At 63.1% G+C, this 115,343-nt stretch carries 102 protein-coding genes (2 of these 102 running past the window's edge); 34 read left to right on the top strand and 68 right to left on the bottom strand.

Going from position 1 to position 115,343, the window contains the following annotated elements:
- The 3 genes in view from O3297_RS05575 to O3297_RS05565 are tightly spaced (each overlapping or abutting the next) and all read left to right on the top strand, a layout consistent with a single transcriptional unit that may run on beyond the window.
- Positions 1–946, top strand: partial view of a M14 family zinc carboxypeptidase gene (locus O3297_RS05575; protein ID WP_151094865.1) — the 3' portion only. It extends 71 nt beyond the left edge of the window; 946 of the gene's 1,017 nt are visible here — the last part of the coding sequence; its start codon lies beyond the left edge, outside the window; the stop codon is at positions 944–946.
- Positions 943–1,749, top strand: a complete 807-nt coding sequence (locus O3297_RS05570; protein ID WP_151094863.1) for an alpha/beta fold hydrolase — start codon at positions 943–945, stop codon at positions 1,747–1,749. The genes O3297_RS05575 and O3297_RS05570 overlap by 4 nt, the downstream gene beginning before the upstream one ends.
- Positions 1,740–2,774, top strand: a complete 1,035-nt coding sequence (locus tag O3297_RS05565; protein ID WP_305047993.1) for a serine hydrolase — start codon at positions 1,740–1,742, stop codon at positions 2,772–2,774. Before O3297_RS05570 ends, O3297_RS05565 begins: the two co-directional genes overlap by 10 nt.
- A gap of 3 nt (positions 2,775–2,777) precedes the next feature.
- Here O3297_RS05565 and O3297_RS05560 read toward each other — a convergent pair whose 3' ends face one another.
- Together O3297_RS05560 and O3297_RS05555 are read right to left on the bottom strand one after the other, a co-directional pair.
- On the bottom strand, positions 2,778–3,917 hold the full coding sequence (locus tag O3297_RS05560; RefSeq protein WP_151094859.1) for a YbfB/YjiJ family MFS transporter: 1,140 nt from the start codon (positions 3,915–3,917) through the stop codon (positions 2,778–2,780).
- The gene (locus tag O3297_RS05555; protein WP_151094857.1) at positions 3,917–4,789 is read right to left on the bottom strand and encodes a LysR family transcriptional regulator; all 873 of its coding nucleotides are present in this window, start codon (positions 4,787–4,789) and stop codon (positions 3,917–3,919) included. Before O3297_RS05555 ends, O3297_RS05560 begins: the two co-directional genes overlap by 1 nt.
- Before the next feature lie 97 nt (positions 4,790–4,886).
- On the opposite strand from O3297_RS05555, the gene O3297_RS05550 reads away from it, so the two are divergent.
- The gene (locus tag O3297_RS05550) at positions 4,887–5,948 is read left to right on the top strand and encodes a nitronate monooxygenase family protein (protein WP_305047992.1); all 1,062 of its coding nucleotides are present in this window, start codon (positions 4,887–4,889) and stop codon (positions 5,946–5,948) included.
- Positions 5,949–5,970: 22 nt separating this feature from the next.
- On the opposite strand, the gene O3297_RS05545 is transcribed toward O3297_RS05550, so the two are convergent.
- Together O3297_RS05545 and O3297_RS05540 are read right to left on the bottom strand one after the other, a co-directional pair.
- The gene (locus O3297_RS05545) at positions 5,971–7,059 is read right to left on the bottom strand and encodes an agmatine/peptidylarginine deiminase (RefSeq protein WP_305047991.1); all 1,089 of its coding nucleotides are present in this window, start codon (positions 7,057–7,059) and stop codon (positions 5,971–5,973) included.
- Positions 7,060–7,070: 11 nt separating this feature from the next.
- Complete coding sequence (locus tag O3297_RS05540; RefSeq protein WP_305047990.1) at positions 7,071–8,237, bottom strand: agmatine/peptidylarginine deiminase; 1,167 nt, start codon at positions 8,235–8,237, stop codon at positions 7,071–7,073.
- Positions 8,238–8,341: 104 nt separating this feature from the next.
- Between O3297_RS05540 and O3297_RS05535 the strand changes: the two genes are divergently transcribed.
- On the top strand, positions 8,342–9,238 hold the full coding sequence (locus O3297_RS05535) for a LysR family transcriptional regulator (protein ID WP_305047989.1): 897 nt from the start codon (positions 8,342–8,344) through the stop codon (positions 9,236–9,238).
- Here O3297_RS05535 and O3297_RS05530 read toward each other — a convergent pair whose 3' ends face one another.
- The 6 genes from O3297_RS05530 to O3297_RS05505 all read right to left on the bottom strand — a co-directional run bounded on the left by O3297_RS05530 (position 9,239) and on the right by O3297_RS05505 (position 14,122).
- Positions 9,239–9,790, bottom strand: coding sequence for a phospholipase D family protein (locus tag O3297_RS05530; protein WP_305047988.1), 552 nt, complete (start codon positions 9,788–9,790; stop codon positions 9,239–9,241).
- 133 nt (positions 9,791–9,923) lie between these two features.
- The gene (locus tag O3297_RS05525; RefSeq protein WP_305047987.1) at positions 9,924–10,286 is read right to left on the bottom strand and encodes a hypothetical protein; all 363 of its coding nucleotides are present in this window, start codon (positions 10,284–10,286) and stop codon (positions 9,924–9,926) included.
- 28 nt (positions 10,287–10,314) lie between these two features.
- The gene (locus O3297_RS05520; protein WP_305047986.1) at positions 10,315–10,476 is read right to left on the bottom strand and encodes a hypothetical protein; all 162 of its coding nucleotides are present in this window, start codon (positions 10,474–10,476) and stop codon (positions 10,315–10,317) included.
- Positions 10,477–10,657: 181 nt separating this feature from the next.
- Positions 10,658–11,644, bottom strand: coding sequence for a hypothetical protein (locus O3297_RS05515; protein WP_305047985.1), 987 nt, complete (start codon positions 11,642–11,644; stop codon positions 10,658–10,660).
- Between the two features lie 84 nt (positions 11,645–11,728).
- On the bottom strand, positions 11,729–12,535 hold the full coding sequence (locus O3297_RS05510) for a hypothetical protein (protein ID WP_305047984.1): 807 nt from the start codon (positions 12,533–12,535) through the stop codon (positions 11,729–11,731).
- A 72-nt stretch (positions 12,536–12,607) separates the two neighbouring features.
- The gene (locus tag O3297_RS05505) at positions 12,608–14,122 is read right to left on the bottom strand and encodes an MFS transporter (RefSeq protein WP_305047983.1); all 1,515 of its coding nucleotides are present in this window, start codon (positions 14,120–14,122) and stop codon (positions 12,608–12,610) included.
- Positions 14,123–14,264: 142 nt separating this feature from the next.
- Between O3297_RS05505 and O3297_RS05500 the strand changes: the two genes are divergently transcribed.
- The gene (locus O3297_RS05500; protein WP_305047982.1) at positions 14,265–15,125 is read left to right on the top strand and encodes a LysR substrate-binding domain-containing protein; all 861 of its coding nucleotides are present in this window, start codon (positions 14,265–14,267) and stop codon (positions 15,123–15,125) included.
- A gap of 93 nt (positions 15,126–15,218) precedes the next feature.
- Positions 15,219–15,938, top strand: a complete 720-nt coding sequence (locus O3297_RS05495; protein ID WP_305047981.1) for an SDR family oxidoreductase — start codon at positions 15,219–15,221, stop codon at positions 15,936–15,938.
- On the opposite strand, the gene O3297_RS05490 is transcribed toward O3297_RS05495, so the two are convergent.
- On the bottom strand, positions 15,890–17,317 hold the full coding sequence (locus O3297_RS05490) for an MFS transporter (RefSeq protein WP_305047980.1): 1,428 nt from the start codon (positions 17,315–17,317) through the stop codon (positions 15,890–15,892). The genes O3297_RS05495 and O3297_RS05490 overlap by 49 nt on opposite strands.
- A gap of 93 nt (positions 17,318–17,410) precedes the next feature.
- On the opposite strand from O3297_RS05490, the gene O3297_RS05485 reads away from it, so the two are divergent.
- Both O3297_RS05485 and gstA read left to right on the top strand, forming a co-directional pair.
- Positions 17,411–18,307: a LysR family transcriptional regulator gene (locus tag O3297_RS05485; protein ID WP_305047979.1), complete on the top strand. Its 897-nt coding sequence runs from the start codon at positions 17,411–17,413 to the stop codon at positions 18,305–18,307.
- Positions 18,308–18,415: 108 nt separating this feature from the next.
- Complete coding sequence (gene gstA / locus O3297_RS05480; RefSeq protein WP_305047978.1) at positions 18,416–19,030, top strand: glutathione transferase GstA; 615 nt, start codon at positions 18,416–18,418, stop codon at positions 19,028–19,030.
- A gap of 22 nt (positions 19,031–19,052) precedes the next feature.
- On the opposite strand, the gene O3297_RS05475 is transcribed toward gstA, so the two are convergent.
- Complete coding sequence (locus O3297_RS05475) at positions 19,053–19,505, bottom strand: PaaI family thioesterase (RefSeq protein ID WP_305047977.1); 453 nt, start codon at positions 19,503–19,505, stop codon at positions 19,053–19,055.
- Between the two features lie 114 nt (positions 19,506–19,619).
- Positions 19,620–19,916, bottom strand: a complete 297-nt coding sequence (locus O3297_RS05470) for a hypothetical protein (protein ID WP_305047976.1) — start codon at positions 19,914–19,916, stop codon at positions 19,620–19,622.
- Positions 19,917–20,033: 117 nt separating this feature from the next.
- Between O3297_RS05470 and O3297_RS05465 the strand changes: the two genes are divergently transcribed.
- Entirely contained in the window at positions 20,034–21,140 is a 1,107-nt protein-coding gene (locus tag O3297_RS05465) for an acyl-CoA dehydrogenase (RefSeq protein ID WP_305047975.1), read from the top strand.
- Here the strand turns inward: O3297_RS05465 and O3297_RS05460 are convergent.
- From O3297_RS05460 to O3297_RS05450, 3 genes are read right to left on the bottom strand one after another with little or no spacing between them, the layout of a single operon-like run.
- Complete coding sequence (locus O3297_RS05460) at positions 21,126–22,481, bottom strand: MFS transporter (RefSeq protein WP_305047974.1); 1,356 nt, start codon at positions 22,479–22,481, stop codon at positions 21,126–21,128. The two genes, O3297_RS05465 and O3297_RS05460, sit on opposite strands and share 15 nt — an antisense overlap.
- A gap of 36 nt (positions 22,482–22,517) precedes the next feature.
- Complete coding sequence (locus tag O3297_RS05455) at positions 22,518–23,165, bottom strand: 4-carboxy-4-hydroxy-2-oxoadipate aldolase/oxaloacetate decarboxylase (protein ID WP_305047973.1); 648 nt, start codon at positions 23,163–23,165, stop codon at positions 22,518–22,520.
- Positions 23,166–23,201: 36 nt separating this feature from the next.
- The gene (locus O3297_RS05450) at positions 23,202–23,867 is read right to left on the bottom strand and encodes an RraA family protein (RefSeq protein WP_305047972.1); all 666 of its coding nucleotides are present in this window, start codon (positions 23,865–23,867) and stop codon (positions 23,202–23,204) included.
- 93 nt (positions 23,868–23,960) lie between these two features.
- On the opposite strand from O3297_RS05450, the gene O3297_RS05445 reads away from it, so the two are divergent.
- On the top strand, positions 23,961–24,854 hold the full coding sequence (locus O3297_RS05445) for a LysR family transcriptional regulator (protein ID WP_305047971.1): 894 nt from the start codon (positions 23,961–23,963) through the stop codon (positions 24,852–24,854).
- Here the strand turns inward: O3297_RS05445 and O3297_RS05440 are convergent, their stop codons facing one another.
- Positions 24,855–25,346, bottom strand: coding sequence for a cupin domain-containing protein (locus tag O3297_RS05440; RefSeq protein WP_305047970.1), 492 nt, complete (start codon positions 25,344–25,346; stop codon positions 24,855–24,857). It abuts the gene before it with no gap.
- A 224-nt stretch (positions 25,347–25,570) separates the two neighbouring features.
- On the opposite strand from O3297_RS05440, the gene O3297_RS05435 reads away from it, so the two are divergent.
- The 3 genes from O3297_RS05435 to O3297_RS05425 all read left to right on the top strand — a co-directional run bounded on the left by O3297_RS05435 (position 25,571) and on the right by O3297_RS05425 (position 27,893).
- Positions 25,571–26,437, top strand: a complete 867-nt coding sequence (locus tag O3297_RS05435; RefSeq protein WP_305047969.1) for an HDOD domain-containing protein — start codon at positions 25,571–25,573, stop codon at positions 26,435–26,437.
- Between the two features lie 95 nt (positions 26,438–26,532).
- Positions 26,533–26,964, top strand: coding sequence for a hypothetical protein (locus tag O3297_RS05430; protein ID WP_034788152.1), 432 nt, complete (start codon positions 26,533–26,535; stop codon positions 26,962–26,964).
- Positions 26,965–27,020: 56 nt separating this feature from the next.
- Complete coding sequence (locus O3297_RS05425; RefSeq protein ID WP_099387546.1) at positions 27,021–27,893, top strand: DUF2145 domain-containing protein; 873 nt, start codon at positions 27,021–27,023, stop codon at positions 27,891–27,893.
- A 14-nt stretch (positions 27,894–27,907) separates the two neighbouring features.
- Here the strand turns inward: O3297_RS05425 and O3297_RS05420 are convergent, their stop codons facing one another.
- From O3297_RS05420 to O3297_RS05380, 9 genes are all read right to left on the bottom strand, one after another.
- A complete protein-coding gene (locus O3297_RS05420; RefSeq protein WP_305047968.1) occupies positions 27,908–29,206 on the bottom strand; it encodes a nucleotide disphospho-sugar-binding domain-containing protein in 1,299 nt (432 codons plus the stop codon).
- The gene (locus tag O3297_RS05415) at positions 29,190–29,777 is read right to left on the bottom strand and encodes a flavin reductase family protein (protein ID WP_305047967.1); all 588 of its coding nucleotides are present in this window, start codon (positions 29,775–29,777) and stop codon (positions 29,190–29,192) included. Before O3297_RS05415 ends, O3297_RS05420 begins: the two co-directional genes overlap by 17 nt.
- Positions 29,764–30,249, bottom strand: coding sequence for a GNAT family N-acetyltransferase (locus O3297_RS05410; RefSeq protein ID WP_305047966.1), 486 nt, complete (start codon positions 30,247–30,249; stop codon positions 29,764–29,766). Before O3297_RS05410 ends, O3297_RS05415 begins: the two co-directional genes overlap by 14 nt.
- Positions 30,250–30,295: 46 nt before the next feature.
- The gene (locus tag O3297_RS05405) at positions 30,296–30,925 is read right to left on the bottom strand and encodes an NAD-dependent dehydratase (RefSeq protein ID WP_099387542.1); all 630 of its coding nucleotides are present in this window, start codon (positions 30,923–30,925) and stop codon (positions 30,296–30,298) included.
- A gap of 58 nt (positions 30,926–30,983) precedes the next feature.
- Positions 30,984–31,367 carry a nuclear transport factor 2 family protein gene (locus O3297_RS05400; protein WP_070256481.1) on the bottom strand — a complete coding sequence of 128 codons (384 nt, stop codon included), beginning with the start codon at positions 31,365–31,367 and terminating at the stop codon, positions 30,984–30,986.
- Between the two features lie 29 nt (positions 31,368–31,396).
- Positions 31,397–32,497, bottom strand: coding sequence for an alkene reductase (locus O3297_RS05395; RefSeq protein ID WP_305047965.1), 1,101 nt, complete (start codon positions 32,495–32,497; stop codon positions 31,397–31,399).
- A 75-nt stretch (positions 32,498–32,572) separates the two neighbouring features.
- Complete coding sequence (locus tag O3297_RS05390; RefSeq protein WP_305047964.1) at positions 32,573–33,157, bottom strand: TetR/AcrR family transcriptional regulator; 585 nt, start codon at positions 33,155–33,157, stop codon at positions 32,573–32,575.
- 59 nt (positions 33,158–33,216) lie between these two features.
- Positions 33,217–34,497: an arsenic transporter gene (locus O3297_RS05385; RefSeq protein WP_305047963.1), complete on the bottom strand. Its 1,281-nt coding sequence runs from the start codon at positions 34,495–34,497 to the stop codon at positions 33,217–33,219.
- A 157-nt stretch (positions 34,498–34,654) separates the two neighbouring features.
- Positions 34,655–37,450, bottom strand: a complete 2,796-nt coding sequence (locus tag O3297_RS05380) for a DUF4962 domain-containing protein (RefSeq protein WP_305047962.1) — start codon at positions 37,448–37,450, stop codon at positions 34,655–34,657.
- A 360-nt stretch (positions 37,451–37,810) separates the two neighbouring features.
- On the opposite strand from O3297_RS05380, the gene O3297_RS05375 reads away from it, so the two are divergent.
- The 3 genes from O3297_RS05375 to O3297_RS05365 are packed head-to-tail and all read left to right on the top strand — an operon-like array spanning position 37,811 to position 39,250.
- Positions 37,811–38,083: a DUF6150 family protein gene (locus tag O3297_RS05375; RefSeq protein WP_305047961.1), complete on the top strand. Its 273-nt coding sequence runs from the start codon at positions 37,811–37,813 to the stop codon at positions 38,081–38,083.
- A gap of 41 nt (positions 38,084–38,124) precedes the next feature.
- Complete coding sequence (locus O3297_RS05370; RefSeq protein WP_305047960.1) at positions 38,125–38,694, top strand: type VI secretion system tube protein Hcp; 570 nt, start codon at positions 38,125–38,127, stop codon at positions 38,692–38,694.
- A gap of 16 nt (positions 38,695–38,710) precedes the next feature.
- Complete coding sequence (locus tag O3297_RS05365) at positions 38,711–39,250, top strand: contractile injection system tape measure protein (RefSeq protein WP_305047959.1); 540 nt, start codon at positions 38,711–38,713, stop codon at positions 39,248–39,250.
- A 44-nt stretch (positions 39,251–39,294) separates the two neighbouring features.
- Here the strand turns inward: O3297_RS05365 and O3297_RS05360 are convergent, their stop codons facing one another.
- From O3297_RS05360 to O3297_RS05350, 3 genes are read right to left on the bottom strand one after another with little or no spacing between them, the layout of a single operon-like run.
- Positions 39,295–40,665, bottom strand: coding sequence for an efflux transporter outer membrane subunit (locus O3297_RS05360; RefSeq protein WP_305047958.1), 1,371 nt, complete (start codon positions 40,663–40,665; stop codon positions 39,295–39,297).
- Positions 40,665–43,811 (bottom strand): efflux RND transporter permease subunit, encoded by a 3,147-nt coding sequence (locus O3297_RS05355; protein WP_305047957.1) that lies wholly within the window; start codon positions 43,809–43,811, stop codon positions 40,665–40,667. Before O3297_RS05355 ends, O3297_RS05360 begins: the two co-directional genes overlap by 1 nt.
- Before the next feature lie 26 nt (positions 43,812–43,837).
- On the bottom strand, positions 43,838–45,001 hold the full coding sequence (locus O3297_RS05350; RefSeq protein WP_305047956.1) for an efflux RND transporter periplasmic adaptor subunit: 1,164 nt from the start codon (positions 44,999–45,001) through the stop codon (positions 43,838–43,840).
- 133 nt (positions 45,002–45,134) lie between these two features.
- On the opposite strand from O3297_RS05350, the gene O3297_RS05345 reads away from it, so the two are divergent.
- Positions 45,135–45,884 (top strand): response regulator, encoded by a 750-nt coding sequence (locus tag O3297_RS05345; RefSeq protein ID WP_305047955.1) that lies wholly within the window; start codon positions 45,135–45,137, stop codon positions 45,882–45,884.
- Complete coding sequence (locus O3297_RS05340; protein ID WP_305047954.1) at positions 45,884–46,969, top strand: ATP-binding protein; 1,086 nt, start codon at positions 45,884–45,886, stop codon at positions 46,967–46,969. Before O3297_RS05345 ends, O3297_RS05340 begins: the two co-directional genes overlap by 1 nt.
- Here O3297_RS05340 and O3297_RS05335 read toward each other — a convergent pair whose 3' ends face one another.
- Positions 46,970–47,857 carry a LysR family transcriptional regulator gene (locus O3297_RS05335; RefSeq protein ID WP_305047953.1) on the bottom strand — a complete coding sequence of 296 codons (888 nt, stop codon included), beginning with the start codon at positions 47,855–47,857 and terminating at the stop codon, positions 46,970–46,972.
- Positions 47,858–47,960: 103 nt separating this feature from the next.
- Here O3297_RS05335 and O3297_RS05330 point away from each other — a divergent pair, with 103 nt between their 5' ends.
- Together O3297_RS05330 and O3297_RS05325 are read left to right on the top strand one after the other, a co-directional pair.
- Positions 47,961–48,959, top strand: coding sequence for an aldo/keto reductase (locus tag O3297_RS05330; protein WP_305047952.1), 999 nt, complete (start codon positions 47,961–47,963; stop codon positions 48,957–48,959).
- Between the two features lie 107 nt (positions 48,960–49,066).
- Positions 49,067–49,705: an NAD(P)H-dependent oxidoreductase gene (locus tag O3297_RS05325; RefSeq protein WP_034788098.1), complete on the top strand. Its 639-nt coding sequence runs from the start codon at positions 49,067–49,069 to the stop codon at positions 49,703–49,705.
- Between the two features lie 60 nt (positions 49,706–49,765).
- Here the strand turns inward: O3297_RS05325 and O3297_RS05320 are convergent, their stop codons facing one another.
- From O3297_RS05320 to O3297_RS05310, 3 genes are all read right to left on the bottom strand, one after another.
- Entirely contained in the window at positions 49,766–51,076 is a 1,311-nt protein-coding gene (locus tag O3297_RS05320; RefSeq protein WP_305047951.1) for an ATP-binding protein, read from the bottom strand.
- On the bottom strand, positions 51,070–51,735 hold the full coding sequence (locus tag O3297_RS05315) for a response regulator transcription factor (RefSeq protein ID WP_034788094.1): 666 nt from the start codon (positions 51,733–51,735) through the stop codon (positions 51,070–51,072). The genes O3297_RS05320 and O3297_RS05315 overlap by 7 nt, the downstream gene beginning before the upstream one ends.
- Positions 51,736–51,812: 77 nt before the next feature.
- On the bottom strand, positions 51,813–51,989 hold the full coding sequence (locus O3297_RS05310) for a hypothetical protein (RefSeq protein WP_305047950.1): 177 nt from the start codon (positions 51,987–51,989) through the stop codon (positions 51,813–51,815).
- A gap of 232 nt (positions 51,990–52,221) precedes the next feature.
- Here O3297_RS05310 and O3297_RS05305 point away from each other — a divergent pair, with 232 nt between their 5' ends.
- Both O3297_RS05305 and O3297_RS05300 read left to right on the top strand, forming a co-directional pair.
- Positions 52,222–54,087 (top strand): LodA/GoxA family CTQ-dependent oxidase, encoded by a 1,866-nt coding sequence (locus O3297_RS05305; protein ID WP_305047949.1) that lies wholly within the window; start codon positions 52,222–52,224, stop codon positions 54,085–54,087.
- Positions 54,084–55,187 carry a tryptophan 7-halogenase gene (locus tag O3297_RS05300; protein ID WP_099387526.1) on the top strand — a complete coding sequence of 368 codons (1,104 nt, stop codon included), beginning with the start codon at positions 54,084–54,086 and terminating at the stop codon, positions 55,185–55,187. Before O3297_RS05305 ends, O3297_RS05300 begins: the two co-directional genes overlap by 4 nt.
- 38 nt (positions 55,188–55,225) lie before the next feature.
- On the opposite strand, the gene O3297_RS05295 is transcribed toward O3297_RS05300, so the two are convergent.
- Positions 55,226–55,804: a TetR/AcrR family transcriptional regulator gene (locus O3297_RS05295; protein WP_305047948.1), complete on the bottom strand. Its 579-nt coding sequence runs from the start codon at positions 55,802–55,804 to the stop codon at positions 55,226–55,228.
- Positions 55,805–55,896: 92 nt separating this feature from the next.
- Between O3297_RS05295 and O3297_RS05290 the strand changes: the two genes are divergently transcribed.
- Positions 55,897–56,745 (top strand): siderophore-interacting protein, encoded by an 849-nt coding sequence (locus O3297_RS05290; protein WP_305047947.1) that lies wholly within the window; start codon positions 55,897–55,899, stop codon positions 56,743–56,745.
- 22 nt (positions 56,746–56,767) lie between these two features.
- Here the strand turns inward: O3297_RS05290 and O3297_RS05285 are convergent, their stop codons facing one another.
- The 4 genes from O3297_RS05285 to O3297_RS05270 all read right to left on the bottom strand — a co-directional run bounded on the left by O3297_RS05285 (position 56,768) and on the right by O3297_RS05270 (position 59,288).
- Positions 56,768–57,397 (bottom strand): hypothetical protein, encoded by a 630-nt coding sequence (locus tag O3297_RS05285; RefSeq protein WP_151097582.1) that lies wholly within the window; start codon positions 57,395–57,397, stop codon positions 56,768–56,770.
- Positions 57,398–57,577: 180 nt separating this feature from the next.
- Positions 57,578–58,240, bottom strand: coding sequence for a DUF799 domain-containing protein (locus tag O3297_RS05280; protein ID WP_099393391.1), 663 nt, complete (start codon positions 58,238–58,240; stop codon positions 57,578–57,580).
- On the bottom strand, positions 58,237–58,605 hold the full coding sequence (locus O3297_RS05275; protein WP_257219124.1) for a DUF4810 domain-containing protein: 369 nt from the start codon (positions 58,603–58,605) through the stop codon (positions 58,237–58,239). The genes O3297_RS05280 and O3297_RS05275 overlap by 4 nt, the downstream gene beginning before the upstream one ends.
- An 8-nt stretch (positions 58,606–58,613) precedes the next feature.
- Entirely contained in the window at positions 58,614–59,288 is a 675-nt protein-coding gene (locus tag O3297_RS05270) for a CsgG/HfaB family protein (RefSeq protein ID WP_034788077.1), read from the bottom strand.
- Positions 59,289–59,621: 333 nt separating this feature from the next.
- Here O3297_RS05270 and O3297_RS05265 point away from each other — a divergent pair, with 333 nt between their 5' ends.
- Positions 59,622–60,821: a YbfB/YjiJ family MFS transporter gene (locus O3297_RS05265; protein WP_305047946.1), complete on the top strand. Its 1,200-nt coding sequence runs from the start codon at positions 59,622–59,624 to the stop codon at positions 60,819–60,821.
- A gap of 39 nt (positions 60,822–60,860) precedes the next feature.
- A complete protein-coding gene (locus O3297_RS05260) occupies positions 60,861–61,394 on the top strand; it encodes an ankyrin repeat domain-containing protein (RefSeq protein WP_305047945.1) in 534 nt (177 codons plus the stop codon).
- A 192-nt stretch (positions 61,395–61,586) separates the two neighbouring features.
- On the opposite strand, the gene O3297_RS05255 is transcribed toward O3297_RS05260, so the two are convergent.
- The 9 genes from O3297_RS05255 to O3297_RS05215 form a co-directional block, all read right to left on the bottom strand.
- Positions 61,587–62,282 carry a putative type VI secretion system effector gene (locus O3297_RS05255; protein ID WP_305047944.1) on the bottom strand — a complete coding sequence of 232 codons (696 nt, stop codon included), beginning with the start codon at positions 62,280–62,282 and terminating at the stop codon, positions 61,587–61,589.
- A 113-nt stretch (positions 62,283–62,395) separates the two neighbouring features.
- Positions 62,396–63,190: a hypothetical protein gene (locus O3297_RS05250; protein WP_305047943.1), complete on the bottom strand. Its 795-nt coding sequence runs from the start codon at positions 63,188–63,190 to the stop codon at positions 62,396–62,398.
- 14 nt (positions 63,191–63,204) lie between these two features.
- Positions 63,205–66,108 carry a T6SS effector BTH_I2691 family protein gene (locus O3297_RS05245; protein WP_305047942.1) on the bottom strand — a complete coding sequence of 968 codons (2,904 nt, stop codon included), beginning with the start codon at positions 66,106–66,108 and terminating at the stop codon, positions 63,205–63,207.
- A 45-nt stretch (positions 66,109–66,153) separates the two neighbouring features.
- On the bottom strand, positions 66,154–67,089 hold the full coding sequence (locus O3297_RS05240; RefSeq protein ID WP_305047941.1) for a DUF4123 domain-containing protein: 936 nt from the start codon (positions 67,087–67,089) through the stop codon (positions 66,154–66,156).
- Positions 67,076–69,883 (bottom strand): type VI secretion system Vgr family protein, encoded by a 2,808-nt coding sequence (locus O3297_RS05235; protein ID WP_305047940.1) that lies wholly within the window; start codon positions 69,881–69,883, stop codon positions 67,076–67,078. The genes O3297_RS05240 and O3297_RS05235 overlap by 14 nt, the downstream gene beginning before the upstream one ends.
- A gap of 121 nt (positions 69,884–70,004) precedes the next feature.
- Positions 70,005–71,360, bottom strand: a complete 1,356-nt coding sequence (locus tag O3297_RS05230; protein ID WP_305047939.1) for a T6SS immunity protein Tli4 family protein — start codon at positions 71,358–71,360, stop codon at positions 70,005–70,007.
- 28 nt (positions 71,361–71,388) lie between these two features.
- On the bottom strand, positions 71,389–74,445 hold the full coding sequence (locus O3297_RS05225) for a phospholipase (protein ID WP_305047938.1): 3,057 nt from the start codon (positions 74,443–74,445) through the stop codon (positions 71,389–71,391).
- Positions 74,446–74,499: 54 nt separating this feature from the next.
- Positions 74,500–77,808 carry a type VI secretion system Vgr family protein gene (locus tag O3297_RS05220; RefSeq protein WP_305047937.1) on the bottom strand — a complete coding sequence of 1,103 codons (3,309 nt, stop codon included), beginning with the start codon at positions 77,806–77,808 and terminating at the stop codon, positions 74,500–74,502.
- On the bottom strand, positions 77,805–78,569 hold the full coding sequence (locus tag O3297_RS05215) for a hypothetical protein (protein ID WP_305047936.1): 765 nt from the start codon (positions 78,567–78,569) through the stop codon (positions 77,805–77,807). The genes O3297_RS05220 and O3297_RS05215 overlap by 4 nt, the downstream gene beginning before the upstream one ends.
- A 217-nt stretch (positions 78,570–78,786) precedes the next feature.
- Here O3297_RS05215 and O3297_RS05210 point away from each other — a divergent pair, with 217 nt between their 5' ends.
- From O3297_RS05210 to tssA, 7 genes are read left to right on the top strand one after another with little or no spacing between them, the layout of a single operon-like run.
- Complete coding sequence (locus O3297_RS05210; protein ID WP_230521913.1) at positions 78,787–79,632, top strand: M15 family metallopeptidase; 846 nt, start codon at positions 78,787–78,789, stop codon at positions 79,630–79,632.
- A gap of 15 nt (positions 79,633–79,647) precedes the next feature.
- The gene (locus tag O3297_RS05205; protein WP_034788054.1) at positions 79,648–79,917 is read left to right on the top strand and encodes a PAAR domain-containing protein; all 270 of its coding nucleotides are present in this window, start codon (positions 79,648–79,650) and stop codon (positions 79,915–79,917) included.
- A gap of 31 nt (positions 79,918–79,948) precedes the next feature.
- The gene (locus tag O3297_RS05200) at positions 79,949–81,397 is read left to right on the top strand and encodes a hypothetical protein (protein WP_305047935.1); all 1,449 of its coding nucleotides are present in this window, start codon (positions 79,949–79,951) and stop codon (positions 81,395–81,397) included.
- Between the two features lie 46 nt (positions 81,398–81,443).
- On the top strand, positions 81,444–85,349 hold the full coding sequence (gene tssM / locus O3297_RS05195; RefSeq protein ID WP_305049607.1) for a type VI secretion system membrane subunit TssM: 3,906 nt from the start codon (positions 81,444–81,446) through the stop codon (positions 85,347–85,349).
- The gene (tagF, locus tag O3297_RS05190) at positions 85,346–86,326 is read left to right on the top strand and encodes a type VI secretion system-associated protein TagF (protein ID WP_305047934.1); all 981 of its coding nucleotides are present in this window, start codon (positions 85,346–85,348) and stop codon (positions 86,324–86,326) included. Before tssM ends, tagF begins: the two co-directional genes overlap by 4 nt.
- Before the next feature lie 2 nt (positions 86,327–86,328).
- Positions 86,329–87,123 carry an OmpA family protein gene (locus O3297_RS05185; protein WP_305047933.1) on the top strand — a complete coding sequence of 265 codons (795 nt, stop codon included), beginning with the start codon at positions 86,329–86,331 and terminating at the stop codon, positions 87,121–87,123.
- A gap of 19 nt (positions 87,124–87,142) precedes the next feature.
- Positions 87,143–88,189, top strand: coding sequence for a type VI secretion system protein TssA (gene tssA / locus O3297_RS05180; RefSeq protein WP_305047932.1), 1,047 nt, complete (start codon positions 87,143–87,145; stop codon positions 88,187–88,189).
- Positions 88,190–88,254: 65 nt separating this feature from the next.
- Here the strand turns inward: tssA and O3297_RS05175 are convergent, their stop codons facing one another.
- The 21 genes from O3297_RS05175 to O3297_RS05075 form a co-directional block, all read right to left on the bottom strand.
- Complete coding sequence (locus O3297_RS05175) at positions 88,255–90,405, bottom strand: phospholipase effector Tle1 domain-containing protein (RefSeq protein WP_305047931.1); 2,151 nt, start codon at positions 90,403–90,405, stop codon at positions 88,255–88,257.
- Between the two features lie 31 nt (positions 90,406–90,436).
- Positions 90,437–90,937, bottom strand: coding sequence for a DUF3304 domain-containing protein (locus O3297_RS05170; RefSeq protein WP_305047930.1), 501 nt, complete (start codon positions 90,935–90,937; stop codon positions 90,437–90,439).
- Positions 90,938–91,008: 71 nt separating this feature from the next.
- The gene (locus tag O3297_RS05165; protein WP_305047929.1) at positions 91,009–91,542 is read right to left on the bottom strand and encodes a hypothetical protein; all 534 of its coding nucleotides are present in this window, start codon (positions 91,540–91,542) and stop codon (positions 91,009–91,011) included.
- Positions 91,466–92,389 (bottom strand): DUF4123 domain-containing protein, encoded by a 924-nt coding sequence (locus tag O3297_RS05160; protein ID WP_305047928.1) that lies wholly within the window; start codon positions 92,387–92,389, stop codon positions 91,466–91,468. The genes O3297_RS05165 and O3297_RS05160 overlap by 77 nt, the downstream gene beginning before the upstream one ends.
- Complete coding sequence (locus O3297_RS05155; RefSeq protein WP_305047927.1) at positions 92,386–95,187, bottom strand: type VI secretion system Vgr family protein; 2,802 nt, start codon at positions 95,185–95,187, stop codon at positions 92,386–92,388. Before O3297_RS05155 ends, O3297_RS05160 begins: the two co-directional genes overlap by 4 nt.
- A 109-nt stretch (positions 95,188–95,296) precedes the next feature.
- Positions 95,297–96,643, bottom strand: a complete 1,347-nt coding sequence (locus O3297_RS05150; RefSeq protein ID WP_305047926.1) for a hypothetical protein — start codon at positions 96,641–96,643, stop codon at positions 95,297–95,299.
- A gap of 7 nt (positions 96,644–96,650) precedes the next feature.
- Positions 96,651–96,917, bottom strand: coding sequence for a PAAR domain-containing protein (locus tag O3297_RS05145; RefSeq protein WP_305047925.1), 267 nt, complete (start codon positions 96,915–96,917; stop codon positions 96,651–96,653).
- A gap of 1 nt (position 96,918) precedes the next feature.
- Positions 96,919–99,045: a phospholipase effector Tle1 domain-containing protein gene (locus O3297_RS05140; protein WP_305047924.1), complete on the bottom strand. Its 2,127-nt coding sequence runs from the start codon at positions 99,043–99,045 to the stop codon at positions 96,919–96,921.
- A gap of 1 nt (position 99,046) precedes the next feature.
- Positions 99,047–99,550 (bottom strand): hypothetical protein, encoded by a 504-nt coding sequence (locus tag O3297_RS05135; RefSeq protein WP_305047923.1) that lies wholly within the window; start codon positions 99,548–99,550, stop codon positions 99,047–99,049.
- A gap of 134 nt (positions 99,551–99,684) precedes the next feature.
- Entirely contained in the window at positions 99,685–100,161 is a 477-nt protein-coding gene (locus O3297_RS05130; RefSeq protein ID WP_305047922.1) for a hypothetical protein, read from the bottom strand.
- Between the two features lies 1 nt (position 100,162).
- Positions 100,163–100,639 (bottom strand): hypothetical protein, encoded by a 477-nt coding sequence (locus O3297_RS05125; RefSeq protein ID WP_305047921.1) that lies wholly within the window; start codon positions 100,637–100,639, stop codon positions 100,163–100,165.
- Positions 100,636–101,607 (bottom strand): DUF4123 domain-containing protein, encoded by a 972-nt coding sequence (locus tag O3297_RS05120; protein WP_305047920.1) that lies wholly within the window; start codon positions 101,605–101,607, stop codon positions 100,636–100,638. Before O3297_RS05120 ends, O3297_RS05125 begins: the two co-directional genes overlap by 4 nt.
- Before the next feature lie 225 nt (positions 101,608–101,832).
- Positions 101,833–104,370 (bottom strand): type VI secretion system Vgr family protein, encoded by a 2,538-nt coding sequence (locus O3297_RS05115; protein ID WP_305047919.1) that lies wholly within the window; start codon positions 104,368–104,370, stop codon positions 101,833–101,835.
- Positions 104,371–104,436: 66 nt separating this feature from the next.
- On the bottom strand, positions 104,437–107,109 hold the full coding sequence (tssH, locus tag O3297_RS05110; RefSeq protein ID WP_305047918.1) for a type VI secretion system ATPase TssH: 2,673 nt from the start codon (positions 107,107–107,109) through the stop codon (positions 104,437–104,439).
- 46 nt (positions 107,110–107,155) lie between these two features.
- On the bottom strand, positions 107,156–108,250 hold the full coding sequence (gene tssG, locus O3297_RS05105) for a type VI secretion system baseplate subunit TssG (RefSeq protein WP_305047917.1): 1,095 nt from the start codon (positions 108,248–108,250) through the stop codon (positions 107,156–107,158).
- A complete protein-coding gene (gene tssF, locus O3297_RS05100; RefSeq protein WP_305047916.1) occupies positions 108,214–110,058 on the bottom strand; it encodes a type VI secretion system baseplate subunit TssF in 1,845 nt (614 codons plus the stop codon). The genes tssG and tssF overlap by 37 nt, the downstream gene beginning before the upstream one ends.
- Positions 110,059–110,060: 2 nt before the next feature.
- Positions 110,061–110,549: a type VI secretion system baseplate subunit TssE gene (gene tssE / locus O3297_RS05095; RefSeq protein WP_034777804.1), complete on the bottom strand. Its 489-nt coding sequence runs from the start codon at positions 110,547–110,549 to the stop codon at positions 110,061–110,063.
- Between the two features lie 146 nt (positions 110,550–110,695).
- Positions 110,696–111,187 (bottom strand): type VI secretion system tube protein Hcp, encoded by a 492-nt coding sequence (locus O3297_RS05090; protein WP_034752191.1) that lies wholly within the window; start codon positions 111,185–111,187, stop codon positions 110,696–110,698.
- A gap of 29 nt (positions 111,188–111,216) precedes the next feature.
- Positions 111,217–112,701, bottom strand: a complete 1,485-nt coding sequence (gene tssC, locus O3297_RS05085; protein WP_034777802.1) for a type VI secretion system contractile sheath large subunit — start codon at positions 112,699–112,701, stop codon at positions 111,217–111,219.
- A gap of 4 nt (positions 112,702–112,705) precedes the next feature.
- Positions 112,706–113,215 carry a type VI secretion system contractile sheath small subunit gene (gene tssB / locus O3297_RS05080; RefSeq protein ID WP_070257339.1) on the bottom strand — a complete coding sequence of 170 codons (510 nt, stop codon included), beginning with the start codon at positions 113,213–113,215 and terminating at the stop codon, positions 112,706–112,708.
- Between the two features lie 66 nt (positions 113,216–113,281).
- Positions 113,282–113,815, bottom strand: a complete 534-nt coding sequence (locus O3297_RS05075) for a M48 family metallopeptidase (RefSeq protein WP_305047915.1) — start codon at positions 113,813–113,815, stop codon at positions 113,282–113,284.
- Between the two features lie 407 nt (positions 113,816–114,222).
- Here O3297_RS05075 and tssK point away from each other — a divergent pair, with 407 nt between their 5' ends.
- Positions 114,223–115,343, top strand: partial view of a type VI secretion system baseplate subunit TssK gene (gene tssK / locus O3297_RS05070; protein WP_099393364.1) — the 5' portion only. 226 nt of this gene lie beyond the right edge of the window; the window shows 1,121 of its 1,347 coding nt (coding positions 1–1,121); its start codon is at positions 114,223–114,225; the stop codon falls past the right edge of the window.

Below are 115,343 nucleotides of genomic sequence, written 5' to 3'. Positions count from 1 at the left end.
AGTGGCCGCGCCCTGCAGCATCGCCATGGATGGACGCGAGTTTCCCGTGTACGCAATTGCGCTGGGCAATCCGAGTCCCGACGTGCCCGTGCTGGGCTTTTTCGGCGGCATTCACGGCCTCGAACGCATCGGCACGCAAGTCATCCTGTCTTTCCTGGAAAGCCTGGTCGCCCGCCTGCGCTGGGATGCCACCCTGCACCAGCAGCTGGAAAGCATGCGCCTCGTGTTCATGCCGCTGGTTAATCCGGGCGGCATGTGGCAAGCCACGCGCTGCAATCCGCAGGGCGTGGACCTGATGCGCAATGCGCCGCTGAGCGCGCGCGAAAAAGTGCCGTTCATGCTCGGCGGACAGCGCTACAGCGCCCGCCTGCCCTGGTACCGGGGCGCGGCGGATGGCCCGATGGAGCTGGAAAGCCAGGCCGTGTGCGACCTGGTCGAGCGCGAACTGCTGTCGCGCCAGTTCAGCATCGCCCTCGATTGCCATTCCGGTTTCGGCTTGCGCGACCGCATCTGGTTTCCCCATGCGCACACCAAGGTGCCCATCGAACACCTGGCCGAGATCGGCGCGCTGGAAGAGCTGTTCAGCCAGAGCTACCCGAACCACAACTATGTGTTCGAGCCGCAAAGCCGGCAATACCGCACGCATGGCGACCTGTGGGACTATCTGTACCTGAACGGCACCAGCTACAGCGGGCGCGTGTTCCTGCCGCTGACGCTGGAAATGGGCTCGTGGCTGTGGGTCAAGAAAAACCCGCGCCAGCTGTTCAACCGGGTCAGCATCTTCAACCCCACGGCCGCGCACCGCTTGCAACGCGTGCTGCGGCGGCACCTGGTCTGGTTCGATTTCCTCATGCGCGCCGCCAGCAGCCACGGCCGCTGGATGCCGGAAGGCTTGCTGCGCAAGGCGCAGCGCCGGCGCGCGCTGGCGCAATGGTACGAATCATGAGCGGATCGTCCACCTGGGTCCTGCTGCGCGGCCTGATGCGCGAACAGCGCCACTGGGGAAGCTTTCCCGCGACCCTCGCGCGCGCCCTGCCCGGCGCCAGCATCGTCACGCCCGACTTGCCCGGCAATGGCACGCGCCACGCGCACGACAGCGCCACCCGCGTGGCCGCCATGGTGGAAGCCTGCCGCCGGGAGCTGCTGGCGCGGGGCATCCCGGCGCCCTACCACTTGCTGGCCCTGTCGCTGGGCGGCATGGTGGCCGTGGAATGGGCTCACCGCTACCCGCAGGAAATCGCTCGCTGCGTGCTCATCAACACCAGCATGCGGCCATACAGCCCGTTTTACCGGCGCCTGCGCTGGCAAAACTACGGCGCCCTGCTGCGCCAGCTGCTGCTGGGCGACCAAAGTAGCCAGGAAGCGCTGATATTGCGCCTGACCAGCCGCCGGCATGCTGGCGGCAACCCTGCGCTGCTGGCCGATTGGTTGACTTATCAGCAGGAATACCCGGTGAGCCGCAGCAATGCGCTGCGCCAACTGCTGTCGGCCGCCCGCTACCGCGCGCCCCTCATCCGCCCGCCCATGCCCGTGCTGGTGATGGCCGGCGCGCAAGACCTATTGGTCGACCACCGCTGTTCGCAGCGCCTGGCGCGCGCCTGGCAAGCCGATTGCCTGATCCACGGCGACGCCGGCCACGACCTGCCGCTCGACGAGGGCGAATGGCTGGCGCAGTCGGTGGCGCGCTGGCTGGGGGCGGAAGCGACAAGCCATGACAGCACACACACAGCGCAATCATCATGCAGATAACGGAACAGTTGGCAGAACTGGTGCAAGCCGGCGTGCACGAACAGATTTTTCCAGGCGCGGCCTGGGCCATGGGCACCGTCCACCACGGCGTGGCGGGCGCGGCCGGGCGGCTCACGCCCGAGCCCGCCAGCGCCGCGATGCAGGTCGGCACCCTGTTCGACATCGCTTCGCTGACCAAGATCATCAGCGTCTGGTCGCTGACTGGCAGGATGATTAGCCAGAAACGCCTGCGCCTGGACAGCCGGCTGGCCGACGTGTTGCCCGGCACGCAGGGGCATGCACTGGCGCCCATCACGATTTTCCAGCTGCTCACGCATACGGCCGGTCTGCCGCTGCGCGCGCGCCTGCGCGCCAGCTATGGCGAGGTGTACGACGATATCGTGCGCGGCGTGCTGCGCGAACCGCTGGAAGGCATACCAGGTCAAGCTGTCGAATACACGGACCGCGCGGCCCTGATCCTCGGCTTTGTCATCGAGCGGCTGCTGGGCACGCCCCTGGACCAGGCCCTGGCCGAGCATGTGCTGCGGCCGCTGGGCATGGCCGCCACGGGATTCGGCCCTGTGACGCCACGGCACGGCCAGCTGGTCGCGCCCACCGAGTATTGCGAGCAGGCGGGCGCCCACCTTTGCGGCGTAGTGCATGATTTTTCGGCCCGTCTGTTGGGCGGCGTATGCGGCATCTCCGGGCTGTTTTCCAATGTGCCGGACCTGCAACGCTTCCTGCGGGCCATGCTGGCGCCGGGCCTGCATGGCGCTGTACTCGATGCCGGCTGGGTACGCGCCTCGCTGACGCTGCAGACGGGCGCGCTGCAGCCGTCACGCGGCCTGTTCTGGCACCCTGCGGCAGGCAGCGGGCCGCAAGACGACGTCTGGTGTCACCAGGGTTTCACCGGCACGGCCATGTGGCTCAGCCCCCGGCGCGGCCGCTATGCGGTGCTGCTGACAAACAAGCTGTACTACACGCGCGATTCCGCCCGGGTCAATGAACTGCGGCGCGACTTCATGCGTTGCGCATTCGGCCTCTGAGGTTTACAGACGCAGGCTCACCACAATGGCCAGCAGCAGCGCGCCGGCCGCCGCCAATAATGCGCTGTTGAAACTGTGCGACTGGGCATACAGGCTGCCGGCCAGCACGGGGCCGATGATCTGTCCGATGCCATACACCACCGTCATGATGGCCATCATGTTCGAACCAAACTTGCCCGCCTTGACTGCCGCCCGCTGCGCGGCCGGCATGGCGATGGTGACCGTACCGACAAACGTACCGCCGACGAGGATGGCGCTGAACAAGTAGCCGGCGGCCGATGGGGCCAGCACGGGCAAGGCCACGCCCAGCGCCTGCAGCAGCAAGTTCAGCCGCAGCGCCTGGCGCGTGCCCAGACGCTCATGCAGCCGGTACCACAGGAAACACGAGGGCGCCGCGCCCAGGCCGAACACGGCCCACACATGGGCGGAATTCAGCCCGGGCAAGGCCGTCTTGACCAGCACGGGCAGATACGTGGCCGTGACGATGTAGCCGAGTCCCGCCAGTCCGTAGATCAGCACCAGCGGCCAGGGCGCCACGGGCGCCAAGACCGATGCGGCCGGTTGCGCCGGCGCATCCGGCGTTGCCTCGCCGCTGGCGGTAATGGCGGGCGCGGCCGCCAGCCCCGCCAGCACGGTGACGCCGGCCAGCAGCAGCCACATGCCGGCGCTGTGCCAGCCCAGCTGCGATGCCAGCACCAGCAATTCGGCCGAGACGGCGATGCCGGCACCCACGCCCGCGTACAGCAGCGGCGCGCCGCGCGCATGCCGTCGCTGTTCCAGCAGCCACAGCGAGGCGGCCACCATGGCCAGGGCGCTGAACACGCCCGCCACGCCGCGCACCGTCACGAAGAGCCAGACGGGCATCGGCAAGGCCAGCACGCCCAGGCACAACGCCGTGCCGGCCACCGACCACAGGCTCAGCCTGTGTGCGCTGTGGGCCCGCGCGCGCATGGCCAGGATGGCGCCCAGCAGATAGCCCGCATAGTTGGCCGAGGCGGCCAGGCTGCCGTCGCGCAAGCTCAAGACGCCTTCCTTGACCATATGCGGGTAGATGGCCGTGAAGGCGAAGCGGCCAAAGCCCATGCCGATGGCGAGGATGACGGCCGCGGCGATGGCCGCGCGCAGCCTGGCCGGCGCACTCATCACGCCGCCTTGGCGACTTGCGCCAGCAAATGCTGAAAGGCGGGCAGGTCGAATCCCGCGCGCCAGACCAGCACAGTGTCAATTTGCCCTGCGGGCAGCGTTGTCAAGGTGGCAGGCGCGTCGGACAGCGCCAGCACGCTGGCCGGCAGCAAAGTCACGCAGGCGCCGGCCGCCACGCAGGCGATCATGATGTGATACGAACTCAGCTCTTGCACCCGCCACTGCGTGCTGCCGGCCACGCCCAGCACCTCTTCGGCGATGCCGCGGTAGGTGCAGCCCTGCGGGAAGGCCGCCAGCGAACGCGTGCGCACGTCTGCGGCATGCCGCACGGACGCTTCGCTGGCCGGCAGGAGCAAGCACAGCTCCTCGCGCCACACGGCCCTCGATGCCAGGCCCAGCTCCGCCAGGGCGGCGCCGCCGCCGAACGACGGCGGCAAGGCCACGAAGGCGCAGTCGAGCAAGCCCGTGCGCACCTGCTCGATCAGGGGGCGCGACGGCCCCGTGCTCAACTCCAGGCGCGTCCCCGGATAACCGGCGTGATACGCGGCCAGCAGCGCCGGCAAGCGGCTGGCCGCCGTGCTTTCCATGCTGCCGATGCGCAAGGTGCCCCCCTCGCGCCCGCCCGTGACGACGTGCCGGGCTTCTTCCTCCAGCGCAAGCAAACGCTGCGCATACTCGAGAAAGCGCTCGCCCGCCGCAGTCAGGGCCATGCGCTTGTTCGTGCGCACGAACAGTTCCGCGCCGATGTCGGCTTCCAGCTGCTGGATGCGCGTGGTGACGCTGGACGGCGCGCGGCCCAGTCGGGCGGCGGCCTGGGTGACGCTCAGTTCACTGGCGACCGAGCAAAAAATCCGCAATGATTCCGACTCCATCGTATTCTCTTTTTAAAAATGATTATGCTATTATATTCTTCAAATACGAATATTGCACAGCATCCTCAAGCGTCCTCAACTTCGTGAAGGAAATCCCATGACGTCAATCCAACCCCTCCTCGACCGCCTCGGCCTGCAATGCCCCATCATCCAGGCGCCGATGGCGGGCGTCTCCACGCCTCGCATGGCAGCCGCCGTCTCGAACGCGGGCGGCCTGGGATCCCTGGCCATCGGCGCCGGCACCGTGGCGCAGGCGCGCCAGATGATCGAAGACACGCGCGCGCTAACGGACAAGCCCTTCAATGTGAATGTGTTCTGCCATGCGCCGGCGGCACGGGACGCGCAGCGCGAAGCGGCTTGGCTGGCCCATTTGGCGCCCCTGTTTGCGGAGCTGGGCGCGGCCGTGCCAGTGCAACTCGACGAGATCTATCAAACGTTTATCGGCAATGAGGCGGCGTTTGCCCTGTTGCTGGAACAGCGTCCCGCCGTCGTCAGCTTCCATTTCGGCTTGCCGACGCAGCAGCAGATTGCCGCCCTGCGCCAGGCCGGCATCTACACGCTGGCCACGGCCACCAATGTGCGCGAGGCGCTGCTCATCGAACAGGCCGGCGTCGACGCCATCGTGGCGCAAGGCGTGGAAGCGGGCGGGCATCGCGGCGTCTTCGACCCGCAGGCGCCGGACGAACGCCACAGCACCACCGTGCTGCTGCGCCTGCTGGCGGGCCGCACCGCCCTGCCCCTCATCGCCGCCGGCGGCATCATGGATGGACAAGGCATCCGTGCCGCGCTGGATCTGGGCGCGGCTGCCGCCCAGCTGGGCACGGCGTTCGTGCTGTGCCCGGAATCCTCGGCCAACGCCGGCTACCGCGCCAACCTGAAAAGCGAGCGGGCGGCGGCCACGCGTTTGACGGCGGCCCTCTCGGGACGCCTGGCGCGCGGCATGGTGAACCGCCTGATCGAACATGGCGAAGCGCCGGGCAGCCCGCCGCCGGCCGACTATCCCGTCGCCTACGATGCCGCCAAGCAATTGAACGCGGCAGCCAGCCAGCACGGCAACAGCGAATTCGCCGCGCAATGGGCCGGCCAGGGCGCGCCGCTGGCGCGGGAAATGGACGCCGCGCAGCTGGTGGCCACGCTGATCCGGGAAATGACGGTGTAAGCCGTTCGCCGGACCGGCAAGCCTATGCCGGCTGCTGCTGCGTGGTGCAGTGGATGCCGCCGCCACCGGCCGCGATGGCGTCGATGTTCAGCTGCACGATGTCGCGCCCGGGGAAGTGTTCGCGCAGGATGGCTTTCGTGTTGCGGTCGGCTGTCGCGTCGCCGAATTCCGGGCACAGCACGGCGCCGTTGCAGACATAAAAATTGATGTAGCCGGCGGCGAAATCCTTGTTTTCATAGCGCGGGCGTACCTGGCCCGGTCCCGGCAGCACCACCACCTGGAGCGGACGGCCGCGCGCATCCGTGGCCTTGCGCAGGATGTCGAGGTGGCGCCGGGTAACGGCGTGCTCGGGCGAGGATGGGTCGTTTTCAAAGCCGGCCGCGACGACGCCGGGGGCGCAGAAGCGGGCATAGAAATCCGTGTGACCATCGGTGATGTCCTGGCCGGCGATGCCGGGCAGCCAGATGACTTTTTCGATGCCCAGCAGCCGGCGCAATTCCTGCTCGCACTGTGCCTTGCCGACGCCGGGGTTGCGGTTGGCGTTCAGCACGCAGCTTTCCGTGATGATGGCCGTGCCCTGTCCATCGACTTCGATGCCGCCCCCTTCCAGCACCAGGCTGCTCTCCAGCACGGCCACGCCGGCGCGTCCGGCCACGAAAGGGGCCACCAGCGCATCGTCGTCGTAGTCCTGTTTTTCGCCCCAGCCATTGAAATTGAAATTCACGCCGGCCAGCGCCCCGCCCGCCTTTTTCACGAAGACGGGCCCCGTGTCGCGCATCCACAGGTCGTCGATGGGCTGCACCAGCAGCTTGACCTTGTTGCCGCACAGGCGAGCCGCCACGTCGTAGTCTTCCTCGTTGACCAGCATGTGCACGGGTTCGACGCTGGCAATCGCCTGCGCGATGCGCGCCAGGTCCGCCTGCGCGCCTGCCTTCAGGCGCTTGCCCCACACCTCGTCATTCGCGCCGAAGGCCATCCAGGTGGCGGCGTGGCGCTCGCCTTCGTCGGGCATGCGCCAGCCCGCGCCCGCCGCCAGGGCGGACAAGGCCGGCAAGCCCACGGCGGCCGCCGCCAGGCCCATGGTGCCAGTGAGGAAATGTCGTCGTTGCATGCTGATCTCCTTTATGCAATTTCCTGTTGCGTGGTGCAATGGATGCCGCCGCCACCGGCCGCGATGGGATCGATATTGATCTGGATCACGGCACGGCCCGGATACAGTTGCGCGTACTGCGCCCTGGCGCTGGCGTCCGCTTGCGCATCGCCGAATTCCGGCAGGAAAATGGCGTTCCTGGTGGCATAATAATTGATGTAGCCGGCGGCGAAGGTATTCGGGTTGTTTCCTGGCCGAATTTTCTCGGGGCCGTCGATGACGACGATCTGCAGCGGCTGGCCATCCGCATCGGTGGCGCCACGCAAGATCTCCAGGTGGCGCCGGGCCAGCGCGTAATCGTACGATTCCGGATCCATCTCGCGGTGCGCCGCCACCACGCCGGGGCGCACGAAACGGGCGTAAAAGTCCGTGTGGGCATCCGTGATGTCCTGGTTCTTGATGCCTGGCAGCCAGATCACCTTGCGGATGCCCAGCAGGCGCAGCAATTCTGCTTCGCAATCGGCCTTGCTCCAGCCCGGATTGCGGTTGCTATTGAGCACGCAACTTTCCGTGATGATGGCCGTGCCCTTGCCATCGACTTCCAGGGCCCCGCCTTCGAGCACCAGACGCGTGGCCAGCAGCGGCACCCGGGCCTGGGCGGCGACCAGGTCGGCCACCTGCCCATCCTTGCCGGACTGCTGCTTGTTACCCCAGCCATTGAAGTTGAACTTCACGCCGGCCCGCTCGCCATTCGGCTTGCGCACGAAGACGGGCCCCGTGTCGCGCATCCACACATCATCCATCTCGGCGGGAATCAGGTTCACGCGCGCATCGAACAAGGGCCGCGCGCCGGCCAGCTCGTCCGGACGCACCAGCATGTTGACGGGTTCATGCGCGGCGATGGCATTGGCGATGCGCACCAGCGCCAGTTGCACCTGCGGCACTTGCGCGCGCGTCCACACGGCGCTGGATGCGCCATACGCCATCCACGTCGCCTTGTGGGCTTCGGCCTCGTCGGGCATGCGCCAGCCATCGGCCTGCTGAGCGCCAGCGCCACTATTGATCGGTGGCGGCGGCGCAACGGGGCCGGTTTCCGGTCCGCCATCGGTGCCACCGCCGCAGCCGGCCAGCAAGCTGCCCAGGGCCAGCGCGCTGCCACCAGTCATGCAATGGCGCAAGAAATAACGACGTGTGTTCATGATTCATCCTTATAAATAAGCCACTTGGCATGCACGGCATTGTGGCGGGATCAAGACATGAAAACAAATGATATGATTTGCCTTAATTCATTAGGTTTTCTCATATGTCAGAACATCGCATTCCTTCGCTGAAGTTGTTGATGGGTTTCGAGGCAGCGGCCCGCCATGGCAATTTCTCGCGCGCGGCCGACGAGCTGCACGTGACGCAGTCGGCCATCAGCCACCAGGTGCAATTGCTGGAAGAACAGGTCAAGCAGCCGCTGTTCCGCCGCGCGGGACGGGGCGTGGAGCTGACGGTGGCCGGCGAAGTGCTGCTGCGCAGCGTGCAGCGCTCGATGACCGTGCTGCGCAGCGGCCTGGGGCGCATCGCCACCTATCTCGATCCGGGATTGGTCGTGCTGGTGTGTCCGGCGCCCGTGCTGCACGGCTGGCTGCAGCCCCGGCTGCGCGTGCTGGAAGCGCAGCTGCCCGAGCTGTGTCTGCTCTTGTCGGTCGATGAAAGCGCCCGTTTCGTCGATGAGATCGACGTCGATATCGCCATCAGCGACCGCCCCCTCCTGCAAGCGGACTTGCAGGAAATCCCCCTGCTGCACGATGAATGGGTGATGGTCGCCAACAGCGAGCTGGCGGCGCGGCTGGCCGGCGTGCCGCAGGATGGGCATCACCTGCACGCGGATCTGGTGTGCCTGGAAGAAAGCCTGACGGGCGACACTACGGCGCCATTGTTCCTGGGGCCGCTGGCGCGCTTTCGCAAGCGGGCCATCTATGACGATGCGCGCCTGCTGCTCGACGCCACCCTGGATGGACGCGGCATCGCCTGCCTGCCCCGCTTGCTGGCCGATGCCAGCCTGGCGCGCGGCCTGCTGCACATCCTGCCCGCTTATCCGCGCGTGCCCGGTGCCACCTGGTGGCTGTCGGGCGTGGCGGAGCACCCGCGTTCGCCCATCGTCGGGCAAGTATTCGACTGGCTGCGCGCGCAAGGCGCGGCGCAGGGGCAATGATCAGGGCCGCGGCACGCGCGCATAGTCGATGCCGCTGGCCCAGCGGTTTTCCCAGTGCGCCAGGTACGACTGCGCCAGGCGCTCACTGTGCCACACGACGAGCACGTTTTCGCTGTTGGCGGTGGCCGCATCGGCCGTGTAATTGAAGCTGCCGTTTTGCACGGTCACGCCATCGGCCACGATGTACTTGTCGTGATGCAAGGCATAGCGGGAAATCAGGCGTGTGGGAATGCCTGCGCCGACAAGCCGGTCCAGCGCAGCGCGGCTGTTCTTGCGCGCGTTGCGCCGCGTATCGGTCAGCACCCTGACGTCCACGCCCCGCTGCCGCGCCCGCAGCAAGGCCTCGACCACATGGGGCGAACTGAACGAATAGGCGGCCAGCCGGATCGTCGACGCCGCGCTATCGATGACCTTGAGCACCAGCGCCTCCGCCCCGCCATCGGGAGAAAACGCGTTCTCGATGGTGACTGTGGGCGCGGCATCTGCGGCAAGCGCCGCTGGCGAAACGCCGTTAGCCAGGCACAGCGCAACGGCAAGTACAAGATTTTTCATCGCAGGCATTTCCCTGTTTCAATAATCGAGTGTGGACGAACAAAAAATGTGGACACAGCCTGCAGGCAGACTCGTCTCCTGGGCGACCGTCCGCTGTCGTCTGCGGATTGAATCGGTGGTCGCAACACTCTAACTAAACGCCTCGCTTTCCGTAGTTGATGGCTTCAAAATCAAACGATTCAATGCATCCGAAGATTCTTTGCATACCCCATGCTGGCTTTACCAACTCATCGCGGGAGTAGACCGATTTGAGTTTAGGCGACATAGATGCGTAAACGCCATCGAGTTCATTTTGCGCAAGCTGTTTTGCAGTCTGATCAGCGAGAGCACGGATTGCGACATCCGCAACTTTGCCCGAGGACTCAAACGCAAATGTCGGCTGTACTGTTAGCAATGGCGTTACGACAAGCAGCATTGCTTTTAAGAAATACATCGTGTCTCTAAAATATAAAACATTATTTTTTGTGAGATTCTTTAAACTGTAATGCTGTGGCATTAGTTGCCATAGAGTATATGAGTAAAAATCAATCCATAAAAACAAGAGAGGTCACTATAACAATCGCAATGCCAAAAACAAAAACATAATGAATAATTTTCTCGCTTTTTGGTGCCTCAGAAAGACGCTGAGCATTGGTTTTTGTCAAGACATCTTTGAGTGTAAATCTGCTGTTTTTCTTATGATCCACGGCTTTTCTCCTTGGAAATTTTTTCATTCCTAAACTAAAAGGTAAAATTCCACGGTGGGTGCATGTTTTCTTATTTAAATAATTGCCAACGAAAAGTCCGCTTCTGGCTGCTGTCGTTGGCAGCTTCCGCCCCATTGCTGCCGCTTGAAGTCACATTGAACGTCAAAGTAATCGCTGCGTCTCAGTCCGTCAAATGCACCATGGTGTGATCCATTTGCTTCAACTTTGCTTCGATCTGATCCAACGCATGCAGCTTTTCTTCGCGATGAGACCAGTCCCCCGCGGCCAGCGCCTGGGCTCTTTGCTGCCCGATAGCGTCCAATGCCAGTTGTCGCGCCTGTTGGTTGCATGCCGCTCTTAACTTTATCTCCGCAAATGCGAGAGCAATCGACGCTTCGCAGCGCACATCATCGTCCATGGCGTGTATGTCGGCGTATCCCCACTGCTTTGCCAGTTTCTCGAGGAATCGAATTGGCGTGACATCCTTGTGCGTCTTGTGCCACTCGCGATAGCTCTCCAGAAGATCGGCTCCAGTATCATTACCGTTCGGCGAGAAATCGTCCGCGCAGTTCCAAAAAAATGGATCATCCAACATCTCGCGCGCCTTGGGATGAAAGTCTTCCCAGTCGATTCCCAACTGCTCCCAGGCTGACATTCCATCGCGCTTGGCTTGTGCCGCTGCCTTCAGCCCGGATGCCAGGAGTTGAAGGGCTTCCTCGGAATCCGGGACGCGTTTCCTGGCAGCTTCACAGTGGTCCAGAAATTTCTCCAGGCTAAAATCATCAGTGCGCTTCAATCGCTTGCTCAATAGCCCTAATGCATGGATGACTTCATCCACACCTGCTTTAAAAAGTGGCAAAGATAATGTTGAAGAATGCGTCCAGTCCCGGCCTTCCATCAATTCGCTGGCGATGGCAATCTCGACCTTGCCCTTTGCTCTTCGAAAAGTGACCTTGGGCAGCGTAGAGCGGAAATTGTTGTGCCTCTCCAACAGAGATTCCAGCGTCTTCTTTGCCGGACCAGAGTCCCTGAAGTGAAGCGTGACTGCAATTTCCTGAATCGCGTCGCCAAAATTGCCGCCTCCCGCCAGAAGAAAATCCCCAATCGGAGACAACGTAGTGTGACCGCCGTAGCAATTATAGGAATTTGCGACTACATGGAAATCCATTGAATGCTGCCTTTCATGCGAAATTTCAATTGTTCTGAATGTCGATATATATTGCTTGTTCACCTCAAGCCAGCCATGCCGTGGCTACGGCAACCGGTGCCGGAACGTCGGTTCGATGTTGCGCGCATGCAGCCAGCGCACGATGTCTTCCAGCGTGGCGTCCTGCAACAGCAAGCCGGGCTGGGTAGCAGACGTGGGCGCTGGCAAAGGGATGGCAGCGGGAGCGGGAGCGGGAGCAGGCGCTGCCTCGGCCAGCCCCGCATGTCCCTGCAGCTTCGCCAGCGCCTGCGCGAATTGTCCCGGGTTGATGCTGCGCAAGCTTTCCAGGAAACCCAGCTGGGCGGCTGGCGGCGGTGGCATGTCCAGGCCCGGTTCGTCGACGAAGGCGGCGCCCATGCTGGGGTGGATGAAGGCGGCCCACTTGCCGGACGGCTGCAGGCTTGGCGGCAGCGCCACCTGCTCCACGTAGGCGGGCGGCGCGACGGCGAGAATGTCGGTCGAGGCAGGCAAGAAAGTGGAACGCAGCAGCTGCACGAACTGGCGCGCCTGGGCGGCGGGCACGGGCGTGGCCAGTGACAGCCATAACTGGAACGCCGTACCCGAGATGCTGACGGCTGGCGCCGGCAAGTCCAGTTCGTGCTGCACGGCGTTGGCGATCGTGCACAGCGCGCTCCAGTGCGCCTCACCGCCGCCCTTGCCGCCAAACTCCAGTACCAGCGCGCGCGCCAGGCCACTCCCGGTCACGAGTTGCACCGCTACCGTCTGCTCGCCCGACAGATGGCGCGCCAGCACGGCCGGCGTCAGCGGCTGCGCGCCGCCGTCCGCATCGACGTATTGCTGCTGTTCATCGAACAGATACAGGCGGGTGAGTTCAGAAATCAGTTTATGCATGGGCGGCCTCGTAATGACGTTGAGCAACACTTGTCAACGTGCCCAGATTATAGCCTCCCCTGCCCCTGTATCTCAGCGCGCCGGCATGCCGGCAGCCTGCCGCGACCGTCCGGCGCCAAACACCAGCCAGCTGGCCACGGCGAACAGGCAGGCAGCCACGCCTCCGTACAGCATCACGGCGCCAAAGCCTTGTGCCAGCGCAAGCTTCGCCACGCCATCCGGCAGCGCGGCGACGCCCTTGCCTGCCGACAAATTCTCCGCCATGGCGCGCAAGGTGGCCGCGTCCAGTCTCCCGGGCAGCTGCTGCCGCAAGGCGGACTGGATGGCTTCGACGAGGATAAAGCCCATCAGCGCGATATTGATGGACAGGCTGACCATGCGCGCGCTGATGTCGATGCTGGAAGCCATGCCGGCCCGTTCGCCGGGCACAGCGCCCGTCGTCGTGTTGGTGACGGGCGTATTGGTCAAGCCCAGGCCCGTGCCCGCCAGCAGGCAGCCGGGCAGGATCGTCAGCCAGCTGGCGGCGTCCGCATGGCTGCCCCAGCACATCAGCAGCAAGCCCGTGCCGATGGACAGCAAGCCGGCAGGGATCACCGCATCGGCCCGGTAGCGCAGCGCCAGCCGCTCGGCCAGCGGCGGCACGAGCAAGGTGGGCAAGGTGTAGGCCAGCAAGGTCAGGCCCGTACCCAGGCTGCTATAGCCGAGACCGTGCTGCACGTACAAGGGCAGATAAATCATGAGCGGCCAGAAACTGCAGTTCATGCCCGCCGAACCGAGCAGCGCACCCGAGAAGCGGCGGATGCGGAACACGGAAAAGTCGATCATCGGTTCGGCCTGGCGCCGTTCGATGACGGCAAACGCGGCAAAACCGGTTAGCGCCACGGCCAGGCTGGCCAGCGTACGGGGATCAATGAAACCCAGCGCCGGCCCCTGCGTGATGCACCACGCCAGACTGAACACGGCCAGCGACAGGGTAGCGATGCCCGCCACGTCCAGCTTGCGCCGCTGCGGGTCGCGCGACTCGCTCACGCCCAGGCCCGCCAGCAGCAGCGCAACGACGGCCAGCGGGCCGTGCACGAGAAATACCCACTGCCAGTTTGACAGCGCGACGATGGCCGCGCCGATGATGGGGCCGAAGCCCAGGCCCAGGCCAAACACGATGCCCCAGGCGCCGAACGCCCTGCCCCGCGCCGCGCCGGCCGGGAACTGCTGCGACAGCACGGCCACCTGGCAAATCAGCATGGCGCCGCCAGCCATGCCCTGCAGCGCGCGCGCGGCGATCAGCACGCCCGTGCTGCCGGCCCAGCCGCATGCGAGGGAGCTGACGCCGAACAGGACCAGGCTGGCGAGCAGCAAGCGCTTGCGGCCATAGCGGTCAGCCAGGGTGCCCGTGGCCATCAGCACGGTGGTGCAGGCCAGGGTGTAGGCGTTCATGATCCACTGCAAGTCCTTGAAGTCGCCATGCAGCACGGTTTCCAGCGTGGGCAGGATGACGGGCACGCTGGAAATTTCCAGGCCGAACATGAGCGAGGCCAGGCAGACGGCGGCCAGGGTCAGTGCATTTTGTTGCGAAAGAGTCAGTAACATCGAAACCTTGTTATCGGTAGTCATGGAGGTGCGCGTGGAGAAGGCGCACTGCGAGCCGCCATTCTAGAAAGCCAGGACTCATGAGGGAAATGATAAAATTTTGTACAATTCATTCATTTTCATCATGAATCACTGGAACCCCATGGACTTCGACACCGCCCTGCTGCGCGCCTTTGTGGCCGTCCAGGAAACGGGCGGCTTTACGCGCGCCGCCGAACGGCTGCACCTGAGCCAGTCCGCCATCAGCCACCAGATCCGCCGCCTGGAAGAGCAAGCGGGCGCCGCGCTGCTGATGCGCACGACGCGCAGCCTGCGCCTGACGGAAGATGGCGAAGATTTTCTGCGCCACGCGCGGCAGATCCTGGCAGCCCAGGATGCGCTGTCGCGGCGTTTCCAGCGCTCCGCGATTGCGGGCGCCGTGCGCTTCGGCGTACCGGAAAATTTCATGGGCGCGCGCCTGCCGGCCCTGCTGGCGCAGTTCGCGCACCTGTTTCCGTCCGTTCGACTGGATGTCACGGTGGGCACCTATCTTGACTTGCAAAAACTGGTCGCCGCCGATGCGCTGGACCTGGCCGTTGTCATGACCCTTGCGGACGGGCAAGATGAAGCGGCCGTGCTGCGCCGCACGCGCTTCGTCTGGGCCGCGGCGCACGACTTCCGGCATGAAGGCGCGCTGCCCCTGCCGCTGGCGTTTTCACCGGCGCCCTGCATGCACCGGCAAGTGGGCGTCGACGCCCTCGATGGCGCCGGACTCGACTGGCGCGTGGCGTTCACCTCGCCCAGCCAGCAGGGCTTGCGCGCCGCCGTGCTGGCGGGGCTGGCGATCACGGCCTTGCCACAGGGCGACCTGGAGCCGGGCATGGTGGTCATCGATGGCCAGCATGGCTTGCCCGCCCTGCCCGCCGCCCAGTTCCAGCTGCTGTGGCGCGCCGCCGGCAGCACGGCGGCGGCCGACGCGTTCGGACAATTGCTGCGCGAGTGGTCAGGCGCTGCGGCGGCATGACAGCGCAGACAGCAAGCCCGGCAGCGAAGCATGCAATGGCAAAAAAGTGTACCCTTTCAAGCTGCATTTTCTGGCCTAAGGAAATCCTCCCCCATGCAACCTCGTACTTTTCTCGTCACTGGCGCGACCCGCGGCATCGGTTATGCCATCAGCACCTTGCTGCATCAGCAAGGCCATCGGGTCGTCGGCATCGCGCGGCACATCGAAGACATGGACTTTCCGGGCACGCTGGTGGCCTGCGATCTGTCCGACCTGGCGCAGACGGAGGCAGTGCTCAAGGCGCTTGAAAAACAGTTTGACATCGACGGCATCGTGAACAATGCAGGCATTGCCTCGCCCCAGCCACTGGGTCAAATCGACTTTGCCACGTTGCAGAACGTCTTCGATCTGAATGTGCGCGCCGCCATCCAGGTGACGCAGCAATTCGTGGAGGCGATGAAGCAGCGCCGGTATGGCCGGATAGTCAATATCTGCAGCCGTGCCATCCACGGCAGCGTGAACCGCACGGCCTATTCCGCCGCCAAAAGCGCCCTGGTCGGCTGCACGAGAACCTGGGCCCTGGAATTGGCCGAACACGGCGTGACGGTCAATGCGGTCGCGCCAGGCCCCGTGGAAACGGAACTATTCCGCAAGACCCGTCCCGTCGGCAGCGAAATGGAACGCCAGATTCTTGGAACAATCCCGATGCGGCGGCTGGGACAGCCCGATGAAATTGCCGCCGCTGCCGGCTTCCTGCTATCGGAACAAGCCAGTTACGTGACAGGTCAGGTGCTGGCGGTGGATGGGGGCGGCAGCTTGGGTGGCCGCGCCTGACAAGTCAGCACCAGCAGCAAGGCCAGCGCCAGCATGGCAGAGGCGCTGCCCAGAGCCACCGTCACGCGGTGCGCCAGCAGGGGCACGCCTGCCAGCTGGCCCGCGCCCAGGCCGGCCACGGCCACCAGCGCCGCCAGCCCCAGCGAACTTCCCAGCTGGTGCGCCACGTTGACGATGCCCGAGGCGGCGCCCGCATCCCGCGCCGGCACGCCGGCCACGCCGGCCGCCGTCAGGGGGCTCAAGGCCATGCCCTGCCCCGCGCCGATCAGCACCATGGGCAAGGCCACCCCCAGCCAGTAAGCCGTGCCCGCGTCGACGCGGCTCAGCCATGCCATGCCCAGCAGGGTCAATCCCAGTCCCATGGCCAGCAAGCGCGCATTGCCCAGGCGGCGCGTCAAACGCGGCACGCACAGGGCGACGCCGAAGTTGACCAGGGTCATGGGCAGGAAAGCCAGGCCAGTCAATGATGGCGGATAGCCGAGCACCACTTGCAAAAATTGCGTGGTGAAAAAGAAAAACCCGATCATGGCGCCCAGGAACAGCACCCTGGCTCCGTACGCCGCATTGCGCTGCGCATCGGCAAACAGGCGCAGCGGCAGGATCGGTTGCGCGGCGCGCCGCTCGATGAAGATGAAGGCGGCCAGCAGCAGCACGCCCGCCGCCAGCGCACCCTGCGTCAAGGCATCGCCCCAGCCGGCGCCGGCCGAGCGGATCAAGCCATACACGAGGGCCGACATGCCCATGGTCGAGCTGGCCGCGCCGGCCACGTCGAACTGGCCCCCGCTGCGCGCGCTTTCCGCGATGAAACGGCGCGTGGCCACCAGCATGGCGGCGCCAATCGGCAGGTTGATGAAGAAACCCACGCGCCACGACAGCCATTCGGCCAGCACGCCGCCCAGCACCAGCCCCACGCTGGCGGCGATCCCCGCCACGGCGCTGTACAGGGCGATGGCCCGCGTGCGTTCGCGCCCCTCCGCAAACGTGGTTTGCAGCAAGGCCAGGGTCGACGGCGCCAGAATGGCCGCGCCCACGCCCTGGATGGCGCGCGCGGCAATCATCATGGCCGGCGACTGCGCCAGGCCGATGGCCAGCGACGCCAGCGTGAACAGCGCCAGGCCCAGCTGCAACAGGCGGCGCCGGCCATACGCATCGCCGGCGCGCGCGGCCAGCAGCAGCAAGCCGCCAAACGTCAGGGTGTAGGCGCTTTGCACCCAGGCCAGGCCCGTATCCGTAAAGCCCAGTTCCTGGTGGATTTTCGGCAAGCCCGTCAGCACAATGGACGTGTCGAGCACGATCATCACATAGCTGACGAGGATGATGGCAAGGATGGCCGCCTTGTGCGGCGCGGCGGGGATAGCGGAATCGGTAGCAGTTTTCATGCCTACACTGTAAGGCTGGCGCATTACCATGAATAGATGCTAAAGTCCGCATGAACTTATTAGCGCAACTAATGAATTGGAAAGACATCCGCCATGGCACAAACCAACTTCAACGACATCCTCGCCTTCGTGGCCGTGGCCCGCGAAGGCAGTTTTACCCGGGCGGCGGCCAAGCTGGGCGTGTCCCAGTCGGCCCTGAGCCAGACCGTGCGCGCGCTGGAAGAACGGCTCGACTTGCGCCTGCTGGTGCGCACCACGCGCAGCGTCTCGCCCACGGAAGCGGGCGAACAGCTGCTGCGCACGGTGGCGCCCCGCTTCGACGAGATCGAGGCGGAACTGGCCCTGCTCAGCGAGCGGCGCAACAAACCGGCCGGCAACATCCGCATCAGTGCGGGAGAACACTCGGCGCTGACGGTGCTGCAGCCGGCCATCGCCCGTTTGCTGCCGGACTATCCCGACATCAACATCGAAGTCGTCGTCGACAACGGCATGACCGACATCGTGGCCGCGCGCTGCGACGCGGGCGTGCGCCTGGGCGAGCAAGTGGCCAAGGACATGATCGCCATGCCCATCGGTCCCGATTTCCGCATGGCCATCGTCGCTTCGCCCGCGTATTTCAGCCGCCATGCGCCGCCCGCCACGCCGCAGGACTTGATGGCGCACAACTGCATCAACATGCGCCTGCCCACCCTGGGCGGCCTGTTTGCCTGGGAGTTTGCCAAGCATGGGCAGGAACTGAAAGTACGGGTGGAAGGACAGATGATCTACAACAACATGGCCATGCGATTGCATTCGGCGCTCGATGGACTGGGCGTGGCTTGCATGGCCGAAGACGTGGTGCTGCCCTATGTGGCCGATGGCCGCCTGGTCCGCGTGCTGGACGACTGGTGCCCCGCGTACGCGGGCTACAAGCTGTATTACCCGAGCCGGCGCCACCCTTCTCCCGCGTTTACCTTGTTGCTCGACACCTTGCGCTATCCCCGGGTTTGAGCCAGCGCAATCCCGCACCGGGCATGCGCAGTCACCAAACGAACACGCGTTTACCGTGCGGCTGCGCAGGACTATAGTGGCTGTTTTCCCACCTGTTCAAGGATCGCCATGAAACTCTTCTACTCGCCGGGCGCCTGCTCGCAGGCACCGCACATCATCCTGCGCGAAACGGGCACGCCGTTCACCCTGGTCAAGGTCGACCTGGGCCAGCACAAGACGCAGGAAGGCGGTAATTACTACGAACTCAACCCGAAAGGCCAAGTGCCGCTGCTGGCGCTCGATGATGGAACGACCTTGAGCGAAGGCCCCGTCATCGCCCAGTACATCGCCGAACAGGCCGGCAGACAGGACCTGTTGCCGCCCGTGGGCAGTTTTGCCCGCTACAAGGTGCTGGAATGGCAGAACTACATCACGTCCGAGCTGCACAAATCGTTCAGCCCCCTGTTCGATCCCCGCATCGACGCCGCCACCAAGGCACTGTTCATCAAGCAACTGGGCAAGAAATACAAGTGGGTGGACAGCCGCCTGGAAGGCCAGGCTTACCTGACCGGCGACACGTTCACGGTCGCCGACGCCTACCTGTTCGTCATCACGGGCTGGGCGCCAAGCGTGGGCGTGGATTTGTCCGCGCTGGCGCAGGTACAAGCTTTCCTGGCGAGAGTGGGCCAGCGCGACAGCGTGAAGGCGGCATTGGAAGCGGAAGGCCTGGCCAAGGCGGCTTGAGCGCCGTTGTCCGGTGCACGGCTCACGTCTTTTCCGACTTGCCGTGCATCACCATGATGGTTTGCTGCATCAGCGCGCACAAGGTTTCCCTGCCATCGCGCACGGCGTACACTTCCGCCTGCGTGACGATCAGGGTGCGCCCCGGACGCACCACCTTGCCGCGCGCGATCAGTTTCTCGCCATCGGCGGGCGCGAGCAAATTCATCTTGTATTCCACCGTCAGCACGGACGCGCCGTCGGCCACCATGGTCATGGCCGCGTAGCCGGCAGCCGAGTCCGCGATCATGCCGACCACGCCGCCATGCACGAAGCCATGCTGCTGCTCGATGCCGCTCCAATGCGGCACATGGATTTCCGTGCTGCCATGCGCCACCACGGGCAGGCTGGCCTGGATCAAGGTCATGGCGTTCTGCAAATCAAAACTGGCGCGGACTTTCTCGGCGAAGTGCGGGTCGGGAAGACGGGACGTGCTCATGGACGGTACGCTTTCAAGGAAGGAACGCCATACTGTAGCCGCTTATGCCCGTTCGCACCATGTCGCATAGTCACCACTTGCGGCGGCAGGCATTGGCGGCCGGCATGGCAGAACTCACGGTGCTGCGGAGCGGCCCACTTCCGTCACCTTTCTGTCGGCGCGAAAGATGGAGTAGATCACCGCTCCGATGCGCTCATAGGGGACGTCCGGCTCCGTACGCAAGGCTACACTGGTCATATTCTTCTCGGCCAGGACGGCCAGCATCTCCTCCACCGTGTGGACGCGCTGTCCCGCCACGGTGATGTCATCCTTGCCCACTATGATGACCGGCGGCGGTGGCGGCACGCTGGCGCAGGCTGACAGGCACAACAGTAATGCCGCCGCGCTCCCCGCATTGACGAATCTGTACATATTTCCCCCTTTCCTGCAGCTTACAGACGCCGGACTGGCGCCGCAACAGGCGCTGACTATCCCCTGTACACGGCACTGTGCGAAAATGCCCGCCTCTGCCATTGCCGGATTCCGCCCATGCCGCACGCTGTCCTCGCTACCCTTGCCACCCTTTCCGGGCGCGACGCGCGCCGCATCGCGCGCCATGCGCCGGCGGCCGACGCCGCCCGCTTTTTGCATCCGGTGCAGCAAGCCTTGCTGCACCGGCGCGGCTGGCTGACGATGCTGGCGCCGCGTAGTGCGGGCGGCGCCGAGCTGCCCTTGCCGCAAGTGGTGCGCCTGGAAGAAGCCGTGGCGGCCGTCGATGGCAGCATGGGCTGGGTGCTGACCCTGTGCACGGGCGCCGGCTGGTTCGCCGGCTTTCTGGCGCCCAACATGGCGCGCGCAATCATCGGCACGCCCCGGGTCTGCCTGGGCGGCAGCGGCGCGGCCACCGGTGATGCGGAAGAGGAAGGCGACGGCTACCGCATCTCGGGCAGCTGGGACTACGCCAGCGGCGCGCCGATGGCCACCCACTTCACCCTGAACGCCAGGCTGCAGCGCGATGGCCAGCCCCTGCTCGATGCGGATGGCAAGCCGCGCATCCGCGCCTTCCTCGTGCCCGCCGCGCTAGTGCAACTGGTGCCCTCGTGGAACAGCATCGGCATGCGCGCCAGCGCCTCGCACAGCTACCGCATCGACGGCCAGTGGCTCAGCAAGGAACATGGCTTTACGATCAGTCCCGACACCGCGACGGCCGACGGCCCCCTGTACCGCTACCCGTTTTACTCACTGGCCTACGTGACCCTGGCCGCCAATGTGGCCGGCATGGCCGCGCATTTCATGCAGCTGGCAGAGGAATGCATGCGCCACCGCCGCCATGCGCGCGCCAGCTTGCCGCTGCTGGACGTGCCGGAAGTAGCCGCATTCCTGCAAGGCAAGCAAGACGCCTGCGCTGCCGCCCGTGCCCGCTTTTATGCCGTGCTGGATGAGAGCTGGGCAACGGTTGCCGCCGGCGCGGCCCTCGACGCGGACGGCATGCAGGCCGTGCAGACCAGTTCGCTGGACCTGGTGGCCGCGTGCCGCGCCGCCGTCGATGGTCTGTACCCCTATTGCGGCCTGTACGCGGCCCGCGAAGACAGCACCATCAACCGCGTGTGGCGCGATTTCCATACGGCCAGCCAGCATTCCTTACTGCTGCCCTGACGGCCGCAGCTTCAACGGTTCGACAATCGTCAGCACCACCAGGAAGGTCAGGCAGGAAATGGCCGCCATGAAGCCGAAGACATAATCCCAGCCGTAGTGGTCGAGCAGCATGCCGACGATCCACGGCGTGGCGGCGCCGCCCAGCTGGCCGCCCATGTTCACGACCGCATTGGCGACGGGGAATTTTTCCTTCGATACGAATTGCATCGGATACACCATGTAGGCGGAAAAACCTATGCTCAGCAGCACGCCCGTGAGGAACAGCAGCGCGCCGTATTGCAGCGGGTCGGCTGGCGCATGGATGAGCAAATACATCATGACGGCCGTCGACAGGGCGGAAATGAGCATGCCGGGTTTCCTGCGCTTGTCGAGCACGCGGTCGGCCAGCAAGCCGCCGAGGATGTTGCCGAACACGGCGCCTACCCACGGTGCGGCCGCCACCATGCCCATGTTCATGATGGAAAACTGCTTTACCGTCAGCAAATATGTGGGGATCCAGGCCAGCAGCACGCTGGAAATGCCCAGCTGGCAGCAATAGCCGAGCGCGCAGCCGAGGATATTCCACGAAGCAAACACGCCACGGCTGGTGCTGACGATGGGCACCGCGCGCACGCGGATCAGCCTGTCGAGCCAGGGCATGGGCCGCGACGTGGCCGCCGCGCCGGTGCTGCTGCCATCAAGCGCCTTTTCTTCGATGACGGCCAGTTCTTCGGCATTGACGAAGCGGCTCTCCACCGGCTTGTTGGTCACCAGGAAATACCAGAAGATGGCCAGGATCACGCCGGGCACGGAAAACCAGATGAACACTTCGCGCCAGCCCCAGGCGGCGATGATGGCAGCACCGAGGATCGGCGTGATGACGGGGCCGAACTTGACGGCGGACAAGAACAGACCCGACGCCGTGCCCTTCTCGCGCGAAGGAAACCAGTGATTGATAGTGGTCGTCACGCCGATCGGCAATGGTCCTTCGGCCAGGCCCAGGCCGATGCGGCACAGTTTTAATGACAGCAAGGAGCCCACGAGCCCCGTCAGTCCCGTGGCAATCGACGTGAGGATCATGGAAATCGTAAACACCTTGCGCACGCCAAACTTCGACAGCAGCCAGGCGGAAGGCAGTTGCGCCAGCGCATAGGCGACGAGGAACAGGCTGACGAGGCCGCCCGCGTCGGTATTACTCATTTCAAATTCCTTGCGCAAGAACGGCAAGACCACGCCCAGGTTGGCGCGGTCGGCGGCGGCAATCGTGTAAACGATGAAAAACAGGGCCGCAACGACCCAGCGGTAGCGCGTGGGACGCGATGCGACGGGCGCCACAGCCGAGGCGGTGATGGTGGTATGCATGGGGTGTCTCCTGGTTTTTATAGTGGTGTTCGCGTATCAGCCCAACTGCAGCCGGCGCAGCGTCTCGTCCAGGCCCAGCAGTTCGACGGTCGTGGCGCCGTCTCGGATCTGCTGGCGGAATTGCGCTTCCTTCTCTTCGCGCTGGCGGCTTTTCAGCAGCACGTCGTCCACCTCGTGGCGCCGCACCACCACCACGCCATCCTGGTCGCCGACGATGATGTCGCCGGGATCGATGCCAACGTCGCCAATGGTGATGGTCACGTTGAGGCGCCCCGGCTGGTGCTTGCCCGTGCCCTTGATCGACAGGCCCCTGCTAAAGACGGGAAAGCCGGCCTGCGTCATGGCGGCCGCGTCGCGCACGGCGCCGTGGATCACCAGGCCGGCCAGGCCGATCCGCTGCGCTTGCTCGGTAAACACGTCGCCCCACACGCCCGCTTCCAGAAACCCCTTGGCGTCGACCACCAGCACGTCGCCGGGCCGGGCCTTGAGCATGGCGTAGTGCAGCATCAGGTTGTCGGCCGGCCGCGTATCGACGGTCAGGGCGGGGCCGGCCAGGCGCATGCCGGGCGCAATCGGCTTGATGCCGCTGTCGAGCGCGCCTTTCGCGCCCTGCGCTTCATAGATGGTGGCCGCGCCCAGCTGGCGCAGGGCGTGCAGGGTGGCAATGGAAACAGTCTGATCCATGGTGTGCTTTCAGGTAAGTGGGGAAGATGACTTGCTTCAGGCGGCGGGCACGGGTTTGCGCTGCAAGGTGTGATAGCCGAACTGGCGCCGCGCGTCGCGCAGGGGCATGCCGTCCAGCGCGGCGGCGACGATGGCGTGTTCGACCGCCTGCATGGCCAGGGCGCGCTGGAACACCGCATGTGCCCTGCCCGCCGGCACGATGACGACGCCATCCTGGTCGGCCACGACGATGTCACCTGGCGCCACGCGCACGCCGGCCAGGCTGACAGGGGCGCCGACGGCGTCCACCTGTACCCGGTCCTTGCCGGTGCGCATGAAATGTCCCAGCGCAAACAGCGGGTAGCCGGCGGCGTCCGCTTCCGCCGTGTCGCGGCACACGCCATCGATGACCGTGCCCGCCACGCTGCGGTGCGCCGCCAGGTGGCTCATGATGCCGCCCCACACAGTGCAATCGCCGCGGCCGGTGTTATCGAGCACGGCAATGGCGCCAGCAGGAATATCGTCGAGGTAATCGCCCACCGTGCCGGGGCACTGGCTGTCGATGGGGGCGAAACGCACGGTGAAGGCGGGGCCGAACAGGCGCTGCGGTCCGGCCACGGGAACGATGCCGGGCACGCTGCCGGGCAAGCCGAAATAGTCGAGCGCGTCCGACACTTCCGCGCTGCTCAAGCCCCGCGCCTGCGTGAATACACTGTCTTCCATGAAACGTCTCCAGATCTTGTTGTCGTGGAACCCAGTTTCATATAAAGTGTTTTCAATATCAAACATCGATTATTGACTCTTAAATCAATAAAAATGAACCTAAGACAGTTGCGGTATTTTTGCGAGGTGGTGGAAGCGGGCAGCGCCGCGCACGCGGCCGAGCGCCTGCACGTGGCGCCGACGGCCATCAGCATGCAGCTGGGGCAGCTGGAAACCCACCTGGGCGGCGAGCTGTTCGACCGTTCGCGCCGGCCCATGGAGCCGACGCCGCTGGGCCGGTTTTTCTATCCGCGCGCCAAGGAGCTGCTGCAGCAGACGGCGCGCCTGGACGACGAGGCCAAGGGGCTGGCGACGGGCAGCCACGGCTGGCTGGGCATCGCGTTTACCCGCTCGGCCACGTTTTCCGTACTGCCGCGGGCCATCCGGCAATTTCGCGCCGCCTATCCCCAAGTGCAGCTGGACCTGGTCGAGGCACTGTCCGAATACCAGCCGGCGCAGCTGCGCCAGGGGCGCATCGATATTGGCCTGTCGCGCTTCATCGGTCCCTGCGAAGCGCCGCCCGACCTGTGTCACGCGGTCACACTGGACGACCCGCTGGTGGCCGCCCTGCCCCTGCACCATCGACTGGCGGGACGGACATCGCTGCGCGCAGCCGAACTGGCGGACATTCCCTTCATCCTGTATCCGAAAGATCCGATCAGCCCGTTTGGCCAGCAGATTGTCGCCGCGCTGAAGGCGGCGGGCGCCGAGCCGGCCGTGGCGTATTCAGCCGTGGAAATCTACACCGCCCTGTCGCTGGTGGCCGCCGGCCTGGGCGCCACTCTGGTGGCCCGCTCGATCGCGGAAAACAACCGCACCGATGTGGTCTTCCTGCCCGTGGACGATATCGCCACCAGCACCACGGTGGTGGCCGTTACGCGGGCCGATGAAAAAAGCCGCCTGGTGGCGGCTTTCCTGGAGATCCTGGCGCACGGCGGGCAGCCCTGACTATCTGGGGTAGCCGTCATCCGCCACCTGCTCCAGCCACGTTACCGCCGTGCCATCTTGCGCCTCCGCAATCGCAACATGCTGCATGGCGGACGTGGCCGTCGCGCCATGCCAGTGCTTGACCCCGGGCGGTATCCACGCCACGTCGCCGACCGCCAGCGCCTGCAGCGGGCCCTGCCAGTGCTGTACCCAGCCACTGCCTTGCGTGACGATCAGGGTCTGGCCTAGCGGATGCGTATGCCAAGCCGTGCGGGCGCCGGGCGCAAAGGTGACGATGCCGCCGCCCACGCGGGCCGGAGACGGCCGCTGGAACATGGCGTCGACTTCGACCGTGCCCGTGAAATAGGCGGCGTCGCCCGTGATGGTGGGCATGGCGGCGGCGCGCGTGACGGTGACGGCGGCGTGCGTGGCAGCGGCCTCGGCAGACGCGGAGGCAGAGACGGCCCCGGCGGGCAGGCAAAGCGGCAAGAGTGCCGCGGCGTATCGATGCATGGCTGTTTTCCTTTCTTGCCGGTAAGATCGGCTCCCAGAATGGGCGTGCCGCCGGGCAGCCGGCTTCGCCTGTCCTGGCCATACAAGCTTAACAGCGCTGGCCCGCGCTGATTAGCGGCGCATAGCCACTAGGACCTATAAGCTGGGCTGATGAATGGGCCGATGCGGAACTTGTTTCGCAAGAAAGGCAGGCGGACGCCATGCAGGCCACATTGCCTGATAATATGCAGACATTGCTACTTCTCGCTCCCCTATCCATGCACGTCAACACGCTCAGCAGCCTGGCGCAACTTTTGGCCAGCGCCGAAACGGAAACCCTGGCCTTTCCCACCAGCATCAATACGGCACTGCTCCTGCAAAAGGAACTGGCCAACCCGGATTGCCACTCGGCCGACATAAGCCGGCTGCTGCTGTGCGAACCGACCTTGTCGGCGCGCGCCGTGGCGCTGGCCAATTCGGCCCTGTTCTCGCCCGGCCATACGCCCGCCATCACCAGCGTGCGCGCCGCCGTCGAGCGGCTGGGACACCGCAACCTGTACTCGCTGGCGACGGCGGCCGTCATCCGCCAGCTGAACGCGGGCATCCGCGACGAAGCCTTGCGCGCCCGCGCCACCCAGCTGTGGGCGCACACCGTGCACGTGGCGGCGCTGGCGCATGGACTGGCCAGCGCCGTCACGCATACGGATGCCGATACGGCGCTGTTTGCCGGCATCGTGCATGAAGTGGCCGGCTTTTATTTGCTGGCCCAGGCCGACAAGACCCCGGGCCTGTATGCCCACCTGGAAACGCAGATGGCGTCCGCCCTGGAAGTGATAGGCCGCTCGCTGATGCGCCAGCTGGGCGTGCCGCAGCCGGTGGCCGATGCCGTCAATGCCTTGCCCGGCTCGACCATCATGCTGCCGCCCGAGGGCTTGCGCGACACCCTGCTGCTGGCCAAGGCGCTGGCACCCGTCCCTTCGCCACTGCCGCAGGCCGGCATCACCGTCAGCACGCAGCTGCAAGCCTACCTGGAACACGATCCCGTGCTGCAGGCGCTGCGCACGCAGCCGTCGGCCGAAGCAAAGGGCCTGATCGAGGTACTGCTCAGCTGATGGCCGATCTGCTATGATGGCGCGGGCCGGGATGGACCCGGTCCGCTTTCATTGATGTCCACTGGAAAACTGCCTTGACTACCTCCACCTTACGCATGCTCGGCCTGGCCGCAGCTCTGACCATGGCGTGCAACGCCAACGCCGACAGCTTCGTTTCCTCGGCCTCCAGCGCAGGCTCCCAGTCGAGCGGCAGCATTTCCGACTCGCTCAACGGTTCGAGCAACAGCTCCTCGCGCGACAACAAGGTGGCCAATGGCCCCTATCGCATCATCGACGTGGCCGCCGTGCCGGGCCGCGACGGCATGACGCGCCTGACCATGCAGGCCGACGCCACGGCAACGCCGCTGGTGCTGGACTTGCCGCAAGCGGCGCTCGACAAGCAGCAACTGGCGCAGGGCGACGTGGTGCATGCGCAAAACCGCGCCTACGGCATCGAATTCTCGCGCAACGACACGCGCGCCGCCTTCTTCCTCGTGCTGGCCGACGACTGGTACGGCGAAATGGCCACGCGTCCCGTCAGCCTTTGATTCGTTTTCTCCCGCGCCGCCCGGCACTGCTGCTGGGCGTTTGCGCCATCTTCAGCATGGGCGCCGCCCAGGCGGGCACCTCGCTCGCCTCCTCGCGTTTTTGCGACCGCGCACAGGAGCTCACGGCCACGGAACAGGATCGCCTGTTGCGCTTTGCCGCCGTCGTGCGCGAGGAACTGGCCGCCAGCGAAGGCAGCGTGGCCCTGATCAGCCGCTCCGGCCTGGACCTGGCCCGCTTCGGCATCCGCTATTCGCATGCGGCACTGGCCTGGCGCCACGACAACGACAGCGGCTGGTCCGCGCGCCAGCTGTACTACGCCTGCGACGAGGGCCGCCCGCGCATCTTCGACCAGGGCACGGCCGGTTTCGCCATGGGCACGGAAAACCCGGCACTGGGCTACATCTCGCTCGTGAAACTGCCGGCCGAGACCGTGCCGCCCCTGCGCCGCGCCCTGCTCGACCCCGTGCGCGTGCAGCAGTTGCTGGCAGGCCGCTACAGCGCCAACGCGTATGCCTTCAGCCTGAAATACCAGAATTGCAATCAGTGGGTGGTGGAATTGCTGGCCTCGGCCTGGGGTGAGCTGGCCGCCGGCAGCGACTTGCGCGCGCGCGCCCAGGACTGGCTGCGCGCCGCGCCCTATGCGCCCGCCCCCGTCGACGTGGGTGCGCGCTGGCTGATGCTCGGTTCGATCTTCGTGCCGCTCGTGCACATGGACGACCACCCGCCGGAAGCCATCGGCACGATGCAGCTGGAAACGAGCTTGCCGGCCAGCCTGGAAGCGTTCGCGCGCCAGCGCCTGCCCGCCAGCGAGCGCGTGGAAATCTGCCACGATGGCAAGCAGGTGGTGGTGCATCGGGGCTGGGAACCGATCGCCGACGGCTGCGTGCCCGGCGCAAACGACCGGGTCATCGCCCTCGACGATACCTAGCTCCCCTGGGCAGACTAAGCTGCCAGAGCCGCTTCGACGTGATCCAGCAGGCGCGCTGATTCGAGCCCCTGCCCCATCTGGCGGGCCACCTCGCCGCACGCCAGCTTGACCTCGGGCGCGGCCAGCAGGCGCGCCAGCTGCCGCTGCATGCGCCCCGCCGACAGGCGCCTGGCCAGCAAGACATCCCCCACACCGAGCCGTTTGGCGCGCCAGCCATTGTCGAACTGGTCGTACGCGAACGGCACGATCAGTTGCGGGATGCCCGCGCGGAAGGCGTCCGCGCTGGTGCCGATGCCGCCATGGTGCACCACGGCCGCCGCGCGCGGCAATAGCGCCGCAAACGGTGCGTGCGCCTGCCACATGACGCTGGCCGGCATGTGCTGCGGCAGTTGCGCCGCATGGGGCGTGAGGAACAGGCCGCGCCGTCCCAGCCGCCGCAAGACTGCGAGGGCGGTGCTGAAATAGCGCTGCGCGTGCTGGTGCCCGGTACCGGGCGTAAACACGATGGGTGGCTCGCCCTCGCCCAGAAAACGTTCCAGCTCCGGTGGCAGCGCTGCAGCGCCATGCGTGGCGGCGCCGGCGAAATCGGCTTGCGCGAAGTGCGGCGGCCAGTCCGCCTGCGGGGCGGCGAACCACGCGGGAAACAAGCCGAGCGACGCGTCCGGCGCGGCCAGCATGTGTGCAAAAAAATGCGCTTCCGGCGGCAAGCCGTGCTGCGCGCGCGCGCCATTCAGGCCAGGCAGCATGACCGGATCGATCATGCCGCGGTGGATCATGCGCCACAGGGCCTGGCGCCAGGCCAGCGGCACCCAGGTGGGAATGCGCAAGGAGCCGGCCGCCAGGAAATCATGGCTGCTGCACAGGTTCGATGGCGCGAGATACGCCGCGACGATGCGCAGGTCCGGCCGCGCGGAGCGCGCCAGGGCCGCCATCGGCACGAGGATGGGATGGCACAACACCACGCAAGCCTCATCGGCCGGCAAGCCTTGCACGACGTCGCGCACGGCGCCCAGGTGCGGCACGAGGCCATTCCACACCACGCCCCAGCCCTTGCGCTCATCCCACAAGCCGGGGTCGTCCAGCATGGCCTGCCCCTCTTCCGCGCTGCCGAAGGTGTGATATGGCAGCCGCGAGGCTTGCGCGGCCGCTTCCTGCCAGCCCGGCACCAGCAGCAGCACGCGCCGGCCCCGTTGCTGCAAGCCCTGCGCCAGCGCGATAAACGGCTGCATGTCGCCGCCGGTGCCGCTGCTGGCGACGATGACGAGCGGCGTGGTGTCGGCCTGGCCCGCCAGCGGGTCAGCTCGGGGCAGCATCGAGCGCCTCGCCGATCGCATAGAAGCGCCCGCCGGCGATGTAGTGCAGGCTGCGCCAGGATGGATCGGCCTGTTCGAAATGCCAGTGCCCGTCGCGGAACACGCGCGTGTCGGCCCAGGCGCCCACCACTTCGCCGATGAACAGGTCGTACGCCGTCTGGTTGTGCGCTTCGGGGATCAAACGGCAGGCCAGCCAGGCGGAGCAGCCGGCCACGAACGGCAGATCAAAGCCGTCCATGTGAAACAGCTGCACGCCGGCGCGCGCCAGCTTATCGGGCTGCGCATCGAGGCTGTGCGTGCCGACGGCGTGGGTCAGTTGCAACTGCGCCGCCGTCGGCACCTGTATGACAAACGTGCCGCTGCCTTCGACCAGCGCGCGCGTGCGCGTTGCCTTGTCCAGCACCACGGTCAGTTTCGGCGGCGCGAAATCGAGGGCGCAGGCCCAGGCGGCGGCCATTACGTTATCGATGCCGCCATGGCGGGCCGAAACGAGGATGGACGGACCGTGATTGAGCAGGCGGTAGGCTTTTTCCAGCGGCACCGGGGCGATATGGTGGTCAGCGGCTGCCATCAACGCCCCCGGCGCGCGGCAGCGGCAAAACCATATCCCATTGATCGAGGCCGGGTCCGATGCCATCCGGCGTCACCTTCACGGCCACGAAGCCGAAGCGCGCATAAAAACCCTGCGTGTACTGGCTGGTATTCATGGTCACACTGGTCAGCTGCGGCATGGCGCTGATCGCATCGAGGCGCGCCTGCGTCAGTGCCTGGCCCAGCCCCTGGGCGTGCATATCCTGCGCCACCATGCCCCAGGACAGGCTGGCAGTCATGCCATCCGCCTCGATGGCGTGGCCGCCGCAGGCGACGATGCGCGCATCACCATCGATGACGCGCTCGATGACAAGATAGGGCTGCGCCGCTGCATCAATCCAGGCGGCAAAACGGACGCGCTCCGAAGGGTCGAAAAAGCGCGGCGTATTGCCGTCGAAGAGGGCCAGGCAGGCGTCGCGGTCGCTGGCCTGGTAAACACGTACTGTCTGCATTGTCTGTACTCGCAAGTAGATGAACGAGAATTATACGGGGGCGCGTTCACAAAAGGTGCTCGGACGTCACCATGTGCACGCCCGGCGCGGCGGCAATCGCCGCTTCCAGCAAGGCGCTGGCGATGCGCGGCGCGGGATTGATGCGCCAGCGGCGCGGCAGCACGGGAGCCAGCACGCGCAGGATGCGCAAGGCGGCGCCCTCGCCCGCCCGCGCCTCATCGCGTTCGCCGCCGATCAGGCCCGGCCGCACGTGCGTGAGCGATCTGAAACCCAGCGCTTCCAGGTCGCGTTCCAGCTCGCCCTTGACGCGGTTATAGAAAAAGCGCGAGGCCGCGTCGGCGCCGGCGGCGGAATTGAGCGCATACGTGGGCGTGCCCGCCGCCAGCGCCAGCCGCGCCGCGGCCAGCGGATAGCCATGGTCGACCCGCCGGAAGGCCTGCCGCGTGCCCGCCACCTTCATGGTCGTGCCCAGGGTGCAGATAACGGCATCGGCCTGCCACCAGGGCGCATCCGCCGGCAAGCGGTCGAAATCGACAAGGGGTGCGTCCAGCTTGGGATGCGCCGGCAAGGCTTTGCGCACGGGCGCGACGATGTTCGTGACGCGCGCGTCACTCAGCGCCAGGCGCAGCACTTCGCGGCCCACCAGGCCCGTGGCGCCTATCAGTATCAGTTTCATTGCTTCTCCCCGCATGCTGGACGCCACACGATACAGCATCGGGCGCCCAGCCAGTGCATCAGGCGCCCGCGTGCGTGTGATAGATCTTGCTGACGATGGTCCACTCGCCCTGCACCTTGAGCAAATTGAAAAAGTCGGTAAAGCGGAAACCCGAGATATCGTCCGTATCGACACGCGCGCTGGCCGCCGTGCCCACGATGTCGACGCGCACGATGGCCGCCTTCGCCTGCGGCGATGGCCGGAAGGCGCTGTCGATGATCTCGAACAGGCCTTCGATGGGTCCGCCCGTCAGTTTATCGCCGCCATCGACGCCGAAAATGGTGGCCTGGCTGCTGAAAGCCGGGCGCATGATGCTGCTGTCGGCCTGCGCGCCGCCCGCATTGTATTGATTCAGCACGGCGACAATCGCCTGGTAATCCTGCACATACGTGGTGTTGTTCATGTTGCGCTCCTTGGGTGGGTGAAGAGAAATCAGAACTGACTGGCGGGCCAGTCGGTGTAGCCGTTGGCGCCACCGCCGTAATACGCCTCGCGCGGCGCCACGGCCAGCGCCACGCCATGGCGCAGTCGCGCCACCAGATCCGGGTTGGCGATGAAGGGACGGCCAAACGCCACCGCATCGACCTTGCCTTGCGCGCGGCGCGCCTGCGCCAGCGGCAAGTCATAGTGGTTGTTGCCGATGTAGGGGCCGTTGAACAGCGCCCGCAGCGCATCGAGGTCGACGCCATCGGGCACATCGCGCGAGGTGGCCGTGGCGCCCTCGACGAAGTGCAGGTAGGCCAGTCCATGCCGGTTCAACTGTTCGATCAGGTAGCCATAGGTGGCCATCACGTCGCTGTCGATCGGCGTGTTGCCCGCGTCGGGCGTGACGGGAGACAGGCGGATGCCGACCCGCGCCGCGCCCCACACTTTCACTACGGCGTGCGTTACCTCCAAGGTCAGCCGCGCGCGGTTTTCGATGCTGCCGCCATAAGCGTCCGTGCGCCGGTTGGTCGAGTCCCGCAAGAACTGGTCGAGCAGGTAGCTGTTGGCCGAATGCACTTCGACGCCATCGAAACCGGCGCGCAGCGCGCATGCGGCCGCATGTGCATACTGCGCGACGATGCCGGCGATTTCCCCCGTTGCCAGCGCGCGCGGCATGGACACGGGCTGCATGCCGCTGGCGGTGTAGGTGCTGCCCTCGGCGCGGATGGCCGATGGCGCGACGGGCGCGGCGCCATCGGGCTGCAGGCTGGCATGCGAAAACCGTCCCACATGCCACAGCTGGCAAACGATCTTGCCGCCGGCCGCATGCACGGCATCGGTGACCAGCTTCCAGCCGGCCACCTGCTCGTCCGTCCAGATTCCCGGTGTCAGAGCATAGCCGCGGCCCTGGGCCGAAATATTCGTCGCTTCGCTGATGATCAGGCCGGCGCTGGCGCGCTGGGCGTAATACTCGGCGTGCAAGGCGTTCGGCACGCCATCGTCGCCCATGCGGCTGCGCGTGAGCGGCGCCATGACGATGCGGTTGGCCAATGCCAGCGCGCCCAGATCGACCGGGGAAAATAAATCGCTTTCATGCTGTTCGGTCATCGTATTGCTTTCATGTTAAGTCAGAAAAAACCGGCAATAACTGACCGGTCGTCTAGTTAATGGTCAAAAAAACGGCTACGACAGCAGCCGTTGCGTGGTCGCCATGGCAGCGTCGAACGGTCCGCCGCTCCTGGCCACCTTGACCATCAGGGACGCGCCCAGCCACAACTGGTAAAGGGATTCGGCCAGCACGCGCGCCGGCATTGCCTCCGCCAAGGAACCGTCGAGATGGCCCGCTTCCACGCACTGCGTCAGGCGGTCCAGGATGGCGCCCGTGCCCTGCTGCAGCACGGCGCCCATGTCCACGGACAAGTCGCACACTTCAGCGCCCAGCTTGACCACCAGGCACTTGCCTTCCGGCGCGCTGCTGGCCTGCGTCGCGCGCCAGTAGTCAAAATAGGCCAGCAAACGCTCGCGGGCATTGCCAGGCCCCGCCAGCAAGGCGTCGACCGTCTGCAAATAGGTGGTGAAATAATCATCGAGCAAGGCTTGGCCAAACTCTTCCTTCGACTTGAAGTAATAGTAGAAGGAACCCTTCGGCACGCCGGCCGCCGCCACCAGTTCGGCCAGGCCCACGGCCGTATAGCCCTTCTCGGCCATCAAGGCCTTGGCGATGTCGATCAGGTGCTGGCGCATGTCAGCGGAGGATTTTTTGCTCATGCAGCCAGTATAGCAAAAAATATGACCGGTCGTCTAGTTAACTATCTTCCCCTCTGACATCACCCCAGGCGCAGCGCCAGCGCGGCCAGGGTCACCAGCAGCACTGGCACGGTCAGCACGATGCCGACGCGGAAATAGTATCCCCAGGAAATGTGGATGTTCTTGCTGTCGAGCACATGCAACCACAGCAAGGTGGCCAGGCTGCCGATGGGCGTGATCTTCGGGCCCAGGTCGCTGCCGATGACGTTCGCGTAGATCATCGCTTCGCGCGCGGCCCCCTGCGCCGTCGTCGGGTCGATGGCCAGCGCGCCGACGAGCACCGTCGGCAGGTTGTTCATCACGGACGACAGCAAGGCCGTCAGCACGCCCGTGCCCATGGCCGCGCCCCACACGCCGTACTGCGCAAAGTGGTTCAGCATGTCCGTCAGGTAAGCCGTCAAACCCGCATTGCGCAAGCCGTACACGACCAGGTACATGCCCAGCGAAAAGACGACGATGTGCCACGGCGCATGGCGCAGCACGTGGCGCGTGGAAATCACGTGGCCCTTGCCGGCCACGCCCAGCAACAGCGCGGCGCCCACGGCGGCGATCAGGCTGATGGGCACGCCCAAGGCTTCTTGCGAGAAAAATCCCACCAGCAGCAGCGCCAGCACCAGCCAGCCGGCGCGGAAGGTGCCGAGGTCGCGGATGGCGGCGTCCGGGCGCTTCAGCTGCGCCACTGCATAGTCGCGGGGAATATCCCGGTGAAAAAAGAGCAGCAAGGCCCCCAGGGTGGCGCCCACGGCGACGACGTTGACGGGCACCATCACGGACGCATATTCGGCAAAGCCGATCTTGAAGAAATCGGCCGAGACGATATTCACCAGGTTCGACACCACCAGCGGCAGGCTGGCCGTGTCGGCGATGAAACCGGCCGCCATCACGTAGGCCAGCGTGGCCTTGGCGGAAAACTTCAGCGCCCGCAGCATGGCGATGACGATGGGCGTCAGGATCAGCGCGGCGCCGTCATTGGCGAACACGGCGGAAACGAGCGCGCCCAGCAAGACCAGCAGCACGAACAGTTTTCGTCCGCTGCCCCCGCCCCAGCGCGCCACGTGCAGCGCGGCCCATTCGAAGAAGCCGGCCGCGTCCAGCAGCAGGCTGATGATGATCACGGCGATGAAGGTGCCGGTGGCGTTCCACACGATATGCCAGACGACGGGGATGTCGCCCCAGTGGATCACGCCGGCCAGCAAGGCGACACAGGCGCCGATGACGGCGCTCCAGCCGATGCCCAGGCCGCGCGGCTGCCAGATGACGAGGGTTAATGTAGCAAGAAAGATCAGGAAAGCGGTCAGCATGCGGTGAGGTTCCGGAGAAGGCGGCAAGGCAGGCGATAGCGCCGAAGCCGGTGAATGAATAAATAATTCCATAATACTGGAAATATCAAATAGAATCAAAGCCATCATTCACCTGCCCGCATGGCAGCCGGCCGGCGCGGCACCGGCACGCCTTTTCCTATTCCGAGAGCTGTACCGCCTTTTTATCGAAAATGAACCAGCTCGCATCGACCTTGACGAGCAACTTGGTCGGCGACAAATATTCGGCCGTCACGGCAACGGCATTGCAGTCTTCCTTCAAGACGATCAGGCTGGCCATGGAATTGCTGCGTATATTGGTCTTGTATGCGGTGTGATATTGCTCAGGCGCGCCTGTCGGCCATGCCAGACCCGCATGCCGGGCCACTTCGGACATCTTTTCCGGCGCCGCATACGTTCCGTCATAGCCGTGATAATTGACGCAGACGCTGACGCCATCGCCCGCGTCGACCTTGAATTCCCGCGCGCCGATGTCCGACGGCGCCACCAGCGTCTGGTAATTCATCTGCCAGCGGCGTTTGGTCGCACTCTCCGCCCAATCGTAGATCAGGGCCACGCCTGCCTTCGGGTTATAGGCGACGGTGCGCACCGCCCCTTGCAGCAAGGGATTCCAGAGCGCCGTTGTTATGTCGCGGCTGCGGTAGGCGGCCGTGGCATCTCCGGTGGCAACCGACCAGTCGCTCGTCTCGGCCGCATGAAAATTGATCAGCCTGCCATGTGGCTGCATATAAAACAGCGGCCCTCCCGGCGCAACGGGGTTGACCGCCGGCTCCGCCTGGCCCAGGCCGGCGTCCTCATATCCCTCGCCCGCGTCGAACGTCAGCGCATTCTTGTAGCGCGTGGCGCGCCTGATCTGCTGCTCCTGCAGACTGCCAAATTCATTATAGATGCCGCCCGAAATGAAAATACTCTTCCCTTTTGACACAAAGGTAAACGCATTGTTATCCGCATGGCTGTGGTTGATGGCGCCGAGACGGCTGGAACGGAAAAACAGGCTGGAACGCTGCGGATCGGCCGTATTGGAGTGCATGGCGACTACGCCCGCATCCTCGAACAGATACGTCCGTTTCAATGCAGGGAGTAAGGCGGGTTCAACGGGTGGCCTGACTGCAGTGAGGAAGTAATGATGGAAGGGCAAGGCCAGCGACTGGGTCTGCTCAATACGGTCACGGTAATACCATTCGTCGACAGGATTTTGCGATATCTGGGAGAACAGGCGGTAGGAGTTCCAGGCATAGGATTCATAGTTTCCCGTCAGGTTGCTGCCGTCGCCGAAGGCGCCGCGCACCTTGCTCCAGCGGTTCCGCACCGTTTGCGCATGGAAATTGTCGCCGAACTGCTGCAGCGCGGGGATAAGGCTGAGATCCACATTGGCCATCAACAGATACGAAGCCATGGCCGGTGCATACGAGTTGAGCGCGTTCCAGGCATAATTGATGCCGTTGCCAAACCCGCTGTCCGTGCCGCCTCCCCACGTGCCCGAACTCGTGATCAGCGTTTCCCAGGCAGTGGAGAAACGGCTAACCGGCGCCAGCGGCTTGTCTTTTGCACTGCAGGACTTGCCATATTCCGCCCCCTGTTCAAACGTCACGTCGCCGCCAGGTCCCTGGCCGACGGAGCCGGCCGACAGCATCAGGGTTTGCACCGCATAGTAGGCGGCGGCCAGGACATGGGAGTCATACGGATTGGCGCGTAAACCCGCCTCCATCTTGTACATCAGCGGATTGAGCCGCTCGTTGATCGCCTTGATGAGTACATAGCGGTCCGCCCTGGTCATGTTGTAGTAAAGCATGTCCAAACCTTGCGCCAGGGCCACCATGATCAGCCTGTTGGCCTGATCCTCCTGGCATTCGCCGGTCACGCCGTCCGTAGCCCAGCTGGCCAGCTGCAGCAGGCGGGCGATGGCCTGCGCGCGATACCGCTGGTCACCCTTGACCAGCGCAGCCACAAGCAGCCGCTCAATTCCCTGGGCCGCCCTGAACGATGCGTCGGTGACAGGGGCGGGTTTCTGGCCGATGGGTTCCGCAGGCATGGCGTACAGTGTATTGGCCAGTACCTGCTCCGCCTCGGCCAGGTACGTTTTGTAGGATGCCGCCAGGGGACTGGCCTGCACGGCGGCGTGGATGGCCGACATCTGCATGACCTGCCCATTCGCCGCCAGCGGAATCAGGCGTGGGTGCAAACGCTGTCCTATCCTGGAGATGACTTCGGCGGCGGTGGGCAGATCGAGCAGGTTGTCGATGGCATTGCCGTCGAAATGAAAACGCCGGACCACGCCGGTCCTGACTTGGCCGTCCGGAAAGTGATACTGCACCTGCCACGTGTACAGCCCGGTTTCGCTCAACAGCTCGGGCAGGATCAGCGATGTGCGGGTCGTGGTGATACTCAATGGACTCTTTCCACTGGGAAAGTTAAGCGTCAACACCATCTCTGCGACGTTATAAAAGTCAGGCCAGACAAACACGGGATTACGCACCTTCACGGAAGTGCAGTCGCGCGGCTCGATGCGGGGAAACTCATGGCCCATGACAAAATCGCGCTCCTGCACGGGTTTGCAGCCGGCCGCATACGCTTCGGGAATGTAGTCCTTGTCCAGCACAACGCCGGGAGACAGTTCGATGGTGCGCGTGGCCGTTTCCGGCTCGCCGGGAGTGCTGGCCGTCAAGGTATGGCGCAGCGTTGAAGCATCGCCGGCGGCATACCTGACGATCTGGCTATTGCCGCTGACCGGCACGCCATTCAGCATGACCGTGGCGGCCCCGCTTACCTCCCATTGGAGGCGCACCGGCTGGCCTTCAACCACCTTCAGGTGATCGGCATCGAAAGCCAGGATCGCGGGCGCGGCCTGCGCTCCGCCCATACAAACCGATAACAACAGCGCAACGTGGGACTGACGCATGCATGCTCCTTTTGAAATGTGAACCAGGAAATACACTAGGCCAGCATCGTGAAATGAGGAATAGTGATGTTATTTTAATAATAACATCAAAATGGCGGCATACTTGTTAGTTTGAAATTATCTTGGGACGCCACACGCCGGCAATTGCGCCGGCGGTGCCTTGCCATCTGCGGTCCAATGGATCGGGTAGGTGCTTCCCACAACCGACACGACGCGCAGTGCATGCAAGGCGACGCAAGCGCCGATGACGGCGCTCCAGCCTATACCCAGGCCGCGCGGCTGCCATGGCATGCAAGCGGAAAAAATACTCCGGCCTTCCGGCCTTGTTGTTATCTTTAGATAACTAATCCGGTGTATAGTCCCACGGCAACACAGCTTGCGAAAAAGGAGGCGCTGGTGACAACCGTATATCAGACAGCAACGATGGGCGAGGCGCGCGTGCGCGTGGCCCTGGTGGACCGCGGCAGCGCCGACCTGCTCGTGCACCGGGTGGGCAGTCGGGGCCTGGCACACGGCGACGCGCTGTGGTTCATCACGCGCGAACGCCAGAGCGCCAATGTTCACGCGTACTTTACGTCACAGGGCATGGCACAGCTGAAAGTGTGCTTTGTCGATAGCCATGGCGAAGCTGGCTGGACAAAGCCGCATCCGCTGCGTGGCCGGCTATAGGAACGCACGACGCTGTTTTCCCGATGACAGGAGTGACAAATATGGATTTGATCTTGCTGGAACCCGGCAACCCGGAACTCGTGTTCGGCAAGACGCCGGACGGTGGCAGCGCCGGCATCGACGCCATCTGGCGCGATGGCGGCGCCCTGCAGGACCTGGGCCCGTGCATCGAGCTGGTCTCGCTGCACCAGGGCATGAAACAGCAAATGACGACGGACGTCAGCAATTCGGCGCGCACGTCAGGGCGGCCCGTGATCACGGAATTTACCTGCGTCAAATATGTCGACCAGACGTCCATCAAGCTGTATGAACTGTGCCTGCGCGCCGAGCCACTGGGCAGGGGTGCGGCCCAGCCGACCAGGCTGTACATCGCCCGTTATTCGAGCGGCAAGACGGCCAACATCATCACCATTGCCCTGCGAGACGCCCTGATCAGCGAAATCCAGCTGCAAACCCATCCCGACGACATGCCCACCGAGCAGTTCAAGCTGAGCTTTACGGAAATACTCTGGAGCCACAGCGTGCAGCAGGCGGATGGCCAGCCCGGTACCCAGTACACGACAGGCTGGAGCCTGGCGCGCAACCGCCCGATCGGGGCGTTTACAGCGTAACAGACGGGATAAACGCATGAACGACGCTGCAAATTCGCCTGACATCGCCGGCATCAGGAACGCCGGCCTGGTGCTGCTCCACCCGTTCCTGCCGGCAATGTTCCAGCGGCTGGACTTGCTCGCCACTGGCGGCGATGGCAGGCCGCAGCTGCGCGGCGAACACGGCGCGCACGCCGTTCACTTGCTGCAATACCTGGTCGATGGCAGGAGCGGTGCACCGGAGCAGCAATTGCTGCTGAACAAGCTGCTGTGCGGCCTGGAACCGGACTTCCCTGCTCCACCCGTCGACCTCGGCGAAGAAGAACGGGCCCTGTGCGAACAAGTGCTGGCCGCCGTGATGCGCCATTGGCCAGCGGTGGGACAAACCTCGCCCGAGGGATTGCGCCAGGTCTTTCTGCAGCGCGAAGGCCGACTGCAAAAAGGCGACGGGAAATGCACGCTGGCTGTCGCGCGCAATCCCTTCGATGTACTGCTGAGCCGCTTGCCGTGGAACCTGGCTGCCATCCGGCACCCGTGGATGCCGCAACCGCTGTTGATCGACTGGCCCGGCGCGTAGCCTGGCAAGCCCACGCCCGGCTGGCCGCCACCCCGCAAGGCGGGCTACTCCGCCAGCCCTCCCCCCAGCGCCTTGTACAGGGCCACGGACGACTTGAACTGGTCGCGCCGCACGTCGAGCAGGGTTTGCTGGGCCGCATACGACTGGCGCTGCGCGTCGAGCAATTCCAGGCGGCTGTCCTGGCCCGCATCGTAGCGCAGCTGCGACAGCCGCTGGCGCTGCTGCGCCGCGACCACCACGCGCTGCTGCGCATCGATCTGCTGCGCATACGTGGCGCTGCCGGCCAGCCCGTCGCGCACGTCGCGGAAGGCCGCCTGGATGGCCTGCTCGTATTGCAGCACGGCCACGTCCTTGCGCAGGCGCGACAGTTGCAATTCCGCGCGCAGCTGGCCGCCCTGGAACAGCGGCTGCGTCACTTGCGGCGCGAACGACCAGCTGCGCGCGCTGCCACGGAACAGGTCGCCGAGCTCAGGGCTGGCAAAGCCCAGCGACGCCGTCAGCGACAGACGGGGGAAGAAGGCGGCGCGGGCGGCGCCGATTTCCGCATTCGCCGCCACCAGCGCGTATTCCGCCTGCAGGATGTCGGGACGGCGCGCCAGCAAGTCCGACGGCAGGCCGGGCGGCAGCTGCGTCAGCACGGGCTGGCCATCGAGCGGCCGGCCCGCCGGCAAGTCCGTTGGCAGCGGCGCGCCCAGCAGCAGTTCCAGGCTGTTGCGGGCCAAGGCGCTGGCCCGCTCCCGGGCCTGCACGTCCGCTTCCGCCGTGGCCGCCTGTCCTTCCGCCTGCGCCACGTCCAGGCCGCTGCCCTGCTGCGCGCCGTGCAGGCGCTGCGTCAGGGTCAAAGCCTGGCGCCAGTCAAGCAGGGTTTGCCGCGCCAGCGCCAGCTGCTCCTCGGCCAGCCGCTGTTCCAGGTACGCATCGGCGACGGCGCCGATCAGGGCCATGTGCGCGGCGCGCTGGCCCTGCTGCGTGGCCAGGTAGCGCGCAAACGCCGCGTCCGACAAGGACCGCAGGCGGCCGAACAGGTCGATCTCGAACGCGCTCATGGCGATGCCGGAAGTGAACTGGTTTTGGGTCACCGCGTCGGCGCCGCGCTGGCGCACGCCGCCCGCATTCGCGCCGATGGCCGGATAGCGGCCCGCATCCTGGATCTGGTACTGGGCCCGCACGGCTTCCACGTTAAGGGACGCCACGCGCAAGTCGCGGTTGTTTTCCAGTGCGATGTCGACCAGGCGCTGCAGGCGCGCATCGAGCAGCATCTGGCGCCAGCCCAGGTCGGCCGCAGTGTCGGCCATGCCTGGCGCGGCGACCTCGCCATAGCTGGCCGGTATCGGCGCCGCCGGCTTGACCAGCGGCGGCGTCAATGAACACGCCGACAACAGCCCGGCGATCGGTAACAGATGAAACCAACGCATTACAACTCCCCTTCCACCGCCTTGACGGCGATGCGATTACTGCGTTTGTTGAAATAGCTGCCCATCTTGTCGACGGCGCCCAGCACCACGACAAAGAACACGGGCACGAAAAACACGGCCAGCACGGTGGCGGTAATCATGCCGCCGAACACGCCCGTGCCGATCGCATGCTGCGTTTCGGCGCTGGCGCCCGTGGCCAGCATCAGCGGCACGACACCCAGCGCGAAGGCCAAGGACGTCATCAAGATCGGACGCAAACGCAAGCGGGCCGCTTCCACCGTCGCCTCGACCAGTCCCTTGCCCTGCGCCTGCAGCTGGCGCGCATATTCGACGATCAGGATCGCATTCTTCGCCGACAGGCCGATGATCGTGATCATGCCCACCTTGAAGAACACATCGTTCGGCATGCCGCGCAACATCACGGCCAGCACGGCGCCCAGCAAGCCCAAAGGCACGACCAGCATCACGGACACGGGAATGCTCCAGCTTTCATACAGGGCCGCCAGCACGAGGAAGACCACCAGCATCGACAGCGCCATCAGCATGGGCGCTTGCGACGCCGATTCCTTCTCTTGCAGCGACTGCCCCGTCCACGCCAGCGCGAAGCCGGGCGGCAGCTGTTTCACCAGGCGCTCCATTTCCAGCATGGCGTCGCCGCTCGATACGCCCGGCGCCGCGCTGCCCGAAATGCGCGCCGCAGGATAACCCTGGTAGCGCACCAGTTGCAGCGGCGACTCGCTCCACACGGGGCGCACCAGTTCGCCCAAGGCCACCATGCCGCCCGCGTTATTGCGGATGCGCAGGGCCAGCACGTCGTTCAACTGCATGCGCGACGGCGCATCGGCCTGGATGATCACCTGCTGCATGCGGCCAGCATTCGGAAAATCGTGGACATAGGTCGACCCCATGGCTGCCGTCAGCATGTCGGCAATGGCCGTAAACGACACGCCCAGCGCTTCCGCCTTGGTGCGGTCGATATCGAGACGCACGCTGGCGCCCGGCGGCAAGCCGTCCGGATACACGCCCGCCACCTTGCTGCTTTGCGCGGCCAGGCCCAGCAGCTGGTTCTGCGCCGCCTGCAGGGCAGCGATACCCTGGTTGGCGCGGTCTTGCAAGCGCATGGAAAAGCCGGACGAGTTGCCCAGTTCATCGATGGCGGGCGGCATCAGGCTCATGATCACGCCCTCCTTCGCCTGCGACATGGCTTCCTGCGCCAGCGCCACTTCTTCCTGCGCCGTGGCGCCGTTGCGCTGTTTCCAGTCCTTCAGCATGGTGAAGGCCAGGCCCGCGTTCGGCCCCGCGCCAGAAAAGCTGAAGCCGAGGATCGACTGATTCACTTCGATGCCGGGCCGCGTGGCCACGTGCTGCTCGTACAGTTTGACGACATCGAGCGTGCGCTCCATGGTGGCGTCGGACGGCAGCTGGATCGAGGTGATGAAGTAGCCCTGGTCTTCTTCCGGCAAAAAGGCCGAAGGCAGCTGCATGAAGGCCACGCCCAGGGCCGCGACGATGGCGCCATACACGACCATCGAACGGCCCGCGCGTTTGAGCATCGCCACCACGCCCTTTTCATAGCGAGCCGTCATGCGCTCGAACTGGCGGTCGAACCACAGGAAGAAGCCCTTCTTGTCATGGTCGTGCGGACCGATCGGTTTCAACATGGTGGCGCACAGGGCCGGCGTCAGGGTCAGCGCCAAAAAGGCCGAGAACAGGATCGACACGGCCATGGCAAGGGTGAACTGGCGGTAGATGGCGCCCACGGAACCGCTGGCCAGCGCCATCGGGATGAACACGGCCGTCAGCACCAGGGTGATGCCCACGACGGCACCGGTGATTTCGCGCATGGCCTTCGACGTCGCCTCCTTCGGCGACAAGCCTTCGGTCGCCATCAGGCGCTCGACGGCTTCCACCACGACGATGGCATCGTCGACGATGATGCCGATCGCCAGCACCATGCCGAACATGGTCAGCACGTTGACGGAATAGCCGGCCATCAGCATCACCGTGAAGGTGCCCATCAGGGCAATCGGCGCGACGATGGCGGGAATCAGCGTATAGCGTATCTTTTGCAGGAACAGATACATGACGAGGAACACCAGCACCATCGCTTCCAGCAGGGTAACGACGACCTTTTCGATCGAGATCTTCACGAACGGCGCCGTATCGAAGGGCACCGAATACTTGATCCCGGCCGGCATGGTGTGCGCCAGTTCGGCCATGCGCGCGCGCACGGCGCTGGCCGTCTGCACGGCGTTGGCGCCCGGCGACAGCATGATGGCGGCGCCCGAAGCGGCCTGGCCGTTTTCGCGGATGCTGAAATTGAAGCTTTGCGCGCCCAGCGACACTTTCGCCACGTCGCCGATGGTCACTTTCGAGCCATCCGCATTCGCGCGCAGCACGATGGCGGCAAATTCGGCCGGCGTTTGCAGCTGGCCCTGCACCGTCAGCGGAATCGTGACGCGCTGGCCGTGCACGGCGGGCGAATCGCCCAGGCGGCCCGGGGCGATCTGCGCATTTTGCTGCGCGATGGCGGCCGTCAGCTCGCCCATGGCGATGTTGTACGACACCAGCTTGGCCGGATCGACCCAGATGCGCATGGCCCGCTCGGAGCCGAACAGCTGCACCTTGCCCACGCCGGGAATGCGGCGCAGTTCTTCCGTCACGTTGCGCGCCAGGTAGTCGCCCAGCGCCACTTCGTCATGCTGGCCATTCTCGGAAATCAGGCTGACGATCATCAGGAAGCCGGACGATGCCGACTCCACCGCCAAGCCATTTTGCCGCACGGCTTGCGGCAGGCGCGGTTCGATGGCTTTCAGGCGGTTTTGCACGTCCACCTGCGCCATTTCCGGGTTCGTGCCCGGCTGGAAGGTGACGGTGATCGAGGCCGAACCCGAGGTATCGGTGGACGACTCGAAATACAGCAGGTGCTTGACGCCCGACAGTTCGCGTTCGATCAGACCCACCACGGAATCGTTCATGGTTTGCGGCGTGGCGCCAGGATAGTTGGCGCTGATGCTGACGCTGGGCGGCGCCACCGAAGGGAAGCGCGCAATCGGCAATTGCGGTATGGCGATCAGTCCGAACAGGACGATGAAGACCGCCACCACCCACGCAAAGACGGGGCGGTTGATGAAAAATTGAGGCATGTCGTTACACTTTCAATATGTACGGGTCAGCGCACGGCGCTGACGGCAGGTGCGGCGGCAACGGCTGCGGCGCGCTTCCATGGCTGCGGTGCGGCGGTGGCGCCCGGCTGCAAGCGTTCCTGGCCTTCGATGACGACGGTTTCGCCAGCCTTCAAGCCGCCGTTGACCACGTATTGGTGGTCGATCACGTCGCCCACGCTGATGGGTTTAAGGCTTGCTTTGTTCGTGCCATCGAGCACCCAGGCCTGCGCCTGGCCGCCGCTGCTGTGCAAGACGGCTTGCTGCGGCAGCAGCACGCCATTTGCCTGCACGGCGCGGGCGATGCGGGCGCGCACGAACATGCCCGGCAGCAGCTGGCGCTGCGGATTGTCGACCAGCACGCGGATGACGGCGTCGCCCGTGCCCGCATCGACGCTGATGCCGGAGAACAGGATGCGGCCCGTGACGGGATGCGGCTGGCCATCCGCGCCGAGGATAGTCACGGGCAGCTTGTCCGCGCCGCCGGTGCCGGAGGCTTGCAGCGCGGCCAGCGCGGCGGCCGGCTGGCGCACGTCGACATACACCTTGTCGATCTGCTGGATGCGCGCCATCGGCGTGGCATCGGCCAGGCCCACGAGCGCGCCTTCCGTCACCAGTTCGGAGCCGATGCGCCCGGCAATGGGCGCCTCGATGCTGGCAAAGGCCAGGTCCAGGCGGCGGCGCGCCAGGGCCGCGCGTGCCTGGGCCACGGTGGCCACGGCTTGCTCGCGCTGGGCCACGGCATCGTCATACGCCTGGCGGCTGATGGCGTCCGCTTCCACCAGCGGCTTCAACCTGTCGGCCTGGCTGCTGGCGCGGTTCGCCGTGGCCACCGCATGCTGCAGGGCGGCGGCAGCCGAATCGACGTCCGCCTGGACTGGCGCGGGGTTCAGCTGGAACAGCTTCTGCCCCGCTTTCACTTCAGCGCCCTGCTCGAACTGGCGGCGCAGCACGATGCCGCCCACTTGCGGGCGGATGTCGGCCGTGCGGAAAGCGGCCACCCTGCCCGGCAATTCATCGCTGAGGACGACAGGCGCCGCTTGCAGCTTGAGCACCGTCACGGCGGCGGGCGGCGCGGCGCCTTCTTCCGGCGCGGGTTTGGAACAGGCGGCAAGGCTGAGCAGTGCCGCGGCGATCAACATGTTTTTCTTGGTGAGGTGGCTCGGATGCATGGTCTTTCTCTATGGCAGATCCCAACCGGCGGTCCGGTCGACAGATAACAAGAGCATAGAAGGCCAAGATGGATGTTCCGTCAAAGAAATGTGGAGATTCGATGGAGACGGCGAAGAATGCTAGACTATTTATATGAACTATCATCACAGCACCAGCCAGCCCTCCTTCCTTGCCACCACGCCGCCTTCCGCCCTCGTCCTGATCGCCGAAGATGAACCGCAAATCGCCCGCATCCTCGCCGGCTACCTGGAGCGCGACGGCTACCGCACGGCCTTCGCGCACGATGGCCAGGAAGCGCTGCAGCAGCACCTGGCGCTGGCGCCGGACCTGCTGCTGCTCGACGTGCAAATGCCCCGTGTCGATGGCTGGGGCGTGCTGGCGGAAGTGCGGCGGCGCGGCGAGACGCCCGTCATCATGCTGACGGCGCGCGACCAGGATGCCGATAAACTGGCCGCACTGCGCGTGGGCGCCGACGACTACATCATCAAGCCCTTCAATCCGGCCGAAGTGGTGGCCCGCGTGGCCGCCGTGCTGCGCCGCTCACGCGTGCGCCACCACCCCGTCGGCGGCCAGCGCCTGCGCTGCGGCCCCATCGAGATCGACCAGGAAACTTATGTGGCCAGCGTGCTGCGCGAAGGCGCGCCCGTGCCTTTGAGCCTGACCTTGACGGAGTTCCGCCTTCTGGCCCACCTTGCGCGCACGCCGCGCCGCGTCTGCAGCCGCCTGGAATTGCTGGAGTCGTGCATGCCCGAGAGCAATTCGCTGGAACGCACGGTGGACAGCCACGTCAGCAAGCTGCGCAAGAAGCTGGAAGAAGCGGGCGTGATGAACATGCCGGCCAGCCTGCGCGGCGTGGGCTACCGCCTGGAAAGCGACCTCTGATGCGCTTCACAGGCTTGAACCGGCAGATCGTGCTGTCGATGTCCGTGCTGATGGTCATCAGCATCCTCGTCATCTGGATTTTTTCGTGGACGTTTTTCGCCGTCGTCTTCAAGATCGACCCCAACATGCTGTCCGAGCCGGACGACTGGTCGCCGACGACGGTGGAATGGCTGTGGATACTGTCGATTACCATCTTTGGCTTGCTGCTGGCCGCGTTCTTCGCCATCAAGCTCGCGTCGCGCATTCTAAAACCGATCAATTCCGTGATGGACAGCGTGCGCCGCGTGGCGCATGGCGACCTGTCCGCGCGCGCCTTCGCCGGCGACCGCACCCTGGGTGAAACGGCCATGCTGGTCGACGATTTCAACAGCATGGCCGAGCGCCTGCAGCGGGCGGCCAAGGAAAGCGAGACGTGGAATGCGGCCATCGCGCACGAGCTGCGCACGCCCGTGACCATCCTGCGCGGCACCCTGCAAGGCGTCGTCGATGGCGTCTTCAAGCCAGAGGAAGTGCCGTTTTCCAGCCTGCTGTCGCAAGTGGAAGACCTGGGCCGCCTGATCGAGGACTTGCGCACCCTGAGCCTGGCCGACAGCGGCCACATGCAGCTGCGCATGGCATGGACAGACCTGACGCTGGAAATCGAGGAAGTGCGCCGCCTGCTGGCGCCGGACATGGAAGCGGCCGGCTTTGCCCTGCAACTGCACCTGTCCGACCATCCCGTCTGCTGCGACGCGGCGCGCATCCGGCAAATCGTGCTGGCCCTGCTCGACAACGCGCGCCGCTATGCGCATCCGGGCCTGCTGCGCGTGCGTACCCGCGTGCAGGCCGGCCAGTACTTCCTGAGCGTCGAAGATGCAGGCCCCGGCATTGCCGAGGAACTGGCGCCGCACGTGTTCGAAGCATTCCGCCGCGGCGACAGCGACAGGGTCGACCTGAACGCGGGCAGCGGCCTGGGCCTGGCCGTGGTCGAAGCCATCGCGCGCGCGCATGGCGGCAGCGCCGTCTGCACGCGTGGCAAGGCGGGCGGCAGCCTGTTCACCATCAAGTGGCCGGTCGAGCACGCCGCGCCGCCGCACACCGGCTGACTATATCGCCGGCGCGCGCAGCATGTCGACAAAGGCGCGCAGCACGGGCGGCATCTGCCGCCGGCTCGGGTAGTACAGGAAGTAACGGGGCGGCGGCGGCAGGCAGCGTTCCAGCACGCACGCCAGGCGTCCCGCCGCGATATCGGTGCGCGCATCGGCCTCGTACACATACGCCAGTCCCGCGCCATCGCGGGCCGCGCGCAGCATCAGTTCATCGTCGTCGAACACCAGCGGCCCGCCGACGGCGATGCTGACACCCTCGCCTGCCTGCTCGAACTCCCACGCATACTGGCGCCCGCTGGGAAAACGCCGGCCGATGCAGGCATGCTCGAGCAGCGCGTGCGGCGTGCTTGGCGCCCCATGCGCCGCCAGATAGGCGGGTGACGCCACCACCACGAAAGGCTGCGGCGCGCCCACGGGCACGGCGATCATGTCGGCCGCCACCTGCTCGCCGAAGCGGATGCCCGCGTCAAAACCGTCGCGCACGATATCAATCATGCCGTCATCCGTCACCACTTCCACCTGCACGCGCGGATAGCGGGCGACGAAGCTGGCCAGCATGGGCGCCAGCAGCAGCCGGGCGGCCGGACGGGGCACGTTCAGGCGCAGCTTGCCTGCGGGCACATCCTGCAAGGCGCTCAAGTCCTGCAAGGCATCATCGATTTCGCGCATGGCCGGCGCCAGCCGCGCCAGCAACTGCTGCCCCGCTTCGGTCGGCGTGACGCTGCGCGTGGTACGGTTCAGCAGGCGCACGCCCAGGCGCTCTTCCAGCGCCCGCAGCGCATGGCTGAGGGCGGAAGCGGACACGCCCCGTTCGACGGCCGCCTTGCGAAAGCTGCGCAGGCGGGCGACGGCGGCAAAGGCCGTCAATTCATTGAGGTCAGCCATTATTCATGAGTAAAATTCAGTAATGCATGCAGGATAAGCCATCTTATCGCATGCTGTTGCTTCATCCATACTCCTTGCATCTTTTTTTGAAGAGGAGTGAAAAATGGAACACAGAACACTGGGCAACTCCGGCTTGCGCGTCGCCCCCATCGGCCTGGGCTGCATGGGCATGAGCTTTGCCTACGGCGGCGCCGACGAGGCCACCTCGCTGCGCGTATTGCACCGCGCCGTGGAACTGGGCGTGACCCTGATCGATACGGCGGAAGTCTACGGCCCCTACGCCAACGAGGACTTGGTAGGCCGCGCCCTGAAGGAGCTGCGCGGCAAGGTCAGCATCGCCACCAAGTTCGGCTTCAGAATCTTGCCCCACGGCCAGGGCGTGGAACGCATGGCGGGCGTCGACAGCCGCCCCGGACACATCGTCCGGGCCGTGGAAGCGTCGCTGTCCCGGCTGGGCATCGATTGCATCGACTTGCTGTACCAGCACCGCGTGGACCCCGCCGTGCCCATCGAAGACGTCGTCGGCGCCATGGCGGATCTGGTGCGGGCCGGCAAGGTGCGCCACCTGGGGCTGTCGGAAGTGTCGGCCGCCACCCTGCGCCGCGCCCACGCCGTGCATCCGATTGCGGCCGTCCAGTCCGAGTATTCGCTGTGGAGCCGCGAGGTGGAAGCCGAGGTGCTGCCCGCTTGCCGCGCGCTCGGTATCGGCTTCGTGCCGTACAGCCCGCTGGGCCGGGGCTTCCTGACGGGCCGGCTCGCATCCAGCGCCGCGCTGGCGCCAGACGACTACCGCCACAGCCTGCCCCGTTTCCAGCCGCAGGCGATGGAAGCCAACGCGAAGCTGGTAGCTGAACTGCAGCGCCTGGCGGCGGCGCGCGGCGCCACGGCGGCCCAGCTGGCCCTGGCCTGGCTGCTGGCCCAAGGCAGCGATATCGTGCCGATACCGGGCGCCCGCAGCCTGGCGCACCTGGAAGAGAATGTGGCCGCCGCGCGGATTACCCTGAACAAAGCCGAGCTGGGCGCCATCGGCGCCGCCATCGCTCCCGCCGCCGTGCAGGGCGCGCGCTATCCGCAGCATGAGCTTGCCATGCTTGGCCTGTAGACAACCGTGCCTGGCTCGGCTATACAAGTTCTTTTGCCCGCCGCACTTGAAATGCCTGAATCCGCTATCATTTCCAATCTGAACTATTCATTATGAAAGGGATTTATATGTCCGCACTGCTCGAAACACTGCAATGGCGCTACGCCACCAAGAAAATGGACCCGACGAAAACGGTGCCGCAAGACAAGGTCGAGCGCATCCTGGAAGCCGTGCGCCTGACTGCCAGCTCCAGCGGACTGCATCCTTACGAAGTCTTCGTCGTGACGAATCCGGCCCTGCGCGAACAGATCAAGCCGCATGCATGGAACCAGTCGCAAGTGACGGACGCCTCGCACCTGCTGGTGTTCGCCGCCTGGGACAATTACACGGCAGAACGCATCAACGCGCGCTTTGACCTGGTCAACACCGTGCGCGGCTTCAAGAATGAAGGCTGGGAAGCCTACCGCCAGCAAATCCTGGCCACGTATCCGCAGCGCGATGCGGAAACCAACTACCAGCACGCGGCGCGCCAGGCATATATCGGCGTGGGCACGGCCCTGATCGCCGCGGCCCAGGAAAAGGTCGATTCGACGCCGATGGAAGGGTTTGATCCAGCCAAGGTCGATGAAATCCTGAACCTGCGTGAAAAAGGCCTGCGTTCCGTCGTCATGCTGCCGCTCGGCTACCGCGCCGACGCAGGCGACTGGCTGGTGGACTTGAAAAAAGTGCGCCCTGCGCGCGAGCAATTCATCACCGAGCTGGCGTAAGCGCCTCGCCCGTGATTGAAAAGCGGATGCCCTGACCGGCATCCGCTTTTTTTTGTCCGTTCAGGCCGCTTGCGGAAAACGCACCGTCACCTGCAGGCCCCGCCCCTCGTCCCCCTCGGCCAGCGCGATATCGGCCTGGTGGTGCTCGGCGATGTGGCGCACGATGGACAGGCCCAGGCCGCAGCCCCAGGCATCGTTGCCGTTGGGGCGGAAGAAGCGGTCGAACAGGCGCGCGTGGTGCTGTTGCGGCACACCGGGGCCGTTGTCGGACACGCGCAGCAGGGGCCGGCCCTCTTCCACGGCCGCCTGCAAGTCGACCCTGCCGCCCTGCTGCGTGTAGCGCAAGGCGTTGTCGATCAGGTTATTCAGCAACACTTGCAAGCCATCGGGATCGGCCTGTACCAGCACCCTGGCCGGCAACGTTTCCACCACGCCCAGGTCGATCTCCCGGCTGTCGGCCAGCGCGCTGTGGTCGCCCACGGCCGCTTCCAGCAATTGTCCCAGGTCCACCGTGTGCAGCTGGCTGACCGCCAGCGCCGTTTCATGGCGCGCCAGACTGAGCAGTTGCCGCACCAGGTGCGTGCTGCGGTCCAGCCGCTCGTGCAGCCGCGCCAGGGCCACGCGGCGTTCTTCCTCGCTGGCGGCCCGCTCGGCCACCTGCAGCTGCAGTTTCAGCGCCGTCAGCGGCGAGCGCAATTCATGCGCCGCATCGGCAACAAAGGTGCGCTGCGCCGTCAGCGCCGCTTCGAACTGCCCCATCAGGCTATTCAACGCCAGCGCCACGGGCCGCAGTTCGGGCGGCATGTCGTCGGCCGCCAGCGGCGTGAGCGCATCCGGCGAACGGCCCGCCACGGATTCAGCCAGCCGGTGCAGCGGCGCCAGCGCCCGCCCCACGACGGCGACGATCAGCAGCGCCAGGATCAGTGCGAATACCAGCAGGGGAGCGCCTGCCCGCATGCTCATCTGCCAGGCCAGCTGGTCGCGCACGGCCTGCGCCTGCGCCACCTGCACGTAGCGGCCGCGCCGCGTTTCGCCGTACAGGCGCCAGTCCTCGCCGTGCAGCACGACATCGGCAAAGCCGGCCAGCACATAGCGCGGCAGTGCCGGCTGGCCCTGCAGGACGGGCAATGGCTGGCCGTCCTCGTCCCATGCCTGCAGCACGAACGCTTCTTCCGGGTCTTGCGCGGCGGCCAGGCCCGTCTGCGTCTCGAATTCGTCGGGCAAGGCCACGGCCAGCTGGCGCAGCTGCAGATCGGCCAGTTCATTGGTTTCTTCCAGCAGCGAACGGAACAGCGAAATGCCGGCGCCGAGCACGCACAGCAAGGTAGCGGCCAGCAAACCGAGCAGCAACTGGCGGCGGATGGTCAGCAAGATGCTACCCGCATCTTGTAGCCCACGCCACGCACGGTCTGGATGCAGTCGGCACCGAGCTTCTTGCGCAGCTGGTACACGTACACATCGACGGTATTGCTTTCCACTTCGCAATCCCAGCCATACAGCTTTTCACTCAGCTGGCGCTTCGACACCACCTTGCCCGGATGGTCGAGCAAGGCGCGCAGCACGGAAAACTCGCGCGGCGGCAGCTTGATCAATTCGCCCTCGAACGTGACCTCGTGGCTGGCCAGGTCGAGGATCAGCGCGCCGTGCTCGATGACGGATCGCGAACGGCTGACGCGGCGGCGCAGCAGCGCGCGGATGCGCGCCAGCAGCTCGTCGAGGTCGAACGGCTTGACCAGGTAATCGTCGGCGCCGCTGTCGAGCCCGTCGACGCGGGCCGGCGTACCGTCGCGCGCCGTGATGATCAGCACGGGCAACTCGGCGCCCCGCGCACGCATGGTGCGCAGCACGTCCATGCCCTCCTTGCCGGGCAAGCCCAGGTCCAGCAGCATCAAATCGTAGGCGAAACCGGCCAGCGCCAGCTCCGCATCGTGGCCATCGCGCACCCAGTCCACGGCATAGCACTCGCCGCGCAAGCCTTCGACCAGGCTCTCCCCGATCATCGGATCGTCTTCCACCAGCAACACGCGCACGCGGGCCTCTCAAGGTCTTGAAATAGCCGCCATCTTACCCCGACTGGCGCCGCGCCGCATAAACTGCCGCGGTGGCCTTACCTGGAGCCGGACCCGCGGAACGGCGGGATATTGCCTTCCTGCGGATACAGGGCCACGCCTTTCGCAAGCGGTACCGCCGCAGCGAGCGCCTCGCCAGGCTGGGCCGCTTGCGATACCGGCAGAAAAGCCAGCAGAGATAGCGCGCCTACACAGAAAATAGCCTTGATTTTCATATCATTCCTCAAAGGTTGCATAGAAAAATATCGGATCAATACATTATTTTATGTATTGATAAAAAGGCAATGCCAGTCCAAGATAGCTACATGCTGGCAACAAGTCAATCTCCGCAGTAACTGAATTGCCCGGCCTGGCGCCCGATTTCACGCCAGCGTGACTATGTGCGCATTTGGCGCATTTTTTATGCGGTATATTTTCCTTCCCTCCACGCATCTGGAAAGGCCCGCCATGTCCACCCCCACTTTGGATACCGTCATCGTCAAGGCCGCGATTTATCCGCCCATCGGCATTGCACGCGTGGGCAACAGCCCCAGCGAGTACTTTCTGGGACCGGAGGTGCCGGAACCGGCGGCGCGGCCGGCCGGTTATTACCGCGATGCGTCCGGAGCCATCAAGCGCCAGGCGGCCAGCTTTCGCATCTACGGCCTGAACGCGGCCGGCGTGGCGGTGGCCGAATTGAACGCCAGCAATGCCGACATCGAATGGTCCGTCACCCTGGCCAACACGAAGGCGGCGTGGTACCAGTTCCAGATCGCGCTCGATATTCCCGAGGCGAATGTCACCCAGCCCTCGTTCCTGCGCAACATGGCCGTCACCGACCGCGCGCAACTGTCCATCACGCCGGGCGAGCGCAAGATCAGCGGCAGCGACAGCCAAGGCGTGGCCTTCGACAGCGGCCGCTTCATGGGCACGCCCGTCTACCTGGGCGAATTGCGCACGGATGCCATGGGACGGCTGATCGTGCTGGGCGGCCATGGCAAGTCGGCCTCGTGGAATGGCGCGCGCGCCATCACCTTCGCCAACAATGAAGGCTGGCATGACGACACGGCCGACGGCCCCGTCTGCGCCAAGGTGCACTACCAAGGCCATGCCTTGCCCGTCGACATGGCCTGGGTGGTCGTCGCGCCGCCCGACTATGCGCCGCAGCAAAAGTCGGTGCGCACCATGTGGGACTTGATGCGGGACTTGTTTGTTTCCGAAGGCAAAATTGCCGCGCCTGCCGTTCCCTCGTTCCAGGACGATATCCGCCCCATTTTCGAGCGCCTGTCCAATCTGCAATGGGTGAATGCCGGCTTTGCGGCCGCCTTTGGCTGGGACGGCAGCACGCCGTTCAGCCGCGACGAATGGATGGCGCGCCTGGCCAGCCCGTCCGACAACCGCAAGGAGTGGCGCAACGTCATCTATAACCAGTTCCGCCAGTTCGAGCGCGACGCCTGGGCGCCATCGCCGTGGCCGTGGCTGTATGGCGATGCGATGGCCATCCCGCCGGCAGACACGCCACGCCAGAACTGCGCGCTGAGCAATTTGCAATTGCGCTTCCTCAAGCAATGGGCCGACGGCAAGTTCACGGACGACTACGCGCCCGGCAAGACGCCGCCGCAAAGCCTGGCCGACGTGGAACTGGCGCAGCAACCGGACACCCTGCTGCGCGCGGCCATGGAATTCTGCCTGGCCGACGCCTTCCACCCCGGCTGCGAAATGACCTGGCCCATGCGCCAGGCCAGCATGTACAGCGCACCGTTCCGCCTGGCGCACCGGCCGCCGGGTTGGGTGGAGCCCGACTACGGCGCCGTCTTGACACCGGACAATATCAGCAGCCCCTGCTCGGCGCAGATCGCCGGCGGCGTGACGCGCTGGATGGCCGTGCCATGGCAGACGGACACGGCCAGCTGCCGCTCCGGCTATCAGTCCGACTACGATCCCTACGTACCCACCTTCTGGCCCGCGCGCGTGCCCAACCAGGTGATGAGCAAGCTCGCCTACGACACGGTGATGAACCGCGAAGTTCCCGTCGACGACCGCCTGGCCGCCTTCGCCGGGCGCGCCGCGTGGATACGTCCGCTGGGCAACATCAGCTATGAAGAGCAGATCAACAACATGATCGCCGACCTGGCGCAAGTGGGCGTGGTGGAAGTACGCCCCGGGCCCACGGACGTGACGGGCTTCCCCGCCTTCCTGCAGGTGGAAAACCTGCCGCAACCGATAGCCGGCAAGCACCAGTTGCGCGCCGCGGCGGGCATACCGGACGAGTTCGTCGACGTCGACCTGGAAGGCACGGAAAAAGCGCGCCATCTGCAGCAACACCGCTTGTGACCCTGCTGCAGGCCGACGTGCTCATCGTCGGCGCCGGTCCGGCCGGCGCCACGGCCGCGCTGAACCTGGCGGGGCGGCACCGGGTCTTGCTGGTCGACCGGCTGGCCGGCCCGCTGGCGCGCATCGGCGAATCGCTGCCGCCGGCCGCCGCGCGCCTGTTGCAGGACATGGGCTTGCTTGACGCCTTCCTGCGCCAGGGCCATGCGCCCTACCACGGCAACCGCGCCTGGTGGAACGGCGCCTGGACGGAACACCACTTCCTCAGCGATCCCGACGGGCACGGCTGGCACCTGGCGCGCGGCACCTTCGACCTGTGGCTGCGCGACGAGGCGCGCCGGCGCGGCGCCGCCCTGCTGGCCTCGGCCAAGGTCACGGACATCGTACCGGATGACGGCAGCTGGAGAGTGCGGCTGGAAACACGGCACGGCCCCTGCGACGCGGCGGCGCGCATCATCATCGACGCCACGGGACGCAACGCCCGGCTGGCCCGCAGAATCGGGGCGCGGCGCCAGCGCAGCGACCGGCTGGTATCGGTATGGCAATACGGGCAGGATCGCACGCCCTCCGCGCGGGGCTTTGCCCACATCGAGGCGTGCGAAGACGGCTGGTGGTACAGCGCGCCCCTGCCCGGCCAGCGCCGCGTGCTGGCCCTGCATACGGATGCGGACTTGCTCGACACCAACATCTTGCGCGATGCCGGCTGGCTGGAAGCGGCGGCGCGGCGCCTGCCCGCCACGCGGGAATTGCTGGAGCAGCAAGGCTATGCGGCCGATACGCCCGCCATGGCCACGCCCGCGCATACGGCGACGCTGGACGCCGGCGCCGGCCCAGGCTGGTTCGCCGTCGGCGACGCCGCGCTGAGCTTCGATCCGCTGTCCTCGCAAGGCATCTTCAACGCCCTGTACACGGGCCTGGCCGCAGCCGAGGCCGCCGACCGCACGCTGCACGGCGACGTGAATGCCTATCATAAATACAATAGGGAACTGACAGCCATCGGCGCGGCGTACGAACGCCACCTGGCGTACTGCTACGGCCAGGAAACGCGCTGGCCGTCAGCGCCGTTCTGGCGCCGGCGCAGGCCGGCCATACAGGCAAGCTGAGCCTGCCGAAGTTGTAGTTCGAGCAAGATTGCGCGCCATTACGGCCGCATCGCCAGCACCCCGATGACCAGCGCGCGCATGCCCAGGTCAAACTCGGCCTCGATGAGCGCATCGTCCTCTGCTTCCCAGGCGTCGCCGGCCGGCGCATACACGGTGTCGGCCAGGGCCACGCAGTGAAACGCCACGGTCGACAGCAGCCAGCGGGCGCGCTCCAGCGGCAGCTGGTAGCCGTGCGCCACCTGCGCCTGGTGGGCCTCGATGCGCGCCAGCATGGTCGGCGGCGTCGCTTTCCGGCGCAGCAGATAGGGCGCCAGGCCGGGATGCGACTTGACCAGCGCTCGCAGCGAAGCGCTGAAACGCAGCAGGTAGTGTTCCAGGTCATCCTCCCCGGGCGCGGGCAATTGCCAATGCGCAAAAATCTCTGCGGCCACCAGCAGCTTGAGCGCGGCCAGGTGCGCCACGTGCTTGTACAGCGCCACGTGGCTGACGCCGAGCAAGGCGGCCACGCCCGTAAAGGTCATGGCGGGCAAGCCCATGGCGATGCCGGCGTCGGCAATGCGCGCGCGCGTGATGCTGGGGGGACGCCCGGGGCGCGGTGTATCGGTGGCGATAGTCATGATTATTTTCCGTGGCGGCAGCTGCGTTGTCGTTTTTCCGCAATTAGTTTAGCATGATGAAACTAATTACCCAAGATACAGGAGTACTTACCATGGCAACACCCCCAGAACCGCAAACAGGCGGCCCCTTGCGCAATGCCGAGCATGACCGCAGCCTGCATGCAGTCACGGCCAGCGTCGCCGCCATCGCGCGCCCCGTTCCCAGCGTGCTGCGCGTCACGGCCAGCCTGGCCAGCTCGGGCGACGATCCGCACTGGGCGCTGCCCAACGTGGCCTTCCGCATCCATCTCGACGGCGCCATCGATGGCGGCGCCTCGCGCATCTACACCGTGCGCAGCTATGACGCGGCGGCGTCAGCCTTTACCTTCGATATCGTGCTGCATGAACATGCCAGCCCCATGATGCGCTGGGGCGACAGCCTGCGCGTGGGCGACATCTTTCGCCTGACGGGGCCGCGCCCGCAGTTCACCGTGCCAGGGGGCAGCGAACGCAAGCTCGCCCTCTTCCTCGACGAGACGGGCATACCCGCCCTGTATGCCATGTTGCATCAATGGCCCGCCAACGCGAGCGGCATCGGCTGGGTAGTGACCGATGATGAAGCGGCGTTCCAGGAATTGCCCAAGGTGCCGGGCCTGGCATTGCAGCGCCTCGGCACGGCCCATGTGGCGCCGGACGGGCCGCTGGCCGCCCAGGCCAGGGCGTTACAAGATCCGCAGGATTACGCGATATGGGGCGCCGGCGAACGCGATGAAATGCGCGCCATCCGCCAGCACTTCCGCATCGATGCCGGCCTGGACAAGGAACAGGTGCTGGTGGCCGGTTACTGGAAACGGGGCGTCAGCAATACCGATATCGACCTGCGCCGCCGGCAAAACTTCGAACAGCTGATCGCCGATGGCGGCACCCTGGCCGATTTCGATGACCTGGCCGTCGAAGTGTAGGCAGCGCCAGCGCCGGGACGCCTTACTTGGCGCCGAAGTCGAAGTTCCACAGGCCCTGGTTCCGGCTCAGCGTGACGTCCACTTCGGTGGCCGTGACCGGCGCTACATACTGCGTCATGTCCGAGAAATTTTGCACGACGTAAGTCTGGCCCACCATGGGCGGCGTGGCCACCATGAAATAAAAGTTGGGCAGGTACTCGAAGCTTACCGTCATGTTCGTATCGACATAAGGCATGGTCACGACCGGTTTGTCATTGACGTACCAGTTGCTGTCGAACTGAATGTAGGGGGTGGTCTGGTTGATCACGCCGCACTGCTGCGGCGTCAACTTCATTTGCGCCAGCGAAGTCGAGGCAGGCTGCAGCAGCGGCGACAAGCCGTTCGGACGCACGGCCGATAGCAACTGGCCCGGAAAAATGCTCTTGCGGCCCGAGATGAGCTTGTTGTCGTTGACGCCATAGTAGCTCACGTCAGTGGAAATCTGTGCCTCGTAGCCGAACGATTCGGTGGCACCGGCCGAGCCCGTCAACACCTGCCAGGCGTGGATCTGGTAATTGCGCTGCGGGTTCTGCGGTTTCAAGAAGACCAGCACGGTCTTGCCTTGTAGCTCGTCCGCTGACACGTTGAAGTTGACGTTGAATTGAATAGCCATCACTTGCCCCTTTGCTCTGGATCTGCCCGGACTCAGGAAAGACAGCGCCGGAAGCCGAGTCCGTGATTTCTTCTGGCGATGGTCATCACTGCAAACATGTGCTGTGCTGGTCGGCGGGTAATGTCCGCTATGCAACAGGCCCTGGCTGACGCAGGGCCTGTGCGGGGTATTACCGGACGATTACTGCGCCAGGTAGCGTTCCGAACGAGGACCGTACAGCAAGCCATTCGGCACGCCGGCCGACAGCATGCGCGCATTCGCCGTGCCAGCCAGCGGATGGCTGGCATCGGTGCTGGTGTTGATGATCTGCTTGACGGCCGCCGTCACCAGAGCGCCGATCAAGCCGCCGCCACCGCTGTTATTGCCTTCGTTGCTGGATGCGCTGGCCGCGCCCTGCCACAGCAAAGCGCCCGTCTTCAGGTCGACCAGCTTGGCATCGACCGAGACCACCGTCACGCTGTCGATCACGGCGTACGTCGTGCCGTACTTGGAGATCGTCACGTACAGGCCCGCATCGGCGCCAAAGATCTCGTTGAGTTTTTTCGCATCGACGCCATGGATATCGGCGGCATTCGTCAAGCCGTTCTGCTTGAAGGTTTCACCGACCACGGCCACTGGCAGCACGTAGTAGCCCGCTTCGGCCAGCGGATAGGTCACTTGCGCGTAGACGCTGTTGCCGGCATTGACTTCCGGCGAGTTGTTCAACGGCGGCAAGACCACGATGGAGCGGGGCTTGGCAGCCTTGAAGGCCGTGTAATCATACGCGGCCTGCTTGGTGGCGCAACCGACCATGAAGATGGCAGGACCCAGGCACAGGGCCATTTTCAACATGCGCGACATCATAATTTCTCGCCTTTTTTCAATTTACCCAACAGGAAGTCCATGTACGGCGTCGATTCCGGAAACAGTTTTTTCTCATCTTCGAACTGTGCTTCAACTTGCTCCGGCTTGCCCGCGATCGAGTACAGCATGCCCAGGTGGGCGTGGTAGCCCGGCGGCGCATGGTTGCCCTTCGCGCCGATCACCTGCAAGTCTTTTTCCATGGCAGCGATCTGCTGTTCAGGGCTTTCACCCTTCAGGTATTCGTACACTTGTGGCTGGTAGCCTTCCCATTGGTACAGGGTCTTCGATTGCGTGGCGCAACCGGTCAGGGCGGCACAGGCGAGCAGCGCCAGCAGGGCCGCGCCCTTGTTCATCATTGTTTTCATGGGATACCTTATTGTTTGCGCATTGCGCCCGCTTCGACACCAGCCACCAGGCGCTCGACCGCTTCGCGCATGGCCAGGTCCAGCACCTTGCCGTTGAGGGTGGCGTCATAGCTGGCGGTGCCGCCAAAACCCAGCACTTCGCGGTTCGACAGGCTGTATTCGCCGGCGCCAGCGGCCGAAAACACGACTTCAGACGTAGCGATATTGACGACGTTCAAGGTGACCTTGGCATAGGCCACTTGCGTCTTGCCGCGGCCCATGATGCCGAACAATTGCTTGTCGCCCACTTCCTTGCGGCCGAATTCGGTCACGTCGCCCGTGACGACGAAATCGGCGCCCTTGATATTCTGGCCCTGCTTCTTGAACTCGGCTTCCTGCTTGAGTTCCGCCATGTTGTCGCGGTCGAGCACGTTGAAACGGTTAGACGTTTGCAGGTGCGCGATCAGGATCGTTTTCGACTGGCTGCCCAGGCGGTCGACGCCATCGGAAAAGATGCCGCGCATGAAGTTCGAGCGGTTGTCGAACTTGCCGACAGCGATCAGGGTGCGTGGACCAACGTAGGGACGGGCTGCACTGGCAACCGTGGGGACTGCCACGGCTTGCGAGGTTTCGGAAGCGCAGCCAGCCAAGGCCGCGCCAATCAGCGCTGCAATCAACAACGCGCCGGGTTTATTCTTGTTCATAGTGCCCTTATGATATGGAGGATCAGGAGCAACCTGCGAAATTGATTTTAGGCAAGTTAATTTCCTAATTGCAATTATATGGTATTGCATGTCTCACAATTCTATCCAAAAGTAACAATGACAAGGTTTGCATTATTGCCAGTGCTGCGCATGCAACAGGCTTGCGGGACGGAGGCGGCAGCGGCTTGACTTCTCAAGGCCAATTCATTAACTTGACAGTAAAAAACGGTGGGCGTTGAAGGCCGTATGCCACTGGCACCGACAAACCTTGCCCGCCGGCCTGCCCTACCCGGCGCCAACTCCACGCTTTTCATCTAGACGGGTCATCCGGCCATGCCGACACACGATCATTCCCCGGCCCATCCGCTGGCGACGGCGCTGGCGCTTTCGCTGGGTGCTGCCGTCGCCCTGGGCCTGTCGCGCTTTTCCTATGGCTTGCTGCTGCCGCCCATGCGTGCCGACCTGGGCTGGTCCTACCTGCTGGCCGGGGCCATGAACACCTTCAATGCGCTCGGCTATTTTCTCGGCGCACTGGCCACGCCGGCCCTGATGCGCCGCCTGGGCGTGTGGCGCTTGCTGATCATCGGTTCCGTGCTGGCCAGCATCTTCATGCTGATGTCGGGCCTCGTCAGCGACACCACCACCCTGTTCCTGCAGCGCGTGTGCGCGGGCGTGGCCAGCGCCTTCATGTTCATCGCCGGCGGCGTGCTGGCGGCGCGGCTCGGTTCCATGCACAGCCAGCACGCCGGCTTTTACATCGGCCTGTATTACGGCGGCACGGGCTTTGGCATTGCCTTGTCTGCCCTGCTGGTGCCGGCCGCGTTGGCGTCCGCCCAGGAACACGGCGCCGCGCATGCCTGGCAATGGCCCTGGTTGGCACTGGGCATCGCCTGCCTGCTGGCCACCGCCATCATGGCCTTGCCGGCCAAAGCGATCGGCGAAGCGCCGCGCGCCCTCGACACGCCGCGGCGCTTCGCCTGGCGCGACTTTACCCCCAGCCTGGCCGGCTACTTCATGTTCGGCGTCGGCTACATCGGCTACATGACCTTTGTCATCGCGCTGCTCAAGCAGCAAGGCATGCCGCCCACCCTGGTCACCGTGTTCTACACTTTATTGGGCCTGGCGGTGGTGGCGTCGTCGCGCATCTGGGCGCGCATGCTGGACCGCTACAGGGGCGGCGAATCGCTGGCGATATTGAATGGCGTGCTGGGCGTGGTGACCATCCTGCCCGCGCTGACGAGCTTTATACCCGTCGTGTTCCTCTCCGGCCTGGTCTTCGGCGCCGTATTCCTGTCAGTGGTAGCGTCGACCACGGCCCTGGTGCGGCATAACCTGCCGCAGCAATCCTGGACGGCCGGCATCAGCGCCTACACGACGGTCTTTGCGCTGGGGCAGATCGTCGGCCCCATCGTGGTCGGCTGGATCGCCGACGGCCCAGCCGGACTGGAACGGGGCTTGATCGCCTCGGCCATCGCCCTCTTCATCGGCGCGGCGCTGGCCTCGCGGCAAAAGGCGCTGGCGCCGGCCGCATAGTAGACTACAGGCATAGCCCATCCTCGAGGAAAGAACACGATGAACACCGATGCACGAAAAATCCCCGCAACGATGGATGCCGAAACGCTGGAATTCATCCAGGGCCTGTTTGCCCTGGTACGCGAAGGCGATACGCAGCAACTGGGCACCATGGTGGCCCAAGGCGTGCCAGTCAACTTCCGCAACGAAAAAGGCGACAGCCTGATCATGCTGGCCAGCTACCATGGCCACCTGGAAACATCGCGCCTGCTGCTCGAAGCGGGCGCCGACGCCAACGTCCCCAACGACCAGGGCCAGACGCCGCTGGCCGGCGTGGCCTATAAAGGCTACCTGGACATCGCCGCGCTGCTGCTACAGCACGGCGCCAGGGTGGACGGCGCCAGCCCGGACGGCAAGACCCCGTTGATGATAGCAGCCATGTTCAACCGCCTGGCCATCCTCGACCTGCTGCTGCAGCACGGCGCCCGCATCGATGCCGTGGACAGCCGCGGCATGACTGCCGTCTCGCTGGCCAAGAACATGAACGCGCAAGAGACCCTGGCACGGCTGGTCAGCCTGGGGCAAGCGGAATAAAACAGGGGCACTGTCTGCCAGTAATCGCGCGACAGCATCGCGGGGGATGGCGCGCGATTACGACCGCCAGAGCATCGAGCGCTAAGTACCTGCCGCCATCCTTGTCTAGAAAATGAAGATGCTTCATTTCTACCCCAGAGAGGAACGGCTCATCAGGAACATCAATGGGATCGTACATTTTACTTATCTAATTTAAAGATAGTACACGCCCATCGGCAAAGCGGGCTTTCCTGACTTTCTTGATTTTCTCGTACTTTTAAAAAGATCAATTTTTTCCGGCTCAGCGATCCCAAGTGCCTTCCCCACTCTATTCATCTCCTTTGAAAAATCCATAAAATCTGACCAACTCAATCCCACTGTTATAAATAAAATAACCGGCGCTGTTATAGTCGCAGTAATCAACATCAACCATAATGGAATATTCCCAAAAAAACCCATTCCAAGAGTAAGGATGTATAATCCTATCCAAAAATACCCACTACATATTAATAGATGATATTTTTTTGCGGTAGTGCCACGTTCAGAATGTGGCTGCATCCATATCTTGTTTTCCTTTATATCAATGACTGCGACGGCGATGAAGTCATGGCCTTTTTGATAGCCGACAACCTGAACCTCGTCCCCGGCTCGAAAACCAACTTCCCAAAAACTTCCGCTAACCCATTTGCCGCCCACGCTCATAGTGAAGCCTGTGACAGGGTCACCGTCACTTGTGGCTGCCTGCGCGCTCTGAACAGCGCCTGATTCGCCCGTGGTAGCCTGCACGATCGAGGTCAAACCGGACATTTTTTTGAACGATTCGGCACTCTTCAAATAATTCACATGCATGTCGGAAGTTCTTAACTCCTCGACAACACCGCTGACCAACTTATAGGAGAATTCATGCATATGATTTTCTCGATCGCTGAACTGGCAATATCTTTACAGCAATGCCATCAATTTCGGGGAGGAAGCGACTCAGATCCAACTTGAAAAGTAACGGAAATGTATCGAGGAAATTATCAAGCAGATTGAATTTTGTATTTCGACATATGTTTTTTCAAGGCCAATTCGCAACTGTATCCAATAAAACCATAGCTGTGATCCTTGAATAAAGTAGCGCCAGCGCGCATATCAAAATCACTTGGCCTTGGAAAGCCATGGGCAGTGAAAATCTCCGTCGCATAGATCGAATAATCACGCATAGTTCTGAAGCTCCAATACTCAAAAGGAAAACAAAAAATCAACGGCATCAGGAATATTATGCTGAACATCGTAATTAAATTCTCATTTTTCTCCAACGATACATCGACAGATAAAAAAAACATAAGAGAAAGAATTATCCAAACAGCCAAGGTCATGTTCCTTGCAAATTTCATGCAACTCCAGAAAAAAGAACGCTCTCCGCAATAAGCATTCAATGGCATCATAAAAAAGCTATCATCAATGCGGATCAAACTGTGTACGTACAGCACGTCCTTTCTCTGTGTCACCACCAATTTGACGATATCGCCATCCTTGATTTTATCGGCATCTCTAAAAACACCACATACTACTTTCCCGTTGACCAACCCGGCAAAATTGTACATATCTTCACCATCGTAAAAACTCAGCATGGCTGCGTTTGCCAATGCCCCTGGCATGCCATTGATGACGGCGGCAACGCCGCCAGCCAGATTTTTTTCCGCAAGGCTGCTTTCGATTTTACTAAGTAAATTCACATTTGTTGCAGCCATATGAAATTCTGTGAGTTTTCCTTCCACAGTAAAAAAAACCTCTTCGGAAGAAGCATTTTTAGCACCCTCTTTTTTCATCATGTGCTTCCTAAAAATTATGATTGAACCGTTTTGAATGCCTTCTGCAATTCCATTAATTCTTTCTCAACGGAATCAAACGGCTTTTCACTGAATAATCCTCTTCTCTTTCTGAAACTGCATGCTTGAAACCAATTTTCCAGATCATCGTCCATGATCCATACTCGATATCCCACTTCGATAACAGTTACTCCTACACCAATAAGGTTGAACCGAGCCAGCCTTATTAATAAAAGAGTTCTTCCATCTGCCACTTTTTTTGCGACTGCAGCAGTTCCAACAAAAAATTTTGCCATACTTAATGAAAAACTCGAATTTCTCGCCAGTAGCGAGCCCGCCAATCGAGACATTAAAGGAGCAGAATAAGAAAAGGCAGCGACCAAACCCGCAATCGCATTATATAAACCGAGACCAGCCCGACCAGCATAGATTCCCACCAGCATTCTATTGGTTCTTTCTTTCTTAATTTCCTCATAAGCCGAAAGAATATCTAACCAAACTATAATTGCACCAGAAAGAGCCCCAAGAAACCCGGCAGCCATTTTAAAGCCACCACGAATAATATCTGCACCTTTATTTATTCCCGAAATCTTGTTATAAGGAGAAATTTCCCTGATAGATTTTGTCACAGAATAAACCAAATCAAAAGACATACTACTCAATGACAATATTGAAGCTGCCACCTCAGCTTTCAACCTGGGAGAATCGAAGAAATGAGGCAATTTGGTTGCCAGGGAAAGGCTTTCAATTGACATTAAAAGAACACCAATGCGGGCATGGCGAAAATTATTGGTCTCGGGCCTTTTCCCGACATCCAATTCGTCCAATGAAATTTTTACCTTGTTTTTTACTTTTATCTGCTCATCCTCTATCAGTTTTCCTATGCTCCCTTCCACTTTTGCAGCATCTGCCTGAGCAATTTTTGTGGCCTCCGCTCGAGCAATACGCTCAGCTTTATTTTCTATGCTTTGCTCTAATTTGTTTTTTTTATTTTCCGTCTTCAGCGTATCAGCGTATTTCTTTGATTTTTCTCTTAATTCATCAATATTTTTTTGTTTCAGAGGAAGCATCAATTCTTCGAAAGTTATTTTTTCAGTAAGATCTGCCAATTTTGAGTACAGCAATACACCGACGACGCCGGAAATAGCCTTGTCCAGCTTCCCGCTTTTGGTGGACAGCGCTTGAGTCCACTCGGAAATTTTTGCAAATGCCATTCCCTCCACAGTTCGATGGTATTTTGATAAATTTACTATTGCCTTTTCCGTGCCGGCCTTTGGATCCTTGTTGTGAATTTTAAGGACTCCACCATCGCGCAACCATTCATCCCATGCGGAATCAATTTTTTTAAAGGAATCAATCAGGCCTTTGCAGGCCTTTAACCACGGTACCGCCTGTACTTTTGAAATATCTCCTGCAGCCTCGACCTGGTCTTTAGCATCCTTGAAAGCTTTTTCCGCAGCATCGTATAAAGATTTGTGATTGTAAAAATTTGAACGCATGTACAAATTTTTTCTTTCAATGGAATTGACATCCATCCAATTTTTAAGAACAGGTTCATTTTCCTTACCCGAGAACATGCCAAACACGCACCGGGAGTATTCAAAATTAAAGCAGAACCCGCTGCTGATATTTTCTTCGTCATAACTATCAAATGCCTCAACCAGTTCCGTGGACATCACCCACTTGACGTGATCGGCAGTTCTCTTCCTCGATGTTGCCTCCGCTTCTTTCGACAGTTTATCCAGCGCTTTTCGAAGCAATTCAATTTCAGAAACAGAGATGAGCGACTCATATTTCTTTTCAAATTTTTCGCGTGCATCCTGCTCACTGCCCGCAAGAAGCTGCTCGCGCCGTCTCTCTCGCGCTTCAGAAGTTTTCCTTATTCTCTCTTCAATTATTTCAGCTTCTTTTACACGATTTAATTTCCTGAGCATTTCGGCGTTATTTTTATTAATATCCGGAAGCGCCCTCGAATCCATGTCATCGAGATTTTTCTTTCTGATTTCCACGCCGTATTTGATGACACAGTCCTTGACATCATCAATGCCAACCATGACGTCCATCTTCCGCCGATTGCTGACTTTTTCCTTGTCCACCTGCTCAAGAAAATTCTCAAGCGGTTGCAGTGCTGCATTACGAAAATCGTTCAATTCCTGCGTGATGCCGATTGGGTCAAACACAGCAAACGCTGCCGCCTTGGTCGCCACCATTTTCTCTTCCAGCTTCCCGATCCGACCGCCCGGCGTCGCCAGAGGAAGATTGGCTGTGCCTTCATAAGCATCGCAACTTGCCATGTAGAGCTGCTGCATGAGAATTTTTCCCAAAGGGCTCTTGCAGGCATTTTGATACTGCCGGGCGAGCACGGCCTCGGGGACGTATTCGCCAAGCTCTTCAGGCTTCAGGCTGTGCGGCTGTTCGGTACTGCCCGCCGCCCATTCCTTTGGCAGAAAAACCTGCATTTGTCCTTTTTTAACGCTGGCCTCGGCATTGGCCGCATACGCATCCAGCCGCTCTCTCGTCATGGCAGTCGGCGTGAACAACAGATAAATTTTTTCGACAAACTCGATCTTGTCGATCGCGATCAGGCTGGCGTTGATGCCGCAGGTGGTGCGGTCACAAGAAAAATTCACGGCCGCCGATGGCGGCGAATCGACGGGAAATTTGGACAGGAAGGCGTCGTCGTCGGCAAAATAGCCTTCCCAATACAGCAATCCCGACCGCTTGATCAGCACGTACAGGAAACCGGAGCGCAGCAGGCGCGGCGCATAGCTGGCGTTTTCCAGCGTGATGTGCTTTACCTTGTCGCCCAGCTTGCCGGGCAAGGCTGGCACATGATTCGCCGCGCCCTCGCCCACCACTGCCGCATAACGCAAGGGCAAAATGAACAAGCCGTTTTTATCGCAAAATTTACAGTCTTTCATCGCTCTTCCTGTTGAGTGGGCGGCACGCGGTCATCCTGCTGGGCATCAAGCCAGGGAATGAAGACGGGCGTTTAATACTATGTCCAGCGGCAAGCCTTGCGTGGCTGCCATCCGCATCAGTTCCCCTAGGGCGGGGTGCATGGTGAATGCCTGGCCGTGTGCGACGGCGCGCCAGGCATAGGCGATCTGGTCATCAGGCTGGTCCAGGCCCGCACTTGCGCTGTAGACAAGATGGTGGTCGATTTGCGCATCGATGCCTGGCCCGATTGCCGTTTGCCTGGCGCTCAGGATGCGCACCACCAGATTGATCTGCTCGATGCGCTCCATCGCCTGCCTGGTTGGCTCATCGATGCGCAGGGGAATCTCTTGCACTGCCGACACCGGCTGCGCATTGCCATGCTGGATCAGCTGCCCATCGCGGTCGAGCTGGCACCATCTCTCGACAGGGCCGAGAAGATCGGCAAAACTGCTGCGCCCCGGCACGCCTGCAGTAGCTGCCGGAAACAGTCTCGCCAGATGCGGCATGACGCGAGGGTCGAAATAGCGCAGGTAGACGGCATCGCCGGACGGATAGCGCACATTCAGGCGCGCCAGCATGGCGCTGCGCAGACGTTCCAACGTTGCATGGCTAAATAGCCAGGCACAGATCCGGGGCACTGCGCCCGGTTCGGCATGCTGCTCTTGCGCCAGCTTCAAACTATGTTCGACCAGCGCATAGTGCTCGGGCCGCTTGTTTGACAACGCGAGCAGCATCGGTGCGCGCTGCAAGTCATCCTGGAAGATCGGGTCATCGAGCAGCACGCTGGCCGCGGGCGGCGACAGAGCCTCGATCGCCTCGCGCAAAGGATTGTCGATGAACTGGTCGATCAGGACGACGGTCCTGTCATAGCCGCGGGCCACGTTATAGAGCACTTCATCGGCGCGCGCCGCCGGTCTCCCCGCCGAAGACAGAGCAGGCGATGACACTTTATCGTTTGACACTGGCCGCTCCCGCCTGCGTGGCATCGAGCAGTTTCAGTGCACAGCCTTTCAATTGTCCTGCCGGCAAGGCCAAAGGTGCAGGACTGGCGCTGGCCGGCCCCGTGAGCTCCTTCATGCCGGCCTTGAATTCCATCTTGCCGGGCCCATGAATCTCGATATTGCCGCCTTCGAGCTTGATATAGGCGCCCTGCACCGTCATCAGCACATGCTGCTTGCCGTTGATGTTGACGCTTTTGCTGACGCTGGCCACGGTCACGGCCTTGTCTGCGGTTAATTTTGTTTCATTGGACTGGCTCTGGCTGCTGACCTTGCCGCTGGCCGCGTGCAGGCGGATGCCCGTTTCCTGGTTGGGTTTGTCGGGCTTGCTGGCCTTGCCATAAGTAAACAGGCTGATGCCGGAACTGATCGCATGGAAATGGTTGCCTTGCGCGCCGAAATTGATGTCCTGCCCTGCCGCGATGCTGCTGGTATTGCCGGCGGCGAAAAGGGCGTTGAGCGGCGTGGTGGCGGCGATGCCGGCCGGACTGGACAATTGCAGCTGCGGCGCGCCATAGGCCGTCACCTGGCCATCGCCCGTGCCCGCCGTGCCCTTGAGCATTTCGATGCTGTTCGCCAATTGCTTCAGCGCCGGCAGCGTATCGGGCGACGCTTCGGCCTGGCCTTGCCCACCGCCTAAGACAGCCTTGTGCTTTTGCGCCGTCTCGGCAAGCGATGTCAGCAAGGCCAGGCTTTGTTCGATCTGGGCCGTGGCTTCCTTGGTATCCATCTGCGTGCCGCTGGCATTGGTGCGTCCGTCGGTCGACAGCAGCAGCCCCTGCCCTGCACGCAGCGCGGCGCTGTGCTCGGTTTTCAGTTCCGCGCCAAAGCCGGCGGCGGCCAGCCGCTGGTTGTCCGTCTGATGGCGCAAGTGTCCCAGGTTCAGCTCGGCAGTGCCCTGGTGTGCGCCGGCATGGCGCTGCAGGGCCACGCGTGGCTGGCCCGGGCTGTCGTCGAATACCAGTTGGCTGTACGCCGCGCCGCCCTGCTGGCTGGCCTGCATGGCCTGGCTCTTGATGCCGGACAGTGCGGCCGGGTGGGCATGCGCGCCCGCTTCCCCCGGAAACCAGGCCGGCGCATTGCCGGTGGCCGGCCCGGCGCCATGGGCCACGCGGTTATTCTGGGCGTCGGCCGTGCCTTGGCCGTTGTAGACGGTACCGATCACGAGCGGCCGGTCGATATTGCCTTCCAGGAAATCGATCAATACTTCCTGGCCGATGCGCGGCAAGGCATGTCCGCCCCAGTTGGCGCCCGCCACCGGCGCCATCGTGGAGGCCACGCGCACCCAAGTGCCGGCACTGTCGTCGCCAGGCGCGCCGGTATGCTTGCCGCCTTGCGGATGGTCGAGGCGGCTGTGGCTCATGACGCCGCGCTGCCAGTGAAATTGCACCTTGATGCGGTGGTCGCGGTCGGTGTGAATCACGGCGCCGGCCGGACCCACCACGACGGCCGTCTGCTGTCCATGCACGGTCGGGCGCGGATGCAGCAGCTGGCCATGCTGGTCCTTGCCGCTGGCGCGATAAGGAATATTGCTGCGGATGGCATCGATGCGGTTGCGGTACAGGGGCCGCTCGGCAATGGCGCCCAGCAGCGCGGGCATGCGGTGCAGGCTGCCGGCTTGCTCCTTGCGGATGGCCGCATCGAGCAAGCCCGTCTTGAGCGTCTGCACAATGGACGACTGCAGATCCGCGCTCAGGTTGTTGTGCATCAGGTGGACCGTGCGCACGATCAGGAAGCTGCGCTCGTCGTCGCTGCCCGCCTGGTCGAACACCGGCTGCCCCTGCAAGCTAAACGTGGTGCCCGGCGACAAGGTACGCACGGTACCGGCCGCCACATGGACTTCCTTGCCCGCTTCCAGCGCCTGCAACTGGTTGCGCGCGATGCGCTGGCCCTGCTCGCGCGAGGCATAGGCATAGGCCCCGGGCGCGTCGCGGCTGAGCAGCTCCACGCCCTGCGCCTGGCCGGCCGCGCAGGCAACACGCTGGTCGAGCGAGCGGTAATCCCAGCTGCCCAGTTCGATGGCATTGGTCTGCTGGCGCAATTCGGTGCGCCAACGGTCGATACTGTCAACCTTCATGACGGCGCCCGGCTGCGTGAAATTGATGCTGCTCTGGGCATTCGGCTTGAACGCGCCGTTATGGTCCGCGATCACCAGGCAGTGGCTGCCCAGGCTGGGGCTGCCGGGATCGCCGCCGTGTTCGTAGTAATAGAACAGCCCTTCCTCGTGCATCAGGCGCTGCGCGTAGGCCCAGTCGCTTTCCTGGTACTGGGTGCTCAGGCTGCGCTTCGGGTATGCCGCGCGGTCGAGGATATCGAAACGCCAGGCCGGCGCCAGCTTGCCCTGCGCCTGGTAAGCGGCAAACAGCGCGTCGAGGATGTCGAATACCGTCATGTCCTGGAACACGCGGCTGTCGCGGCCGTGGGCAAGAAACGCGCTCCACGGTTCCAGGGTCAGGTGATAGCGCGCCATGCCGCCGTTCGCGCCAACCAGCTCGACGGCGGTGATATGGCCGTGGAACGGGCGCAGCGCGTCGGCGCTGGTAGCGGTCAGCAATTGCAGCAGGGCCGGCTGGCCAATCAGGGTACGCAAGGAAATGGCGGCGTCCATCGACAAGGCCGCGATCTGGAACACGAAGCCCGTGCTCAAGCCTTCCTCGCCGCGCACGCATTCTGCCAGCAGGCGGTCAGCGCCGAGGGGCGTGGTCAGCTGTAGCAATCTGCTGGCTTGCGTGAAACTGGCGGGCAAGGACATGGACATCCGGAACTCCATCACGCGGCTTCCCGCACAAAATTAGTAAATAAGCATTTTTATCGAAGCCATTACACCCTAGAAATTTTTTTATAGCAAGAGTGTTTCGATTGAAATCTCGGCTCAGCAATCATTGCGTGCCGCTCAGACCGCGCAACTCCGGCATGGCCGGTTCGGTGGGCCGCAAATGCGTACTCTTCAACAAGGTTTCCAGGCGCGCGTAGCTGCTCTTGAAAGGCGGCGGATTCTGCTTCAGTTCCGGTGCCTGCTCCATGCTGCGGCTGCCAAGTTCGATCAGGATGTAGGGCAGCACCGCCGTGCCCAGCCATCCCGCGTAACCGGTGAATACCGTATAGGTTTCAAACGGCGCGCTGCCTGGCCGCTCCACTTTCAGCGCCACGCCGCCCTGCTGCGCCGTCAGCGCGCCGATGCGGACGCTACGGGGCGCGATGCGTTCGACAATGAAAGGCTTGGCCTCCTGCTCGCCGCGGCTGCCGAACTGGCCGATGCCGCCGGTAGCGGCCGCCTGGACCAGCGGCACCTTCAAGGCGCGCGGATCGACGTTGCCGGTGCTGATCGTATATAACACGCCGGGCGCGTCGGGCCAGCGCAAGGACTGCTTGATAGCGCTGACCGTCTTGCCATCGTCAGCGATAAAGCCATGCGGAATGCACAGGCCCAGCTCTTTCGGCACTTCATTGGCGACGCGCGGGCGGAAGCTTTTCAGGAAGCGGATGAACTGCTGGCCATGCGCCGCCTCGCTATTGTTGTCGCGTATTTCTTGCATGGATTCAAACACATACACATACTCGCCGCGCTTCAGGTGGGTGCGATATATGGAATAGCGGGTGGGGTTAGCCGTTCCCGAACCTTCGCTGCTGCGGTAACCGTCACTGTCGGGCAGGCCGGAATCAAATGTCTGGTAGTTGCTTTGCAGTTCCTTGATCTGCGCCTGCCTGCCGGTGAGCGACTTCTGCGCCAGATAGCTCGCCTGGCGGGTCTTCGCATTGGAGGGCTGGCCTTTCAATTCGGCCAGCTCCGCCTCATCGTCCTTGAGCAGCGCCTGCAGGCGGTCGATCCTGGGTTGCGGCATGGCTTCCCGCAAGGCGGCCATATCTTCCTTGCCTAGCGGCCCCAGCACACCGATACGGACATTTCCAACCTGTATCTCATCACCCTGGTGAAATACGTCTTCGCTGAAAGACCGGTAAAAGATGCCCGTGTCGGAAGCGTCCTTGTAGCGGGTCGGCCACTGTACCGGTGCATGCACGTCGAACACCAGCCGCCCCAGGCACTCGCGCGCCATGCCGGCCGGCGTCGCGTACCCGGGCGCGGTCGCTTGCATCAGTTCCTGCGCCGTGGGCTTGCGCGATGGCGCCGCCGGATCGGCCTGGTTGGCGCCCATGCCTTCGCCATACGCGCCGGCAAACAGCAGGAGAGTGGCGAGATGGCATGCGGCAAAACGCGGAAGACAAACTATCATCATGGCTACCAATCAAAAAAAACACTATTCTTCAAGCCGAGCTTTCGCCCTGCCCGGCTGGCGGGCGCTTGCCTGATTCAACCTGGGCGTAGGTTTCTTGCGGCAATGGATGGTCTGCATCGCGCGGCGGTTTCTTCTCCTGATGAGCCAGCAGGGTCAGATTCATGCCTGAAATATTGTTTTCGCCTGCCGTCCAGGTGACCGGCAAGGCCACGATAAAACCCTGCACGCCCACCGGCGCCGATTCGGGCGCGCGCGTTTGCGCCTCCCAGGAGTGCGATTTGTCGCGCAAGATATCGGCATCGCGCCAGAAGCGCTCGTGGAACGGCATGTGGTGCTCCAGGCTGCGCGTCCTGGCGTTCCAGGTGGGCCAGATCGAACTGGGCTTGCCGCTTGGACGCGCCAGGAAAGCGAAAGCCTTGGCATACGCTTCCGCATTGGCCAGCGCCACTTTTTGAATCGCCTCCCAGGTGTCCGGCGCCGCCGGATGCAACAGGTGCTTGATCAAGCCCTTGGCCGGGGTGGCGCCATCGGTCAGGCCGAACAGTTTTTTCCACAGGCGCACCCGCAAGTCATGCACGTTGACGCTGACCTTGTCGCTATCGACACCGTCGAGCTCGACGTCGGTCTGATTGTCATCCCTGACGACGACCGCCAGTTCCGAATCGCGCCCGCCCAGCTGGCTGCGGTCGTTGATATTGGCGCTGCCCAGGATCGCCACCCGGTCGTCGGCGATCAGCAATTTGGAGTGCACATAAATCTGCTCCGTCACGTGGCGCGTGCCCAGGGTTTCCCAGGAACGCAGGTTGAGCAAGGTCAGGTAGCTGGTCCACTTGTCGCCGACCAGTTCGGCCAGCCGGTCAGGCGCGTAGCCGGCAACGGTTTTCCTGGCCTCTTCCGCCCCCAGTTTCTTGCTCTTGCGCAGGTCCCGCGCCAGGATGGCGCGCCGGATCCGGTTGACCAGGCTATCCTTGCCAAACACCAGCGACTGCATCGTCAAATGCAGCTGCGTCATAATATTGAGGGTGTCGAGCGTGCCTTCCGGGTGCACCGGCAGCACCATGTAGACATGGAAGGGCAAGCCGTCGTTGATGGCGCGCTCGATGCGCTGCGACAGCGCCAGGCCGATCGGATTGAGGATGCCAGGCTCTTCCTTGCCCATCATGCGGGTCGAGGTGATATCGGCGTAGTTGCTCATCACATTGAACAGATCGGCCATGAAATCGCTGCCGCCACCGGTAATGTCGGCCTTGACATCGTCGATCTGCGACCAGATCAGCTTGTCGATCATCTCTGCCGGCGGCACGCCATACACGCCGAGCTGGCGCGCATACTTTTCATACGCCGGCGACTTGCTGATGTCGAGCAGCGCCGCCATCGGACCGGACAGCGGCCTGGTCTTGCTTGCATCGCTGCCATATTCCGACTGGAAAAACTGGCCTTCGATGTAGATGAACTTCTGCGCCCCATTGATTGCCGTCAACATCGCCTTCAGGCAATTGTTCTGCGGCCATTCCGGCCTGGCCGCGGGTTTGCTGCCGCGCGCATGGGCGGCCAGCTCGTCATTGAGCAACCTCATCGGCGCGCTGCGCAACACTTGCACCCAAGCATCTCCCGGCGGCTTCGCAGGCGTTTTGGGCGGCGGCGCGGCGGCAATGCGCTGCAAGACCAGCCTGGGTGTGCCGGACATGCCCAGCGCCTGGAACATCTTGATCAGCGAAGGCGGCATGCTGGCCTGATACGATTTTTCATATCGCTGGGCAATGCCGTTCCAGCGCTCGATGAAATTGCGGCTCAAATCGCTGACCGACGGCCCGACGATGGCCGCATGCACATCGTGCCATGGCATGCGCGGCTGCGTGGCGGCGAAGGTCTTGGCCCCGGTCGGCATGATCTTGCGCAATTTTTTCAGGTTTTCATAGCGCGTGGGACGCGCGTCGGCCAAGGTCGACAGATAAGTGAGGACGCCAATCACGAAGGTCTCGATCAGCTTGACCGTGCCGCTGCGCAATTCGGGCGGCAGCTTGTTCAGCGAGCCGGCGTTCAGCCACGACATCAGCGCCGTGCCGCCGTCGATCACATGCGCGCTGCCCGTGGTGCGCACGGCATCGACCTTGTCGCGCAAGCCCTTGTCGAGCTGGCCGTAAGCCCAGCGCGATATATCCTGCGCCACATCGATCGGTATGTCTTGCAGCTTGCCGATAAAGTCGGGCATCAGGTCGATCGCATCCCATTTGGCGGACATATTCTTCGATATCCGCGCGATGCCATCCTTGGCGTCCTGCACCACGTCGAGCACGACGGCGATCGGCCTGATCGTGGCCGAGGTGGCAAACGTGGCCGCGCCACCGACTTTTCCGCCGATGCAGCCGGCCAGCAGCTCGGCGCGCGTCAGGTAGGCCGTTTGCGCTTCATGGTTCATCGGCTCGATGGCCGGGATGCAGGTGTTGTACACCTCGTTGCCCTTGCGCGTGCCGTGGCTGAGGGCGAACTTGCCGTTGTCGCGGCGGCCATAGGCAAGGTCGATGCCGCCGACAAACGCGCGCTCATTGTCGATCACCACGAGTTTCTGGTGATGGGAAAAGCCGATGCCCAGCATGCCTTCCATGTCGCTCTGGGCGATCGCCGGCAAGGCGAACGCCTTGGCGGGGCCGCCGACGCCTGCATTGAGCTGGAAGATCGCCAGCACGGTTTCGAAGTCGCCCGTATCGACCCCGACCTTGGGCGAAAGCCACGGCATCACATACACTTTCGGACGGTGGGGATTGCTTATCGCCGTTTCCAGGCATTCGAACAAGGTCTTGCCCGCCGTCAGTTCGACATCGAAATTGACTTGCCAACCGGTGATGAAAATCGACTTCTTGGCGCCTTCGATCGCTTTCGCCACTGCCGTGAAATACTCTTCGCCGGTGACATAGAATTCAACCTGGTTGCCCTTTTGCTGTTCCGAAAAGATGCTGCCCCACTTTTGCTCGGGGAAATTCGGCAATTCTTCGCCATCGTGCACGAAACAGCCAGGCGCCGACGTGGCCGGCGCGCTCGGCGTACCGTCCTTGCCCGTCAGCTGGGAGATATTTTTATTTGTCATGACGCATGTCGCAGTGTGTCGCCGGTTGGCTTGCATGGAAGGAAAACGTCAGCATCAGACTTTCACCTTCGGCAGGATGTTTTTCAGGGTAAGCGAGGCCAGCGCTTCTTTCGCATAGCGCGCCTGCGGCGCGGCGGCCGCCTCGAAGATGGTGGCATAGCGCCCGGCGCTGAAATCCGCCGCCTGCATCGCATGGAACAGCTTTTCCTTGTCGGTCCAGTCGGGCGATTCGGTTTCCACGTTCAGCCGCACGCTGTGGCCCGGATACACGATCCACGTATGGTCCGGATTGCTCGCATAGACGGCGGCAAGCTTTTCTTCCTCCGCATCGCTGAGCTTGATATTCCCCGATGCATCGGTCTTGCCCTGCGCTACCAGCTTGTCGTCGTCGATGAAATCCATGCCGTCGGGCTGCTCGCCATGGGTGATCTTCCACGGCGTGTGCGCCAGCGCATGGCCTTTCAGCCCCGGCGTGTCTGCCAGGCGTAGCAAGAATTTCAACGGCCGCAACGCCAGTTCGGAACGCGGCAGACGGGGCAATGGATAACCGAGTCCTGTCGGCCCCAGAAAACTTTTCTTGCCTGCAAACACCGTGATCTTCCCGGGGCACTGGATCGTGATATTGCCGCCCTCGATGGTGATGTTGGCGCCGCCCGCCGTGGACAGGCGGATGCTTTTTGCCGCCGCCCAGTCGATATGCGCGTTGGCGCTGACGACATTGACCTCTTCGCGCGCCTGCACCTTGATCTCGTCGGACTGGGCTTGCACCTCGATGGGCTGGCTGGCCGCCACCAGCTGCATGCCCAGCTCGCCCTCGCCCGGCTTGACCACGCCGCCCAGCAGACCGATCGCCTGGCCCGTGTGCAATCGCCACTTGCCGCCGCCGGCGAACTGCGTATCGAGCCCGCTCATCAGTGTTACCGTTTCGCCATTCGACAATTGCATATCCTGGCCAGCCACCACGCCCAGGCCCCCCTTGGCCGCCACCGCGATGATGGCGTCGCTGCTGTGCGGCAGCTTGTCGTCGGCCGGCGCGACGGGCTTGCCGGCTGCATCGTTCTTGGCGGCCGCCACGCTGTCGCGGCTCAGCATGCCCGAGGCAGTAGTCAGGAAAGCCGGCAACGGCGCGGCCTTCGCATCGAGCGTACTGCTGCCGGGCGCCGTCGCCCCCAGGTGCGCCGCATAGGCCACGCCCTGGTGCGTGACGGCCGCCGCGCTGAAGGTCTCGCCCAGCTTGGCGGCCTGCTTGAGCAGCGCCATGCCGGGCGCATTGTCGCCGGCCGGGTCGCGCGCGCCGGCGCCATGGTTGAGTACATAACTGGATAGCAGCAGGCCTGCGCCCGCCCGCACCGCGCCATACGCATCCGTGCGCAGCTCGGCGCCGGCGCCGCGCAGGCTGCCGCGGTAATTGTCGGCCGCGTGGATCAGATGGCCCAGGCTCAGTTCGCTGGCCGCGTGGCTGCTTTTCAGCTGCACCCGGCCCTGGCTGTCGGTGTCGTCGAACAGCAGCTGGTTGTAGCCGGCCATGCTGCCCGCCTTGCCGAACTCCTTGCTGCGGATGCCCCATTGCGCGCTGGCGTTCCGGTGCGCCGCGCTGGCTCCGGCGGCGCCATGCCATAGCGGGCTATTGCCGCCCGCCAAGTTGCCCTGGGCCGTGACGCCATGGTCGTGGGCTGGCGCGAACAGTTTGTCTGTGTCGGCCTGGGCAGCGGCGGCGCCGCCCGGCGTGGGCGCACCGCCACCCTCGCCCTGGCCGTTGTACAGCGCGCCGACGATGATGGGCCGGTCGATATCGTTTTCCAGGAACTGCACCAGCACTTCCTGGCCGATGCGCGGCAGGAACTGGCTGCCCATGCCGCCGCCGGCCGCGCGCTGCGCGACCCGCACCCAGCAAGTTGCGCCAGTCTCCTGCTGCCAGTGAAAGCGGATGCGCACCCGGCCCAGGCTGTCGCAATATATTTCATCGGCGCCGCTGGCCGCGTCATTGCCATCGGCTCCCACGACGATGGCGCTCTGGCTGCCGAAGGCGGTCGGTTTCGGATGCTGGCGCAATCCGTTCTCACCCAGCACCGGGCGCCACGGCGTAGCGGCGGGAATCGCTTCCAGATGATTGGCGTAGCCGCTGGCCACCGCCTGGGCGATCACCTGCTCGAAACGTTCGATGTGGCGCGGGCCCAAGTTCAGCGTGCTCAGGCTTTCCTGCAGCAGTTCCGGGATCGGGCCGAACAGTTCGGCCAGACCTTGCCTGGCCGGCGCCGGCAGGTTGTTTACGCCCACGCTGCAAACGCGCAGCACCGTATAAGCGGGGGCCGGCGCGTCGCCGCCCGCCGCCTGCAGCGGTCCCTGCGTCAGGCTGAAGCGCGTGCCGGCGCGCAAGGTGCGCACCGTCGAACGGGCAACGCAGCGTTCGCTGCGCGCTTCGATCGATTGCATCCGCAACAGCGCGTAGCGGCTGGCCTGGGCTGAGTCGGCATAATAATACTGGCCCGGCGTATCGTAGCTTTCCAGCAGCGGCGCATGCTGGCCGCCCACCGCCGTCCGGGTCGGCACGCTGGCCGCGACCGCCTGCTTGGCCTTGTAGTCATAACTGAGCACGGTCGCCAGCGCCGTGTTCAGCGAGCGCGACGTGCTGAACGCCTGCAGCGTGTCGCCCTGCTCGCCGGCGCGCGCGCCATGAAAGCGGATGCCGCCGCCGGCCGCGCTGGGCGCGTCTTCCGGCACCGCGCTGTCGCTGCTGCTGTCGGCAAACAGCACCAGGCAATGGCCGCCTTCCTGTTCCTCGAAGCGCCACGCCAGCCCTTCTTCGGTCAGCAGGCGGCTGACGAAATCGAGGTCCGACTCGCGGTACTGGCAGCAATAGCTGCGCGCCGCGACACCATCCATGAACGGACGCGTGTCATCGCTCCAGCGCCACCGCGCCGCCGGCGCGTAGGACTGGAACACGGACTCGACGATCTCGATCACGCTCTTGTCTTGCCAGACTCTGCTGTTACGCACCTGGCCCAGCCGCCACAACCAGGGCGTCAGGCGCAGCCGGTAGCGCGCCAGGCCGCCCATGCTGCCCAGCATGGCCGCCTCGCTGACATGACCGCTGAAGCTGGCGCGGCTGCCATCAAACAAACTCACTTGCAGCGTGGCCAGCTTGCCCAGCATGGGTGCCAGCGCCAGCTGCGCGCTGGTCGACAGCACGATGACATCGCGCGCGCCGGGCGTCTGCAATTGCTCGTCGCAGGCGAACGCTTCCACCAGCAGCAGGTCCGCATCCTGCGCGCTGTCGCCTTCAAGCTTGATTTCGTACAAGCGCGTGATGCTGGAGAACGCTCCCAGCGCGGCGCCCACCTGGTCCAGCTGCGCTGCGCTCATTGTGCGCCTTTCGACGCAGCCCTGGCGGCCTTGCATAGCGGCTTGCCGGTACGGCCGGCGCAAGTTCGCTGCCGGCAGCTATCGGCGGCGGCCGGTTTCAACTTGCTGCATTGCTGTAACTGGGCTTGCAGGCTGGACGGCGCTTTTTTGGGCGGCGTGCCAGCCTGGGCATGCGACACCAGCGCGGCCAGGAGGGCTACGTCGCTTTCCTGTTCCGGCGTGGCGGCGGGCTTGGCCTTATCAGCGGGATTGAGCGGTTTGGCTGGCGTTTTTTTCTGCGGCGCGCGCGCCGGCTTGGGCGCGCTCTTCTGCGGACTTTCCAGTGCCTTGCTCAGCACATCCCTGGGACCGGGCACCGGCGCCGGGACGGGAGCTGGCAGGTCGGCGCCCAGCATTTCGCTCAAGCTCTGCCGCGGCGGCGCCGGCTGTTCCTCCTCGCGTATGCTGGCCGCGGCGGTGACGGGAGCGGTGGCCGGTGTTTCCGCTGCTGGCGCCGTGCTGCGCAACACCGGGTCCTCCACCGCCGCCGTCTCGCGTTGCCCCAGCCAGGCGCCGGTGGCCAGCAACAGCAAGGCACCGGCCAGCATGCCACCCCAGACCGGCCACCGGCTGGCGCGCCTGCCGCCAAGCGGCACGGGCGCAGGCCGCTTGCCGCCTTCGAGATGGTTGAGGATACGGCTACGGTCCGCCTCGGCCTGTTGCGCGGGCGTCAATAAGCTGGGCCGTGTCGATGGCCGCGGGCTGTCGTCATTGCTTGGCAAAATCTTAACTCCTGTCAATATTTGCAATACCTTACGACAATAAAAAAAAGCGTGACGCATGTTAGGAAATCAACAGTGTGCACCCGGCACACAATTGAAACTAAGCCCCCGTAATTAGCAAGTTAGTAAGATATACTCAGCGGCAATATTAGCGCAAACGCTGGCACAGCGGCATTCAACTGCCCATGCCTGGCGCCTTTTTTGGAACGGGGTGGGCGTGTTTCTACTGGCGGTGGCACTCTATTTTTTACTCGCATGCCTGATCAGCTGGCTCGTGCTGTTTCCATCCGGCCGCGAACTGGTGATGCGGGCGCTGGCGACGGCCGAACGGGGCATCGGGGCGCGGATCGAGCGGCTGGCCCGGCGCAGGAACGCCGGACTGGACACGCTGCGCCGTGGCGGCGCCAGCACCTTGCTCGGCAGCGCGGCGTTCGTGCGCCGCCATTACCTGCTGTTTCTGGGCGGTGCGGCGGTGATGTGCCTGCCACCGGCGATCGCCTTGCTGGCAGGCAGCAAGAACGTGTTGGGCGGCTACGAGGTGTCGACGCGCGAAATGAATACGCAAGTGTCGGCCCTGCTGCAAGGGGAACAGCTGGTGCCGCCAGTGGATCTGCCGCCGCTGGTGTTTGCCACCGAGGAAGTGCAGCAAGTGCGGCCGATGCTGGTATCGGCCAGCCGCAACTGGACGCTGCTCAATGCCGAATACGCGCAAAGGCTGCTGCTGGTGTTCAAGATCATGAAGGAAAAACATGGCTACGACATGGCCATCCTGGAAGGTTACCGCAGTCCGGAACGGCAAAACATGCTGGCCGGCATGGGCAGCAATGTCACCAATGCGGCCGCGTTCCAGAGCTGGCATCAGTATGGCCTGGCCGCCGATTGCGCCTTTTTGCGCGACGGCAAGCTGGTGATATCAGAGAAAGATCCGTGGGCCATGCGCGGCTATCAGCTGTATGGCGAAGTGGCCGAATCGGTCGGCATGACGTGGGGCGGCCGCTGGAAAATGATGGACTTCGGCCACACCGAACTGCGCGTGCCTGGTGTAATGAAAAAACAACGATGACTGGAAGGAACACACATGGCTGGTCCCGTAATCAGATTGGGCGACAAGACATCGCATGGCGGCAGCGTGCTGGAGGCCTCGGCGGTGACGGACAGCGGCGGTATCGGCATTGCGCGCGTGGGCGACAAGGTGTCGTGCCCGCGGCCAGGCCATGGCATCTGTCCCATCGTCAGCGGCGACGCCAGCTGGATCGTCGATGGCAAGCCGGTGGCCCGCCAGGGCGACAAGACCAGTTGTGGCGCGGTGCTGATCGCCAGCCAGCAAGCCACCACGGATCAGCTATGACCTCCGGTCGCCACTGCAAGGGAGCGCACTGATGCGCCCGTGGCTGCGGCGCAGCCTGCTGATACTGGCCGTGTTCGCCTTATGCTGGGGCGGCGCGATCTGGTACTGGCGCACCAACACGCGCATGCCATCGACGGGCGACCTGGCCGGCAGCATGCTGGCATTGCCGCTGGCGCTGCTCATCAGCTGGTGGCTGGGCAAGAAACTGGTAACGAGGCTGGCCGCGCCGGCTGCGGTGCCGGCGCTGTTTGACGCCGCCGACGGCGACGCCGGGGCGCCCGGCAATGACCCTGCGCAGCGCGCGCCGCTGCACCTGGCCGCCGCCGCACTGCGCATGCCGGGCGGCGCCTCGGCGCCGGAACTGGCGGCCGCGCTGCTGGACAAGCAGCAGCGACCCGAACTCGATCCGGAACTGACCGACGCGCAAGGCTACCCTGTGATGAGCGCCCGCGTGGCGGACCTCGATGAACATGGCCAGAAAGCCCTGCTGGACGACTGGCTGCAGACCCGTCCGGCCGATACGGCGCCGGGCGCAGCACCGCATTTCGATGCCGAACACTTGCGCGCACTGGCGCTGGGCGCCGAGGTATTGACCGAACTGATGCAGGAAGCGGCGATGCACGGGCAGCTCGACGACTACCAGGCGGCACAACCGGGATCGCGCGCCGCGCTGCCGTTGCCGACCCTGCAACTGCATCTGCTGTTGCCGCCCGATTGGAACAAGCCGCAGCGCGACACGGGTGCCGCCTGGCTGCACGGGCAGGCGCAACAGCAAGGCTGGCCTGCCGACAAGCTCAGCGTGCACCTGGCCGGCGACAGCGGGCCGCTGGCGCTGATCGAACAGCTGGCCGCGCAGGCGGCCTTGCAGGAGCTGCCGTGCCTGGCCATCATGCTGGCCTGCGGTTCGCATATCGGCGAGCTGACCGTGCATGACTGGACCTCGCGCGGCCTGCTGTTCAATGCCGGCCAGCCGGGCGGGCAGATTCCCGGCGAAGGCGCGGCCGGCCTGCTGCTGGCCGATGCGGCCCAGGCGGCGGCGCTGCAGGCGGACACGCCGGTACTGCTGCACCATGCCAGCATGGCCGTGCGCGGCCAGTCGGCGGATGGCCGCGGCCATGGCGATGCCACCTTGCTGGCCGAGCTGGGCGGCAAGGCGATGTCGGCGGCGTCTGTCGCCCCGGACGCGATCACGCGGCTATACGCCGATGCCGACCAGCGCTCCAGCCGCATGATCGAACTGATGAACAATGCCGGCACGCTGCTGCCCGATATCGATCTCAGCAACGACGTACTCAGCGTGGCGGCGGCCTGCGGCCAGAGTGGCCATGTAGCCACCCTGGCGGCGCTGGTGCTGGCGCGGCACGAGGCGGCCGAGAATGCCAGCCAGGTGCTATGCCTGAGCAACCTCGACGCCTTCCACCGGGCCGCCGTGGTGGTGGGCCCGGAAGCCCTTGCCCCTGAATCCCTCGCCGCGACATGACCCCTCCCTCCACCATGCCTATCAACCTCTCGCCCCTCATACTATGATGCAACGATTCTGGCATTCCATTACTACCCGTTTCAGCCTGTTCGCCATCGGCTTCGTGGCGCTGGCCGCGCTGCTGGTCAGTTGCGCCGTCATCTTTGAATGGCCGCTGGTATGGATCGTGCCGCCGCTGGCGCTGGTCCTGCTGGTCGCCAGCGCGGTATGGTGGCTGCAGCGCAGGCGCCGCCAGCGCGACGCCGCCAGCTTCGGCGGCATGCTGGAACAGCAGACGACCGGCTCGGTACCCAAGGCGGGGCCCACGCAGCGCGAGGAAACCGAAGCCATCCGCAAACGCATGCTCGAAGCGATCGGCACCATCAAGACGTCCAAACTGGGCCAGCTGTCGGGCGACGCCGCCCTGTACGAGTTGCCCTGGTATATGGTCATCGGCAATCCGGCGGCCGGCAAGAGCACGGCGATCGCCAATTCCGGCCTGCAGTTTCCTTTTGCCGACAGCAAGATCGTGCAAGGCATCGGCGGCACCCGCAATTGCGACTGGTTCTTCACCACCGACGGCATCCTGCTCGACACGGCTGGCCGTTATTCCGTCAACGACGAAGACCGTGCCGAATGGTTCGGCTTCCTGGCGCTGCTGAAAAAACACCGCAAGCGCGCGCCGATCAACGGCATCATCATCGCCGTCAGCATTGCCGAACTGACCGGCAGCCGGCCCGAATTCGCCATCAACCTGGCCAAGAACCTGCGCCAGCGGGTGCAGGAGCTGACGGAAAAACTGGAAGTGCACGCGCCCGTCTACGTGGTGTTCACCAAGGCCGACCTGATTACCGGTTTCAACGAATTTTTTCAGGACACGGAACGGGGCGAACGCGACCGGGTATGGGGCGCCACCCTGCCCTACAGCCAGACCAGTTCCAGGCAGGATGTGCTGGAGCAGTTCGACCAGCGTTTCGACGAACTGTATGACGGCTTGAAAGAGCTGAGCCTGGCCAGCATGGCGCTGCAGCAGCAGGAACGCATGCCGCCGGGCGTGTTTACCTTCCCGCTCGAGTTCAGCGCGATCAAGGGATCGCTGCGCGCCTTCATCGCCACCCTGTTCGAGGAAAACCCGTTCCAGTTCAAGCCCGTCATGCGCGGCTTCTATTTCACCAGCGCGCTGCAGGAAGGCATGTCGGTATCGGCCTCGTCGGAACGCGTGGCGCAGCGCTTCGATTTGAAATTGCAGCCGCAGCAGCAGAACGCGGTGCAGGACCAGCACGGCTATTTCCTGCTCAATCTGTTCCGCAAGGTGATCTTCGCCGACAAGGAGCTGGTCGCCCAGTACGCCAGTCCGGCCAAGACCCGCGTGCGCTACGCCACTTTCTTTGCCGCCACCGCGCTGGTGGGCCTGGCGCTGGCCGGCTGGAGCTGGTCTTACATGGCCAACCGCCAGCTCGTGGCCAACGTGCAGGCCGACCTGGACCAGGCGATCAAGGTGCAGGACAAGCGGCTCGACCTGCAATCGCGTTTCGAAGCGCTGGAAATCATGCAGGACCGGATCGAGCAGCTCGATTCCTACCGCAACAGCCGGCCTGTCTCGCTGGGCCTGGGCCTGTACCAGGGGGACCTGCTGGAACGCAAACTGCGCGAAGAGTATTTTTCGGGCGTGCGTGAAGTGATGCTGGCGCCGGTGTCGCAATCGCTGGAAGCCTTCCTGGCCGAGGTCAATGCCGGCGCCAGCCGCCTGCAGCCGATGGCCAGCACGCCGCAATCCGGCGCGGTGTCGGCCAGCGCGGCCGCCACCCTGCCCGCGCCGGCCGGCACCCTGGCGGCACCGGTAGCCGCCACGCCGACGGCGGCCCTGGCCAGCGCCCCGGCCGCCGCGCCACCAGCCACGGCCGCCGCCGTCAACCTCGGCGCGCAGCAGTTCAAGGATGCCTCGCCGGCCAATGTGGAAGACGCCTATAACGCCCTGAAAACCTATCTGATGCTGAGCGACAAGTCGCGCGCCGAAGCGAGCCACTTGAATGACCAGCTGACCCGCTTCTGGAGAGTCTGGCTCGACAGCAACCGCGGCAGCATGCCGCGCGAACAGATGATACGCAGCGCCGAACGCATGATTTCGTTTTACCTCACCCAGATCAACGACCCATCCTGGCCGCAGATCGACAGCAAGCTGGCGCTGGTCGACCAGTCGCGCGACAGCCTGCGCCGCGTGGTGCGGGGCATGCCGGCGCGCGAACGCGTGTACGCCGACGTCAAGGCACGCGCCGCCACGCGCTTCGCCTCGATGACGGTGGCGCGCATCGTCGGCGAGCAGGACAAGGAGCTGGTGTTGGGCAGCTACGCCATTCCCGGCACCTTCACGCGCGACGCATGGGAACAATTCATCCAGCAAGCGTTCCAGGAGGCGGCCAACCGCGAACTGCAAAGCGCCGACTGGGTGCTGAAAACGGCGTCGAAGGACGACCTGACGCTGGAAGGCAGCCCGGAGCAGATCCAGAAAGCGCTGGTCGAACTGTACAAGACGGATTACGCCAAGGAATGGCAGAAATTCATCCAGGGCGTCAGTATCCGCGAGTTGAACGGCTTCGACAATGCGGCGGCGGCCATGAACCGGCTCGGCGATCCGCAAACCTCGCCGATCAACAAGCTGATCGAAACCGTGTACAAGGAAACCTCGTGGGACAACCCGTCACTGCTGGGACAAGGCTTGCAGCGCGCCCAGCGCGGCGTGATGGGCTGGTTCAAGGAAACCATCCTGCGCCAGAAACCCTCCGGCATCAACGTCAACATCGGCAGCGGCGCGCCCGCCGCCGGCGCCTTGCCGATGGGACCGGTGGGTCGCGAATTCTCCGGCGTGGCCCGCCTGGTGGTTACCAAGGACAAGGATGCATCGCTGATGCGCGGCTACATGGAAGCGCTATCGAAGCTGCGCGCCCGCTTCAACCAGATCAAGAACCAGGGCGATACGGGTCCCGGCGCCAAGCAGTTCATGCAGCAGACGCTGGACGGCACCGGCTCGGAACTGGCCGATGCGCTCAAATACGTGGATGAACAGATGCTGACCGGCATGACCGATGCGCAAAAGCAGGCGATCCGGCCGCTGCTGGTGCGTCCGCTGATGCAGACGTTCGCCGTCATCATCAAGCCGACCGAAACGGAAATCAACAAGGTCTGGCTGGCGCAGGTGCTCGAACCGTTCCAGAAAACCTTGGCGCCCAAGTATCCGTTCGCGCCCTCCTCGGGTAGCGAGGCCAGCAATGCCGACATCGGCCAGGTATTCGGACCGGAAGGCAGCATCGCCAAGTTCTTCAATACCACCATCGGCCCGCTGGTGGTGCGCCGTGGCGATTCACTCAGCGCCAAGACCTGGGCCAACATGGGCATCGGCCTGGCGCCGTCGGTGGTGGCCAGCTTCCCCGGCTGGATCGCTCCACTCAGCGCCAACGGCGTGGCCACGGCGGCCGGCGCCGGCGAAGCGCAAACCCGTTTCGACCTGCAGGCGCTGGCCGCCACCGGCGCCACCGAGTACACGATCGAGATCGATGGCCAGGCGCTGCGCTGGCGCGGCCAGCCGCAGCCGTGGATCCATATGGTCTGGCCGAATCCGCAAGGCACGCCAGGCGCGCGCATCAGCGCCATCACGCCGGAGGGCCGCACGGTCGTGTTGCTCAACGAACCTGGCCATTTCGGCCTGAAGAAAATGATCGATTCGGCCAAGCGCAAGCGCAAGGATGGCGGCGTATTCGAATTGAGCTGGGAAAACAGCGGCGTGAGCGTGGCCGCCAACCTGAAGATCGTCGCCACGCCGGCGCCGCCCGCGGCACCGGCCACCGCCTCGGGCGCCGCGGGCTTCCGCGGCCTGAAGCTGCCGGAAGTCGTGGCCCAGAGCGTACCGGCCGTGAATGCGCCTGGCGCCGCCCCCACCGCCACCGGCAATGCGGCCAGCGCCGCCGTCGCGCCATGAGCCGCACCACCGCCACCCCGATCGGCTATTTCGGCAAGCTGCCCAGCCGCGGCGACTTCGTCAAGGCCAGCGACAACCCGGCCCTGCTGAAGATCCTCGACGACTGGCTGGCGCAGGCGATGGACCTGCTCAGCGCCGACGCACGCTGGAAGCTGACCTACGATGCGTTGCCGCCCATGCATTTCGCCTTCATCGGCCCGCGCAGGGGACGCGCCATCGCCGGCCATATCGCCGCCAGCAGCGATGCGTCGTCGCGCCGTTTTCCCTTCCTGATGATGAGCACCATGGAAGTGGACCAGCCGGCCGCGTTTGTCGCCAACAGTCCGCTGGTGCTGTCGCGCCTGTGGAACCGCTGCGAAGCGCTCAGCAACGACATGCGCGGCCCCGATGCGGGCAACGCGCTGCACGCGGCCAGCCATGCCAGCATCGACCTCGACCTGCGTGCCGCCGCCTATGAAGCCACCCTCAACGATTTCCTCGACATGCAGACCGTGGGCGAACTCGACGCGCTGCTGGCGCCCACCGGGTTCACGGGCACGGTGCGGCAGGTGCTGCTGGCACTGGGCCTGCTGCTGCAGCCGGTGATGGCCAGCAGTTCCAGCCGGCTGGAGAAAAGTCTCGAATTGCCGCTGCCGGCCGACCCGCTGTACCGCAACATGGTGGCGGCTTTCTGGATGCACCTGATCACGCCGTTCCTGGCGCGTGCCGACTTCGAGCTGGCGCTGTTCATCACGCGGCTGCGCGGCCGGCAGACGCTGGTGCTGGGATTTTCCGGCGCGTCGGCGCAGACCCTGCATGTACTGATGAACCCGCAGGCGGCACTGGAACACCATATCGCGTTCGACGACCTGGAGTGGGTCGAGGAACACGTCGGCAACGACTACGCGATCAAGAAAGTGTCGACCTATCTGGCGCAAGCCAACCTCTCGCTCAAATCGGCGCACGATTCCCTGCGCGCCGCCTTTATCGGAACCTGACCATGCGCGTATCCCAGATCGTTCTCTTCCTCGGCATGGCGCTGGCCGCCATGTCCGCTTCAGCGCAAGCGCCCATCTCGATACCCACGGCCGCCACGCCGCAACCAGGCCAGGTGCTGGCCGCTGGCACCGTGCCTGACGAAGCGAGCAAGGCTGCCGTGCTGGCGCGCCTGCGCGAACTGTACGGCGCCGACAAGGTGGTCGACCAGATCGCCGTCGGTCAGGTGGTGCTGCCTGCCAACTGGAACGCCTATGTACAAAAGCTGCTGTCCCCCAACCTCAAGCAGATCAGCCGCGGCCAGCTGAAAATCGACGGCAGCGTCGTCAGCGTGCGCGGGGAAGTGGCCAACGAGGCGCAGCGGCAAAAAATCGCCAGCGATATCGCCACCAGCCTCAATCCCACCTATAGCGTCAACAATGGCCTGCGCGTGTCGGCCAGCGAGCAAGGCGTGCTCGACACCACCCTGGCCAACCGCACCATCGAGTTTGAAAGCGGCAAGGCCACCTTGACGCCATCGGGCCGCGCCATCCTCGATGAAATGGCGGCAGCCATGCAAAAGCTGGCTGGCCGCAAGGTCGAAATCATCGGCCATACCGATAACCAGGGCTTGCGCGCCAGTAACCAGAGCCTGAGCCAGGCGCGGGCCGAGGCCGTCAAATTCTACCTGGCATCGAAAGGCATCCACGGCGACCTGCTGACGGCGTCGGGCCAGGGCTCCGACCGGCCGATCGCCAGCAATGACACGGCGGACGGGCGCGCCCGCAACCGGCGCATTGAATTTCGCATGGCGCAATAATCATCCATCAGGGGACCACATGTTTTCAGCCGAACAATTATTACTTCCAATTAGCAATGAACAGCCGGCAGGCGTGGACCTGGCGTTTTCGCCCGAACTCGACGCCATTACCCTGGCGCGCAAGTTCGACGACCCCACGCTCGACCAGGGCGAATGGGTCGCCGACCTGAAAGAGGCCGACTGGGACTTCGTCGTGCGCAGCTGCGCCGGCCTGCTTGCCGGCAGCAGCAAGGATCTGCGCCTGGCCGTCTGGCTGACGGAAGCGGGCACCAAGCGCCACCACCTGCGCGGCATGGCAGAAGGCTTGCTGGTGCTGGCGGGGCTGTGCGAAAAATTCTGGGACCGGGGCCTGTTCCCGGAAGCCGAGGATGGCGACCAGGAGCAGCGCATTGGCAACCTCAGCTGGATACTCTCGCGCATCCCCGCGCTGCTGCGCGAGGTGCCCGTCACGGGCGGCCCTGGCGGCGCCTTTTCCACCATCGATTTCGAGACGGCGCGGCGCCAGGCCGCCCCGGGTGATTCCGCCAGACAGCATGAGGGCGTCAAGTTGTCCGACATGGAAGCGGCGCGGCGCAACAACTCGGCCGCCTTCTGCGCCAGCTTCGCCGTAGACGCGCAAGATTGCCTGGAAGCGCTGCGCAAGCTTGAAAGAGTCGTCGACGCCCGGCTGGGCAACGACAGCCCGGCCTTCTCCACGGCGCGCGAAGCCGTCGAAGCGATGCTGCGCGTGATGCCCGTCGGTGCCGGCGCGGCGCCTGCCGTACCTGCCGCAGCGGCGGGCGGCACGGCCATTGCAGAAAGCACAATGGCGCCGGCCCTGCCTGCGGTCCCGGCCGGCCCGCCCGGCGCCATCGCCACCCGCGCGCAGGCGATCGAGCAACTGCGCGCCGTGGCGCAATTCTTCCGTCGCAGCGAACCGCACAGCCCCGTCTCCTATTTTGCCGACAAGGCCGCCAATGCGGCCGACCAGGATTTGCACAGCTGGCTGCGCACGGTGGTCAAGGATCCCCATTCGCTCGCGCATATCGAAGAACTGCTGGGCGTGCAACCGCCCGGCAATGGCTAAGCGGATGCCCCCTCCCCCTTGGCGGCGCATCTGCCGTCGCCGAGGGTGTTGTACCTGCCTCGGTCTTATTTCGCTTTTTCCCGCTCTTCCTCGCGCCAGCGCTTTTCCAGCTGCGCCTTCCACTCGGCCTCTGCCTTCGCATATTTCAAGATGACCTTTTTTTCGGCCTGATAATAAAGCCGGGCTTCCTGGCTGGCTTGCTGCATGGCGTTTTTCGCGGTCTTGACTGCGCGGTCCAATTTCTTTTCCGCCTCCACCCCGGCATCATGCACGCCGTGACCGGCGTGGGTGGCGCCATCGACGATCATCCGGCTCGTTTCCCTGTACGTTGCCACCGCCTGCCGCTCCAGCCGTTTTTCGGCCTCGGCCACCGCCTTCGCGGTCGCGGCAACCTTTCTGCGCGCTGCCCGGTAAGTGCTGACCGTATAGCCATATAACTTCTGGAAGTAGGTCACGGCCGCGTCGCCTGCTGCCTTGACGGCCTTCAAAGATTCATTGGCGATATTCGACATGTTCGAATAATCATCGCTTTGCACGAAAACGTTGCGGAAGCGGCCATAGCCGCCGGTCAGCCATACCGGTTCGTGCTTGCCCAAGATGCGAAAGCCGGCGCGGGAATCGTGCACATAATCTTCAAACAGCGTGACGCAGCCGGCCGGCGGCTGCGCGCCTTCCGTCATGATTTTCAAAAACCGCTCTTCCCAGTCGCTTAACGGGTCTTTGCCGTCTTCGACAAACAGCATGCCAGCCGGGCTGACGCGATTCAGGACCGTCTTGGCACGTTCATTGAGCCATCCCGCCACGGTTGCGTTGACCTTCTTTCGTTCGCGCCAGGAGCGCAAATATATCCCCAGATCGGTGTCGGCCTCCAGCAAGTCTTTCTGGCCCGGCTTATCCGACTCCTTGAAAAAACGCTTGCTCTTCAATTGCGTTTTTCCCTGCGCGTGCAACATGCCGCGCCAGCGCAGATATTGTTTTGTATGCGCCTCGGTAAAGGTCTTCACGTCCGCGCCCTTGATGCCGTTATGGGTCAGCCAGTTGTTATAGGAGGCGATCAGTCTTGGGTCAGTGGCAAAGGAAAGCAATAGCAAACTGTGCCTGGCCTCTTTCATCTCATTCAGGGTGCGCAAGGGCACACCGGCTTTCAGGGCGGCGAAATGCATGTCGATCAAGGGAATCTGCGACAGATGCGGCGAAGGCCCCCAGCCCGGCATGGAACGGCCCTGCTCGCCAGGGTAATATCCCCCACCTACGTCAGAATGCATGCCGGGGTAACCAACATTGCCCCGTCCCGTTGCCGATTCCAACGGAAAACTGGCGCGCTGTTCATGCAAAGCGATGAAATGCGTGCACTCTTCAACTACGGGATGAATGCTCTGGGTTCCATTTCCCCAGGCCATATGCCCGAAGGTCACCGGCGTTACGTCACCGATGCCAACGGCGGCGACGGTATCAAAAATTCCCAGGAAGCCTATGCGTATGGGGACGCCTGCCAGCTCAAATGCGCCGGTTTCCCGTTCGAACACCTGATGCAGCCAGTGCGCGCTGGCGCGCGCTTCGGCCGCGCCACGAGAAAAACCGAAGATGGATACGTTGATTTGCTTGAGCTTGCGCTGATGATTTTTGACGACACGCGCCAGTTTTTCTTCAAGCGACGTCAGCATTGTCCAACGCTGCACGCCTTCCAACCCAAGCAGCATTTGCGAACTCATCAAATTAACCAGCAGCCTTTGCTCGTCCCGATTGAGCATAGGTGCACCTGTCAAATAACGGTGCACTGCATTGAGCAATGAAGTGATACCCCAATTGATACGATCGGCACCCATGTAACCGAAGCCACCACCCGCATTATCAGTCAATGCATCAACAGTATCGCCAATCTCCTTGAACGGCGTACCAACACCTGGCATATATGCACGAAAGAATCCATTTTTTTCTTCATCAAGATGTGCATCCCAAAGCCGGGCAACATTGCTGTGCTTGTTTCTTTGCCTTTGTGTTAAGTTCTTGGGATTGACTAGCGGATCTTTCTGCTTCCAATCATGATTATTTCCACTGCCATCATAAAACAGTCCGATATAAATCTGCCCCTGACATTCTGTTTTATGAGGCGACCTGACGCAAGCCATCGCCTTGGCACGCTGTGACGATTCTTTGGGAGTGAGCCTGCGTCGCCCATCTAGAGGAGCTTTTCTTCCTGTATAAACAATAGACATTTTTACAAAACCCCTGAATTATTTATAATTTCTATTCCCATATTATTTCTAGTGGAACGCCAGGCTCCAGTTCCGCCTCCTTGCCAGAAAGTGGATATTTTCGATGTCCCAACGAGTATTTAGTTACAAAAACCTTTAAGCTGCCATCATGAAGAAAATGAACGACAAACCTGCCGGCATCGGACGAATTATAACGAGGTACAGAGACAGTCTTTTCCACTCGAATCGGCTTACCATTTTTTAATATTTGCATAGATATCGTCGCTTTCATGCCAGGCTTCCATACTGAAGGAATTGAAAGACAGCAAGTTTCCCCGCCCCCCCCTTCGCCAGGAGCCAGATAGCCAGCCTCTACTGAAGTTCCTTCTGCCAGTGTCACAATATAGCTTCCGACGCCGCTCTCAGTATGGTTATATGCCGTCAAACTCACGCTAGTTTTCATTGATTCCTTGCTACAAGCAATATTTGAAAATGCCATAAAAATACATAAAAATACATTGAGTAAATTTTTCGGCAATAGTTTTTTTATCATGTGATCTCCTGAAATTCACCGGCCAAATAAATCTTGTGATTCAAATTACATGAAATCAATTTCAAAAAATATTATCCCTTGGGCTCATATGCCTCCCACAACGGCGGCCCCGCTTCCCAAACGGTTTTCGGCAAGGCTTGCAGCGCGTCGTAAAAAGCATCGAGCGATGCGGGTGGATTTTTCATGAATGCAATAAACAAGGGCTGTTCCATGGCCTTGCCGGAGGTATATAGCGCCAGCAAGACGTACTGCGTTTGCCGGTCGAGGTCATCGATCCCGGCATCGAGCGCCCTCTGCTGGTATTTCGCGACAAAGGCGTTCAGCACGCGAGGCGGCGTGTCATTGGTTTCATCGGTGATCACGCGCCGCAAATGGCTGACCAGGTTGGCGGTGGCGGCCGGTTTCAGCTTGGCGTGCTTCTCCGTGTTTGACGCCTGCGGCGCGGCTTTTACCGTTGTCTGCGCCGCGACGTTGCCGCAAGCAAACGCCAAGGCCAAGGCCAAACTCAGGCACAGCGCCGGCAGCCGGTCAAGCTTCAACTTGTACGCCCCATAAAGGTGGGCCGGCTTCCCATACGTCGTCGGACAAGGCTTGCATGGCTTCATAAAAACTTTCGATAGAGGTGGGTGGGTCTTGCATGAGGGCGATGAAATCGGGGTGTTCGATGCCGGCGCCGGACGTGTACAGGGCCAGCAGCAGGTACTGCGTCTGGCGGTCCAGGTCGTCGATGCCGGCGGCCAGCGCGCGCTGCTGGTAGCGGGCGACGAATTCGTACAGCAGCCGGGGCGGGGTATCGTTGGTTTCGTCCGTGATCACCCGCCGCAAATGGCTGATCAACGTATCGGCGTCGCCGGCATCGACCAGCATGCCGTATTGCGCATCGTCCAGGTGGATGAGCGGCGAGTCCATGAGCGCAGTGTCCTGCGCAGCACCGGCAGTGTCGACCTCCAGCAGGACGGCAACGTCGCCAAAACGGTTGATGTACTGCAAGCTCAACAGTCCAGCCACGAACTGCTCGCGCTGCAGCGGCTCCAGGCAGCCCAGCCAGACGGGCAGAATGCGCGTGTCATACCAGCGCAGCATCATCTGCTGCCCGTCGCTCAGGCCGACGGCGTGAAACTGGCGTAAATGCCGCGCCAGTTCGGGCAAGGGCCATGGACTTTCCATCCAGCTCAGGCAAGGCGCACCATAACCGAGCTTTTCGGCCCAGTCGCAGACTTTTTCCAGCATGGCCGGCGCAAGGCCGGACAGCCGTATCAGCAGGGGCGCGATCTCGGGCAGGCTCGCTTCGTGGGTTTCCTCGAACAGCGACGCATAAGGCACTTTCCAGCGCTGCAGCGCCAGGTGGCTGTCTTCGGCTTGCGCACTGTCGAGCAGCAGATAAGGCAGGCGTTGCCGCTCAAGACTGGCCCGGACCCAGTTGTGCAATGCCGAAACGCTGTCGGGCGTCACCGCAGCACTCCCGCCGCGCCCTGTTGCATGGCGCTCAAAATGCAGCTTTTACACGTGCTCGATGGCAGCGGCGGCATCACATACGGTGCGCGTGTGGGGCCGACAAAACTCTTCTTGCCTGCAAACACGGTGATCTTGCCAGGACACTGGATGGTGATGTTCCCGCTCTCGATGGTGATGTTGGCCCCGCCCGCCGTCGACAGGCGGATGCTTTTCGCCGCCGCCCAGTCGATATGCGCGTTGGCGCTAATGACATTGACCTCGTCGCGCGCCTGGAGCCGCAAGGTATCGCCTTGCGCCTGTGCGTCGATGATGCCCTGGGCGGCGATCAGTTGCACCCCGGCATCACTCTCCCCGGCCTTGACGGCGCCGCCCAACATGCCGATGGCCTGGCCCGTGTGCAGGCGCCACTGGCCGCCGCTGCTCCATTGCGTGTCCTGCCCGCTCATCAGGACGACGCTCTCGCCATTGGCCAGTTGCAGGTCTTGCCCGGCGATCAGGCCCAGGTCAGCCTTGGCGGCAATCGCGATGATGGCGTCCTTGGTGTGCGGCAATTGTTCGTGCATGCCCGCCACGCTGGCCTGCATGGCTTTCAGGGGCGCCGCCTGCTCGTCGAGTTCGCTGGCATTCGGTGCGGTGACGCCCACATGGCTGGCGTAGGCGACCGTTTCGTGCGTTTTGGCGGCAGCGCTGAAGGTGTCTCCCAGCAGTACCGCCTGCTTCAATAGCGCGATGCCGCCGGCATTGTCACCGGCCGGATCGCGTTGCGACGCGTCGTGCCCGAGCAGATAGCTGGTCACCAGCAAGCCCGCCCTGGCGCGCACCGCGCCATACGCATCGGTGCGCAGCTCGGCGCCGGCGCCGCGCAGGCTGCCACGGTAATTGTCGGCACCGTGGATCAGATGCCCCAGGCTCAGTTCGCTGGCCGCATGGCTGCTTTTCAGCTGGATGCGTCCCTGCTGGTCGGTGTCGTCGAACAGCAGCTGGTTGTAACCGGCCATGCCGCCCGCCTTGCCGAACTCCTTGCTGCGGATGCCCCATTGCGCTGCTCCATTGCGGTGCGCCGCGCTGGTGCCTGCGGCACCATGCCACAGCGGACTGTTGCCGCCCGCCAGATTGCCCTGGCCGGCTACCGCATGATCGTGGGCCGGCTGGAAAACGCCAGCGTCGCCTGGCTCGCGCGTACCACCGCCCGGCGTGGGTACGGTGCCGCCCTCGCCCTGGCCGTTGTACAGCGCGCCGACGATGATGGGCCGGTCGATATCGTTTTCCAGGAATTGCACCAGCACTTCCTGGCCGATGCGCGGCAGGAACTGGCTGCCCATGCCGCCGCCGGCCGCGCGCTGCGCCACGCGCACCCAGCAAGTCGCGCCCGTTTCCTGCTGCCAGTGGAAGCGGATGCGCACCCGGCCCAGCCTGTCGCAGTAAATTTCATCGGCGCCGCTGGCCACGTCATTGCCATCGGCGCCGACGACGATGGCGCTCTGGCTGCCCAGGGCGGTCGGCGTGGCGTGCTGGCGCGCATCGCTGCCATCCTGCAACGGACGCCACGGCGTGCTTGCGGTGATCATCTCGATGCAGTTGGCGTAACCGCTGGTTTGCGCCTGGGCGATCGCGGCAGCGACATCGGGAAACCCTGCGCCCCACTCCGCCACGGTTTCTTCCAGCAATTCCGGTATCGGGCCGAACAGTTCCGCCAATCCCTCCAGGGCCGGCACTGGCAGGTTGTTGACGCCGATGCTGGCCACGCGCAGCACGACATATTCGGACGCGGCACCATCGGCCTGCGGTAACGGTCCCTGCGTCAGGGTAAAACGCGTGCCGGCGCGCAGGGTGCGCACGGTCGAGCGCGCCTGCCACAGCTGGGCGCGCGCTTCATGGGCCTGCATCTGCAACTGCGCGTAGCGCTGCGCCTGGGCGGCGCTGGCGTACCAGTACTGGCCCGGTGTGTCGTAGCTTTCCAGCACCGGCGCGTTCTTGCCGCCAAGCGCGATGTTGGCCGGCACGCTGGCGGCCACGGCCTTTTTCGCCTTGTAGTCATAGCTGAGCACGCTGCTCAGGCCCACCTGCAGGCTGCGCCGCGCACTCAATGCCTGCACGCTGTCGCCCGGCTCGCCGACGCGCGCGCCATGAAAGCGCAGTCCGTCCGCCTGTGCGCTGCTGGCGTCCTCGGGCGTGGCGCAGGGCTGGCTGCTATCGGCGAACAGGACCAGTGTGTGCGCCTCGAAGCGCCAGGCCAGCCCTTCTTCCGTCAGCAGCCGGCGCACGAAATCGAAATCCGATTCGCGGTACTGGCAGCAATAGCTGCGTTCGCCCGCGTCCTGCATGAAAGATGCGACCTCGTCGCTCCAGCGCCACAGCGCATATGGCGCATACGCCTGCAATACCTCGTCGACGATGGCCGTCACGCTCCGATCTTGCCAGACGCGGCTGTTACGCACTTGCGTCAGCAGAAACAACCAAGGCGTGATGCGCAGGCGGTAGCGCGCCAGGCCGCCATTGCTGCCCAGCATGGCCGCCTCGCTGATGTAGCCGGAAAACTGCGTGCGCGTGCCGTCTGCCAGGCTGATATGCAGGCTGGCCGGCTGGCCCAGCAGGGACGCCAGCGCAACATGGGCGCTGGTGGACAAGGCAATGATGTCGCGCGCGCCGACCTCCTGCAGCCCTTCGTCGGCGGCAAAGGCTTCGACCAGCAAGCTGCTGTCCGCGTCCTCGCCGAAGGTCAACTCGTACAGCCGCGTGGCGCTCGTGAAAGCGGCCAGTCCGTCAGCAATCTTGTCGGTCGAGGTGGATGACATGCGATTCCCGTCAGTCGTTTACCACGCTTTGCATATTTGGCAATTATTGTAGCGAGGAATGTATATCGCAGGAGCGCGATTGAAACCATTGCATGTGCACCCTTGCCGCTCAGGCGGGCATTACCACGACGCCAGCGCACTGTCCGCCGGTGGTGCCGAGCGCCAGCACCGGTTTTTCACTGGCCAGTTCTACCGCCAGCGCAAGATGGACCAGATCGGCTGCAGCGCCAAAACTGCCTGCCGACTCCATGGGGCTCATCCGCTGTTCCAGCGGGTCGAGACCGGGCAGCAGCTGCAACATGGCGGCCACCACGGCCATGCTTGCCTGCGGGCGGTGATCGGCATCACTGACAACATGGGCGATATCGGCGGCGTCCATGCCCGACGCCATGAGCGCGGCGGACATCACGCTATGCACGGCGGCGTGCGTCGCGGCACCCTGCACGGTGCTGACCGGTCCCAGTATTGCGGCATGCGCCCAACCCTGCTCCGGCGCCCTGTCCGGGTTCCACAGCACGATGCCGCCCGCGCCTTCGGCAGGAATGAAGCCCTGCGGCGCACTGGCGGCAAACACCTGTCCCAGCGCCAAGGCGGGCGCGAGTTCCTCGGGGTCCAGCAAGCTGTCGGCGCCGACGATGATGGCGCAAACGGCAGGATGGCGAATGCCGTGCTGCAGGGCCGACAGCACGGTGAAAAGACAGGCTTCGCCGGCCGCCATCGGCTGCAAGACATAGGGCATGTCACGCCAGGCCGAATGCTGCCATGCCCGTGCAAAGACTGCGCCCTGCGCCGCGTCGCCGGATATCGCATCGGGCGCCAGCCAATACACGCTCACCGGGCCATCGATACGGCGAACCAGGCTGCCCTGCTGCGCATGCAGGTCGTCAAGGATGGCGGCGAGCAGGGTCATCACGCGCGGGACACGCAGGCGCGTGCCGGCGACATGCCCCATCGCACCGAGGTCGAGGGGATCGACGATACCGGCATGGGCCGGGTAGCCGGACGGGTGCAGGATGGCCTTGTCGGGCTTGAAGACTTGCTTGCGCGCCTTGCTGCCTTCGGCCGTTTCGGTCACGGCGCCATGGGGCGTCAGCGCGCTCCAGGCACCGATATGCAGGCGCACCAGGGGAATCGGCGGCGCTGGCGGTTCCTGCGGCAACTCCTGCGCCGGCGCCGGGATCGCCGTGCTGGCAGGCAAAGACGGCACGGGTCCCGGGGCTGCCAGAAATTGCAGGCCTGTCCAGCCCAGAAAGGCCAGCAGCACGGGCGGTGCGCAGAGCATCAGTATCGCGCGCCCACCTGACAAATCCAGGCGCGATGGCGCCACGCTTGCCAGCAGAGCAATCCAGGCAATGCCGACAATTGCCAGCACAAGTATCCACAAGATTATCCTGAACACCAGCCGGCGGCGCGGACGGTGTACGGGCGGTGCTTGCGGCAAGGAAATAGCGCTCATGATCCGCCTACCCTATCGTGGCCACGGGCAGGCTGGCGATCAGCGCGCAGCCACAAGCGCTTTTATGCCCATGCAGCGCCACCTTGCGTCCGCCGATACTGAATACGGCACTGCCCTCGATGATCGGATTGCTGCCATGGCCCGGCAATGGACACGCGACCATGTCGCCCACCCTGGCGATGCCGATGCCGCGGATCGTATGCACGGGAGAGGCGCTTGCCACGACGCCGCCGTGGGTCGTCTTGTCGCCGAACCGGATGATTGCGAGCGCCATGTCAGAATCCCAGCTGATTGCGCCGGAAGGCACTCCAGCCATCTTCAATCGCTTTTACCTGCGTATCGACGCCGTCGCTGATCGCCTTGGCCGCCTTGCTGGCGCCACCCTGCACCTTGCGTGCCGCCTCGGTGGCCATGTCCCGGGCCTGGCTGGCGCCGCTCTGCACCTTGCGCCCGGCTTCGGTGGCCATGTCCTTGGCCTGGTTGACGCCGCTTTGCACCTTGCGCCCGGCCTCCGCCGCCAGCTCCTGGGTTGCGTCCGCCACCTCACCGGCCTTTTTCTGCACGGCCGTCGCGGCATCGGTGATTTCTTTCTTGACGACGTTGACCGAGGTAATGACCATCTGCTGGCCGCGCTTCACGGCAGCGATGACGACCTGCTTGCCGCTCTGATACACCTCCACCGTATAGGTGACGCCAGCACGCACGGTATCGACGACAAATTTTTCACCCACCTTGTACGTATGCGTGGCCACCCGCTTGCCGCCTTCCCAGGTTTCCACCACCACGCCCTCGGCCCGGTGATACACCTTGATCACGCCCTTCTTGATGGCAGTGACGGTATCGTCCAGCCAGTCCAAGCCTTGCGCCAGCACATTGCGCGACGATTCTGTCATGCCGCGTGGACGGAAATAACTGAACGGTTCCACGCCGCCCATGAAGCCGGCCTTGGAATCATGCACTGCGGATTTGATGAAATTGAGTACGGGATCGGATGCCGTCGCTTGCCAGGCATCGAGCCGCCACTTTTCCGGGCGTACGATCATGCTGTACTTCATGCCGATGACCTGCAGCGTTGCTGCCGATACCGTGGGCAGAATATGCGACACGGCAAATTCTTTTGCTTTGGCGGCATCCAGCAACAACTCAGCTTCACGCGCAATGCCGGGATGACCTTTTTTGCTGCCACCTGCGCTCTCGGCTTCAATCAGGTCCGGCGTCTTGATTTTTCGCTTGGTCATGGTGCCCCATGTGGAATACAGGGCTTTCATGTGGGCCTTAACAGCTTGCTCGACGGTGGCGGGCGCACCGATTGCTGCCATGTATTGCTTATAAGACGCTTCGACCTCAGGCTTGAGCTCAAAACGATCTTCAAATATTTTTGTTCCAAATTTAGGTAAATCTTCATAGTCAACCAGACGAACGCCGCTTTTGACGGCCTCGCGCATCATGTCGCGCATGGGAACACGTGCATAGTTATTCGATATTTTCTGTTCTTTCAGCGGCTCGTATCCCCCTCCCACATCCGAATGCGCGCCCGGGTAGACGGTCTCCGCCCAACCGGACCTGAGCACGCCGTTTTTCCTGATCAGATCAACGGGAAACGAAAAACGCAGTTCATGGGCTGCCACATAATGCACACAACGTTCGATCGCATGCGGCACCACCAGATTTTTTTCGTTAAAGGGAGTATCAATGGTAAGCGACGGCAAGCCAAACGAGGCGACCGTATCGAATAATCCCATGAAGTTCATACGTATGGGCACGCCTTTATAACGCAACACGCCATCTTTTCCAGTAGCGCACTCTTTCATCATATCGTTGCTGAATGCCCGGGCCAACGCCGCGCCGCGCGAAAAACCGAAGATAGATAGATTAATGATAGTAATCAAACCGTGCGCCTCGATAGCGGAGGCGAGGCCATTGATATTTTCCGGCTTTCCATTTTTTCGGTAAGCCTTTAACGGAATATTCAGTTGCTTGGCATTTTTTACGAGGGCGGCACGTAAATTCTCGTCAATGTTAGTTTGTCCGAACTCGGTTCGTCGTGTTCCACCGGCACCTAATCCCCGCCCTGCAGCCTCTGAATCCTGCATTTTCATTAACTTATTATCTGGCCAATCCATCCAATCGGTAGACTCGTCTTTAAATTTTGTACCTACCCCTGGAACATAAATTGCATAATTTGAATTATGTATATCTCTTAAAAATTGAGCCGATCGCCACATTCGTGCAGGATTAGCCCAGCGGCGAAATTTCTCATCCTCAACCATATTATTACCAGTGCCGTCAAAGTATATACTTATATTCAAAATATCAGCACAGTTCTGTTTTGCATTTGGCTTGCAAGACGGAGTATCACGATTACATGCACGCGCCGCAATCAACTTGTAGTCTTCAGCCATATTATCTTCTCGCAGCGCGGATTTTTTTACCGCGGGCACTAACATCAGGAACGGACTCAGAAAAAATTATCTCGGCGGTATCATCTGGATAGAGATGCAACCCGAGATAACGCGTTCCAGCAGGTATCTGTTCAGGCAAAATAACTAACTGGTTCTTCAAGGTCACTACCTCACCTATGCGTGGTGTTCCTTTCGGCCCATCCAATTCCCAGTGTAATGTCTGAATTCCGAACGGAATATGAACACCTGCGATAGTACCAGTAGCACCAAACTTGTTCATCACGCCAAGGTCCTCACCATTAAAAATAATATTAGTAATGACGTGATCGACATAAGAAATCATCTCCACATTGAGAACTATACCTTTCTGCATTTTTTTTCCTCCTTGACCGCATGCCATCAGTGGCATCAACAAAAATAGTCCGAAAAAGCCAAGCACACTTCGTCGTGTCGCAAGTGGCAAAATTTCATCCCCCTCGAAACCGCAACTTTTATAGTATTTCATGATGCTTCCTTACTCCCCGTTTATCAATTACCTACCTTAGCACCCTCGCCGCATCACTGCTTCACACCAGCATTATGCATCTAATCTCAATCACCTCATTGGCCTTATTCATTTTTATCCCTCTTCAAACAGAATTATTTTCCACGCTGGGTTCTCTGCGGGAGAAATTCATCGAATGTAACTTCAGCGGTATCGTCCGGATAAAGATGTAAACCAAGATATCGAGTTCCTTCGGGTATCTGCTGTCGAGATATTGCTAATTTGCTATTAATATAAACAACCTCGCCATTGCGTGGTGTACCTTTGGGACCACCCAATGTCCATTGCAATGTCTGGAGTCCGAATGGAATACCGACACCGACAATGGTTCCAGTACTACCATATCTGTTCATCACACCAAAATCAGTGTCATTAAAAATAATATCGGTAATAACTCTGTCCACATACGAATACATGACCACGTCCAATACTATATATTTCGGCACCGCTCTACCGCACGCGACCAGCGGCATTGACAGCCCCAGCGCAATCAACCTGATGGTGTGGCGCCTGTCTGGCGACGAAAGTGCAAATTTTTTACTGGTTGAATTTTTTTCGTCCTTGCCACGCATGTTATTTCTTCCTCGCTGCCAGAATTTTCTCTCCTAGAGCTGTTCGTTCAGGTACGGAATCCGCAAAGGTGAGCTCGACCGTATCATCGGGGTAAAGATGTATGCCGAGATAACGCGTTCCCGGCGGTATCTGCTCCAGCGAAATCACAAGTTGATTCTTCGGAGTCATACGCTCGCCATTGCGTGGCGTTCCTTTTGGCCCGCCCAAAGTCCATTTCAATGCCTGAATCCCGAACGGAATATAAACATCAGTAATGGTCCCAGTGCCACCATACCTGTTCATCACGCCCAGGCCGGTGCCGTTAAAAGAAATGTCGGTAATGACCCGATCAACGTAGGAGAACACTTCTACATTCAATGCTGTTTCTTTTTGCACTCTCTGGCCGCAAGCCGCCAGCGGCAGTAGCAAACCGCACGCCATCAATCCAAGCGCCAGCCGCCGGCCTGACTTCGTTGCTTCCTGTTCCCAGATGCTCATGGAAACTGGTCCATGGCAGCTTCAAAGCTGATATCGCCAGCCTTGACCTGCGCCAGCAGTGACGCAATGACCGGGTTGGTTTGGAGCTTGTCGCCGTAGATCAGGGCGGCGCAGGTGTAGTTAAGAATGTCGCGCATGCCGGACAGCTTCAGTTTGCGCGCGGCTAACAGGTGCTTTTGCACGAGGCGGTAGTGTTGCGCGGGTGGAATATCCATCAGCAGCTGCGGCTGGTTTTCCTGCAGCATCGACAAAAGCTGGTCCGGCATGCCCGCTTCCACCAGCATGTCGACCTGCACCTGGGCCAGCTTGAGCGGCAAGGTCACCCGGTGGGGAGCCAGGCCGTGGTCGTTTTCCCCTGGCAGCACCTGCTGGGGATGGCCATCGCGGTCCCAGTACCACCATGCTACTATGCCTTGCAGCAGGCGCTCGCGCTGTGAAACGGTCAGCGCCGGCACCCCCACGTGCAAAGTCAGGTCGCTTTTCTGTCCCGTCAGGGTGCCCAGGATAGCCGGGTCCCAGAAGGCAAAAATCATGTCGGTGCCGTCCGGCAGCAGTATTTCGGTAAACGCCGCCAGACTTTCCCACAGCGTGTCGAAATCATCAGTACTTGCAAGCAGCGTAAAGCTGGCAGGATGGCTGGCGGCGCCTTGCACGATGTCGGGCCACGCTTCGGTATCGGCAGCCAGTGGCGACAACGCCACCAGATGGGGCGCGTACGCTTCCGTATCGGACCCGAGCGCCGCCGGCAGCAGGCACTTGCTGTGCATGCTGATCTGCTCTTTTTCAAAGCGCGCCAGCAGCGTGCCGTCCTGCGCCTGGTCGACAATGGCATAACAGCTCAGTTCACGATTGTCGAGCGCGCTTGCCAGGTTTGCTGCAAACGAAGCCTGATCCAGAGGTAAAAATTTCATCGTTGAGGTCCTTTGTTGACGAAAGCGGAGCGCTGTTTTGCGCGCTTTTGCAGGCATTCACGGCAAACTTCCTGGTGCCGTACTCCCCCATGCGCTGCGGCCGCCTTTTTCGTGGTTTTATTTTTTTGTCCGAAAGCCGCAAGCGGCATCATCGCACCCAGGCCGATCAAGCCCAGCATACTGCGCCGGCCTGACAACAGTGGCTGCAATGACTTCTCGAGCCGATCTCGTTTGTCGTTCCTCACAATGTTCTATCCTTTATGTACTCCAGCGATGAAAAAGTCATCGCTGCGACCCTTTGTTGACGAAGGCGGTACGCTGTTTTGCACGCTTTTTCAGGCATTCCAGGCAGACTTCCTTGGGCAGCACCGGCAGCGCATACGGCATCGTCTTGGGGCCTGGCATCGAGAAGTCGGCGTTATGGCTAATGCGCTGGCCACTCGTCATGTCGGTAATGCCCGCGCCGTTGATCCTGATGGCCGAGCCATCGGCACCGAGGATGATTTCCTTCTTGGCGAAAATTTCAATGCGGTCCGTGGCTGACAGCAGGCGCAATACCTTTTCGGCGATGATGTCGATGTCGCCGCCGTGCGCCTGGATCTCGACCTTTCCTTTCGCGGCGAACAGCTTGATGCCCGCGTTGTATGCAAACAGGCTGATCTTTTCCTTGACGCTGGCGATCAGGCTTTTACCGACAGCCAGGTTGGCATCCTCGCCCGTCGACATCGTGAGCTGTTCGCCGCTGTGCAGGTGCGTGCTCTTCGGCGTGGCGAGGCCGATGCCGGCCGGCGACGCCGCCAGCAGTACCGGCTCGGCGAAGCGGTTGGCGCCCTGCTGGCCGGCGCCGTCGTATTGCGCCTGGGTCGCGTCGATGAATTGCTGGAACGCCTGCTGCCCCGGCAGCGCCTCGGCACTGGACTTTTCCGCCACGTCCGACAGGTTTTGCGCCAGCTCGTGCGCCTGCGTCAGCTGATCGTACGCCTCGCGCACGTCGAGCTGGGAACCGCGCCCGCCGGGCCGGCCGTAGGTGCTGATGTACAGTCCCTTTTGCGTGGTAATGGCGCCATACGCATCCGAATTGAGGGCGAAGCCGGAACCGAAAAAGCCGTCGCGCTGATTGCCCTGCTGCCCCACCAGATAGCCCAGGTTGAGCTGTGCATGGGTATTGCTGCTGTACAACTGCACCCGGTTCTGCTCGGTGTTATCGTCCATCACCAGCTGGTTGAAGCCCGCGCCCTTGTATTCTTTCGATTTGTAGCCCGACATGCGCCCATCGGTATGCCACTGCGGCGCTTGTTCGCCGTTGTAGATGCGGCCCGTAATGATGGGCCGGTCCACGTCCCCGTCGAGGAAGGTGATGATCACTTCCTGGCCGACGCGCGGCACATGCACGGCGCCATATCCCTCGCCGGCATTCGGATAGCTCACGCGCACCCAGCACGACGCCTTTTCATCGCCGGGATTGAGGCGGTCCCAATGGAAGCGCACCTTCACGCGGTTCAGGGTATCGGTATGGATTTCCTCGCCGGCCGGGCCGACCACGGTGGCCGTTTGCGGATGCATGGCCGGCTTGGCGTGCACGAAGGCACTGCGGTATTCCACGCTGCGGAGCTGCACTTCGAAGCGGTTGAAGCAGTGGCCGGTGCGCTCATCGCCGGTTCCGGGCGGGGCCAGGTCGGCGCGGTTCAAGCCCGCCTCTTCCTTGAACTGCTGCAGCCGGCCTTTCAGGCTGCCCGAAAAATCCTGTTGCATGCTGGACAGCGGCAGGTTGTTTTCGATCGCCCATTCCACGCCCAGCACGACGAACTGGCGCTCCTCGGCCGCCTCTTCGGCATGGGCCGGATGGTCGAGCAGCGTAAACCAGCAGCCCACCGGCAGCCGGCGCACGCCCGAAGTGCCAAAAAACCGCTTGATGCGCGATTCCCACTCCTGCACCCGGAGGCGCGATTGTTCCGCGCCATGCTCGGTGTCGGCGCTGCTGTAGGCGCCCGTATATTCGTAAACCTCGAGCTGCGAGGGAATGCTGCCGTGCCCGGGCAAGACCTGCACGGCGTCCTGGTGATTGCTGCGGGGCGCCTTGTAATCATAGGTGCGGGTCGCCAGCTGGCTGTTCGACAGCGTGCGGGCGCCGCCCCACTGGACGATCTTGTCCAGTTCCTCGGTGCCAGCTGCGCGGTGAAAGGCAATCTGCCCGGGCTGCAGCGGCTTGAGCGATTGCACCGAATCGGTGATGATCCACTGATGGCCACTGCCATCGGCCGCCTGTTCGACATAGCCGTACCAGCCTTCGCTTTCCAGCATGCGCATGACGAATTGCCAGTCCGTCTCGTATTGCGTGCAATACGAGCGCTGGCGCACCGCCTGGTTCAGGTCGAACCTGAACTTGCCCTGGCATTGCGGATGGCCGCCCAGCACGTCGGCGATGATGTCGTCGGCGCCCTTGTTCTGCCAGATGCGCGCATCCTTGCGGAACTTGAGGAAGTGCAGGCAGCTGGCAAAAGCGATCTGGTAGGCCGACAGCTGCCCATCGCTGCCCAGCTTCCTGGCCGTATGCACGTAACCGTGGATGGGGCTGTAGCTGGCGTCGGGCTGCAGTACCCATAAGGTCACTTCCTGGGCGATCAGCTGCTTGAGTTCCACCGCATCGTCGAGCGACAGCAGATCGACGACATAGTCGTATCCCTGGCTCACGCGGTCGACCGCATGGACGCGCTGCGCCAGCAAGACATCGGCGCCCAGCGGCGTGTCCAGCTTGAGCAGCCGGGCGTGCTGTCCGATCCCTGCAAACAGATTGTCTGTTCCCTGCTCCGGATTAGCCATGCATGTCCATTCCCTTGAGTGACGCTGCGCCTGCCGGCGCAGCCATGTTGCTTCGCGTGCGCATGCTTACTTGATGGTGTACTTGAACTGCCCCTGCTTGCTGGCGCTGACCTTGATTTTCGTGATCGCTGCGCCTTCGGCCATTTTGGCCAGCACCGACTCGGCGATCTCGGGCAGCACGGTGCCGTTGAGGATATTGTCGACGTTGCGCGCACCCGAATCGACTTCGGTGCAGCGCGCCAGCACTGCCTCGACCAGCGCCTCGTCGTGGCTGAATTCGGCCTTGTGATTGGCCGCGATGCGCTGGGCGATCTTGCCCAGTTTCAGGCCGATGATATTGACCAGCACATCGTCCGAGATCGGATAGAACGGGATCACTTTCAAGCGTCCCAGGAAAGCCGGCTTGAAGGTCTTCACCAGTTGCGGACGGATCTTTTCCTCCAGCTGTTCCGGCGTCGGCAGGTCAGCCGCCGCCACATTCAGACAGGCCTGCATCAGGATGCTCGAACCGACGTTCGAGGTAAGGATGATGATGGTGTTTTTAAAGTCGATCTCACGCCCTTCGGCATCCTCCATCACGCCCTTGTCGAAGACCTGGAAGAACAGTTCGAGCACGTCCGGGTGGGCTTTTTCCACTTCGTCGAGCAGCACCACGCTGTACGGGTTGCGCCGCACGGCCTCGGTCAGCACGCCGCCTTCGCCGTAGCCGACATAGCCGGGCGGCGAACCTTTCAGGCCCGATACGCTGTGCGCTTCCTGGTATTCGCTCATGTTGATGGTGATCAGCTTGCGTTCGCCGCCATACAGCACGTCGGCCAGCGCCAGCGCCGTTTCCGTCTTGCCCACGCCGGACGGGCCGACGAACAGGAACACGCCCTTCGGCTTGTTCGGGTCGTCCAGGTTGGCGCGCGAGGTGCGCACGCGCTGCGCCACCGCCTCGATCGCATGCGACTGCCCCAGCACGCGCTCTTCCAGCATATCCTTCAGCTTGAGCACCGTGCGGATTTCATCCTTGACCATCTTGCCGAGGGGGATGCCGGTCCAGCCGGCGACGATTTCCGCCACCACGTGGCCGTCGACCTGCACCGGCACCATCGGCGTTTCGCCCTGCAGCGCACGCAAGTCCTTGAGCAAGGCCTGCAGGTCGCCAGCCTGGCTGGCGTCCGGTTTCGCACCAGCGCTTTCCAGGTCCTCGCGTGCCGCCTTGACCTTCCCGGTCAGGGTCTTTTCGTTTTCCCAGCGCGCGGCCAGCGCCGCATGCTCGCCGGCAGCCGTGCTGCGCTGCGCGCGCAAGTCCTTCAGGCGCACCGGGTGGTTCCCGCCGCTCTTTTCCTCGCGCTCAAGCGTGGCGACTTCGGCATCGATGCGGTCAAGCTTTTTGACCAGGTTTTCCAGCAGGGCCGGCGTGGCGTTCTGGCCCAGCGCCACCTTGGCGCAAGCGGTATCGAGCACGCTGATGGCCTTGTCGGGCAGCTGCCGGCCCATGATGTAGCGGTGCGACAGCCGTACCGCTTCGGTGATGGCTTCGTCGTAGATGCGCACATTGAAATGCTTTTCCATCAGCGGCGCCATGCCGCGCAACATGGCGCAGGCCAGTTCCTCGCTCGGCTCCTCGATCTTGACGACCTGGAAGCGGCGCGCCAGCGCGGCGTCCTTTTCAAAATATTTCTTGTACTCGCCCCAGGTGGTGGCGGCGATCGTGCGCAGCTCGCCGCGCGCCAAGGCCGGCTTGAGCAGGTTGGCCGCGTCGTTCTGGCCGGCCGTACCGCCGGCGCCGATCATGGTGTGCGCTTCATCGATGAACAGGATGATGGCGTGCGGGCTTTTCTTGACTTCGTCGATGACGTTTTTCAGGCGGTTCTCGAACTCGCCCTTGACGCTGGCGCCAGCCTGCAGCAGGCCCATGTCCAGCGTATGGATCTCGACGCCCTTCAATACATCGGGCACGTCGTCCTGCGCGATGCGCAGGGCCAGCCCTTCGACCACGGCCGTCTTGCCCACGCCCGCCTCGCCCGTCAGGATGGGATTGTTCTGGCGGCGGCGCATCAGGATATCGATCGCCTGGCGGATCTCGGCATCGCGCCCGATCACCGGGTCGACCTTGCCGTCGCGCGCGCGCGCCGTCAGGTTGGTGGTGAACTGGTCCAGCGCCGGGGTTTTCGACGCGGCCGCGCGCCCTTCGAGTTCGCCGACGGGGTCTCCGCCTCCCTCGCCGCCCTCCCCCGCCTCGCCATCGGCAGCCGGGGCGCCTGCCGCTTCCTGCGAGCCTTGCGTGACCTTGTCGAGGTTGTGCTTCAGGTCGTCGAGCTTGAATTTGTTGAACAGTTTCGAGCCGCGGTAAGCCAGCTGCGCCAGCTCCGGGTCGGTCAGCAGCGCCTGCAGCAGATGGGCGCTGCGGATGCTGGCCTGGCGGCCGGCCTGCACGTCGAGCGACGCGATCAGCCAGGCGTTTTCAAACAGCTTCGGCAGCCTGGGCGAAAACACGGGGGTGCGCGCATTGCCGGTCTGCAGGCGCGCCACTTCGGCCTGCAAGTCCGCTTCGAGCATGCTGACGCTGATGCCGCTGTGGCGGGCGATCAGCGCAAAGTCGCTGGCCGGCTGTTCCAGCAGGGCCAGGAACAGGTGTTCCAGGTCGACCTCGTATTGTCCGAGGCCGACGCAGATGCCGGCGGCGCGGGTGGCGGCGGTGCGGCTGGTGTCATTGAGCTTGCTGATCAGCGTCTTGAGGTTGATGCTCATGGGGCAAAGGTCCTTGTGTGGAAACGGATAAAAAAGAAAAGATGATTCATGCCAGCGTATGCAGTTCGTAGCGCACGTCGCCACGGTCCTGCGCGGCGCCGGAGGTGATCAGGAAACTGTCCCAGCCCAGCCGCCCGCCGCTGCGCGGCTGCTCCAGCATGACGCCATGCACATCCTCGGCGCGCAACACCAGCTGCACTTCGTATTCGAGACACAGGCCGGTAAACATGGTGAGCATTTTTTCCAGCGCGCGCGCCGCCGCGCCGCCCGGCAGAAAGGCGTCGAAATGCATGCGCGCCAGCGGTCCGACCACCAGCCGCATGCGCAAGTCGCGCTGCCAGACGCGCGCGCCGACCAGCGCGGTCGAACCCAGCATGGCGTTCATGCCACCCAGGCTGCTTTGCTGGTCGGGCGGCACGTCGTACCAGCAGCCGACAAACTGGGTCACCTTGATGGTCTGGCCGAAATAGGCCGACAATACCTGGCCGATCGCCACCGCCGATGGCGGCCGGTGCCGCATGGCCGCCGCAAAAAACCCCACCGACTCGTCGAGCACGCCATCGCCATCGTCGTACAGGCGCTGGCGCAGCGACGCATGGCCCAGTCCCGCCAGCGACAGCAGCAGCGGCAGGAACTTGTCCCTGCCATCGAGCTGGTATTTGAGTTCCAGGCGGTACTTGCGCCACGCTTCGTAGAACAGCGCCAGCGCCCGGTTGGAAAAGGTGTCGAGAAAGGCGCGTGGTCCTTCGTCCTTTTCGTACAGCTGATGCGCGGCGATGCGTTCGGTGTAGTGGGCCGGCAGCGCGCCGGCCACGCCGAGAAAGCCCATGAAGGCAGGCGTGATGCGGACGTATTTCAGTTCGCCGCCCCGCACGGCCTCGCCCAGCGCGCGCATGTCGGCCGCCAGGGCGCCCAGCTCGCGCGGTTCCGCCTGCACCGCTTCAAGCTGGCTGGGCGCAAAATTGAGCGACACCGAATTTTGAAAGCGCAGGTAGTTGGCCACCGCGCCCTCGCGCGCCATGCCGTTGCGAACCAGCCAGAGTTCGAGCATGCGCACCGCCTGGAAGTACTGGAAGCGGTAAGGCTCGGCGAACAGGCGCTCGATTACACTAGGCTCAAATCGCCGCTGCGTGGTTTGCATCGCAACAACTCCTCTCCCGATTTTTTCGACAGCACCACCAGTTGGGTAAAACTGTTGGCATGCACATACAGGCCGAGAAAACACTCGACGATATGGGCAAACGCATGGATGCCGCTACCCACAAACGCTTCCTCGTCGAGCGTCAGCCGCACTTCCAGGCCGCGCACCAGGCAGGCGAAGGGATTGCCGGGCAGCCAGGCATTCGCCGCCTTGTGGTCGATTGCAGCAATGCCGCTGATCTGCCGTTGCGAGGTCGCCGAGCGGGGCAAGTCATACAGGGTCAGCATTTCCTGGAACGCTTCCAGGCCGCTGCCCGACAGCGACAGATGGTTCAGCGACAGGTGCGATATCAGGCGCCAATGCGCGCCGCGCCCCCGCTCGAAGCGGTGCGATTCGGTCGGCTTGCGCAGGAAATGGATGCTGCGCACGCTCGATCCGCCTTCCAGAAACAGGTCGCCGCCGCGCAGGCCATAGGTAAGTTGCGCCGGCAGGTCGCGGTTGGTGCAGCTCAGCTCCAGGCTGAGGGTATCGGTTTCAATCGCGGCCGGATCGAAATCGATGTCGACGATGGAAATCTCGGTCTCGTAACCGGGGCTTTTCTCGCTGATGGTGTCATCGCGCCGCATCACCCAGTAATGGCCATCCCTGGCCGGCATCTGGCCGTGGCGCAGCGAATAGAACGGGCGAAATTCAGTGATCGACTCCCCTTGCGGCGTCTGGCGCACCAGCTTGACCGATTCGATGGCCTGCACCTCGAAGGCGTAGGCGCGGCGCGCATCGGCCAGCACCGGATAGCTGGCGGCCGTATGCGTCAGCCGGATCGGCTCGCCGCGCAGGCGGAACAGGTTGACCACCGGGGTGCAGCCCAGCAGCAGGTTATTCGTCGACATGGTGCCCAGCATGCGCGCCGTATTCGAATCCGTGCGCAGCCCGGCCAGGGCCAGGTGCAAGGTGATGCGCCGGCAGCCGGACGGCAGCGGCGCACACAGCGCGGCCAGATCGATGTCGAAAAAATTGAATTTTTCGGGAAAGCAGAAGTATTCGGTCAGCAGCCGGTAGGCCGGATGCGAACGGGCCGAAAACGGGATCAGCGCATCGTCCTCGGCATAGCCGGCGGTGCTGACGGGGATCTGCGCCAGCGCGCTCCAGCGTCCGCTGTCGTCCGCTTCCACATAGGCCTTGAGCGTGCGCATGAACAACGCGTCGCGCAGCGCCGCGCAAAACGAAGGCTCGCCGTCGATGAATACGCGCAGCTTTTTGACACCCAGTTGCGCCAGACTGATCTGATCGGCGGTCGCTTCGATGACGATGCTGACGCTGGAGGTGGCGTTTGGCGGCAGTTGCACCTGCTCGGGCGCGTCGATGATGGCGACAAACGCCGCATGCGTCAGCGCCAGCGGCGCCACGGTGACCGGATACGCGGTGCGGAAGGTGCACGCGACGCCCTTGACGGGGCGCGTGGCCAGTTCGGTGCCGCGCGCAATCTCGGTGGCGGCCGTCAGCTGCGCCGCCGCGCCGCTGTAGTCGAGACGCGCGATCGAGCACGAAGGAAACGGCCGCAGGTAATGCGGATACAGTACCTCGAACAGCGCCTCGGTGAATTCAGGGTAATCGTCATCGAGGCGTTTCGAGATGCGCGAATTGAGCAGCGCGAAGGACTGGATCATGCGCTCGATATGCGGGTCTTCGCAGACTTCGCCGCCGATCAGCAGCCGTCCCGCGATCTTCGGGTAGCGCTCGGAAAACTCGCGCGAATAGCGGCGCAGGAAACCCAGTTCACGTTCGTAATACGGCAATAATTCTTCCAAGTTCAGGCTCCTTGCGCCGCACGGCGCGCCTTGCTGATCGTGTAATGCAGGCTTGACGGCTGCAGGATGGCGTCGAAGTTGACGGGTTCCTGGGCCGAGTGCACCACCAATAGCGCGGTGATGGCGAAATTGAGGCGGTTGATCGAGCCTTCCTGGATTTCCAGCGAAGCGCGCACGCTGCGCAGGCGCGGCTCATGGCGCGCGATGGCCTTTTCCAGGCACTGGCAGATATACGCGCGGTCATCGGAACTCGACAGGCTCAGGCCGGCGAAATCATTGAGGCCGTAGGTGACAATCGAGCGGCCGCATTCGGGAAATTTTTTCAGCAGCGCTTCCGGTATCACGGTGCGCGTGTTGAGCAGCGCCTCCAGGTCGCGCGCCACGGTGTCTTTCAGATCCTCCAGCGACAAGCGCGAGACGGTGCTGCTGGAAGCGCCCTGGACAGGCGTGTCCATCAGGCGGTCGAACAATCCCGGCGTAAAACCCTTCATCGGTATCCCGTCATTGGCAGTGGGAAGGAACAAAAGGGCGGCCTGCGGCGGCCCTTTGATTCAGGAGCATCAGTCACGCAGGCACAAGCCGGAGTCACCGTCGGCGGCTAGCCGGAACGGCTTCATCCGGCAAGGGCCGTTGCCGATCAAATCGTCTTGTTGGCCGACAGGTCCCAGCCGCCGGAGGTATTGCCGCCTGAGCCGCCACCGACTTTTTGCTGCGTGTATTTCCACTTGACCTTGGAATACTTGATCGACACATTTTCGCCGAGGATGTCGCCAGCGGCGACGGACGGCGCCACGCTGCTGATCAGCACGTTTTCCAGTTCGATCTCGAAGTACTTGATGCGCTCGCCCTGGCCGTCAGCACGCAGGAATTCGAATTTGGCTTTCGGGATCGTTTTACCGGATGAGCAATTTTGCAGCAGCAGGGGCGTGGCGAGGTCGGCCAGCTTGGCGACCACGATATCCTTGTGCTCGGTACGTTCGGCGGTATGCCCGCCGCCGGTCGAGGCGGTGGCGGACTTCGGCTGCAGTACTTCCCACTGGACCGACTTGCATTCGATCCAATCTTTGTGGGAGGTGTCGGTGGATTCGCCTTTGATACCATCAATTTGCAAGTAAACGTCGATTGCCATGTCATTCCTTTCGGTTGTTTATGAAAAAATCAGGATTTGGTCGATTGCGGCAGCTCCGCGACCAAACGGAGTGAAACGGACAGCTCATCGAGCTGGAAATGGGGACGCAAGAAGGAAATCGCCCGGTAGACGCCCGGACGGCCAGGCACTTCCGACACCTGCACCGATGCTTCGCGCAATGGAAACTGGGCCTTCTGCTCCTGGCTGGCGTTATCGTCGAGCAGCACGTATTGCATCAGCCAGCGGTTGAGGAAATCTTCGACGTTGGACGCGGCGGCAAAGCTGCCGATCTTGTCGCGCATCATCGCCTTCATGTAATGGGCGATGCGCGAGACGGCAAAGATGTATTGCAGCTGCGACGACAGCACCGCATTCGCATTGGCGGAATCGGTGTTGTACTTCTTGGCCTTCTGCGCCGACTGGGCACCGAAGAAGGCCGCGTAATCCGTGTTTTTGCAATGCACCAGCGAAATGAAACCCAGGTCGCTCAGCTCTTTTTCGCGGCGGTCGGTAATCGCAATCTCGGTCGGGCATTTCAGCGCCACTTCGCCCTCGTCGGTCTTGAAGGTATGGGTCGGCAAGTCTTCGACCAGGCCGCCGCCTTCCACGCCGCGGATCGCCGCGCACCAGCCGTAATCGTCGAAAGCCGCCGTCAGCTTGGCGCCGAAGGCATAGGCGGCATTGCACCACAGGTATTTCTGGTGGTTGGTGCCATCGACATCCTCGACGAAGTTGAAGCCGTCGACGGTGGCGCCGTCGGCCGGATTGAACGGCAGCCGCCCCAGGTAGCGCGGCAGCGTGAGGCCGACGTAGCGCGCATCTTCCGATTCGCGGAACGACTTCCACTTCGCATATTCGACCGTGTCGAACACCTTGGCCAGGTCGCGCGGCTTGCCGAGGTCGGAATAGCTCTCGAGGCCGAACAGCTCGGGCGATGCGGCCGAAATGAAGGGCGCGTGGGCGGCAGCGGCCACATGCGACATCTGTTCGAGGAAATACATGTCTTCGGGCTGGCGCGTGAATTCGAAGTCGCCCAGCAGCGCGCCGAATGGAGCACCGCCGAAAGTGCCGAACTCTTCCTCATACACTTTCTTGAACATGGTCGACTGATCGAATTCCAGCGCGCTCTGGAAATCGCGCACCAGCTCGCGCTTGGTGGCGTTCAGCAGCTTGATCTTCAGGTTGGTGCCGGTGGGCGTGTTATCGACCAGGTGATGCAGGCCGGTCCAGCTGCTTTCCAGCTTCTGGAATTCGGGCGCATGCATGATGACGCTGAGCTGGCGCGAAATGAGTCTGTCCAGCTCGGCAACGCGCGCATCGATGGTGGCCGCCAGGTTGTCCGACACCACCACGGTGCCCTCCATCACCTGGCTGACCAGTTCTGAAATCAGGTCCTTGGCGCGTGCATGCTCGACGCTGGATTTGGCAACCTTGCTTTGTTCGACGATCTGGTCAAGCAAGCCGATATCGGTGGTCGCGGCAGCGCCGGACGCGGGGGTCAGTTGAGCGGACATGGGATCAGTCTTTCTTGGCGGTGGATTGTTGTTCCAGCTGGGCCAGCTTTTCCGTGCTGTTGAGCACGTCGTTCAGGATATCTTCCAGCTTGTCGTTACCGGCCAGCTTGTTGCGCAGGTCGGCCAGCTTGGTGCGCGCCTCGAGCAGGCGGCGCAATGGCGCCACCTGCTCCACCACCGCCTCGGGACGGAAGTCGTTGAGCGACTTGAAGCGAAGGTCGACGCGCAACTGGCCGCCCTCGTCGCTGAGCTCATTGCTGACGCCAAACGCCGCGCGCGGCTCGACGCCCTTGAGCACCTCGTCGAAATTGTCGCGGTCAATGCCGATGAACTTGCGGTCCTTCAGCCGTTTCTGCTCGACTTCCGAATTGCCGCCGAAGTCGCCCACGACGCCCATCACGAAGGGCAGTTCCTTGTTTTCAATCGCATCGCCGATTTCCACGTCATACGTCATCTGCACGCGTGGCGGCCGGACCTTTTGCAGGCGTTTTTGAACACTTTCTTTTTTTGACATGACACATCCCTTCACGAGTAATCGGCGGCATCCGCGATGCCCTGGTAGATTGCTACTGCCTCAGCTTCACTTCAAACCATCGAAGGGATTGGCACTGCTGTCAGCAGTCTTGCTCTGTCCCTTGCGCGGCGGACGCGCCGGCTGCTTGTCGCGCGCCTGCGCCGCGGCCGGTGCCGGCACCAGCACGCTTTCGCCCAGACTTTCGCGCAACAGCTTGGCCAGATCCTGCGATTCGGTGCGCAGCGGGCCGGACAGGTTGTTCTGGCGGCTCAGGTCGGCCAATGCACGCGTCGACAGGCGCAGTCCGCTGATCGCAATAACGCTGTTGGCCAGTTTGTCGGCGGGGTCGCGCACCAGCACTTCCTGGGCATTGATGATGGCGTCGCCGTACTGGCCCGCCTCATAGCGGGTCTGCGCCATGCGGACCCATGGATTCTTATCGGCTGGGAATTCGACAGCCGCTTGTTTCCACAAACCCATGGCCGCTTCGTTGTTGCCCGAACTGGCAGCCTGGGTCGCCTTTGCCATCAGCTCGTCGAGCGAGGGTGGCGGCGGCGCCGTCTTGACCGCAGGCGCGGTGCTGCAGGCACTAAGCGTCAATGCGCAGGCAACCGCGGCAAAAAAATGGAGTGTGAATTGGCGAGACATGGTCTGATTTCCCTCAAAAAAAAAGATGACGCGGTCATTAAAAAACTTGCAATTTATAGTTGCCAAATTCTTATTTTTGCGAGACTAACACGGATTGAATATTGACTCCGTTCAATAGAAAATACGCGAAAACTCACAATCCGATCGGCCGCAAAGGCAGGCACCATGCGGGAAACGTACCGTACGCGCCTTTCTTCCAGATAATGTTAATGTTGTTGCAGTTGCGAAAAAAGCACATAATTTCTTATTGCAAAGATTGAATGATCGGATGCACCTGCAAGGCGCCGATCGCGCTGCAAAAGAGCCCGGGAGCGGCAGCGTTCTCCGCGCTTTTACTTCCTCGGGAAAAAGGGCAATCGATGAGCATTACAAGCAAATTGTTATGGGGTGAAGGCCTGTTTCTGCGCCCCCAGCACTTCCAGCAGCAAGACCGGTACCATGAACATCGCCTGCACGAAAGCATCAAGGCGCTGCATCCCTACGCCTGGGGTGTCAACCACATGCAGATCGACCGCGATGCGCTGAGCAATAACACGCTGCGGCTGCTGGAACTGTCGCTGGTGTTCCAGGACGGCGAAATCTACAACGCGCCCGGCGCCGATGAGTTACCCGAAGCCCTGGACCTGAGCAAGCTGCTGCAATCACAGCAAACCGTCACGTTTTATGCCGCCCTGCCCGCCTTCAAGCATTTCGGCGGCAACTTTGCCGCGCCCGACCAAACCAACAGCGCAGCCCGCTACGGTCAGACCAACCTGGAAACGCCCGACCTGTACACCCATGCGGCGCAGGCCGAACTGGCGTACCTGCAAAAATCGCTGCGCCTGGTGGCCGAATCGGAACCGCGCGATTCGTATGTGAATTTTCCGTTGCTGCGCCTGCGGCGCCTGTCGACGGGCGGCTTCGAGCCGGACCCGTCGTTCGTGCCGCCGAGCCTGTCGATCCGCAGCGCACCGCTGCTGTTCCTGCAACTGCGCCGCCTGATCGATGCGCTGCAGGCAAAGGTCAACGCCCTGTACGGCCACCACCGCGAGCCGAGCAAGAATGTGATCGAATTTCGCTCCGGCGACATGTCCTCGTTCTGGCTGCTGCACACGGCCAGTTCAGCCTTTGCCTCGCTCAGCCATTATTTCCATCATCCGGCGCTGCACCCGGAGCGCCTGTACGAAGCGCTGCTGGCCCTGGCCGGCGCGCTGATGACGTTCTCGAAAACCCATGCGCTGGCCGACCTGCCGGCTTACCAGCACACCGATCCGGGGCCGTCGTTCGCGCGCCTGCACGCGATCATCCGCGAACTGCTCGACACGGTGATCTCGTCAAAATATTTCGCCATTGCATTGACCGAAATCAAGCCGTCTTACCATCACGGCAAGCTCGATTCGGGCAAGATCGACGACAAGACCGCGTTTTACCTGGGCGTCTCGGCCGACCTGCCGGGCGTGGAACTGGTGGACGTGGTGCCGCTGCGCTTCAAGATCGGCGC

Source organism: Janthinobacterium sp. SUN128, assembly GCF_030587275.1.
In the GTDB taxonomy this organism is placed as follows: Bacteria; Pseudomonadota; Gammaproteobacteria; order Burkholderiales; family Burkholderiaceae_D; genus Janthinobacterium; species Janthinobacterium lividum.
This window is presented reverse-complemented; position numbering and strand designations above follow the sequence as displayed.

Coding starts and splice junctions, on each gene's coding strand:
- O3297_RS05355 (WP_305047957.1), bottom strand. CDS start 43,811: ATGCCTCAATTTTTCATCAACCGCCCCGTCTTTGCGTGGGTGGTGGCG.
- O3297_RS05470 (WP_305047976.1), bottom strand. CDS start 19,916: ATGTACAGATTCGTCAATGCGGGGAGCGCGGCGGCATTACTGTTGTGC.
- O3297_RS05280 (WP_099393391.1), bottom strand. CDS start 58,240: ATGATGTCGCGCATGTTGAAAATGGCCCTGTGCCTGGGTCCTGCCATC.
- O3297_RS05260 (WP_305047945.1), top strand. CDS start 60,861: ATGAACACCGATGCACGAAAAATCCCCGCAACGATGGATGCCGAAACG.
- O3297_RS05395 (WP_305047965.1), bottom strand. CDS start 32,497: ATGACCGAACAGCATGAAAGCGATTTATTTTCCCCGGTCGATCTGGGC.
- O3297_RS05435 (WP_305047969.1), top strand. CDS start 25,571: ATGCAGACATTGCTACTTCTCGCTCCCCTATCCATGCACGTCAACACG.
- O3297_RS05570 (WP_151094863.1), top strand. CDS start 943: ATGAGCGGATCGTCCACCTGGGTCCTGCTGCGCGGCCTGATGCGCGAA.
- O3297_RS05460 (WP_305047974.1), bottom strand. CDS start 22,481: ATGCATACCACCATCACCGCCTCGGCTGTGGCGCCCGTCGCATCGCGT.
- O3297_RS05535 (WP_305047989.1), top strand. CDS start 8,342: ATGTCAGAACATCGCATTCCTTCGCTGAAGTTGTTGATGGGTTTCGAG.
- O3297_RS05440 (WP_305047970.1), bottom strand. CDS start 25,346: ATGCATCGATACGCCGCGGCACTCTTGCCGCTTTGCCTGCCCGCCGGG.
- O3297_RS05135 (WP_305047923.1), bottom strand. CDS start 99,550: ATGAAATACTATAAAAGTTGCGGTTTCGAGGGGGATGAAATTTTGCCA.
- O3297_RS05335 (WP_305047953.1), bottom strand. CDS start 47,857: ATGGCTGACCTCAATGAATTGACGGCCTTTGCCGCCGTCGCCCGCCTG.
- O3297_RS05185 (WP_305047933.1), top strand. CDS start 86,329: ATGCGCGTATCCCAGATCGTTCTCTTCCTCGGCATGGCGCTGGCCGCC.
- O3297_RS05285 (WP_151097582.1), bottom strand. CDS start 57,397: ATGGCTATTCAATTCAACGTCAACTTCAACGTGTCAGCGGACGAGCTA.
- O3297_RS05115 (WP_305047919.1), bottom strand. CDS start 104,370: ATGGCTAATCCGGAGCAGGGAACAGACAATCTGTTTGCAGGGATCGGA.
- O3297_RS05545 (WP_305047991.1), bottom strand. CDS start 7,059: ATGCAACGACGACATTTCCTCACTGGCACCATGGGCCTGGCGGCGGCC.
- O3297_RS05340 (WP_305047954.1), top strand. CDS start 45,884: ATGCGCTTCACAGGCTTGAACCGGCAGATCGTGCTGTCGATGTCCGTG.
- O3297_RS05130 (WP_305047922.1), bottom strand. CDS start 100,161: ATGCGTGGCAAGGACGAAAAAAATTCAACCAGTAAAAAATTTGCACTT.
- O3297_RS05490 (WP_305047980.1), bottom strand. CDS start 17,317: ATGAAAACTGCTACCGATTCCGCTATCCCCGCCGCGCCGCACAAGGCG.
- tssM (WP_305049607.1), top strand. CDS start 81,444: ATGCAACGATTCTGGCATTCCATTACTACCCGTTTCAGCCTGTTCGCC.
- O3297_RS05145 (WP_305047925.1), bottom strand. CDS start 96,917: ATGGCGCTCGCAATCATCCGGTTCGGCGACAAGACGACCCACGGCGGC.
- O3297_RS05565 (WP_305047993.1), top strand. CDS start 1,740: ATGCAGATAACGGAACAGTTGGCAGAACTGGTGCAAGCCGGCGTGCAC.
- O3297_RS05400 (WP_070256481.1), bottom strand. CDS start 31,367: ATGAACAACACCACGTATGTGCAGGATTACCAGGCGATTGTCGCCGTG.
- O3297_RS05295 (WP_305047948.1), bottom strand. CDS start 55,804: ATGACTATCGCCACCGATACACCGCGCCCCGGGCGTCCCCCCAGCATC.
- O3297_RS05330 (WP_305047952.1), top strand. CDS start 47,961: ATGGAACACAGAACACTGGGCAACTCCGGCTTGCGCGTCGCCCCCATC.
- O3297_RS05250 (WP_305047943.1), bottom strand. CDS start 63,190: ATGATGAAAAAAGAGGGTGCTAAAAATGCTTCTTCCGAAGAGGTTTTT.
- O3297_RS05500 (WP_305047982.1), top strand. CDS start 14,265: ATGGACTTCGACACCGCCCTGCTGCGCGCCTTTGTGGCCGTCCAGGAA.
- O3297_RS05165 (WP_305047929.1), bottom strand. CDS start 91,542: ATGAAGCCATGCAAGCCTTGTCCGACGACGTATGGGAAGCCGGCCCAC.
- O3297_RS05235 (WP_305047940.1), bottom strand. CDS start 69,883: ATGTCCATGTCCTTGCCCGCCAGTTTCACGCAAGCCAGCAGATTGCTA.
- O3297_RS05140 (WP_305047924.1), bottom strand. CDS start 99,045: ATGGCTGAAGACTACAAGTTGATTGCGGCGCGTGCATGTAATCGTGAT.
- O3297_RS05305 (WP_305047949.1), top strand. CDS start 52,222: ATGTCCACCCCCACTTTGGATACCGTCATCGTCAAGGCCGCGATTTAT.
- O3297_RS05420 (WP_305047968.1), bottom strand. CDS start 29,206: ATGCTGCCCCGAGCTGACCCGCTGGCGGGCCAGGCCGACACCACGCCG.
- O3297_RS05200 (WP_305047935.1), top strand. CDS start 79,949: ATGCGCCCGTGGCTGCGGCGCAGCCTGCTGATACTGGCCGTGTTCGCC.
- O3297_RS05365 (WP_305047959.1), top strand. CDS start 38,711: ATGAACGACGCTGCAAATTCGCCTGACATCGCCGGCATCAGGAACGCC.
- O3297_RS05390 (WP_305047964.1), bottom strand. CDS start 33,157: ATGAGCAAAAAATCCTCCGCTGACATGCGCCAGCACCTGATCGACATC.
- O3297_RS05350 (WP_305047956.1), bottom strand. CDS start 45,001: ATGCATCCGAGCCACCTCACCAAGAAAAACATGTTGATCGCCGCGGCA.
- O3297_RS05445 (WP_305047971.1), top strand. CDS start 23,961: ATGAACCTAAGACAGTTGCGGTATTTTTGCGAGGTGGTGGAAGCGGGC.
- O3297_RS05370 (WP_305047960.1), top strand. CDS start 38,125: ATGGATTTGATCTTGCTGGAACCCGGCAACCCGGAACTCGTGTTCGGC.
- O3297_RS05505 (WP_305047983.1), bottom strand. CDS start 14,122: ATGTTACTGACTCTTTCGCAACAAAATGCACTGACCCTGGCCGCCGTC.
- tssA (WP_305047932.1), top strand. CDS start 87,143: ATGTTTTCAGCCGAACAATTATTACTTCCAATTAGCAATGAACAGCCG.
- O3297_RS05225 (WP_305047938.1), bottom strand. CDS start 74,445: ATGACAAATAAAAATATCTCCCAGCTGACGGGCAAGGACGGTACGCCG.
- O3297_RS05120 (WP_305047920.1), bottom strand. CDS start 101,607: ATGCCTGCAAAAGCGCGCAAAACAGCGCTCCGCTTTCGTCAACAAAGG.
- O3297_RS05410 (WP_305047966.1), bottom strand. CDS start 30,249: ATGCAGACAGTACGTGTTTACCAGGCCAGCGACCGCGACGCCTGCCTG.
- O3297_RS05415 (WP_305047967.1), bottom strand. CDS start 29,777: ATGGCAGCCGCTGACCACCATATCGCCCCGGTGCCGCTGGAAAAAGCC.
- O3297_RS05510 (WP_305047984.1), bottom strand. CDS start 12,535: ATGCATAAACTGATTTCTGAACTCACCCGCCTGTATCTGTTCGATGAA.
- O3297_RS05525 (WP_305047987.1), bottom strand. CDS start 10,286: ATGCCACAGCATTACAGTTTAAAGAATCTCACAAAAAATAATGTTTTA.
- O3297_RS05530 (WP_305047988.1), bottom strand. CDS start 9,790: ATGAAAAATCTTGTACTTGCCGTTGCGCTGTGCCTGGCTAACGGCGTT.
- O3297_RS05245 (WP_305047942.1), bottom strand. CDS start 66,108: ATGAAAGACTGTAAATTTTGCGATAAAAACGGCTTGTTCATTTTGCCC.
- O3297_RS05125 (WP_305047921.1), bottom strand. CDS start 100,639: ATGAGCATCTGGGAACAGGAAGCAACGAAGTCAGGCCGGCGGCTGGCG.
- O3297_RS05385 (WP_305047963.1), bottom strand. CDS start 34,497: ATGCTGACCGCTTTCCTGATCTTTCTTGCTACATTAACCCTCGTCATC.
- O3297_RS05220 (WP_305047937.1), bottom strand. CDS start 77,808: ATGAGCGCAGCGCAGCTGGACCAGGTGGGCGCCGCGCTGGGAGCGTTC.
- O3297_RS05275 (WP_257219124.1), bottom strand. CDS start 58,605: ATGAAAACAATGATGAACAAGGGCGCGGCCCTGCTGGCGCTGCTCGCC.
- O3297_RS05540 (WP_305047990.1), bottom strand. CDS start 8,237: ATGAACACACGTCGTTATTTCTTGCGCCATTGCATGACTGGTGGCAGC.
- O3297_RS05550 (WP_305047992.1), top strand. CDS start 4,887: ATGACGTCAATCCAACCCCTCCTCGACCGCCTCGGCCTGCAATGCCCC.
- O3297_RS05430 (WP_034788152.1), top strand. CDS start 26,533: ATGCTCGGCCTGGCCGCAGCTCTGACCATGGCGTGCAACGCCAACGCC.
- O3297_RS05555 (WP_151094857.1), bottom strand. CDS start 4,789: ATGGAGTCGGAATCATTGCGGATTTTTTGCTCGGTCGCCAGTGAACTG.
- O3297_RS05360 (WP_305047958.1), bottom strand. CDS start 40,665: ATGCGTTGGTTTCATCTGTTACCGATCGCCGGGCTGTTGTCGGCGTGT.
- O3297_RS05255 (WP_305047944.1), bottom strand. CDS start 62,282: ATGCATGAATTCTCCTATAAGTTGGTCAGCGGTGTTGTCGAGGAGTTA.
- O3297_RS05425 (WP_099387546.1), top strand. CDS start 27,021: ATGGGCGCCGCCCAGGCGGGCACCTCGCTCGCCTCCTCGCGTTTTTGC.
- O3297_RS05560 (WP_151094859.1), bottom strand. CDS start 3,917: ATGAGTGCGCCGGCCAGGCTGCGCGCGGCCATCGCCGCGGCCGTCATC.
- O3297_RS05450 (WP_305047972.1), bottom strand. CDS start 23,867: ATGGAAGACAGTGTATTCACGCAGGCGCGGGGCTTGAGCAGCGCGGAA.
- tagF (WP_305047934.1), top strand. CDS start 85,346: ATGAGCCGCACCACCGCCACCCCGATCGGCTATTTCGGCAAGCTGCCC.
- O3297_RS05170 (WP_305047930.1), bottom strand. CDS start 90,937: ATGATAAAAAAACTATTGCCGAAAAATTTACTCAATGTATTTTTATGT.
- tssE (WP_034777804.1), bottom strand. CDS start 110,549: ATGAAGGGTTTTACGCCGGGATTGTTCGACCGCCTGATGGACACGCCT.
- O3297_RS05310 (WP_305047950.1), bottom strand. CDS start 51,989: ATGAAAATCAAGGCTATTTTCTGTGTAGGCGCGCTATCTCTGCTGGCT.
- tssH (WP_305047918.1), bottom strand. CDS start 107,109: ATGAGCATCAACCTCAAGACGCTGATCAGCAAGCTCAATGACACCAGC.
- tssG (WP_305047917.1), bottom strand. CDS start 108,250: ATGCAAACCACGCAGCGGCGATTTGAGCCTAGTGTAATCGAGCGCCTG.
- O3297_RS05475 (WP_305047977.1), bottom strand. CDS start 19,505: ATGAGCACGTCCCGTCTTCCCGACCCGCACTTCGCCGAGAAAGTCCGC.
- O3297_RS05405 (WP_099387542.1), bottom strand. CDS start 30,925: ATGAAACTGATACTGATAGGCGCCACGGGCCTGGTGGGCCGCGAAGTG.
- O3297_RS05150 (WP_305047926.1), bottom strand. CDS start 96,643: ATGAGCGCTATTTCCTTGCCGCAAGCACCGCCCGTACACCGTCCGCGC.
- tssB (WP_070257339.1), bottom strand. CDS start 113,215: ATGTCAAAAAAAGAAAGTGTTCAAAAACGCCTGCAAAAGGTCCGGCCG.
- O3297_RS05515 (WP_305047985.1), bottom strand. CDS start 11,644: ATGGATTTCCATGTAGTCGCAAATTCCTATAATTGCTACGGCGGTCAC.
- O3297_RS05155 (WP_305047927.1), bottom strand. CDS start 95,187: ATGTCATCCACCTCGACCGACAAGATTGCTGACGGACTGGCCGCTTTC.
- tssC (WP_034777802.1), bottom strand. CDS start 112,701: ATGTCCGCTCAACTGACCCCCGCGTCCGGCGCTGCCGCGACCACCGAT.
- O3297_RS05090 (WP_034752191.1), bottom strand. CDS start 111,187: ATGGCAATCGACGTTTACTTGCAAATTGATGGTATCAAAGGCGAATCC.
- O3297_RS05495 (WP_305047981.1), top strand. CDS start 15,219: ATGCAACCTCGTACTTTTCTCGTCACTGGCGCGACCCGCGGCATCGGT.
- O3297_RS05325 (WP_034788098.1), top strand. CDS start 49,067: ATGTCCGCACTGCTCGAAACACTGCAATGGCGCTACGCCACCAAGAAA.
- O3297_RS05290 (WP_305047947.1), top strand. CDS start 55,897: ATGGCAACACCCCCAGAACCGCAAACAGGCGGCCCCTTGCGCAATGCC.
- O3297_RS05205 (WP_034788054.1), top strand. CDS start 79,648: ATGGCTGGTCCCGTAATCAGATTGGGCGACAAGACATCGCATGGCGGC.
- O3297_RS05175 (WP_305047931.1), bottom strand. CDS start 90,405: ATGTCTATTGTTTATACAGGAAGAAAAGCTCCTCTAGATGGGCGACGC.
- gstA (WP_305047978.1), top strand. CDS start 18,416: ATGAAACTCTTCTACTCGCCGGGCGCCTGCTCGCAGGCACCGCACATC.
- O3297_RS05485 (WP_305047979.1), top strand. CDS start 17,411: ATGGCACAAACCAACTTCAACGACATCCTCGCCTTCGTGGCCGTGGCC.
- O3297_RS05265 (WP_305047946.1), top strand. CDS start 59,622: ATGCCGACACACGATCATTCCCCGGCCCATCCGCTGGCGACGGCGCTG.
- O3297_RS05345 (WP_305047955.1), top strand. CDS start 45,135: ATGAACTATCATCACAGCACCAGCCAGCCCTCCTTCCTTGCCACCACG.
- O3297_RS05230 (WP_305047939.1), bottom strand. CDS start 71,360: ATGATGATAGTTTGTCTTCCGCGTTTTGCCGCATGCCATCTCGCCACT.
- O3297_RS05465 (WP_305047975.1), top strand. CDS start 20,034: ATGCCGCACGCTGTCCTCGCTACCCTTGCCACCCTTTCCGGGCGCGAC.
- O3297_RS05455 (WP_305047973.1), bottom strand. CDS start 23,165: ATGGATCAGACTGTTTCCATTGCCACCCTGCACGCCCTGCGCCAGCTG.
- O3297_RS05270 (WP_034788077.1), bottom strand. CDS start 59,288: ATGAACAAGAATAAACCCGGCGCGTTGTTGATTGCAGCGCTGATTGGC.